This window comes from Halomonas sp. QHL1, from assembly GCF_001882345.1.
Taxonomy (GTDB): domain Bacteria; phylum Pseudomonadota; class Gammaproteobacteria; order Pseudomonadales; family Halomonadaceae; genus Vreelandella.
In genome coordinates, this window is the sequence record NZ_MINL01000001.1 from 3,865,351 (window position 1) to 3,979,274 (window position 113,924).

Consider the following 113,924-nt stretch of genomic DNA (forward strand, 5'->3'; position numbering starts at 1 on the left):
CCATTATGGTAAGGGGCCACGGCATACAACGTGTAACTTAGTCTTAACTTGCAGCTCAGTGGTGCCACTCCACTTTCAACGGAATGAAAAAGAGCCCGGGTTATTGGGGCTCGTAACGAAAAGGAACGCTCATGTCGGCGCCTGACGATGTTGGCAGAAACCGCTATGTTGCCACAAAAACCTCGGCCACCGCCTTCTGGGTAACCAACCCAGCACAAGGTGAACTGCGGTGTGAACAGCTTAGTCCCCCCGCGCAGGATGAGGTGCTCGTACGCACCTTGTACAGCGGTATCAGCCGCGGCACCGAATCGCTGGTGTTTAATGGTCGCGTACCCGAAAGCGAATTTTCACGCATGCGAGCCCCCTTTCAGTCGGGTGAGTTCCCAGCGCCGGTCAAGTACGGTTACTGCAACGTTGGCCGCGTAGAACAAGGGCCAGACGCGCTGTTAAATAAAACCATTTTTTGCCTGTTTCCCCACCAGGACCATTACATCGTGCCTGCTTCGGCAGTGCTTGAAGTGCCCGCCAACGTACCTGCCAAACGCGCCGTATTGGCGGCCAATATGGAAACCGCCATTAACGGCGTGTGGGACGCCGAACCGATGCTGGGTGAGCGAATCAGTGTGATTGGCGCAGGCGTGGTGGGCGCTTTGGTGGCGTATCTATGTGCCCAGGTGCCCGGCGTTACCGTCCAGTTGGTCGATATCAACCCAGAGCGTCGCCAACTGGCCGAGCAGTTGGGCGTGGCATTCTGCACTCCCGAAAAAGCTACTTATGACCAAGATTGCGTGATCCATGCCAGCGGCCAATCAGCGGGTTTACGTCATGCCCTTGAGTTAGTCGGCAGTGAAGGGCGCATTATCGAAATGAGCTGGTTTGGCGAGGGGGATGTCGCAATTCCGTTGGGGGGGGCTTTTCACTCCCAGCGGCTGACGCTCAAGGCCAGCCAAGTAGGCCAACTGTCGCCGAAACTACGCCCCCGCTGGGACTATCAGCGCCGCCTTAGGCTAGCGTTGAGCCTGCTGGTGGACGAGCGCTTGGATGCACTGATCAGCGGGGAAAGTGACTTTGCCCAGTTGCCCACGCTTGCCCCTAAGCTGTTCGGCCGCGGCAGTGTTGAGCTTTGCCACCGCCTGAGCTACTCCCCATAACCCATTTACCTATCATTTGGAGTCTCTATGTTCCGTTTATGTGTCCGTGACCACTTTATGATCGCCCACAGTTTTAATGGCGAGATATTTGGCCCTGCCCAGCGTACCCACGGCGCTACCTATGTGGTCGATGTGGTCTTTCAGCGCCCTGAACTGGATGAGGATGGCCTAGTGATCGATATCGGCCTTGCCAGCGAAACAGTGAAATCGGTACTGGCTGACTACAACTTCAGCAATCTGGATGAAGTGCCTGAATTTGCGGGTAAAAACACGACTACCGAGTTTATGGCCAAGGTGATCTTTGACCAGCTCGCCAAAGCGATTGGTGAAGGCAAAATGGGTATCACCGCCAAGGGAATTACCCATATGGAGATCAAGCTGCATGAATCCCATGTGGCCTGGGCAAGCTACGAAGGCGCGCTATGAGTAAGCGGTTTACCTTGATCGTTGCCGGTGACCCAGCTCAGCGTACCGGCGGCTATATCTATGATGCCCAGATTGTCTCGTCCCTGCGTGACCATGGATGGGAAATTGACGTCGTCGGCTTGGCAGGCACGTTTCCTGATGCGGATGCCGAGGCGGCAGAAGCGCTCACGCAGGCCCTTGAGTCGCTTCCCGATCAGGCGTCGGTGGTGATTGATGGCCTAGCCATGGGGGCGCTGCCCGAGGTGGTTGCTCAACATGCCCAGCGGCTGGAAATCACAGCGTTGCTACACCACCCCCTAGGCGATGAGCTGGGCCTTGGCGAGGCCGATCAGCAGCGCTTTCATCGCAGTGAGTTAACCGCGCTTGCCCCCGTGGCGCGGATTATCGTCACCAGCCATTTTACCGCCCGGCGCTTACCGGAGCTGGCAGACCACTACTCCATGCCACTCAATACCAGTGTCACCGTGGTTGAGCCGGGCGTTGCCCAGGCGCCGATCAGCCCTGCAGCAGAGCCTGGCGAGCCACTACGGTTGCTATGTGTGGCAACGCTAACGCCGCGCAAAGGACAGGATATTCTTGTTCAAGCGTTGTCGGGCGTTGCCGGGAATCAATGGCAGTGCGACTGCTACGGTGGCGCACGAGATACCGCTTTCACCCAGCGCGTGCAGCAATTGATCGATCAGAACGGCTTGCAAAGCGCCGTGCAGCTTCACGGCGAGTGCGATAGCGAGACGCTTGAAGCGGCTTATCGCAGCGCTCACGCGCTAGTGCTGCCCTCCTGGTATGAAGGCTACGGCATGGTGGTCACCGAAGCCTTGGCCCACGGCCTGCCGGTGATTACCACCACCGGCGGTGCGCTGCGCGATACCTTGCCTACAGGTGCCGGGTTAGGCGTTGAACCTGGTGATGTCGACGCGCTTCAAGACGCTTTGAGCCGTTTTTGTCATGACGACGAGCTGCGCCACCAACTGCGCCAGGGAGCTGCCCAGGCCCGCGATGGGTTAAGCGACTGGCAGGAAGCCGGAGCTAATTTTGCAGCGGCGTTAACTGCGCCAGCCAATCGATCAAGTCGTTCCAAAACGGACTCACCAGCCAATTCCCCGAACCTGCGAGCGGGGAGCCAGTTTGAGTCCGACTGGCTGACGCTGCGTGAGGCAGCTGATGTCGATTCGCGCAGCCAGCGCCTTGCCGGGTTTGCCGCTGAGTGGTTGAGCGCGCGCGCCCCAACGCCGTTGATAGCGGATCTTGGCTGTGGCCGGGGCAGTAATATGCGCTTTTTAGCGCCACGCCTGAGCGGCCACCAGCGCTGGAAGCTGATCGATCATGATGCCGTTTTGTTAGCTCAGGCGCGCCAGCGCGCCGCTGGCCTAAGCGATAGCCAAGGGCAGCCCGTGGCCGTTGAGACCCACTGCGTATCGCTGGAGCCACTTGCCGATGTGCCGCTCGACGATGCGCATTTGGTGACCGCATCGGCACTGCTGGACCTGGTCTCCCAGCAGTGGATTGACGCCTTGGTGACCCATATTGCTGGGCAGCAGCAAGCGCTGCTGATAGCGCTTAGCGTGACCGGGGAATGGCACTTTATTGACCCTCAAGGCGCGCCGGTGCTGGATGACGAAGACCACTGGCTGCTGGCGATGTTTATTGCCCATCAGCAGCGCGATAAAGGCTTGGGCGATGCGTTAGGCGGTCTGGCCCACCAGGCGTTAGTCGCCGCGTTAGAGGGCGCTGATTACCGCGTCGAGCAAGCCGAAACGCCTTGGCAGCTTGCCGCTGGCAACCATACTCAGCAGCCGCTGATGATGGCACTGCTTGAGGGCTGGGCCGAAGCCGCCACCGAGCAAGCCCCGGAAGCGGCGGCGCGCATTGCCACCTGGCTGCAGCAGCGCCAGCAAGCGGTGGCCAATGGCGAACTGGGTATTTGGGTGGGGCATCGCGACCTGTTTGCCACGCCCCAGTTTGCCAAGCCCCAGTTTGCAAACCCCAGGCAAGAGGCCTAAGCCTATGGGGCCTGTTCAAGGGATATTCACTCGGCTAGGTGCTTGTACTAAAAGCATAGGCTTGCAAAGCCCATGGCTTAGACGCGTGGTGGTTAGCATGGCGTTGCTGGGTGCGGTGGCGCTGTGGGTTGAGCCTCAGGCTATCGTGGCAGAGGTGCAGCGCTTCTCCGCTGGATGGGTCGTGCTGGCCTTAGCCATCAGCACGCTACAGATTATGCTTTGCGCCTGGCGCTGGCAGTTTACCGCCGGACTTATCGATGTGCCGCTGCGGTTTGCTTACGCCCTGCGTGAGTACTACTTGGCTCTGCTGGTCAATCAAATCCTGCCGGGCGGTGTATTGGGCGACGCTGGGCGGGCGCACCGCCATGCCACGCAAGCGCAGTCTAGGGGCCGCGCGTGGCGAGCGGTGATTATTGAGCGCGCCTCGGGGCAGGTAGCCGTGGTGCTGCTAACGCTAACGGCGCTGCTGTTATCGCCGCTCTGGCATACCGCGCTGGGTGGAGTAGTGATCACAGCGGTGGGCTTAAGCGTGATGGCCGGTCTTGCGCTGGTCATCGTCAGTGGCCTGTTGCTGCGTCAACGTTTTAGTCATTGGTTGGCAAGGCTGCCGGACTGGTGCCAGGCCCTGGCTCGTGATGTAAAGCGTGGCTTGTTGCGGCGCGGCGTATGGCCTCAGCAGTTGCTGTCTTCGCTAGTGATTGTGCTGAGCTATGGTCTGGTAATGGTCTGTGCGGCCCGGGCGATTGGCGTAGAACTACCGGCGCTGGAAGTGCTTGCACTGACACCGGTACTGCTACTGGCCATGCTGATTCCGTTTTCGGTGGCCGGTTGGGGGCTTCGCGAAGGCGCCGCCGCCGGTGTCTGGGCGCTGGTTGGCTTGCCGTCTGCCCAAGGAGTAGCGGTGTCGTTGGCTTACGGTGTGCTGGTATTGCTGGCGAGTCTACCAGGTATGTGGGTGGCGATGAGCCATCGTAAAAAGGCTCATCCCTCAGGCGGTAGTATCCCGCAGCCGCAGGTCGAACAGCGTGTCGTCGCCGCAGCGGAAGGTTCGCGTGGGCGGGCGCAGCGCACTCTCAAGCGTCTCGATGGGCGTCATCTTAAGTCCTGGCCTGCCGGAACCGATCAGCAGCGGGGCGACCAGCAGGTGCAGCCGGTCAACGGCACCCGCTTCGATAAACTGAGACACCGTAATACCTCCGCCCTCTACCAGTACCCGCGTCAGGCCTTTATTGGCCAGCAGGGCGACAACATCGCTGGGGTTGAACTGCCCGTTGGCATTCAGCGGCAACACGCAACGTTCAACGTGGGCCAAGCTCGTCGTCGCCTTCGACTCAGTCCCCACGGCAGACCCCATTATATGCAGCGTCGGGGCGCTATCGGTATTCAGCAGCGCCAAGTCGTTGGGAATGCGGCCTCGCGGATCCAGCACCACCCGCGTCGGGTTAGTGCCGCTGACGTGGCGCACGGTCAACTGCGGATTATCGGCGCTGGCGGTTCCCGCGCCGACGACCACCGCGTCGACCATGGCGCGCAGGCGGTGCAGGTGAACCAAACTTTCATGACCGTTGATGTAGTGAGAATGACCACTTTCTGTGGCAATGCGGCCATCCAGGCTCTGCCCCAGTTGAGCCACCACCCACGCCGGTCGGCTGGCCAGCGGGGTCAGGCAATCGAGCAGTTCACGCGCCTCAGCGGCGACCGTTTTGTCCGTTTGCCACTCGCCGTTTGGCGTCACGGTGATCGCCACATCGCAAGAGCGCTGATGAAGCAACGCCAGCAGCCATTCCCAGGCATCGTCCAGCGCAATAACGTTGATATGGGATTCGGGCATGACGCCTCCGTGCTAAAAAAACCGCTCTATCATGCGGGCTCTGGTCAGTTGAGAGCAAGTTGTTCAGAGCAAGAAGTCGTGCAGTTGAGAGCAAACAACTCAGTGCAAGCGTGCACCATCCCCCTCGTAAGGAAGCCAGGAGGCCTACATGTACCAGATTGAACGAGCTATTTTCGATATCCGTCGTGGATTGCCAGTGGTGGTGAATGCCGGTGAGAAACGTTTGCTAGTGCAGGCGCTGGAAGGCAGCGAGTCAGTGGAAGCGCTCGCGCAGTTGGCGGGCGAGCGGCCTTTGCTGGTGCTTACCCGTCACCGCCTAGCCGCGCTGGGCAAGCACTTAACTGCCGAGGCTGGCAGCTTGCCGCTAATGCCCCCCATTACCACCAGCCAGCTGCATACGCTGGCCACAGAGGAAATGCTTTCCAAGCCTGCTAGTGGGCTGCTAAGCGGCTTAAAGCCAGCAGGTTTAGCCGAACTAGGCGCGGTTACCTTGATGCGCCGCGCCTTGCTAATCCCCGCTGCGCTCTGCGCCTTTGTTAGTGAAGAGTCCGCAGCGGATATTGAGCAGCAGCTGGCAGAAGGGCGGCTGCTGGAAGTCACCGCTAAAGATGCTGAACAGTGTCTTGCCGGGGCGCCGGGTATGCTCAAACGGGTGAGTGAAGCGAATATTCCCCTTGAGGATGCCGCTGACAGCCGCTTTGTGCTCTTCCGGGAGCCGGATGGCTTACGCGAGCACGTTGCTGTGGTGATTGGTAAGCCGGAGCGCTGGGAAGGCGCAGTCCCATTGCGCCTGCACTCGGCGTGTTTAACCGGCGACCTTTTCGGCAGCCTGCGTTGCGACTGCGGCGAACAGCTGCGCAACGCCGTGGCAGATATTCAAGCCATGGGCGGCGGCGTGCTGCTCTACTTGGCGCAAGAGGGCCGGGGCATTGGCTTGGCCAATAAGCTGCGCGCCTACACTTTGCAGGATGGTGGACTGGATACCGTGGATGCGGATCAGGTCCTCGGTTTTGGTGACGATGAGCGCCAGTATGCGGTGGCTGTGGATATGCTCAATGCGCTCAACATCGACCAGGTGCAACTGCTGACCAACAACCCCTTGAAGATGGAAGCGTTGCGCCAGGGTGGAATCGAAGTGGTATCACGTCAGGCGCTGTACGGCAGCGTTACCGACCATAACCAGCGCTACCTTAATGCCAAGGCAACCCGGGGTGGGCACTTGTTGGAAGACGTATTAAGCGGCCAGCGCTAAACCGTACTAAGCGGTCAGGTCGGGGCTCTCAATTGTGGGTTAGCGGCGGCAGGTGAGCGGTTTCGGTCACCACTGCCGCCAGTTGGCGGGCGTAGTGTTTAACCAGCTGTTCGCCTAACTCAGCGCTGGCGTGGCTGGCATCGCCTGCGACCCCTTGAGCGCTTAAGTCCTCCGCTAACCATGCAAAGGCTGCAGCACCTTCTGGGCTCACCAATGCATCGCCTTGGGGCGCTGCAGGTGGGGTGGCCTGGTAGCCGTCCAACTGCACCAGCGCTGGCGCCAAATAGCGCATCATCGCGGTTTCGAGTAACCCGCCGTGTAACCCGTAGCGCAACTCTTCAAAGCCAATCGCGCCATCTAAAGGCGGCAACCGGGTATAGGTGGCTTTGACTACCCGCATGCCATGCCGCCGCCGCAGGGTTACCCCTGCCAAATCCATCACCGCCTTATTGCCGCCGTGGCTGTTAAGCAGCACCAGGCGACGAATGCCTGCGCGGGCTAAGCTGTCGCCATAGGCTTCTAGGGTGGCAATAGCCAGTGGAGCGGGTAGGCTGAGCGTGCCGGGGAAGCTGGCGTGCTCATCGCTGGCGCCTACCGCAATTGGCGGTAGGCAGATCACGTTAAGTGAGGGATCTAGTTGATCCAGCAAAGCGGCCTGGAGACCTTCGCCAATGGTGAGGTCGGTGGCTAAAGGGAGGTGAGTGCCGTGCTGTTCAATCGCCCCGAGTACCAGTACCGCTACCGGGTCGTGCTGAGCGAACTCGGCTAACTGCGGAGCGGTGAGGGTTTGCCAGTGGTGAATCATTGCGTGACGTGCCTATTAGAATATTCAAAAAAATCAAAGTGAACTCAGCAGTAGCGGATGGTCTGAGCGGCAGGCGTAAATATCGCCAGATGGCAATTCTTCGGCCCCGGCATTTAACCACTCGCTAACCGCCTGCGGCGTTTGCCACTCGGCCCAGCGGAAATGTCGCTGCTCACCAACCACCACATTATAACGGTATTCGCCAAGGCGGCTTAGATGGCTCACGCAGGCGTGACTAACCTCTAACGTACCGCTAACAAACTCCACCGAAAGCGCGGGCACCGGCGAGCTTAGCCCCGCCAGCACCTCCGCCTCAAAGCCCTCGACGTCGATTTTGATAAAGCTCGGTTCGCCATACTCTTCGATTAACGTATCCAGCGTGGTCACCGCCACCCGTAACCGTTGCTCCCAGCGTACCTGGCTAAAGCCTGCGTTGCGTTCGCCTATCTGCTCTCGCCACTCAGTGGCAAGCGTGGCAAGCGTCGGGTTGCTGGGGCTAATCGCAATCTCGGCAAAGCCCTTCGTCGGGCCTGCAGCCATCGGTAACAGGGTGATGGTCGGCGGCTTCACCAGGCGCTTAAACCACTTGGCAAGGTCGGGCTGGGGCTCTAGCGCCACCACCTTGGCGCCGAGTGCATGAAAAGCCGCGCTGCGGTCGCCTAAGTGCGCACCAATATCAAAGGCAACGGTACCGGGTTGGATAAATGGCTGATACAGGCGCTGGAGCCCGCGTTGACGCCCCGGTCGCCAATAAATAAACAGCGAGCGGGCTAGCCCACCCGCGCTACGCAGTCGTTGTAGCGCCATGCGACGCATTAGTTGGTCTGCCCTGACGCTGGCGTAAAGTAGTTTGCTTTATCAGCATTATTCGGCATCGGGATACCACACGTAATTCCAGGTTTCGCTAACCAGTTCGCCGTCTAAGGTTAGCCTTAGGCGAACATCGCTGGGTTGATCGCTAGCGGGCAGGCGGAAACTCGCCCGCCAGCCATTGTTGGGCAGCGCGGTGACCTGAGGTAGTAGTACTTTGCCGTTTTGGGTGCTGATATCGAGCTCGACGGGCTGGTCGGCGTCGATGTTGTCTAAGGCGCCACCCTGAAAGTCGACGATAAATTGACGCTGATCTTGCGAGGGAGAATCCGCTTGCCCCGGCACGGCCGCGCTGCCATGGCGAGTGCGAATGGCACGGCCAAGGTTGTGTGCGTCTGGCTGGCTATTCAGCGTGTGGGTAAGGTAGTGCAAGCGCCGGGATTCGCCGGCGCCCAGCGTATCGTCCGCCACCCAGTAGGCGACAATATTGTCGTGAGTCTCATCGGGGGTAGGGATTTCGACAAGCTCTACTCGGCCCGGCCCCCACTCATCTAGCGGGACAACCCACTGGCTGGGGCGGCGGTGGTACTGGGCTTCGGTATCCAGGTAGCGGTTAAAGTCACGCTCCCGCTGCATTAACCCAAAGCCTTGGGGAGAGTCGTCTATAAAGGCAGAGGTACGCACGTGAGATGGGTTATTCAGCGGGCGCCAGATCCACTCGCCGCTGCCGGTATGCATCAACAGGCCGTCGGAGTCGTGCACCTGGGGGCGAAAATCGTCCGGCCGCTCGCGGCTTGCCTCACCGTAAGTGAACATGCTGGTGAGCGGGGCGACGCCCAGCTTGGCAATATCTTCGCGAGCAAACAGCTCCGCTTCGACCTCTACCTGGGTATTTTCACCCGGCTGGATGATAAACCGATAGGCACCGCTGACCGAGGGGCCATCCATTAACGCCAATAGCTCAATCTGTTCGCCATCAGCGTCGGGTTTATAGAGCCAAAACTCGCGAAATGCCGGGAACTCTTCGCCTTCAGAAGAGGCCGTATCGATCGCCAGACCTCGGGTGGAGAGCCCGTAAGCCTGATCGCGTCCGACTAGGCGGAAATAGCTAGCACCGAGAAAAACGGCAAATTCGTCGTCGTAGTCATCGCTGTTAAGAGGGTAGTGAAGACGAAATCCGGCGTGGTCGCTAGCGGATAAATCGTGCTCTTTAAGCTTTTCGGCATTGCCATCGTAGGAGTAATCCTCTGCCGAAAAAGGCAGGGGGGTGACCGTGTCGTTTTCAATGACATTCAGCGCAATCGGGGTTTGAAAGATAAAACCGCTGTGAAAAAGCTGTAGGCTAAAAGGGCTCTCGTCCTTCCAATAGGCTTGGGCGGGATCAAAGCGAATTTGCCGATAGGTATCGTAATCAAGCTCACGCAATACCGCGGGCAATGTCTCTTCGGGAGCCTGATAGGCCTCTTCTGCAAGCTGTTGGGCGCGTTCAATGACGGCGCTAAAGTGTCTATCGTCTTCGGCAAACGCCGGTAGGGCAAACGTACAGCCGATTAACACCATCCACTTACCAGCCTGCCACCTACCAACTTGCCACCTACCAACAGGGTTACAATACATAGGCGAAATCCTTTCCGGTGAAGGCCTGCAAAACGCATAGCCTTATGCCAAGCAAAGCGTGAAATGTTTACACAATAACTATACGATAAAATATTACAGTACATGATTATTGTGTGTTTCAGCAGCCTTATTCCTTGCTCTCTTGTCTTGTGATTGGGTGCAGCCTCTTTTGGAGGCTGGGCGCTGACGGGTTGTACCTTTGACACTGTAAACTAAAGCAGGCACCTATGAGGATGCGATGAGTCGATTATTACTCATGATTTTAATGCTGAATTTCTTACTCATCGCGCCGTTGTGGTGGCGCTTTGGCGAGATCAGCGCGTATTTGCTTGCCTGGGAGGCGCTGATCATGGCGCCACTTATGCTGCTGCTTCCTGCCAGCCAAGCGCGCCGCATAGTGGGGGTCGGGTTTGTTAGCTGGGTCATGCTGGCAACCGCTGCGAATCTAGGTACTGCCGCCACCCAAATGGCCTTTGCCCGACCACTCAATCTCTACCTTGATGTACCCTTGCTGCGCTCAATTTATCACCTGCTAGTAGGTAATGTAGGCCAACTGCTGGCCGTTTGCGCAATGCTGGCGGGGGCCGCCGTGTTAGTCACTATCACCGTGGGTTTAGCGCGCCTGCTGCTGCCACCCGTCACCTACTCTGTTAAGCGTCTGCCCGGAGCGGTCGCATTAATGCTGATGGCCGTTGCCACCACTAGCGCCGCGCTTGAACTCAATGGTGTGCGACTGGTGGATAGCGCGCGCTTGCCAATGGTGAACACCACGCGTTTTCAGTGGCAGCAAATTACCGATACCCATGCCGCTCGTCTGGCTTTTACCGACCAATTGGAAGCCGCGCCGCTGGAAGCCCGGTCGCTACCGGGACTTGAAGGGCACAATGTACTTCTCACCTTTATTGAGTCTTACGGTATCTCTGCACTGGAGGATCCGCGTTATGCAAGCGTCCTGCAGCCCACTCTGGCCGATATGCAGCAGCGGTTAGCAGCGCGTGACCTCCACGTGGTATCGGGCATGTTGAAATCACCGATTCGCGGTGGGCAATCCTGGCTGGCCCACGCGACGGCCCTTAGTGGCCGCTGGATCGACAATCAGCTGTGGTATCAGCTGATGTTGGACAGCGACCACTCCACTTTGATCGATGATTTTCGTGCCACTGGTCAGCGCACCCTCAGTGTCATGCCCGCCATTACCCTGGCGTGGCCGGAAGGGGAGGCCTACGGTTTCGATGAAATTGCCGCAGCGAAAGATATCGCCTACGCCGGGCCTGCTCTCAATTGGGTAACCATGCCGGATCAATTTACCCTCGATTATACCCAGCGTTACTTGCTGGGCGAGACGCCGGTGTTTGCCCAATTGGCCCTAATCTCCAGCCATGCCCCCTGGACACCCATCCTGCCTGTCTTGGATGATTGGTCATCCATTGGCGATGGGGGTATTTTTGCTCCTTGGGAGGACGCCGGTGACCCGCCAGAAGTGTTGTGGCAGGACATTGAGCGTATTCGCGATCACTACGCCTGGTCGGTGGACTACGCTGTGAAAGTCACAGGCCGCTGGGCCGAACGCGTAGTGGATGACCATACCCTGATGATAGTGCTGGGTGACCATCAAGCCGCGCCGTTGATTACCGGCGACGATGCCAGCGCGGCAGTACCGGTGCATATTATTAGCGGCGACCCGGAGCTATTGGCGCCCTTTATAAAGCGTGGCTTTGTGCCCGGCACATTGCCTGCGCTCGAAGAGGCGAACGATGCGCCCAGAATGAGCCAGTTACGCCACTGGCTTCAGGCCGATTTTGGAAAGTTGGCGATTGACGTAGTCGCTGACTCGGCAACAGGGAAAATCGCTGATTCACGGTCAGCCTCTAGTTCAAAGACAATGACAAGGACGCAGCAATGATTCAGCCAGTGATTTTAAGCGGAGGCAGCGGCACGCGGCTCTGGCCGCTCTCTCGGGAACAGATGCCGAAACAGTTTTTGCGCTTAACCTCTTCCCAGAGCCTGCTCCAGCAAACCCTAAGCCGCTTAGCCGGGTTAACCGACGCGGTGCCAATGCTGATGGGCCATCATAGCCACCGTTTTTTAATGGCCGAACAACTGCGTGAAATGGATCAAGCCGCCACCCTGGTACTTGAGCCAGAGGGCCGCAATACCGCCCCGGCGATTGCCTGTGCGGCGCTGCTGGCGCGCCAGTCCGGAGATGATCCGCTGCTGCTAGTGCTTCCGGCAGATCATGTGATTGGCGATGTTCAGGCGTTTCAACACAGCGTTTCACTCGCCGCGCCATTAGCCGAAGCGGGTTACCTCGTCACCTTTGGGGTTGTGCCGACGCAGCCGGAAACAGGCTATGGTTATATTGCCTGTGGTGCGCCGCTGAAAGGCGGCCACCATCTTGCTGCTTTTATTGAAAAACCCGATGCCAAGCGCGCTGTCGAGTTAGTCGACAGCGGCGATTACCTATGGAATAGCGGCATGTTCTTGCTGCGTGCCTCCTGCTATTTAGATCAGCTAAAACGGCTACAGCCAACCATGCTAGGAGCCTGCGAAGAGGCGGTTAGCAGTGCGCATCGTGACTTGGATTTTCTGCGTTTGGGCGAAGCGGCGTTTCGCCGCTGCCCAGCGGACTCAATCGACTACGCAGTCATGGAGCACTGCAATCACGCTGCCGTGGTGCCTTTAGCCGCTGCGTGGAGTGATATCGGTAGTTTTGATGCGCTATGGGCAACCGTTTCACCTGACGCGGCAGGCAACGCCACCAAAGGTGATACATGGTTGACCGATACGCAGGATTCGCTGGTATTTGCCGAACACCGCCTGGTGACGACGCTGGGTGTACAGAATCTCATAGTAGTGGAGACTTCGGATAGCGTATTGGTGGCCCACCGTGATCAGGCGCAAGCCGTGAAGCACTTGGTGGCATCGCTTGCCCAGGCGGGGCGCAGCGAGCCTTGTTCGGCTCCCCAAGTACAGCGCCCTTGGGGTAGTTTTCAAGCGATGGACAGCGGCGAGCGTTATCAGGTCAAGCACATTACCGTTAAACCCGGTGGGCGGCTCTCCCTGCAGCGCCATCATCATCGCGCTGAACACTGGATAGTGGTGAGAGGCACCGCCCAGGTAACACTTGATGAACGTAGCTTCTTGGTAACCGAGAACCAGTCCACCTATATCCCCATTGGGGCACTACATCGGCTGGAAAACACCGGCAAAATACCCCTTGAACTGATCGAAGTGCAGTCGGGAAGCTACTTGGGCGAAGACGATATAGAGCGTTTAGATGATGTTTACGCCCGTGATAGCGATGAGTGAAGGGCGGAGTACCGCGCTGCTTACCAAAGCCAGCTAGCGGGGCGTGCCGGGGGCTGGCCTTTGCGTACATCAATCCAGCCGAGCAGGCAGCGTACGCCCAGCCATACTGCTAGCAGCGGCCACAGCAGGGTGCCGACTATCACAATGCTGAGCAAAAAAGCGATGCAGGCATACAGCGTGCCGATCCAGAAGGTGCGAATCAGGTAGCGGTAGTGCTGCTGTAGCCAGGGTGCCGCTTCTTTACGATAAACATAGGCGATGATTACGCCAATCAGCAGGGTGATATTGGCTGTGACGATGCCTGCTAAGTAAAGCGCGTAAATAATCTGTGGTGTGCGTATCTCACCACGCGGTATTGAATTCTGGGTCATCAGTAAGCTCTTATCAATAAAGCCGGAAGTCGCGGAAGTTGGCCAGTTTTTGCTGTTCTTGCACCACTTTACGATAGCGTTTGTACTCCCATTGATACTGCGCCGGTTCCAGGGCAATCGCGCTCTCGACGCTGGCATTGACACCGGTGGCAGACTGCACGTCATCGTCGCTATAGACTCGCTCGTCGGCATCCAAAAAATGGATTTCAAACCCTTTGCCGGGGATACGTAGTGCAACGCCTGTAACAACGCGTGCCTGGGTGCGTGCGACCAGTTTCGGTAGCAGGGTAGCGGTGTAGGCATCGCGGCCAAAGAAGGGCGCGAAAACGCCACTGCCCCAATCGGGCTCCTGGTCAGGCAGTATGCCAATCGCCTCGCTGCGTTTCAGCGCTTTAAGCAGTGCTGCCACGCCGCGGGGGTTGGTGGGCACTAGACTTGCCCCCATGCGCTCGCGGCCGTGACGAATCACTGGGTCGAGGGCGGTAATTCGGGGTGGCTCGTACATGGCGGTGAAAGGAAAATGGCTCGATAGCCAAAAGTTAAGTACTTCCCAGTTGCCGAAGTGAGGTGCAAGCACAATCACGCCGCGACCTTCGCTGCGGGCGTTATCGAGTTTGTCGCGACCGTGCACGGCTAGAATGCTTGCTTCCACTTTGTTAGGTTCCGCCATCCAGGCGTGCCCTAACTCCAGCATGGTGGCTGCTGAATGTTTCAGGCTGTGTTTGGCGAGTTCTTTGCGCTCGTCAACTGTGGAGTTCGGGTTTACGACGTTAAGATTGGCTTCCGTTACCCGGCGCTCGCGTTGACTGAAGTGATAGACCAACGGGCCTAGCCGTGAAGCAAAACGCCATAGCAGGCCAAGCGGCCAACGTGACAGCTGACGCCATAGCCAGCTTATGGCACTGGCCTTTGAAAAACGCCCACTGGTGTTATCCGTTGGTTGCGTCATAGCTAAAACAGCCAGGAATCTACGTTAGAAGGGGCACGTTTTTCTTGTAACCCTTTAAAGCCTTTGACGCAGCGGATAATCAGCCAGACCGCAAGCGCTAGCAACAACGGGAAACCGATCAGTATCAGAGTCAAAAGCGAAAAAATAACGCCGTAAACCAACCCTATCCAGAACGTGCGAATCTGATAGCGGTAGTGCTCGTCCAGCCACGCAGGGCCTTTGCCTTTATAGACGTAGGCGATAACCACACCGATAATCGATGTAAAGCCAAGGATAAAACTGGCCAGATAGAGCGCATAAATAACCATGGCCATGGTGGTGTCTGGCTGAGGGTACTGTTCTTCGCTGACGACCTTGCCTTCGAGTGGGGAATCACTTTCGTTATCAAGCATAACGTTTCCTTTCTAAATATCTGTATTAAGTGCTGTAGTGGTCGATGATACCTTGGTTCATTACACTTAACATTAGCGCGAAGCGGGGCGGCAAATCTCTAGCAGGTTGCCGTCCGGGTCACGCAGGTAAATTGATTCAATCGGGCCATTGGCGCCTTGGCGAGCCACGGGGCCCAGCTCTACCTCAACAGCCAGTGCATCCAGGTGTTGCTTGAACTCATCCAACGGCAGTTGGCAACGTAGGCATAAATCCAGGCTGCCGGGCGTAGGCGTCGCTGAAATGGGCGCAATGTCAGTATCGGTTTGATGCAGGCGGAGCGCCGTGTCTCCGAGCATTAAGTCGACCCGTTGAGCATCCCGATAGCGCACATCCAAGCCCAAAACCCGCGAGTAAAAATCGACGGCGCGACCCATGTCGGTCACGGTTACAACAAGATGATCCAGACCTGATAGCATGCCACTTTCCTTAATAAGTAACGATAAGCCAGAGAATACGATGATGCGTCGCTGTCCGCTCTGCGCGGAAACCACTACTGCGCTCTACCACCGGGATCGGCGTCGTGACTACTACCAGTGTGCCACGTGCGAGCTGGTATTTGTCCCCCCCGAGCAGCATTTGAGCGCCGCTGCAGAAAAGGCCGAATACGATAAACATCAAAACTCGCCGCATGATACGGGATACCGGCGCTTTTTAGGGCGTTTATTTACCCCACTGTTAGCGAAGCTTGCACCTAACGCCCGAGGACTCGATTTTGGTTCAGGGCCAGGGCCGACGCTATCAGTGATGTTCGCAGAGCAGGGTCACCCAATGGCTATTTACGACCCTTTTTACTCCCCTGATACGTCGGTGCTCACCCAGACGTTTGATTTTATCACTGCCACCGAAGTTGTTGAGCACTTGGCGCAGCCCGGCAAGGTGCTTGCGCAGCTGGTTGCTCAGCTCGCGCCAGGTGGTTATCTGGGGTTAATGACCAAGCGCGTCACTTCGCCTGAAGCTTTTGCCCGCTGGCATTATATTAGCGATCCCACCCATATCAGCTTTTTTAGTGAAACGTCCTTTCGTTGGTGGGCACAAAAGAATAGTTTAGTAGTGGAATTTCCTGGTGTAGACACGGTAATTCTATATAAAACGCTAACGTGAATAATTGTAACATTATATAAATATTGACTTTATACCCTTCAGGGCAATAATTGCGCGCCGATATTCCTGTCTAACTCGATGCACCAGGTTGAATAACGGCTCCTGTGAACACGCTTGGTAGCGTTTTTACTCTTGGTTTTCACTCCATGTTAGGCAAGGTGAGGTTTTCATGTCGCGGCAACTATTGGCCATGGCGCTTGCGCCCCTGTTGGGGCTCTTCATTCTCGGGATTGGCAACGGTTTTCTTGCCACCTTAATTACCGTGCGCTTGGATGCTGCCGGCGAGTCAGCCACGGTGATCGGTATTGTCTCGTCGGCTTACTTTATCGGCTTAGCCTTAGGCGCAATGGTGAATGACCGCCTGCTGCTGCGCATTGGCCATATTCGCGCCTACGGTAGTTTTGCCTCCTTGGTGGCCGTCACGGTACTGCTGCAAGGTTTGTTCTTCGACCCCTGGGCCTGGTTTGTACTACGCCTGATCGGCGGCTGGGCCACGGTTGGGGTTTATCTGGTCATTGAAAGCTGGCTGTTAACGTCAGGCGACCAGAAGGTTCGTGGCCGCCTGCTGGCGCTGTATATGATTTCGCTGTATGCCGCCGGTGTATTGGGCCAACTGCTACTGGGTGTGACCAACGCCATGGGCGTCACTGCGCCCTTTATGGTGATTGGGCTACTGGCTTCGCTCTCTGTGTTGCCGATGGCGATGATTCCCCGGGTATCACCGATTATGGAGCAGGCCGAACCGCTGCATCCGCTTCGCCTGATCACTCTGACGCCTACTGGCGTGATGGGCAGTTTAGGCTCCGGGATGGTGGTAGCCGCGGCGTATACCCTTTTACCTCTCTATCTGCAGCGCAATGGCATGAGCGTCAGCCAGGTGGGGCAGATGATGGCAGTAGTGATTATGGGTGCGATGCTGCTGCAGTACCCGATTGGCCGCTGGTCGGATCGCCATGACCGCCAGATGGTGCTGATTGGCATTAGCGGTTTCTGTGTACTCATCTCGGCGGCGATGCTCTGGTTGCCGCTCTCTACGCCGCTGTTGGCGGTACTGCTATTCTTGCTCGGTGGTGGGGTATTCGCCCTCTATCCGGTGGCGGTGAGTCACGCCGCTGACCGCGCACCCGCAGGGGCGCTGGTGCGCATGAGCCAAGGCCTGCTGCTGATTAACTCGATTGGCGCCACGATCAGTCCGCTAATGATCTCCCCGGTGATGACCGTGATGGGCGATGCAGGGCTGTTCTGGGCCTTCGGCTCACTAAGTCTATTCTTCTTAATGTTCTTCTCCTGGCGGCGTAGCGTGCGCCCAGCGCCGGTGCCCGTGGCGCCCTTTACACCGACTACGCCAATGACCGCTGCAGGTGCCGAGCTGGTGGTCACCGAAGAGTTGATGCAGGGGGCACTGGAGCACGAGCACTTGGAGGATCTCTCCGATGCCGTTTGGGACGTTGACGCCGCCGAGCCGGTGGTAGGGCCGCCCGCAGAAGATGAGAGCCATATCACTTATTATAATGATGTAGAGCAAGCAAGTGAGCGAAAATAAAACGGCGTGGAGACGTTATCGGTAACGGGTGATACCTTGGGCTAATGGTGTAGGCAGGAGAGTGTTACTACTATCTATGGCACACTTTCAAACAATTGTTTAATTTTTCAGCCCGAGGTTCGCCATGAATGTTTACGCCGCACCGGTACGCGATTTGCGCTTTGTGCTCGAAGAGCTATTAGCGCACCGTTCGCTCAGTTTGCCGGGCTTTGAAGAGGCCACGCCCGATTTGGTCGAGGCGGTACTCGAAGAGGCCGCAAAGCTGGCCGGTGACGTCTGGGGGCCGCTAAACAAGAGTGGTGATCTGCAGGGGGCCAAGCGCCACTCCGATGGCAGCGTAACGACGCCGGAAGGCTTCTCAGCGGCTTACCAGGCTTATGTCAAAGGTGGCTGGAACGGTATCGGTGTATCAGAAGCGCTAGGCGGTCAGAACCTGCCCGAAGTGGTTGCCAGTGCGGTTCAGGAGATGCTCCACGGCGCTAACATGGCGCTGGGACTCTGCCCCATGTTAACCGCCGGTGCCATCGAAGCGCTGGCTCATCACGGTAGCGAAACGCTCAAAGCGACCTACTTGCCCAAGCTGGTGGAAGGCACCTGGACGGGCACCATGAACCTTACCGAATCCCAAGCGGGGTCGGATCTCTCCCAAGTACGCACCCGCGCGGTGCCTGAAAACGACCACTACCGCATCAGCGGGCAGAAGATCTATATCACCTGGGGCGAACACGACGCCGCCGAAAACATTATCCACCTGGTACTGGCCCGTAAGCCCGATGCGCCGGAGGGCAACAAAGGCATCTCCCTATTTTTGGTGCCCAAGTTCCTAGTCAATGACGATGGCTCCTTGGGCGAGCGCAACGATGTCACCTGCGCCTCTATTGAACACAAGCTGGGCATTCACGGCTCGCCGACATGCACCCTAAGTTTTGGTGAAAACGGCGGCGCCATCGGTTATTTAGTTGGTGAAGAGGGGCGTGGCCTGAACCACATGTTCACCATGATGAACGAGGCGCGCCACAAAGTCGGCATTCAGGGCATTGGTGTGGCCGAACGTGCCTGCCAGCACGCCTTTGCCTATGCGTTGGAGCGTCGCCAGGGGCGCTCTCCCAAAACGCGTGGCGGCGCTGAATGCAGCATCAGCGATCATTTAGACGTGCGCCGTATGCTGCTCTCCATGCGTTCGCGTACCGATGCGCTGCGTGCGCTGGCGCTCTACTGCGCAGCCGAGCTGGATACCGCCCGCCAAGCTGAAAGTGACGATGCCCGTCAGGCTGCCCAGGCCCGCGCCGATATTTTGATTCCAGTGATCAAAAGCTTCTCTACCGATCAAGCGGTGGAGATTGCCTCCATGGGGATTCAGGTTCACGGCGGGATGGGCTACGTGGAAGAGACCGGCGCTGCGCAGCTGCTACGCGATGCGCGCATTGCGCCCATTTATGAAGGCACCAACGGTATTCAGGCGCTTGATTTGGCGGGGCGGAAGCTCCAGCGTGACAACGGCGAAGCGCTCACCGCGCTGCTTCACGACGTTGCCACCACTGTGGAGCAGCTAAACGTCGACCCCGCACTAAAAGCGTTGGGCCGTGGCTTGGCCGCAGGTTTGGAAGATTTAAAAGCCGCTCAAGCGATTGTGCTAGAACAAGGCCGTGACCCTGAAAAAGGCGCAGATGCGGTGCAGGCTTATGCTACGCCGTTCCTTAACTTAGCGGGCCACGTGCTGTGTGCTTGGCAGATGGGGCAGGCGGCGCTTAGCGCCCAGGCCGCCCTGAACAACGGCAGCGATGATCCCTTCTATACTGCCAAGATGCGCAGCGCCGAATTTGCCATCACGCAATGGCTGCCGGTAGGCCGCGCCCAACGCGCGGTGATTGAGGCAGGTATCCAGTGTTTAAGCGAATTTGAGGTTCACTAACGCTAATCCTTCAGCCAGTATCGCCGCCCCTTTGGGCGGCGTTATTGTTTCTAAGCGATCAAAACAACTATTTTAAACGAACCCTTAAAACGAACGCTTTCAATAATATCAACAAAGTTCAGGAGCCGATTATGACCGCTATCTTTGAGCAAGGCTTGCCCAAAACCATTGCCAACCACGTGCCGCTATCTCCGCTGACCTTTATCGAGCGCTCGGCGTCGATCTATCCCGATTACCCGGCGGTGGTCCATGGCAGCACTCGACGCACCTGGAGTGAAACCTGGTCGCGCTGCCGCCAGCTCGCCTCTGCGCTCGAAAAGCGGGGCATTCAGCCGGGCCAGACAGTGGCGGCGATGCTGCCTAATATCCCGGCAATGTTCGAGGCGCACTTTGGCGTGCCGCTGGCGGGTTGCGTATTGAACACACTGAATATTCGCCTGGATGCTGAGGCGATCAGCTATATGCTGGAGCACGGCGAGGCCAAAGCCATTCTTGTCGACCCAGAATTTGCCGAGGTCATCCAGCAAGCCGTTGCCAAACTTACTCACAAGCCGCTGATCATCGATGTCGCCGATATTGAGTTTCTCGGCGAGACCCAGGGCATTGGAGAGATTGAGTACGAGACGCTGCTCAATGAGGGCGATGCTGACTTTGCCTATCAGCTGCCTGCGGATGAGTGGGATGCGATCTCGCTCAACTACACCTCCGGCACCACCGGCAAGCCCAAAGGGGTGGTTTACCACCACCGCGGCGCTTACCTCAATGCGGTGAGCAATATCATGGAGTGGGCAATGCCCCACCATCCGATCTACCTATGGACGCTGCCGATGTTCCACTGCAACGGCTGGTGCTTCCCGTGGACGATTGCCGCCAACGCCGGGGTGAACGTTTGCCTGCGTCGCGTCGATCCTAAAAAGATCATGCAGCTCATTGCCGAAGAGAAGGTCACTCACTTCAGCGGGGCGCCGATTATTCTTAATGGCCTGGTGAACCTGCCTGCGGAAGATAAGCATCAGTTCGATCATCCGGTCAAAGTCACCACCGCTGGTGCCGCGCCGCCTGCCTCGGTGATTGCCGGGGTGGAGAAGCTGGGCATTGAGGTAACCCACGTTTATGGCCTGACGGAAGTCTACGGGCCGGTAACCGTGTGCGCCTGGCGTGAAGCGTGGGATGAATTGCCGCTGGAAGCACGAGCCAAAATTAAAGCCCGCCAGGGGGTGCGCTACCACATGCTCGAAGCGCTGTGCGTGGCTGATCCGCTCACCATGGAGCCAGTGCCCAAGGATGGCCAAACCATGGGTGAGATACTCATGCGCGGCAATAACGTTATGAAGGGCTATTTAAAGAACCCGGAAGCCACCGAGCAGGCGCTGGAGGGCGGCTGGTACCACACCGGCGACCTAGCGGTATGGCATCCGGATGGCTATATCGAGATCAAAGATCGCTCCAAGGACATCATTATTTCCGGCGGTGAAAATATCTCCACCATTGAGGTGGAGGACGCTATTTATGGCCATCCCGCCGTTGAAGAGGCAGCGGTGGTTGCCAAGCCTGACGAGAAGTGGGGCGAGACGCCCTGTGCGTTTGTGAAGCTCAAAGTCGGTTACGGCGAAGTCACCGAGGCCGATATTATCGCCCACTGTCGCGAACATTTGGCGGGCTATAAAGTGCCCAAAATGGTCATCTTCAGCGAACTTCCCAAAACCTCAACGGGCAAGATCCAGAAATTCGTGCTGCGCGAAGAAGCTAAGCAGCATTGATAACCCCCCCCCGTGGTAATAATAGATAGTAGTGATAATAGATAGTGGAGAGCATGCATGAGTGATCAAAAAATTGGCGTTGTAGGGGCTGGCACTATGGGGCAGGGAATTGCCCAGGTAGTGGCTGCTAGTGGCTTTGACGTGTGCCTTTACGATGTGGCCGAAGAGCAGCTTGGCCGTGCCAAAACGAACATCGACAAAGGCATGGGAAAGCTGGTGGCGAAAGAGAAAATCAGCGAGGCGGAGAAAAGCGCCGCTCTAGGCCGTCTCTCTACCACTACCACACTCAATGCCCTAAGCGACTGCGCAATTATTATCGAGGCCGCCCCCGAACAGCCTGAACTCAAGGAGAAGCTGTTTCGCGATCTTAGCCAAATGAGCAGTACAGCTATCTTAGCCTCCAACACCTCATCGTTGTCACTTACCCGCCTGGCGGCCGTATGCGAGCACCCCGAGCGAGTAGTGGGCATGCACTTCTTTAACCCGGTGCCGGTGCTCAAGCTGGTGGAGGTGATTCGCGCCGAGCAAACCTCGGACGCTACCGTGGCCGAGATTGAAACCCTCGCTAAAGCGTTGGGTAAAACCGCCGTGCCGGTAGGCGACGCGCCTGGCTTTGCGGTGAATCGCCTGCTGGTGCCAATGATCAACGAAGCGGCGTTTATTGTTCAGGAGGGCACCGCGACCCCCGAAGCGATTGATAACGCCATAAAACTGGGCGCGGCTCACCCTATGGGCCCGCTGGCACTGGCGGATTTAATCGGGCTGGATGTCTGCCTGGCGATTATGCAGGTGCTTCAAGAGGGCTTTGGCGATCCTAAATACCGCCCCTGCCCGTTGCTCAAGCGCATGGTCGCAGCGGGCTACCTTGGCCGTAAAAGCGGACGAGGTTTCTATCACTACGACTAGCTTGCGCTAAAGCGAAGAGCGCGGCATAAAGAAGTTATTGCCACTCAACCAAGCGTTCGCTAGGGTTGGGTGGTGTTCACTTTACTATTCAATAATAAATCAAATAAGGAGTCCGCCATGAGCGAAGCAGTGATTGAGAAGGTTGATAACGATGGGATGGTACGTCTCACCATCAATCGTCCTAAAGCGTTGAATGCCCTGAACAGCGATGTACTAGCCGCGCTGGAAGCGCACTTAGTAGATCTGGAAGCTCACCCGAACCTACGCGCCGTGCTGATTACCGGTGCGGGCGAGAAGTCCTTTGTAGCGGGTGCTGATATCACCGAGATGCGAGAAAAAACACCCGAAGAAGCACGGGCCTTCGCCAGCCAAGCGCTGCGTACGATTAAACGCCTAGAGACACTCCCCGTGCCGGTGGTCGCGCTGGTGAACGGGTTTTGCCTTGGCGGCGGCTGCGAACTGGCGCTGGCCTGCGACTGGGCCGTAGCCAGCGACAACGCGGTGTTTGGTCAACCTGAAGTGCTGCTGGGCGTCATCCCAGGCTTTGGTGGTACACAACGTCTGCCACGTCGCGTTGGCCCTGCGATGGCGATTGATCTTGTCACCACCGGGCGCAAAATCGACGCCCAAGAGGCGCTGCGTATCGGTCTGGTGAACCGGGTAATGCCGCAAGCGGAACTGGAGAGCTACGTTGAAGAGCTCACCAAGCAACTCAAAGGCAACGGCCCGCAGTCAGTGCGCGGTGCTAAACAGGCGGTTCACGACGGGATGGATCAAGACCTGGACAGCGCTCTGGCGCTGGAAACCAGTCTGTTTGCCTTCTGCTTTGCCGGTGACGAGCAGAAAGAGGGTATGGCGGCATTTGTCGAGAAGCGTAAACCGAACTTCTAAGCCTTTATTCGTTCCAGTTTTACTTATTTAGGGGGTGGCGCTTGCGTCACCCCCGTTTTATTCTCAAGGCTTCATACTACTAATCCCTTTGGAGTTGTCACGATGCAATGGGCCGCGTTTATCCTCGCCGCGTTGGGTTTTGCCTATCTACCTGGGCCTGCGATGCTGTATACCGCAGCGCAAACCCTGGGTCGCGGCCGACGAGCAGGATGGTTAGCGGTCATAGGCGTGCATATGGGCGGCTACGTCCACGTTATCGCAGCGGCGCTTGGCCTGGCGCTGCTGTTTGCGGCCATTCCGCCTGCTTATATCGCCATGAAAATCATTGGCGGGCTTTACCTGCTTTGGATGGGACTGCGGCTATGGCAGCAGGGCATTCGTGCCCATGGCGATGAGGTGCCGCTGGCAACCACTAAACGCGTGCTGCGGGACAGCTTTCTGGTGGAAGTGCTCAACCCTAAAACCGCGCTTTTCTTTGTCGCGTTTCTGCCTCAATTTGTGCAACCCGAGAGCGCTATGCCCGTAGCATGGCAATTGCTCTGGCTAGGTATCGCCACCAATGCGCTGTTCTCATCTGCGGATGTCGTGGTAGTGCTGCTGGCCAGCCCGTTGCGTGAGTGGTTACAAAAATCCCATGGCTCCTCCCGACTCATTCAGCGCATTGGGGGCGGCGTATTAATGGGACTAGGCGGTAATACGCTGGCTCAGGCGGCACGTTAGGGGTGTCTACTTACACCGGCTAATTCAATTTCCCACATAAGGAGCGCTGCATGTTTGATCTCTACATTGCCAACAAGAATTACTCTTCTTGGTCGCTGCGCCCTTGGGTGCTGATGAAAGCGCTGGAGATCCCGTTTAACGAACACCTGATGCCCTTTGAAGGGGGCACTGGCGCGAGTCATGCCACCTTTACCCGCTTTTCGCCTTCAGGCCTGGTGCCCTGTTTGGTGGATGTAACGGACGAAGGCGAGCTGGCAGTGTGGGACTCCCTGGCGATTGTCGAGTATCTGGCCGAGCAGCATGCTAATGTTTGGCCGAGTGATAAGGCCGCCCGCGCCTGGGCACGTTCAGCTACTGCCGAAATGCACAGCGGCTTTAGCGCCCTGCGTGACGAGTGTTCGATGAACTGCGGTATGCGGGTGGAATTGAATAGTTTATCGGCCAAGCTCGAGGCCGATGTGGCTCGCTTGGATGCGCTATGGCAGCAGGGGCTTGAGCGCTTTGGCGGGCCTTTCTTGGCAGGTAAACATTTCACCGCAGTAGATGCGTTTTATGCCCCGGTGGCGTTTCGCGCGCAGACGTTTAACTTACCCTTCAGTGACGCCTCTCGCGCTTATAGTGACCACTTGCTAGCGCTGCCTGCCATGCAAGCATGGTATCAAGCCGCGCTAGAAGAGCCGTGGCGCGAGTCCATGCACGAGGCCGATACGCTGAAAAATGGCAAAGTAACAGCCGATCACCGCAAAGGTTAACCTGTCAGGCTATTCACCAAGAACACCCTGCATCGGGTACACTGACGCAAATTTCGTTTGGAAACTTCCATGGCTCTTAGCGCAACGCCCTACAAAGTTGATATCAATCTGACCGATCTGGATCGCGGGGTGTATGAAACGCTGCGCTTTACCGTGGCTCGCCATCCGTCAGAGACCGAAGAGCGCATGACCGCGCGCTTGCTTGCCTATGTGCTGTGGTACAACGAGACGCTGGCCTTCGGGCGTGGGCTTTCCGACGTAGACGAGCCGGCGCTGTGGGAGAAAAGCCTAGACGGGCGCTTACTGCACTGGATCGAAGTGGGTTTGCCCGATGCCGAGCGCATCACCTGGTGTTCCCGGCGAGCCGAGCGCGTATCGCTGCTAGCTTATGGTCGGGTAGATCTATGGGAGAGCAAAGTACTGCCCAGCGTGGCATCGCTGAAAAATGTGCACGTGGCAGGGCTGCCACAAGAGGCCCTAGCGACTATCGCTAAAGACCTGCCAAGGGCGATTAACTGGGCGGTAATGATCAGCGAAGGATCGCTGTTTATTACCGATGAGAATGGCCAGCATGAGATTACTCCGCAGTGGCTGCTACGCGATAGAGAGTGATAGATCTCGACCAGTAGCCTTCAAGTTTTCGTCTAGTCTACTACGCTATAAACCTAAGCAATCAACAGCATAATGGGTGGCCTACGGGCCACCCATTAATTTTTAGTGACTTAGCTCTTTTCTGTAGAAGACAGTAAAAGATATGCTTGCTATCTTTTTGCACAATTACATACAATCAACAATGTTTGTTGGCGTTCTTCAAAAGCACTCTCAAAAACACTCCCTAGGAAAATCTCAAGGAACGAGTAATGAAAGGAAATCTCCCCTTACGATGGTTGCCGCTGGTAGCCGCTATTAGCTTGGCGTCAACGCTGGCGCAAGCCGACGATAGCGTCCTCTCGATTAAGCACGCCAATGATGGCATGGCCAGTAGTGATGATGGCCACTTTACCAGTGGTTTCGAACTTAATTGGGCCTATGAGCCTGAAGCGCAAAGCTGGACACAGCGTTTGGCCACTGCTTTGCCTGATAGCATCATTAGCAACGCTGATCTGGCAGCTTTCCGGCTAGTGCATCAGATTTATACGCCAAACAATATTGAGCAGCGTGAGCTGGTTGAAGATGATCGCCCCTACGCAGGGATTGTTTACGGCGGTATGTCACTTTACGAAGATGTGCCCATGGGTAACTGGCGCCAAGCGACGGATCTGCACCTGGATATTGGTTTAGTAGGGCCCTCGTCACTTGCCGATAGCATCCAGCGCGAAGTACACCGCATCACCGAAAGCGAGCGCCCTAGTGGTTGGAACAACCAGCTTGGCGATGAAGCCATTGTCAACGTCGCCATGCGGCGCCAGTGGTGGCATAGCTCCCCGTTTATTGGCAAGCAGTTTGCCCATGGCCCTAGCGTTGGCGCCGCCTTGGGTAATCTCTACACCTACGCAAGCGCCGGGTATAGCGTACGCTGGGGCGATGAATCACCTGGCATCCCTACGCTGACGCCAAACCCCGGTAGCCGCCACCACATGACCGGTAAAGAGGGCTGGCAGTGGTACCTGTTTGCAAGCGTAGACGGTTACTATATGGCGCAGAACCTGACGCTTGATGGCAACACGTTCAGAAATAGCCACTCGGTTGATCGCAAAGAGTGGGTGGGCGACGTCTCTGCTGGGCTAGCGCTGGCCTGGGAAGATTGGCAGGTTACCTACGCGGTCGTTCAGCGCTCGCGTGAATTCGATGGTCAGGAAGAGCAGGACAAGTTTGGGGCCATTACGCTATCTAAGCGTTTTTAGTCACGGTTACAAAAAAGGCTCAATCATGACTGAGCGTGAAAAAATGCTAGCGGGGGAGTGGAACAACGCCCAGGATGAGGCGTTACTAACGCTGCGCCGAAAGGCGCGGCTGACCATGCAAGCACTTAACGCTACCCGTGATGACGCTTGCGCTGAACGTACTGCGCTATTGCAGCAGCTGTTACCTAATGCGGGCAGCAAGTTATGGATTGAGCCACCCTTCTACTGTGATTATGGTGAGCACATCGCATTAGGTAATAACGTTTTCTTCAATTTTAACTGTGTGGTGCTCGATGTTGCCTGGGTAACTATCGGCAATAATGTCTTGTTTGGTCCTAACGTCCAACTGTACACCGCCACTCATCCATTGGATGCACACCAGCGCCGCAGCGGTTTAGAGGCTGGTCATCCGATCACTATTGGCAATGACTGCTGGATTGGCGGTAGCGTGATTATTAATCCTGGTATTACGGTGGGTGAGCGCAGTGTGATTGGTGCTGGCAGTGTCGTTACCAAGGATATTCCCGCAGCTGTATTTGCGGCAGGGAATCCCTGTAAGGTCATTCGCCAGTTACATAGCTCCCCGTAGGTGCTCAATTATGGCTAATAAATACCCCCACACCCCTGATGGGCGCTACTTTGTTGCCAAAAATCGGCTTTGGCGCTGCACTGACCCGCGCTTAGGTGAAGATGAAAAGCGCACCCATATCAAAGCATTGATGAAAGCCCGTCGGGCGGTTAGAACAGCCCAACAGCAAGACGATGAAGATGCGATTCGCCAAGCCCGTGACGCAGTGCAGAGCGCTAAAGAAGCACTCGGAGAGCGTGGCCCCGTCTGGTGGGATGATGATGCCCCCGATGAAGGCGGCCTTGCGCCCCACAACAGTTCCTATGCCGAGTGGTGGGAGCGCCAGCACTCAATGCTCTCCTAGCGTATACAACAGACTCAGGGCTGCTAGCCTACATAGAGGGGTGTGATGTTCACATACCGCTCGGCGTCTAGGAGAAAGGGTCAATGGAACTGGTTTTTTTCAATAGCTGGGGCAGCTTATTACGCATTGTGATTATTGGGGTACTGGCATACGCCACACTCGTTCTCTTCCTGCGCTTGTCAGGCAATCGTACGCTTTCGAAAATGAATGCCTTCGACTTAATCGTGACGGTAGCGCTGGGTTCCACGCTGGCCACTGTACTGCTATCTAAAGATGTCACCTTGGTGGATGGGGCGGTCGCGTTAGCATTACTGATTTCACTTCAGTTTGTGATTACCTGGACAAGCGTGCGATTTCGGTGGGTTCGTCGGTTAGTCACTGGCGAGCCGCTGATGCTGCTCTATCAGGGGGAGTTTCTGTTAACGTCGCTGCGACACGCACGGGTAACCCGAGACGAAGTCCTTTCGGCCATTCGCAGTAGTGGGCTTAGTGACGTGACCGCGGTAGAAGCGGTGGTGTTAGAAACCGATGGTTCGTTAAGTGTCGTCAAACGGCAGGCGGAGAGCCGTCAATCCAGCTTAGAGGGTGTTCGTGGGCTGTATTGAAGCATTGCTAACGTGCGCTACCAGTTTTAAATATTGATGAAGCGCCTATAGAAAGCATTAGGGCCTACGTTGAGAGATCAAGCGTAGGCCCTTTTTTTGGCGCTTACTTACTCGCCGTCAGTCAGTTTATCTTGTGTGCGAAGCTCAAAGTCGCTGGCGTCATGACGTTCGTGCAACTGCTCGTTGGGTTCGCCCCAGGTGCGGTTGATCATGCGGCCGCGTTTAACAGCAGGGCGTTCATCAATCTCTTCAGTCCAGCGTAGAACGTTCTTGTAAGTGTGGGCTTCCAAGAATTCGGCCGCTTCGTAAACGCGGTTTTTCACCAGCGCGCCGTACCAGGGGTGAATCGCCATATCGGCAATGGTGTACTCATCGCCCGCCATAAAGCGGTTTTCCGCCAAGTGGCGGTCAAGTACATCAAGTTGGCGCTTTACTTCCATGGTGTAGCGGTCAATCGGGTACTGATACTTTTCCGGTGCGTAGGCGTAAAAGTGGCCAAAGCCACCGCCTAACATCGGTGCGCTGCCCATTTGCCAAAACAGCCAGGAGAGGCACTCGGTGCGTTTCGCCGGGTCGCTGGGCAAAAATGCGCCAAATTTCTCTGCCAGATAGAGCAGAATTGCCCCCGACTCAAACACCCGCTGGGGTGGATTGGTCGAGTGATCCATCAGTGCGGGAATTTTGGAGTTGGGGTTCACCTCGACAAAGCCGCTGCTGAACTGATCGCCTTCGCCAATTTGAATCAGGCAAGCGTCGTATTCGGCGCCTGTTATGCCTTTCTCCAGCAACTCTTCAAGCATCACGGTGACTTTGACGCCATTGGGTGTGGCCAGGGAGTAAAGCTGAAGAGGGTGTTTGCCCACCGGCAGAGCCTTGTCATGAGTAGGGCCAGCAATTGGGCGATTAATATTGGCAAATTTACCGCCGTTGCCAGGTTCCCATTTCCAAACGCTCGGGGGAGTATAGGTGTTGTCGCTCATTCGTTTCCTCGCTATAAATATTTTATCGGTGACAAAGTGGCTACTAGATTTAGCTAGTGATTAGCCTGTTAATAAAGTAGTCCATTTTCCTAAATTGAGGTGGCGGATGCGTGTGATTGGTGTGCTAGGCGGTATGAGCTGGGAGTCGACCCAAGGCTACTACCGAGCCCTAAACGAGGGCGTAAAAGCGGCGCTAGGTGGCTTTCATTCGGCTAAGATCGTGATAGTTAGCGTCGATTTTGCCGAAATTGAAGCATTACAGCAGCAGGGCGATTGGCAGACCGCTGGCGAACTGCTGGCCGACGCTGCCCAAAGCGTCGAGCGAGCGGGCGCCGACTGTCTGCTGATTGCCACCAACACCATGCATAAAGTAGCGCCCGCTATTGAACAGGCGATTACCATTCCGCTGCTGCATATTGCCGATGCGACGGCTGAGCAGCTCATCGCCGACGGTATCACCCGCGTCGGCCTATTGGGTACGCGCTTTACCATGGAGCAGGACTTTTATATCGGCCGCTTAGAACAACAGTTCGGTATTGAGGTCGTGGTGCCCGATCAGTCTGAACGCGAAACTATTCATCGGGTGATCTTCGATGAGCTTTGCCAAGGCCGTGTAGAAGATGCATCGCGGCAGCGCTACTTGGCAATCATTGATTCTCTGCATGCCCAAGGCGCCCAGGCGGTGATTTTAGGCTGTACTGAAATCGCCATGCTGGTGGGCCAGCGTGATACCACGGTACCTCTTTATGACACCACCGCTCTGCATGCCCAGAGAGCGGTGGCGTGGGCGCTAGCCTAGCGGCTTATACCAACGTCAGGGTGACATTAATATTGCCACGGGTGGCGTTGGAGTAGGGGCAGACCACATGGGCTTTATCAACCAACTGCTGGGCTACGTCTTGCTCAAGGCCGGGTAAACTGATTTTTAGCTCGACTTCGATGCCAAAACCGGTAGGAATGGCGCCGATACCTACATGACCATCAATTTTCGTATCCTGGGGAAGCTTTACTTTTTCCTGGCTCGCCACGTGCTTCAGCGCACCTAAGAAGCAGGCCGAGTAGCCAGCGGCAAAAAGCTGCTCGGGATTAGTGCCATCACCGCCTGCGCCGCCCAGCTCTTTGGGCGTGCTTAATTTAACATCCAAAGCGCCGTCGGATGACTTGGCCTGGCCTTCACGGCCGCCGGTTGCAGTGGCGTGGGCACGATAAACAACGTTTTCGATAGTGGTCGTCATTTTGTATCTCCTGTCTGCGTTATTAATGTTGAACCTGTGGCATTAACTTAGCGCAGCTTTATTTTGCGCGCAAGATAAGTGGCAAATAAATCCTCATGCCTGGGCCAGAAAGTGAAGGGCTACTGGTTCTTTTGCAGGCTATCGCGTAGCCGCACCAAGTCCTCTTTCAGTGTGGTCAGTGCCTCAACCGACTGCTCGCTGGCATGCACCACACAGCTGGGAATATCGTGCGCCTGTTCACGCAACGCTTTGCCTTTGTCAGTAAGATAAAGCTCTACCACGCGCTCGTCTTCATGACTGCGTTTACGGTTCAGCAGTTGGTCGGCTTCAAGGCGTTTAAGCAGCGGCGTAAGCGAGCCAGGATCGGTTAGTAGGCGCTTACTCATTGTGCCCACTGTGATGCCATCGTTTTGCCACAACACCAGCATGGCAAGGTATTGCGGGTAAGTAAGTCCCAGCTTCTTGAGCAGGGGTTTATAAACTTTGGTCATCATCAACGAAGTTGAATAGAGCGCAAAGCAAAGCTGATGATCGAGCTCTAATTCGCTACAAGATGGTTGCACAAGCATGGGTTCCGATCCGAAATACGTAGGCTAATGTAGCGTGATGACACGCCAGTGACTAGAGCTAGACGTTGGTCGTAAGTTGGCAGTTTTGTTTTGACACGCACAGGGCAGATAGCTAGCCTTCGCTTACTGAATGTTACCGGTAACAAGTTGCCGGTCATTGAATTAACCATCAACGACTCAGCAATAAACAACAACGAGTATTCGGAGATAACGCTATGACCGCTATTTGGCGCAACACACTCACCTTAGTCGGCGCGACCACCCTGACGTTTGGTATGGCCCATGCCCAGAGCCCCGAGCTATCTGATCCACCTGAGATCGAAGGTGAGGTACTCGGCGATCATGGTTCGCATACTTTACGCATGGGCATCGGCCTTGCGGAAAGCTCTCCGCAGTACCTATCCAGCCAATACTTTGGTGAGATTCTGGAGCAGCGCACCGACGGTCGCATTACGGTTAGCGTTTTCCCTAACAGCCAGTTGGGTGACGACGTGCAGATGCTGGAAATGTTACAAACTGGCACGCTGGATATGACCTATCCGTCTAGCTCAGCCACTACCGGTTACGTTGAAGAGCTGGCTGCCTTTGATCTGCCGTTCCTGCTGCCTAGCCGTGAAGCTGCCGTAGCTGTTATGGAGAGCGATGTGGCTCAAGGTATGCTAGATGCCTTTGAAGGCACCGGTCTGAAAGCACTCGCCTTCTCAGAGAACGGTTATCGTCAGCTCTCTAACAGCGCTCGCCCGGTGGCTAGCCCGGACGATGTTGCCGGACTTGATGTGCGTGGTTTAAGTGTACGTACCATGGAAAACCCGGTGCACTTGGCGATTTGGGAAGCCTTAGGCGCCAACCCAACGCCGATGGCCTTTGGTGAGTTGTTCTCCGCGATGGAGCAGGGCGTTGTTGATGGCCAGGAAAATCCCTGGAGCACCATCCTGACCTCTAACTTTAACGAAGTGCAGGATTACGGCACCGAAACCCGGCACGTCTATACTCCTTTTATCATGATGCTTTCCGAGCGCACCTGGGATGGTATGGCGCCTGAGTATCAAGAGCTGGTGCAGGAAGCCGCGCGTCAGTCCGCGGAGTACGAAATTCAGCTCTCTGCTGAATACGATGATTGGTCGCGGGATCAGTTAGCCGAGCGTGGTATGGAAATTACTCGTCTGGACGACGAGCAATTAGGCGCTTTCCAAGATGCCGTTCAGCCGGTTTATGAAGAGTGGGCGCCGCGCATTGGTGAAGATCTGATCGCCGATATTCAAAAGATTGTTGAAGAGAGCAGCAACTAAACCTTACGTTTAGCGCACTACTCGGGCAGGCCATTGAGCCTGCCCGACGTGTCAGTGCCCCTGGAGCTCCTATGTCACTCTCCTCTACACCCCCTAATACCCCCACTCCGATTGAAGATCCAACGGTGTATCTGGATGACCCCAATCGCAAGTTGCTGGAAATCGATACCGATACTCGCCAGGGCCCAGCGCTTTTTCGCTGGCTTACCTTGGGCATGGAGTATCTGATCGGCGCTATTTTAGTAGCGTTGATTATGTCCGTTTCCTGCAACGTGGTGGGGCGTGCGCTGTTCAATTATTCGTTGCCCTGGGCGGATGAACTAGCGCGTATGCTGTTTGTATGGCTGGTATTTATTGGTGCTGCCGCAGCGTTTTCCCGCTACGAGCATATCGCCGTTGACGCACTGGTGCGGCGACTGCCGCTGCGCGTGGCGCATATGTTGTATCTTCTGCAGCACCTGATTATTACCAGCCTGATGGTGGTGATGATTTGGGGCGGCTATCAAGTGCTGGCGCGCTCTAGTGGGCGTTCGGCAATTCTGGACGTGCCGCTGAGTTTCATCAGCCTTTCGCTGGTACTTTGCGTCATCTTTATTGCGGTGGTTTCAACTTGGCGGATGTGGGTTAGTTTTACCGTTATTCGTCACCCTGAGCGGGAGCGCTAATTATGCTATGGATTTTTCTGGCTATTTTATTGGCCTCCATCGTTATTGGGCTGCCCATTGCCTTTGGCCTCGGCGTTGCAGCGCTGGTGATGGCGGTACTCTCAGATATTCCGCTGTCGATCATGATTGAGCAGTCCATCCGCGGGGTGAACAGCTTTCCGCTGCTGGCGATCCCGTTCTTTATTTTAGTCGGTGAGGTGATGAGCAATGGCGGCATTGCCCGCCGCTTGATGGAACTGGCAGGTGCCTTGGTAGGCTTTATGCGCGGTGGGCTGGGTCAGGTAGCGATTACCGGCTCAATGTTCTTTGGCGGTATCAGCGGGTCAGCCGTTGCCGATACGGCTGCCACCGGTGCGATGATGATTCCTTCGATGAAAGAGCAGGGTTATACGGCTGCCAATGCCACCGCGATTAATACGGTATCTTCGGTGATTGGGATCATTATTCCACCCTCGATTCCGCTGATTCTCTACGGCATCGTTACCGAAACCTCGATTAGCCGCCTGTTTATCGCCGGTATTATCCCAGGCCTTTTAATTGGCTTTGCGCTCATGGTGACCACCTATATTCTTGCCAAAAAGGATGGCGGCGGCGTGCAGCAGTTCCGTTGGGATCGTCTCTGGAAAGCCTTTAAAGATGCTTGGCTGGCGCTAGTGCTTCCGGTCATTGTGATTGGCGGTATTATTGGCGGCGTATTTACGGCCACCGAAGCGGCCGTGGCGGCACTGCTCTATGCGCTGGCTATTTCACTGGTGGTCTACCGCGAATTCAAGCTTAAAGAGCTTGTAGGCATGCTGATTCGCACTGCCCGTCTGACCGGTATGGTGATGATGCTGCTCGCATTTGCGACGGTGATCGCTTGGTTCCTGACCATCAATATGGTGCCGCAAACCCTGGTCAGCCAAGTGCAGGCGATTACTCAAGACCCGTTTATGCTGCTGTTGATTGTGGCCTTCTTGCTGCTGCTGGTGGGTTTTGTGATGGACTTAACGCCGGCGATGGTGATTATGGCGCCTATGCTGGCTCCTATTGTCACCTCGGTGGGCGTTGATGCGGCTTACTTCGGCGTACTAATGGCGTTTGTATTGGGCATCGGGCTCTTAACCCCGCCAGTGGGCACCTGCCTCTATGTAGGCTGTGGTGTAGGTAAAGTCTCCATGGAGTCGTTGGTCAAAGCTATGCTGCCTTACTATGCGGCGCTCTTAGTCGTACTAGTAATTCTGATTGCGTTCCCTGACATCGTGACTTGGCTGCCTGATCTTACCGCCGTGCGCGGCAATTAAGGTTTTTGGTAATGAATAGGAGAGCCGCTGTGAAGACCCACTCGCATCGTATTTTGGTGATGGGCGTATCCGGCTCGGGGAAGTCGCACATTGGTCGCCAGTTGGCGCTCACCCTGGGGGCGACGTTTATTGATGGCGATGACTACCACTCGCCCGCCAACGTGGCCAAAATGGCTAGCGGCAAGCCGCTCAACGATGATGACCGGAGTGAGTGGTTGGATACCTTGGCGGCATTGTTTGCCGAGTATCGAGCAAAGGGTGAATCGCTGGTGATTGCCTGCTCGGGGTTGAAAAAGCGCTACCGAGATCGGCTTCGGCAAGGCGACCCAGCGCTGCAGATCCTCTATTTAGAGGGCAGCCGGGAGCTGCTGCTTGAAAGGCTTGAAACCCGGGCCGGGCACTTCTTCAAAGGCGATACCATGTTGGCCAGTCAACTGGCCGACCTGGAACCGCCCAGCGAAGAGGAGGCCTTCAATGCCTCGATTGCCTTATCGCCCCAAGCGATCGTTACGCAATTTGCTGCCACGCTACCGACGCCCAGCCGCTCGTCCATTTAAAGGAAGTAAGCTAAAGGAAGAATGAGCATTGAGGCCCGCTTTAGGGAAGGCCTCAATGCTTACACCTTGGATAAGGCAGTGACTTTTTGAAGAATAAACGCCCCACCCTGCAGGATATTGCCGACCACGTCGGGGCTACCAAAATGACGGTAAGCCGCTGCCTGCGCGACCCTGAAACGGTCTCGGAAGGCCTGCGCGAACGCATCTTCTCGATTGCCGAACAGATTGGTTATATTCCCAACCGTGCGCCGGATCTGCTCTCCAGATCGACCAGTCACTCCATCGGGGTACTGGTGCCATCGCTTACCAACCAGGTATTCGCCGATGTCATCCTTGGTATCGAAACGCTGACGGAACCAGCGGGCTATCACCTGATGCTTTCCCACTATGGCTATAGCCCCGAGCTTGAAGAGCGCAGCCTGGCATCTTTGCTCTCCTATAACGTCGACGGCATCATTCTGTCGGATCGTGACCATACTTCGCGCAGCCTGCGGATGCTGGAAACCGCCGGTATCCCGATTGTGGAAATCATGGATACCCACCGCCCTCCGCTACAGCAGGCGGTGGGCTACGACAACGTCCAAGCCGCCTACGACATGGTCAGCGAGATGATTCTACGGGGTCGACGCCAGGTGATATATCTGGCGGTACGCCTGGATGAGCGTACTCGCCAGCGTGAACTGGGCTACCGCCGCGCCATGGAAGAGCACGGCTTAAAGCCCGTTACCTTACAAAGCACCCAGCGCTCCTCTTACAGCGTGGGGGCGGCGCTGCTGCAACAGGTGATCGCTGATTACCCCGCGGCGGATGGTCTGTTCTGTACCAACGATGACGTCGCGGTCGGGGCCTATTTCGAGTGCCAGCGGCAGGGCATTGATGTGCCCAGGCAGATGGCGCTGGCGGGCTTCCACGGCCACGATGTAGGCCATGTAATGACGCCACGCCTAGCCAGCGTGGTCACCCCGCGTCAGGCCATCGGTGAAGCGGCAGCGGGGGAGCTATTAGCGCGGCTTCGCGGTGAGCCGCTGACCCAAAAAGTGGTGGATTTGGGTTATCGTATCGAAACAGGCATGACGCTGTAGGGTTCGTTTTCGAGTAGCCGCCAAGACAGTGAGTGGCTAAAGTAGAGTTTTCACTCGTCGCGAGGCCGCCGTGCAGATCACTCAACTCAACATCTATCCTGTTAAATCGCTGAAAGGCATCAGCGTGACTCACAGCGAGCTGCAAGAACACGGGCTAGCCTGGGATCGCCGCTGGATGCTGGTGGATGCCCAGCAGCGTTTTGTGACCCAGCGCCAACTCCCGGCGCTTGCCACCGTTGAGGTCGCGTTAACCGATGAACACTTGGTGCTGTCGCATTCCAACGTCGAGCCGTTGAGCGTACCGCTGGCCGAGCCAGAGGGGAATCTGCGCCTGGTCAGTGTGTGGAATGATCACTGCAAGGCTCTGCCGGAGAGCGAAGAGGTATCGCGCTGGCTGGACGCAGCCTTAGGCGAGCAGGCCCAGGGGCTTAGCATGGTGCGTTTTGCCACCGAGTTTACCCGTGCCGTTGAAGAGGATTTCCTGGATGGCGGGGCGGCGCATACTTACTTTTCCGACGGATACCCTTTTTTGATTGCCACTACGGGGTCACTAGACGCTCTAAACCAAGCGCTAGTGGCGGGCGGTCACGCCCCCGTTCCTATGAACCGCTTTCGACCCAATATCGTTGTAGAGAGCGAGGAGGCGTGGGCGGAAGACCGCTGGGCAACGCTGACTGAGCAAGGTGGCGCCTTTCAAATAGCGCTGCGTAAACCCTGCAAGCGCTGCAAAATCACCACTATCGATCAGCATACGGCGGCGGTGCCTGCCCCAGCGGAACCGCTAAAAACCTTGATTGAACTCAATACGCAACCCAGCCTCAAAGGCGCGCACTTTGGCCAAAACGCCACGCTGCTCGAAGGTTCAGGCAGCGTTATTCGTGTGGGGGATAGACTGGCGGCGGCGACTCGCGACGCTTAATGCGCAGCAGTTTGGTGGCGATCGCCGTGCCGATCAAGGTAATCACCATGCCAGCGATAATCTGAAGATTGAGCGTTTCACCCAGCAGCAGATAGCCCCATATCAGCGCGCTCACCGGCACCAGGAACGTGACCGTTGAGGTGGCAGTGGCGCCCGCGCTGGCGAGTAAGCCAAAGTAGAGCAGGAAAGCCAGCGTGGTGCTTAGCGCTGCCAAGGCCAGAGCGTTACCCCATGCCAGTGGGCTGACAGGGTCGCTTGGCCATAGCAGTATGCCGGGAATCAGCAGCACCAGCGCCGACATGGCGCTGCTGCCTGCGGCCAGTACACGAGTTGGTAGGTGGCCAAGGCGCGTTTTGGAGTAGTTGCCTGCAATGCCGTAGCAAAACGTTGCGCCTAGAACGGCCAAAATGAACCAGCCGTCGCCGCCCAGAGCAAAATCGAGCCGATCCGCAGAGAGCACGTAAACACCTAGCAGTGCCAGGGCAAGGCCTAAGTACTGCTGACGCTGTATTGCGGTAGCGAAGAACAGTGCGCCAATCAGCGCAGTGAAAATTGGCGTGGTGGCATTAATCAATGAGGTAAAGCCCGCTTCAAGGCGCGTGGTGGCGAGCGCCAGTAGTGAAAATGGCAGTACGTGATTGACCACGCCTAAAAACAGCAGCGGGCCCTTGTGCTGCCAAATGAGCCGCAGATAGTGCAGGCTGATCAGCAGTGGCATCAATAGCAGCGCGCCAATGCCCATGCGCACCAGAACCAACGGCACTGCCCCAAATTCGGGGGCGGCCACGCGCATAAAGATAAACGACAGACCCCACAGTGAAGAGAGCAGTATCAGGCGCAGCGCATCAGCCGACGACATGGCGAGTCCTTAACGTCAAAGAAGTAATGCAGTTAGGTAGCTAACTAGCTTAAGGCGGAATAGAGAGGGATGGAAGCGATTGAGACACGAGGTCGGCAGAACAGGAGAAAATCAGCTACGCTGGTTAGGTGGTCGAGCGGCGACCGCCGTTAGGCCCTGACTGACAACATGTCTATGTATTTTGGCACACACAAGGAGTTGTTCATGGATCGTAAAGCTAGCGCACGTTGGGAAGGTGGTCTTAAGGATGGTAAAGGCACCGTTTCAACCGAAAGTGGCGTTTTAGATGCCAAGTACTCCTTCAGCAAGCGCTTTGAAGATGAAAAAGGTACCAACCCCGAAGAGCTGATTGGCGCGGCACACGCCAGCTGTTTCTCAATGGCGCTATCAATGATTTTGGGTGAGAAGGGCTATACCGCTGACTCTATTGAGACCAGCGCCAAAGTGACTCTTTCCCAAAGCGACGCCGGGTTTGATATCTCGAAAATTCACCTCGACGTTGTTGCTGACATCAGTGGCGCTGATGAGGCCGCTTTCCAGGAAGCAGCGGAAACGGCTAAAGCCAATTGCCCCGTTTCCAAAGTCCTTAATGCTGATATTAGCATGACGGCTAAACTTAAAGCCTAATTTTTATTTAGGCTATGCTTTGCTTATAAGCAGGTGGTTTTCTTAACATGGATGGCTCGCGTATAGACAGTGTGCGCGAGCCATTTTGCTTTTTTAAATTGATTAGAGTTTTTTAAATGTTTGTTCGTTTTTTAAATGGCTAGCATTAAAAAAGCCTTGGCAGTTGCCAAGGCTTTTAATAACTAGCTAGTGCTTATTCGTCTTTGTCTTCGTCGCGGCTATACTCTTCAGCTGCTTCAAGCGCATCTTCTGACGCATTAACGGTGATGACGTAATCTTCGCCTTCTTCGTCTTTTGTCAGCTCAAGTGAATCCCATTCGATGGCCACGTTTTTCTCGCCCATACCGAGGAAACCACCAACGCCAACGACGACAGCGTTAATTTGACCATCTTCATCGATCACCAGGTCAGTGATGGTGCCGATATCTTCGTCATCTTCGACGCTGCTTTTGACTCGATTGCCGGTTAAGGCATCAGCATGGAAAGTGCCTGCTGGCGTTTCAGTCAGGTAGGTCGCTTCCATGGTAGTGGTATTCTCTTCGGCATTTACTGTGCCAGCGGCAAACATAAAAGCCGGAACCATGAGAGTGCCTAGAATAGCGGGTTTGATATTTTTCATTTTGCTTGCTCCTTGCGATTTTATTGGGCTTAACGACTCCGCGTAACAACCCGAATAAATCAATAGCGTCGGTTTTGGCTTCGTTTAAAATAAGCGATAGCTACACCGATACTATTATTCCTAGATGTGTTAATTATCCCGGCGATTTAATGCATCAGGATAATTGACGCTATCTTGCGCTTCACTGCGCTAAGACAACTATCAGGTTAGTCGCTGTGTACAAAAATACAACTATTCAATAGAAACTTTTAGGTAACACGATCGCTTTTGTTTCGCTCCCATTGGCCTAGGCCCGGGTCCTAGTGCGACAGTCTGTCGAGTTGACCCGCCCCCGCCCAGTGTTCATATTCGTCTCCAAATGACTCGCTTTTTATCCCCGGTTTGATAAAAGTGAGATCGCATAAAAAGGAGAATCCCTGATCATGACATCCCACCCTTTGCAGTATTTTAAGCAGTTCTGCGTCAGCAGCGTTGCGCTAGGCGCTTGGCTATTAGCCTCAAGTGCTGTGGCCGATAGCAGCGAGCTGCCCAAAGGCCATTTTCTGCTGCCTGAAGAGGGCAATATGGTGGGCCAGGTGTATACCGTCACGGCGACCGCAGAGGATACGCTGCTGGATATTGCCCGGGCGCACAACGTGGGCTACGAAGAAATTCGTATGGCCAACCCGGATACCAGCCTCTGGGTACCGGGAGAAGGAACCGAGGTGACGATCCCCGGGCAGTATATTCTTCCCGATGAGGCGCGTAGCGGCATTGTAATCAACGTAGCGGAGCTGCGCCTTTACTACTACCCAGAGGTAGACGAGGGCGAGACGCCGCGGGTAGAAACATACCCTATTGGTATCGGGCGGGATGCGTATAACACCCCGCTGGGAATTACCGAAACCACCATGCGGCTTGAAAACCCGGCCTGGTACCCACCTGAGTCGATTCGTCGTGAAGCCGCCGAGCGGGGTGACCCGGCCCCGGCGGTGGTTCCCCCCGGCGCCGACAATCCCTTAGGTCAATACGCTATTTTGCTGGATATTCCCGGTTACCTGATCCATGGCACCAACCAGCCCGATGGTATTGGTATGCGGGCTAGCCGAGGCTGTATCCGCATGCACCCGGAAGATATCGAGTCGGTCTTTTGGCGGGTGCCGGTAGGCACCCAGGTCAATATTATCGATTCGCCGATCAAGGTAGGCTGGGGTCAAGGGAAAGAGAGTTACATACAAGCCTTCACAGCGACAGATGAGCAAGCATTTGGTATGGAAACGCTGTTAAACGTTGTTGGTTTAATTGAACAGCATGACGGTGGTAACGCCTCCAGCGTCAACTACGAGCAGGTAAGTGAAATATTAGAGCAAGCGAATGGCCAGATCGTGCCGATTAGCTAAATGATGGTGCAGCGCTAGCGTGCTGGATCCAACACCCCACCCAGTGATGCATTGCGCCTAAACCAACCCGCAATGCTGGTACGTGAGCAGCGCGTAGGCAGCACTTCATGGGGAATGGTTTCAGATAAGAAGCAGGCGAAGGTGCCCGCCTCGGGTACCACCCGGGCGACCTCTTGGCTGGGGTCGTCCGGGTGGTAAATCACCATTTCGCCGCCACCGTCGCTGGGCCAGTCGGGTGTCAGGTAGCCAACGGTTGAGATGACTCGGTTGGCACGACCGCGAAAGCTATCCAGATGACGTTGGTAAAAAGCGCCCGGTGGGTAGTGGGCAAAGTGGGCTTCGTACTCAAATAAGCCCAAAAACAGCGCGTGGTTAAGCGCCTGCTGCAGCTCGCTCATGGCGTCTAAGTAACGCCGTTGGGCAGCGCTTTCCCGATCAAGCCAGTGAATAGCGTCTCCGCGGATATCTTTGCGCAGCAGGTGCTGTTGGCCGCGGCCAATCCCTGCTTCATCCAGTCCGTTATAGGCCGCCCGGTGTAGAAGCTCATTATTCAGCGCGTCGCATAGCTCCAGGTCAATAACCCCGCGGCCCACATACCAGCCCTGTTCAACCAGCGCATCCACAAGAGCGACCTGCGTCGCGGGCTGAAGCGCAGGTGACGACGTAGCAACACTGGGTGTCATTGGTTGGATCTCGATGGCGCTTCGCCGGTAGCGGCCGTGAAGGGTTTAGAGAGTCGGCTTTTCCGTTCTGGATAGTGGCGCAGCGGCCCCTGGGGGCGCTGATATAAATCAATCGGCATACCGAAGCCTTCGGCCAGCAATTCCACCAGCATCATGGCAGATAATCCCCAAATCACATGGCCGTCCACATGATAGCTGGGCACGTAGTGGGCAACGCCATCCACGGTAATCACGTCGGTATGGGTGCGGTGATCATCTAAAAAGTGACTCAGCGGCACTTCAAAAATCGCGTCCAGCTCGCCGGGGTCGGCAATCAACGGTAAATCCGGCGGAATAATGCCGACCCAGGGGGTAACGCGTATACCGTGCAGCGAAATAACGTCCGACAGCCGCCCCAGGGGTTGCACCAGAGCGGGGTCGAGGGCAATCTCCTCTTCTGCCTCGCGCAGTGCAGTGGCGTAAAGATCGCTATCAAAGGGCTCGCGCTTGCCGCCTGGGAATGCTACCTGGCCGCTATGGGTGCTCAAATGGCTGGCCCTGCGGGTAAACAGCAAGGTAGGCGCTGGGCGTTCGACGATCGGCAACAGCACGGCAGCTTCGGGCATCACGATGTGATCCAAGCGTTGAGGAGACAATTGTTGCAGCTGTTTACGCAGTTTCTCTAACATGGGGCATCCAGTTACTTTGTTCTCTTTTACCCAGCAGCGGTCGTTGACGTCAAGCGCGTCGAGGCTTCTATTCACTAGCCGTTGAGAATACGCGATGAACTTTTGCAGCCAGTGTGGTGATAAAGTACGTTTTGCCGTCCCGGAAGGCGATGACCGCCCGCGCTACCTGTGTGATGCCTGCGGCACAATTCACTATCAAAATCCGCGCATTGTGGCCGGTACGCTGCCCGTTAGCGGTAGTAAAGTGCTGCTCTGTAAACGGGCGATTTCACCGCGCAAAGGCTACTGGACGCTGCCCGCTGGCTATATGGAAAACGCTGAATCAACCCAGCAGGCAGCTTCCAGAGAGACCCGTGAAGAGGCCTGTGCCGAAGTCGAGCTGGCCAACCTCTACACCCTGATTGACCTGCCGCATATCAATCAGGTGTATATGATTTTCCGTGCCGAGCTAGTCGGTGGCTTTAGCGCCGGGCCGGAAAGCCTGGAAGTCGCGCTGTTTGAAGAGCATGAAATCCCTTGGGATGAGCTTGCCTTCATGACCATTGAGCGCACGCTCAAACACTTTTACGCCGACCGCCCCCGCAATGAATTTCCGCTGCATATCAGCATGGTGACTCCAGAAGACCGCGAGCGCTATTTTGGCAGCGCATGAGTCATTAACACCCCGACGAAAAAACCACTTACAGATCGGCCAACTGCCATACATCATAAGCGACTTCTTCGTAGGGGTGGGCAAGTTTCAAGGCCGCGATGGCGCCGTGAATATGCGCTTCATCGCACAGCAGCTCGACTTTGAACTCTTCGACTTTTTCCAAGCTGCCCACTGAGCCGATATGCGGGTGGGCGCCTTCCGTTGGGCAAAACTGCCCCGTACCACGGGTTTGAAAACAGACATTTTCGTATGCCCCCATCCGGCCAGCACCGGCTTCAAACACCGCCTGCTTGACGCTTTCGGCATCTTCTATGGGGACAAAAAAAGCGAGTTTATACATGCTGTGTCTCCAAGCAATCTATCCATTGAGAAACGCTGAACTCTGGCTATGTTAGCGGATAGGCGACTACTGGTCGCGGGCTTGGCTTTGTATGATGATACTTTTATGAATGTCACCTACGTCTTTTATGTGAGCCACCCTATGGATAAATTTGAGGTAAAGCTGGATCAGGCAGCCAGAGCCGCCTGGATGTCTTACGTCGGTGGAATGACCCAGGATGATATCGCTAGCCAGTTGGGTGTTTCACGGCCAGGCGTGCAGCGCTTATTGGCGTTGGCCCGCCAGGAAGGGCTGGTCAAAGTGCATATAGATCATCCTATCTCTAACTGTATGGCGCTGGGCAGCACGCTGCGTGATCACTTTGGCTTGACCTACTGTGAAGTGGTACCTGCCGATAATCACGCCGCTGACAGCGCTGCTTCCTACCTGGCAATCGCTGCCGCCGAGCGTATTGCACAGTTGGTTGAGCGCAGCGAACCGTTGACACTGTCGTTAGGCACCGGGCGTTCGGTGCGTGCAGCGGTAGAAGCACTTAGCCGGCTTGAGCGGCCCCAACATCGCTTTGTATCGCTGGTCGGCAATGTCGCCCGGGATGGTTCGGCCAACCGTTATGACGCGGTGATGGTAATGGCGGATAAAACGGGCGGCGAGCGCTTCTTACTGCCTGCGCCGGTGGTTGCTGAATCGCTAGCTGAAAAAGAGGCGATGCTCGCGCAGCGTCTTTTTAAGGCGATTGCCGATGTGGCCCGGGAGTCAGAAGCGGCGTTTATTGGCATTGGGCGCATCGACCGTCAGGCCACGCTGTTTCAAGACCATTTCATTAGTGAAAGCGAGCTGAATGAATTGCTGGGCCTGAAAGCGGTAGGGGAGTTGCTCGGCTGGCCGCTGAATCGGGACGGCGAGGTGATCGACTGCTCGATTACCCGGCGGGTCACCAGTCTTCCGCTGGAGCGCTTTGGTAAGCACCATATGGTGGCAATCGCGGGAGGCCACGAGAAGGCCCCGGCAATTCACGCCGCGCTGCGCGGCGGCTGGCTAAAAGGCTTGGTTACCGACGAAGTGGCTGCTCGGCAGATCGTCGAAGCACTCTAGGGCATTAAAGCCGCTCTAGGTCTTTAAAACCTAAGTGGGTGCACTGCAATATGCATTAGGGGTAATAAGTTAGCGTAAAGTCTAAGCCAATCAGCTTTGCTTTTTTTTGGCTTACGTACGATCATTTGTTCGATAGATGATCAATAAGATCAAGGCGACAACAATGCCAATACCAGCCCATAGGAGCACTTTATGCGACTCGCACGTCACTTGCCTGTTACCACGCTAGCGGCCGCCATTGCCATGTCGGGCCACGCCCAGGCGCAAACCGAAATTACCGTGGCCACGGTTAACAACAACGATATGGTGATTATGCAGAGCCTCACCGAGGCATTTGAAGAAGCTCACCCCGATATCACCCTGGACTGGGTGGTGCTTGAGGAGAACGTGCTACGTCAGCGCATGACCACCGATATTGCTACTGGTGGCGGCCAATTCGACGTGATGACCATCGGTACTTACGAAGTACCTATTTGGGCAGAGCGCGGCTGGCTGTCTCCCCTGGATAGTCTGCCCGATGCCTACAACGAAGACGATCTGCTGACCTCGGTACGCGATGGCTTGAGCCTGGATGGCACGCTTCACGCGCTGCCGTTTTATGCCGAAAGCTCGATGATGTACTACCGCCAGGATCTGTTTGAGAAGGCGGGTATTGAAATGAGCGATCAGCCCACCTGGGAAGAAGTGCGTGAGTGGGCGGGCGAGTTGCACGGCAGCGAAGAGGGGCTGGCCGGTATCTGTCTGCGCGGTAAACCAGGCTGGGGCGAAAACATGGCCTTTGTCTCCACCCTGGTGAACACCTACGGTGGCCGCTGGTTTGACGAAGAGTGGAACCCTGAACTCAACTCTGAGGAGTGGGTTAGCGCTATCCAGTTCTATGTCGATTTGCTCAATGACTACGGTCCCCCAGGCGCAAGCTCCAACGGCTTTAACGAAAACCTGGCGCTGTTCTCACGCGGCAACTGCGCTATGTGGGTGGATGCCACGTCGGCAGCGGGCAAGCTGTATGACGGCAATGAGTCCGATGTTGCGGACAGCTTAGGCTTTGCTCCGGCACCGGTGGCAGAAACACCTAAAGGCTCACACTGGTTGTGGTCCTGGGCGCTAGCTATCCCAGCCTCTTCAGAGAACCAGGAAGCGGCACGCGAGTTTATTACCTGGGCGACCTCACAAGAGTACATTGAACTGGTCGGTGAAACCCAAGGCTGGACCAGCGTGCCGCCAGGTACACGTGAGTCGACCTACGCCAATGAGCAGTACACCGAAGCAGCCCCCTTTGCTGACTTCGTGCTAAAGGCTATTCAGGACGCCGACCCAACCGACTCTACCCTGGAACCCAACCCCTACGTGGGTGTGCAGTTCGTCGGCATTCCAGAGTTTCAGTCGATCGGTACCCAGGTAGGCCAAACCATTGCCGCAGCGCTAACCGGTGACACCACGGTGGAGCAGGCGTTAGAAAGTGCTCAGCGTGCCACCGAACGCACCATGCAGCGGGCTGGTTATCTAGATTGATGGCCGCAATGCCTGCCTTGACTAGCTAGGCAGGCATTGCACCCACACTGTTTCTGCAGGTATTCCCATGAATAAAACACGTGCTTCCGGCCGTACAGTCGGTGGGCTGAGAACGCTGTCGCTCCAAGCGCCGGCCGTGACGCTACTGCTGCTATGGATGATTGTGCCGCTAGGCATGACGCTGTGGTTCTCCTTTCAGTATTACAACCTGCTAATGCCTGGCATGACCGGCTTTGCCGGGTTGGAAAACTATGAATATCTTCTCACCGACCCAGCCCTTTGGGCCGCCATGGGCAACACGCTGCTGCTGGTAGGTTGGGTGTTGGCGATTACCGTGGTAGGCGGCACCCTGCTGGCGGTGCTGTTCCAACAGGAGTTTGCAGGTCGCGGGATCGCCCGTGTGTTGGCGATCTCGCCCTTTTTTGTGATGCCCACCGTTAGTGCTCTGGTGTGGAAAAATATGATGATGCATCCCTCCAATGGGGTGCTGGCGTGGCTGTCTGAGTCTATCGGCCTGCCCGCCGTCGACTGGTTCTCCTCGCTGCCGCTGACCTCGATTGTGATCATCGTGGCGTGGCAGTGGCTACCGTTTGCGCTGTTGATTCTGCTTACCGCAATGCAGTCGCTGGATGAAGATCAGGTGGAAGCGGCACGTATGGATGGGGCAGGACCGGTGGCGATTTTCTTCTTTATCACTCTGCCGCATCTAAAGCGTGCCATCAGCGTAGTCATCATGATCGAGATGATCTTCCTGCTGACCATTTTTGCCGAGATTTTTGTCACCACCTCCGGTGGCCCAGGCTTGGCGACCACCAATCTGGCTTACCTGATTTACATTCGTGCGCTACTTGATTTCGACGTGGGCACTGCCTCCGCCGGTGGGGTGATCGCGATCATTCTCGCCAATATCGTGGCGATCTTCCTGGTCCGTATGGTGGCCAAAAACCTGGAAGACTAGACCGGCATTTGTGTCCTGGGAGTACTTCGATGACAACATTAAGTTCCAAAACGGCAGCGCCACGCTCGGTGTCAGGATGGCGCTCAGCGCAAAGCAAGCGCATCTTGCTGACGCTTTTGGGTTGGACGGTGGCGCTGGTGATCTTCTTTCCGATTTTCTGGATGATCCTCACCGGGTTTAAAACCGAATCGGCGGCGATTGCTGATCCTACGCTGATTTTTTCGCCCACTTTAGAGAGCTACCAAGCGGTACAGGAGCGCTCGGGCTACGCACGATTTGCGCTTAATAGCGTTGCGGTGGCGTTTGGCTCTACGTTTTTAGCGCTGCTCCTGGCGATTCCGGCGGCCTACGCCATGGCCTTTTTGCCCACTAAGCGTACTAAGGGCACGTTGCTATGGATGCTCTCTACCAAGATGCTGCCCTCGGTGGGCGTGCTGGTGCCGATTTATCTGATCTTCCGAGACACCGGGCTGCTCGACACCCGCACCGGGCTGATCATCATTTACACCCTGATGAACCTGCCGATTGTGGTGTGGATGCTCTACACCTTCTTTAAAGATATGCCCAAAGACATTCTTGAAGCAGGGCGTATGGACGGTGCCTCGACCCTCCAGGAAGTGTTCTTTCTGCTACTGCCGCTAACGCTGCCGGGCATCGCTTCAACGGGCCTGCTATCGGTCATTTTGAGTTGGAACGAGGCGTTCTGGAGTCTCAACCTGACGACCTCAAATGCAGCGCCGTTAACCGCTTATATTGCCTCATTCTCGAGCCCAGAGGGGCTGTTCTGGGCCAAGCTGTCCGCTGCTTCCACCATGGCGATTGCGCCAATTTTGATACTCGGTTGGATGACCCAAAAACAAATGGTACGTGGCCTGACCTTTGGTGCCGTCAAGTAAAGGATTTTCCTCATGGCAACACTACAACTGCACAATATTACCAAGCGTTTCGGCGACACCGAGGTGATCAAAGGCATCGACCTTGAGGTGAACGACCGCGAGTTTGTCGTTTTCGTTGGCCCTTCCGGCTGTGGTAAATCGACCCTGATGCGCATGATCGCCGGGCTGGAAAGCGCAACCGATGGCGATATATTGATCGACGGTCAGCGTATCAATGACGTCGGCCCAGCCGACCGCGGCCTCGCCATGGTGTTCCAGAGCTACGCGCTTTACCCGCATATGACGGTAGAGGGCAACATGGGCTTCAGCATGCGCCTGGCCGGTGTGCCCAAGGAGGAGCGCCGCGCCAAGGTGCTGGAGGCGGCCAAAATTCTGCAGCTAGAGCCGCTGTTAGACCGCAAGCCCAAAGCGCTCTCCGGCGGTCAGCGCCAGCGGGTGGCGATTGGCCGTGCGATCGTGCGTAACCCCAGCATCTTCCTGTTTGACGAGCCGCTCTCCAACCTGGATGCCGCGCTACGTGTGCAGATGCGCATCGAGCTTGCGCGCCTGCATGATGAGCTGGACGCCACCATGATCTACGTCACCCACGACCAGATCGAAGCGATGACCATGGCGGATAAAATCGTCGTGCTCCACGACGGCGTGGTCGAGCAGGTGGGCTCGCCCATGGCGCTCTATCACCACCCGTGCAATCGCTTTGTGGCGGGTTTTATTGGCTCACCGAAAATGAATTTTCTGCCGGTAACGCTGACCGGCGTAACGTCTGACGGGGTGGCTATTCGCTTACCCGGTGGCGGCGAGCGCAGCGTGCCGGTTGACGGTGCGCACTTGGATCCTAACGCCACCCTTGAGCTAGGTGTTCGCCCTGAACACCTGGTACTCGAGGAGCATGGACCGTTGAGCGGCGAAATCAAGGTGCTGGAGCGCTTGGGTGGTCAAACCTCGCTCTACGTTCAAATGGACGACGAGCTGATTACTATCATGGCCGATGGCGATGTGGCCTACCGGGTAAACGATACCGTGCGCTTCGGCTTTGATCCCGAGCGTGCCCACCTGTTTGACGCAGGCGGGCAGGCCCTGTCTAGCCTGCAGCAGCATCCGCTAGCGGGGCTGACGCGCCACGATAACCGCGCCCCCGGCTCGCCTTCTGAGGAGCCTGCATGAGGACGCTCATCTTTGACTGCGATGGCGTGCTGGTCGACAGCGAGGCCCTTGCGGAAGGTACGCTGGCGGAGTACCTCTCCCGCTGGCTGCCCGATCTGAATATTGACCAAGCGCTTGGTCAAGCCTTGGGGATGACCACCGGGGATATCCTGCATCATCTGGAAGCGTTAAGTGCCCACAAGCTGCCAATCGATGCCACAGAGCAGGTGGACACCGCCATTGAAGCGCGTCTGGCGCGGGAGCTTAAAGCCATAGACGGTGCCGATAAGGCAATTCGGGGCATCAGCTTGGAAAAGGCGGTGGTTTCCAACAGTCGGCGCAGCCGCGTATTGGCGTCACTGGCAAGCACGGGGTTGGCCAGGGCCTTGGGCGAGGTGCCTATTTTTACCGCTGATCAGGTGGCCCACCCCAAGCCTGACCCCGCGCTCTATCGCCTGGCAGCCTCCCATTTAGGCCAAGTGCCGCGGGATTGCCTGGTGGTGGAAGATAGCGTGGCCGGAGTGACCGCCGCCCATGCCGCGGGCATGTGTGTGATTGGGTTTGTCGGCGCCAGCCATGTGGATGCCGAGCAGTCGGCGCGGCTTATTCAAGCTGGCGCCTGGCGCATTTTAGAGCACATGCACGGCCTGGAAGCCTTGATAGACGAGTGGCAAGCCGATAGCCACCCGGCTAATTGATAAAGGCTCCGCTGAGTAACCTGGAGATAACGATGAAATTAAACAATAAAGTTGCGGTGATTACCGGCGGAGCTCGGGGCATTGGTTTGGCCATTGCCCAGCGTTATTTAAGCGAAGGGGCCAGCGTGGTAGTGGCGGATATTGACCGGGGCGCTATTGATGATGCTTTAGCGACGCTGCAGCAACAGGTGCCTGCTGAAAAGGTGATGGGGGTCGAGTTGAATGTCTGCGATCAGGTGTCAATTGATGCCATGGTCAAAGCAGTAACGGATCGCTTTGACGGCATCGATATTCTGGTCAATAACGCTGCGATTTTTGATATGGCGCCGGTGCTTGAAGTCACTGAGGAAAGCTTTGATACGCAGTTTGCGGTCAATACCAAGGGCATGTTTTTTACCTTGCAGGCGGTTGCCCGTTCGATGGTGGCCCGTGGTCAGGGGGGCAAGATCATCAATATGGCTTCCCAGGCAGGTCGCCGCGGTGAAGCCCTGGTAAGCGTTTACTGCGCCAGCAAAGCCGCGGTGATCAGCCTTACTCAATCCAGCGGGTTGGATCTAATCAAACACCGTATCAACGTCAACGGCATCGCCCCCGGAGTGGTGGACACGCCGATGTGGGAAGAGGTCGACGCAATGTTTGCCCGTTATGAGAACCGTCCGCTCGGCGAGAAAAAACGCCTAGTAGGCGAAGCGGTTCCCTTCGGGCGTATGGGCCTGCCGGAAGATCATACCGGCGCAGCGGTTTTTCTGGCCAGCCAGGACAGCGATTACGTGGTCGCCCAGACGCTCAATGTCGATGGCGGCAACTGGATGAGTTGAGGTTGCCATGACCCCTGATCTTGATGCCTTAGCACAACAGATTATTCATGCCGCCGAAGGCGCTTCGCGTTACCTGGTCGCGCTGGCAGGGCCGCCGGGAGCGGGGAAGTCCTATCGCAGCGCCCAGCTCTGCGATGCCATTAATCAGCGCTTGCCGGGCCAGGTCGGGCTGGTGCCCATGGATGGCTACCACTTCGATAACGCCGTTTTGGGCGAGGAGCAGGTGCCGGTAAAAGGCGCGCCCCACACCTTTGATGTAGAGGGGCTTCGCTGCGACCTCGAGCGCATCCGCCAAGCAGTTCACCCGGTAGCGGTACCCGTGTTTGACCGCCCGCTGGATCTCGCCCGTGCCGGTGGCCGACTCATCACTCTTGAGCAGCGCATCGTCATTGTCGAGGGCAACTACCTGCTGCTGGATCGCTCCCCCTGGCGCGAACTGCGCCCGCTGTTTGATTGGACGCTATTTATAGACGTCGATGACGTCGTGCTGGTTGAGCGGCTGATCAATCGCTGGCTTGAGATGGGCCAGGGGCGAGCCGGGGCGCTGGAGCGCACTCATCACAAAGATATGCTCAACGCTCAATTAATCAAAAATTGCTGTTTACCGCCCGACCAGCGCTGGCGGTAGCCCTTTTTGTTAGCGCTCTTATATCGCTACTTGTTACCTGTCTTTATTCACCCCATCGCGCCAAGTAGGCCTTGGCTGGAGAGTCCCATGACCCGTCTTAACAATCATAACCTGGGCACGCTAACCGACGATGTTGCCAAACCTCAATATGACCGCAAGACGCTAACCCCCGGCATCGTGCACATCGGCGTCGGCGGCTTTCACCGCGCTCATCAGGCGATGTACCTGGATGCCTTGATGAACCAGGGCGAAGCGCTGGATTGGGGCATTGTTGGCGTGGGCGTGATGCCTGGCGACAAACGCATGCAGCAGGCGCTGGCAGCGCAGGATTATCTCTATACCTTGGTGGTGAAACACCCTGATGGCCAGTATGAGCCGCGGGTCATTGGCAGTATGGTGAATTACCTGTTTGCACCGGAAGAGACCGAGGCAGTAATCGAGCAGATGGCCGATCCGGAGATTCGCATTGTGTCGCTGACAGTGACCGAAGGCGGATACAATTTTCACCCGGTGAGCGGCGAATTCGACCTCGATAACCCCCAGGTACGCGCCGATCTTGCTAACCCTACCCAGCCCACCACCAGCTTCGGGCTGGTGGTGGAAGCGCTCGCCCGCCGCCGTACGCGGGGCATTGCGCCGTTCACCGTGATGTCCTGCGATAATATTCAAGGTAATGGCGACGTGGCCAAGCGTATGTTTGGCGCCTATGCCCAGGCGCGGGACGCCGAGCTAGGCGCCTGGGTTGCCAGCGAAGTGGCGTTCCCCAACGCCATGGTGGATCGTATTACCCCGGTGACGTCGCCTACGGATATTGATGAACTGAGTCAGCGTTTTGGGGTAGAGGATACCTGGCCGGTGGTCTCCGAACCCTTCACCCAGTGGGTGTTGGAAGACCACTTCCCCCTTGGGCGTCCGGCGTTTGATAAAGTGGGTGTCCAAGTGGTGGAGGATGTCGAACCCTACGAGCTAATGAAGCTACGCCTGCTCAACGCCAGCCACCAGGCGCTGACCTATTTTGGCTATTTAGCCGGATACCGCTATGCCCATGAGGTGTGCCAAGATCCGCTATTCGTTGATTTTTTACTGGGCTATATGCGCGAAGAGGGCACGCCGACCTTGGCGCCAGTGCCGGGGGTTGATTTGGAAACCTACCGCTTAACGCTGATTGAGCGCTTCGCCAATCCGCAAATCAAAGATACCTTGGCACGCCTCTGCGCCGAGAGCTCTGACCGCATTCCTAAGTGGCTAGTGCCGGTGATTCGCCAACAGTTGGCCCAAGGTGGCGAGATAGAGCGCAGCGCCGCCGTGGTGGCCAGCTGGGCGCGCTACGCTGAAGGGGTAGACGAGCAGGGTGAGCCCATTGAAATTGTCGATCGCTTGAAAGCGCCGCTCATGGCGATTGCTGCCGAGAATCGCCAGCGGCCAACGGCCTTTATCGAAAACCGCGAGCTGTTTGGCGACTTAATCGACAGCACCCGTTTTGTTGAAGCCTATTTAGCTGCTCTAAGTTCACTGCACGAACGTGGCGCACGCGCTACGCTAGAGGGTCTGGCGTCGTCCAAAGGAACATTGTGATGTATATCGGGGTAGATTGCGGTACCCAGAGTACCAAGGTAGTGGTGGTAGACGTTGAGCGGGGCAAGATTCTGGCTGAAGCAAGCCGCCCCCATCACCTGGAAGAGGGCGAAAATGGCCGCCGAGAGCAGGCGCCCGCGGAGTGGTTAGCCGCCCTAAAAGAGGCTTTTTTTGCCGCACTGGACAAAGCCGGTGTCTCGGCCAGCCAAGTGCGCGGCATCGGCGTCTCCGGCCAGCAGCACGGCATGGTCGCACTCGATGGCGAAGGTGTGCCGGTTTACCCCGCCAAGCTGTGGTGCGATACCGAGACCAGCGCCCAGAACGCTGATTTAGTTGCCCGACTGGGTGGCGAGGCAGGCTGTTTAGAGAAGCTGGGGCTGGTGCTGCAAACCGGCTATACCGCGTCTAAAGTCGCTTGGCTGCGGGAGCGGCAGCCGGATGCTTATCGGCGTATCGAGAGCCTACTGCTGCCCCACGACTACCTTAATTTCTGGCTCACCGGTGAACGGGTCACCGAGGCGGGCGATGCCTCCGGCACTGGCTACTTCGATACCCTTAAGCGCTGCTGGCAGCTGGATGTTTTTGCCGAGATAGCCCCAGAACTAGACCCCAAGCGGGTACTCCCCCGCGTGCTGGAAGCCCATGAGCCGGTAGGCGTTGTGCGCCCGGCGGTGGCCCGTGAGCTGGGGCTGGGCGAAAATGTTGTCGTCTCCTCCGGCGGCGGCGACAATATGTTGGGTGCCATTGGCACCGGCAATATTACCCCAGGGCTAATCACGCTGAGTCTGGGCACCTCCGGCACCGTTTGCGCTTACTCGGCTACCCCTATTGAGTGCGATAACGCCATGGTCGCCAACTTCTGCTCCAGCACCGGCGGCTGGCTGCCATTGATCTGCACGATGAATGTCACTTCGGCCACGACGCGGGTACGCGAGCTGTTTGGCTTGGATCTGTCGGCGTTTGGCGAGAAGGTAGCCAGCGCGCCAATAGGCGCCGAAGGCGTGACCGTATTGCCGTTTTTCAACGGCGAGCGAGTGCCAATGCTTCCCGACGCCGCAGCGGACTTCCTTGGCCTGACCAGTCTGAATACCACCCAGGCTAATGTGTGTCGGGCCGTGGTGGAGGGGGCCACTTTCGGGCTACGCTATGGGCTGGAACTGCTGGGTGATTTAACCGCCGGGGCCAGCCAGATTCGCTTGATCGGTGGCGGCGCTAACAGCCCCGTATGGCGGCAGATGGTAGCGGATATTACCGGTACCCAGGTGATTTGCCCTGAGATTACCGATGCGGCCGCGCTTGGCGCGGCAATACAGGCGGCTTGGTGCGACCAGCGGACCGAGGGCGTAACTCTGGAGGCGCTGTGTGAGCGGCTCGTCCATTTGGATGCCAAGTCGTTGGCCGACCCACAACCAGAAAGTGTGGCCGCCTACCAACCCATTTATGCGCGTTATTGCGCAGCACTTGAACAACGCCATGGCGGCGCTTAAAAGCATATCAAGGAGATTTTATGACCAGCCAGCTGCAACAGTTAAAGCAACATTCGCTTGTCGTCGCCGATACCGGAGATCTTGAGGCTATTCGCCGTTATCAGCCCCAGGATGCCACCACTAACCCGTCGCTGCTGCTCAAAGCGTTTAGCCTGCCAGGTTATCAAGCGCTGATCGACGAAGAGCTGAGCAGCGTAAAAGCCTCTGGTGGTAGCCGTGAAGAGCAGGTCAAGCATGCCGTTGACCGTCTGGCGGTGGCGATGGGTAGTGAGATTTCCGCCGTGGTGCCGGGCCGTGTCTCCACCGAAGTGGCTGCTCGTTTGTCGTTTGATACCCAGGCCAGCATCGCCAAGGCCCATGAGTTAATCGAACTGTACGACGCACGCGGCGTGTCACGTGACCGTGTGCTGATCAAGCTGGCGTCTACTTGGGAAGGCATTCGTGCCGCCGAGGTGCTCGAACGCGAGGGCATTCAGTGCAACCTAACGCTACTGTTCAGCGATGCCCAAGCCCAGGCCTGCTTTGATGCCGGGGTATTTCTGATCTCTCCCTTTGTCGGCCGTGTGACTGATTGGTATAAAAAAGAGACTGGCAACGACTACACGCCGGAAAACGATCCAGGCGTTCAGTTTGTTCAGGGTGTTTGTGAGCGTGCCAACCAGGGTGGCTACGACACCGTAGTAATGGGCGCAAGCTTCCGCACCACCGGCCAGGTGCTTGCCTTAGCAGGCTGCCCAAGGCTAACGATTTCGCCTGCCTTGCTAGAAGAGCTGGATGCCACTGAAGGCAGTGTCACCGCACAAATTCAATCTGGTAAAGGCAGTGGCAAACCTACTGAGCCGCTGAGCGAAACCGCCTTCCGCTGGGGCCACAATCAAGACGCCATGGCCAACGACAAGCTGGCTGAAGGTATCCGCCGCTTCCATGATGATCAGTTGGAACTGGAATCATTGATCGATAAACGCTTGAATTAAACTACCAAACTTAGGACCTACTCATCCTTATGGAGAGACGCACTATGGATGCCACCCTGAGCCAGCTGCTCGAGTCTATCGAGTTAACCCCTACCGGCGGTTTGCAGCCGCTAAGTGGGGGTGACATTGCTGCCGTTTATCGCTTGGAGACCCAACAGGGGCAGGTGGTGATTAAGCACGACGACGCGACGCGAGTGCGCGGTGAAGCCGAGGGGCTACGTGTCTTGGGCAGCGCCTGCGAGAAGCTTGCGGTCCCGGAAGTGCTAGGTTTATCGGAAGGCTGGCTGGTCATTGAGTCATTAGACACAGTGCCTGGGGAGCCGAAGAGCGAGGCCGCGCTTGGTGAAGGGCTGCGCGGCCTGCATAGCGTAATTGGCGATGCCCACGGCTGGCATCAAGATAATGCCTGTGGGCAAACGCCTCAGCCGAATTCCCCGCTTAGCGACGGACGAGCTTTTCAGCGCGAGCGTCGCCTACTTCCGCTGTGTGAGGCGTGCCACCAGCGTGGTCTATTGGGTAATGAGCTGCGAGGGCGGATCGAGCGCTTAGCCCATGATTTAGAACACTGGTTGCCGAATGTACCGCCCAGCTTGCTACACGGCGATTGTTGGTCGGGGAATGTGCTCTTCACCACCTGGGGGCCGGCGCTTATCGATCCGGCCGTTTATCGCCACTACCCGGAAGTGGACGTGGCGATGCTGACGCTATTTGGTTCGCCGGGCGAGGCGTTTTTTGACGCCTACTGGAACGGCGACGCCCCGACCGATTGGCCGAGGCGTGAAGCCCTGTTTCAGCTCTACCCGCTACTGAATCATCTGCTGCTATTCGGTGCCGGTTACCGCTCGGCAGTTGAACGCAGCGTGGCGAGGGTCGAGTCCTTAGCTTGAGTTACCAAGACTTATAGGGCAAAAACTTACCGTTTAAGGTGAGCAAAACCCGGTCGCCTTTGGGGTCTTCGATTTTGTCGACCTCCATGGTGAAGTCGATGGCGCTCATAATGCCGTCGCCAAATTTCTCCTGCACCACGTCTTTAAGGGTCTCCCCGTATACGCCGACAACTTCGTACAGGCGGTAGATGAAAGGGTCTTGGGGAATCGCTTCATCCCAGACTTTGGTAGGGAAGGCCACCAGGGCGTCAGCGACATCGCTCTCCACACCCAGTGTGTCGCAAAGCTTAGCGGCAACCTCTTGGCTGGCGCTGTTCATACCGTAGCAGGCGGAGGCGACCCAGACTGGCGACATGTCGACTGCCTTACCAATATCGTCCCAGCTCATCTTTTTACGCGCTTTGGCGGCGAGCAGAGTGTGACGCATTTCGAGCTTATCCATGATAGTTCTCCTTTAGAGGAAGGGCGTTTGACGCCCTTTTTTGCCTAATAGGCTGTGATCAAGAAAAGACTTTTTTGGCTTGGGTGCGGACGTGGGTGGTGTAGAGAACCAAACCAACCAGAGTTAAACCGCCTACCAAGTTGCCCAGTACCGTGGGGATTTCGTTCCACATAATGTATTGATACAGAGTGAAGTCAGCGCCCATCATGAGACCAATCGGGAACAAGAACATGTTGACCACGGAGTGCTCAAAGCCGAGATAGAAGAAGACAATGATCGGCATCCACATGGCCATGATCTTGCCGGAAACCGTTGTGGAGATGGCGGCGCCCACCACGCCCATTGAGACCATCCAGTTACAGAACATGCCCCGCAGAAAAAGCACGATCCAACCGGCAAGCCCCGCCTCCTGGTACCCAACCGTGCGGCTTTCACCAACGGTCATCATCATTTGGCCGACAGCGTTGATCTCTTCAGTGCCGCCCATGGTGAAGTTCAGGTAGCCAAAGGTGGCGATAAATAGGGCGCCACAAAGGTTGCCAAGCCCCACCAGCGCCCAGCACTTCAGCATCCGGGGCAGGGTGACGCCAGGCCGCTTGTCGAGCCATGCAAGAGGTACCAAGGTGAAAACACCTGTGAGCAGGTCATAGCCCATCAGATAAAGCATCACAAAGCCGACCGGAAAGAGCAGCGCCCCAATCAAAAAGTTGCCTGTTTGGGTCGCGATGGTGATGGCAAAAATAACCGCCAACGCTAGGGTCGCCCCCGCCATAAAGGAGCGGATAAGCGTATCTCGGGTGCCCATATAGATTTTTGACTCACCCTGATCCACCAATTTGGTGACAAATTCACTGGGCATTAGATAAGACATAAGTATGTCTCCTGTGTCATTTCGGTTAATTAACGCCTAACCCAAGAGTTTTAGTGTTTCCTGCTAGGAGCGATAAATAGGAGCAATAAAACCGATGGCTGCGCCGTCCTGGTGCAAAAGAGATTAAGCGTGTGGCGCTATCGCACTATCCACCTAACCATTGCTATTTGTGTGCCAACTGGAGCGAATTGTTTTTAATTATCTGTTTTTAATGAATTAATTTATTTTTACGAAGATGTTTTTGAAGCGCTTATCGCGTTACGAAAAATCGTAATTAACGATATTTCGTTGTTTTATTTGCGAAATGTCGTAAGTGGCGCGGGAATTGAATGGTTAAGGAGAAACCACCTTGAGCCATGAGGTATGCCAATGGATGAGCAACAACGCACACACACCGCGGCCTTGATGGGCGGTTTCTCACCTCTGGCGATGATCGTGGTCGACCCTTTTGCCGATCAGCTGCTGGACGCTAACCCTGCCGCCTGTGAGTTGCTCAATATTGATGAAGCACTCCCTCTAAAGGCGCCTTTTAGCCATCGTTTGAGTGCTTCACTGCCGCTATGGGTGAGCTTTACTGATGAGACGCTGGCACGAAAAACGGCCTGGTCGGATGACCTGGCGATACTAGACATGCTGCGCCAGCCTTATCGGGTAGAAGTTTATGCCCAGCATATTGAAGACTCTTCGCAGCTGTTGCTGACGCTGATCGACCGCAATAAAGCCGAGCAGCAGCGAGCAAAAGCGGAGTTAGGCCGCCAACACCGCCAGGGAGAGGTGGGCTGGCAGCGAGTCGAGCAGGTATTCGAGCAGATTGAGAAACAGAACCAGCTGATTCTGGGCGCAGCGGGTGAGGGCATTTATGGCCTGGATGCCGAGGGTAAAACCACCTTTGTTAACCCCGCCGCCGAGCGCATTCTGGGCTGGAGTACTGAGGATATGGTGGGCCACGACGCGCACCTGATGTTCCACCATACCCACGCCGATGGCAGCCACTTCCCGGTGCAGCAGTGTCCTATTCACGCCTCGTTCAGCGACGGCCAGGTGCATCACGTCGATAACGAAGTCTTCTGGCATAAAAATGGCGAGGCGATTCCCGTTGAGTACACCAGCACCCCCATTTTTGAAATGGGTCGTTTGGTTGGGGCGGTGGTGCTGTTTCGCGATATTCGCGAGCGCAAGCGCGCTGAGCAGCAACTGCGTGATGCCCTTGCAGAGGTGGAGTCACTCAAGCAGCGTCTGGAGCTGGAGAATGAGTACCTTCAAGAAGAGATAAAAGCGGAGCTTAACCATCGCGATATTGTCGGCAATAGCCCGGCGGTGGCAAAACTGATCCAGCAGATTGAGCTGGTCGCTCCCACTAGCGCCAACGTGCTGATCAGCGGCGAGTCGGGTACCGGCAAAGAACTGATTGCCCGCGCCATTCATGCCGGTAACTCGCGCAGTGATCGACCGTTGATTCGCGTGAACTGTGCGGCTATTCCCCGTGATCTGTTTGAGAGCGAATTTTTTGGCCATGTAAAAGGCGCCTTTACCGGCGCGGTTCAGGATCGTCCAGGGCGCTTCGAGCTTGCCCACGGCGGCACGCTATTTCTGGATGAAGTCGGTGAAATCCCCCTGGAGCTGCAGAGCAAGCTGCTGCGGGTGTTGCAGGACCAGCAATTTGAGCGGGTGGGCGATAACCGTACCCGCGAGGTAGATGTTCGTGTGATTGCTGCTACTAACCGCGAACTACGCGACATGATCGACGAGGGCCACTTTCGTGAGGATCTCTATTTCCGCCTCAATGTGTTCCCGATTGATTCGGTACCGTTGCGCAAACGAATAGAAGACGTACCGCTGCTGGCGCGGCACTTTTTACAGCGTGCCTGCCTGAAATTTAATAAGCCGGGAGTGCGCATCCCCCCCGCCCAATTGGAAATTCTTCAGCGCTACCCATGGCCGGGCAATATTCGTGAGCTGGAAAACATTATTGAGCGCCAAGTGATTGTGACCCAGGACCGCCGCTTGATGTTTGATGACCTGCTGTTGGGTGAGCCCCCGCGTTCGATAGGTCGTACTAACCCGGTGCCCGCGTCAGCCCACGCCAGCGTGGAGAAAAGTGAAGCTCTGCTGACCGAACATGCGCTTGGCCAGCGCCAGCGGGAGAGCACAATTGCTGCTCTGGAGCGGGCGGGAGGTAAAGTTTCCGGGGCGGGAGGTGCGGCGGAGCTGCTGGGCATCAAGCCCACTACGCTTGCTTCACGCCTGAATAAATGGGGCATCGATACGCGGGAGTTTCGCAAAAGAAAGTTCGATTTATCGCCAACCCATCATGCTTTGGACTAAGGTAAGCTGGGAGAGACTTGACAATAGGCTGCACACACATTTTTAGATTGTTCAAGGCTAGCATACATACATGAATGTAACTATAATGCTCATCTTTCTGAATGGTTAAATGCGCTAATTGATTTAGCACATGCGCCATCCTGACGCTGATACCTAGAGGCAATCCCATGCGACTGGCACACTGGGCAGTCAATGCCCCTTTACGACCCTTACTGTTAGCGGTAATCACCGCTTCCTTTGTATTGCCTGCTCAAGCTGCCGATCTCATCACGATTACCCGTGATGCGTTGGACAATAACGCAGAGCTTGCCTCTGCGCGTTCCGAGTATTTGGGCGTTGAAGCAGGCAGAGATATTGCTCGAAGTGGTTTGCTCCCCCAAATCAACGCGTCGGGCACCGTGGCGCATAATCAACAGTATGAAAGTCAGGGTTCAACCCAAGCGGGAGTAGGTGCTGGCCAGAATAATGTGAGGTCCGATGATGACCGTTACAACACCGTCTCGCTCTCCTTAGAAGCCACCCAAGCGCTTTATGATGAAGTTACACGCCGAGAAGTCACTCGGTCCGAGCGTCAAATTGATCAGCAGGTGTACTTGCTGGCAGCCACCGAACAGCAGCTACTGATCGATACAGCCAGTGCCTATTTCGACATCCTGCGTGCTCATGAAGTGCTAGAAGCGCGTTTTGCTCAAGAGCGGGCCATTGGCCGTCAGCTTGAGCAGGCGGGCGAGCAGTTTGAAGTCGGTTTGATTGCGATTACCGAAGTCGAAGAGGCACGCGCCACCTTTGACCAATCGCGTGCTGATCGCATTGCCGCAGAGAGCAATCTGCAGGTGGCTTTTGAGGCACTAGAGCAGCTGACCGGCCAGCGTTACGCCAGCATTGAAGCGTTGGGCGACAGTATGCCGATTGCACTCCCAGAGCCAAGCAGCCGCGACTACTGGGTAGAGCAAGCCCTTGAGCTTAATCCTCAAGTATTGGCCCAGCAGGCGGGTATTGAGGTTTCCCGTAGCAGCGTGGAAATTGCCCGCGCGGGTCGTTTACCCACCCTTCAAGCCTTTGGTAACTATCAATATGGCGACAGTGATATTGATAACACCACGGGGAATGACTCCTCTAGCCAGGTGGGCTTAAGCGCCAATTTGCCGATCTACACCGGCGGCATCACCAGCGCCAGCATCCGCCAGGGGACTTATCAACTGGAAAGTAGCCAGTACGATTTTGAGTCCCAGCGGCGCTTGTCGATCCAACAAGTCCGCTCGCTTTATACCCAAGTCAGCAACGATGTGGAAACCGTTGAGGCCCGTGAGCAGGCCATCGTCTCAAACCAGAGCGCACTGGAGGCCACTCGCGCTGGTTATGAAGTCGGCACACGTAACATCGTGGATGTGTTGAACGCTGAGCAAAATCTGTATAACGCCATCGCCAACTACGCCGAGGCCCGCTACGACTATGTGGTGAATCTGCTCTCGCTGCGTCAGCAAGCTGGCCGCCTGGATGTAGACGCCATTGAGGAAGTCAATGCGTGGTTAACCGGCGATGAAGTGAACTTTACCCTACCAGAAAGCGGCGGCAATGACCGCTATGAGCCCGCGCTCAACATCGGTGCACCGCCCCAGCCTGGCACGTAATTGCCCGTCTGTTGTAAATGATCCAGGTGCGCACGTGCTATCGGTCACCTTAAAAAATATATGGGAACTCAACGTATGATGAAAATGATTCACTCACACCGAGCGAGTCTGGTGACGCTGTTAGCCGCGCTGGCACTCGCGGCCTGTGGTCAAGAGCAATCAGAGGCACCCCAACAAGGTGCCCAGCAAGAAACCCCACCACACAAGGTCGAAGTGGTGGAAATGGCCCGTCAGGATATCCCACTAGATAAATCTTACCCCTCGTTGCTGCGCAGTGATGATGAAGTCACCTTGGTTGCCCGTGTAAACGGTTTTCTGGAAGAGCGTCACTTTGAACCCGGCCAGTTGGTGGAGGAGGGCGATAACCTTTATACCATCGAGCCAGATCTTTATCAGGCAACCGTCAACCAGCGTGAGGCTGATTTACAAAGCGCTCGTGCCGAGCTTTCACGCGCCCAGCGTGATGCCCAGCGCTTCGAGCAGTTGCTAAGCCAGAACTCCGTAAGCCGTCAGCAGTATGACCAGGCATTGGCCGACCAACGGGTAGCCCAAGCGAGCGTTGCACAAGCAGAGGCTGCCTTAACCAGCGCTAACCTGGACTTAGGCTATTCCCAGGTGACCGCCCCTGTTTCGGGTATGATCGGTTTGAGCCAAGTCAACGTTGGTAATTTGGTCACTTCCGGAACGGAGCTGGCCACCATCACGCCTTTAGACCCACTAGAAGTACGCTTCCAACTGCCTCAGCGCGACGCTTTTGAGCTGCGCCAACAGTTGAGTGAGGGCGGTGAAACGTCGGATATTCGTGCACGTTTGAGTATTCCAGGTGTGAGCGGCGGCAGCGATTCTGAGCTGGAAGGCCATTTAGACTTCCTGGGTTCACGGGTAGACAGCGGCACCAGTACCGTTCAGGCATCCGCAACGTTTGAAAACCCGGACGCTAGCGTACTGCCCGGCCAATTTGTACGCGTGCGTATTGAAGGCTTAAAGCGCTTTGACGTGCTGGCCGTGCCAGAAATTGCTGTGACCCAAGGCTTAATGGGCCCGCAAGTGTACGTGCTGGACGAAGAGAATAAGGCCCGCGAACAGACGATCTCTTTAGGCGAAGTGGCGGGCCCCTGGCAGTTGATTCGTGAGGGCATCGAGCCGGGTGATCGCGTTATTGTCGGCGACCCCGCCGGTTTAGAGCCGGGGATGGCAATTGACCCCCAGCCATTTGATGGCAATGCAGGGGCAGTAGTCGAAGAAGCTGAGCAAGAAGAGGCGCAAGAAGAGCAAGAAGCGGCGCAAGCGATGGAAGAGGGGGCAGCCGATAGCCAGCCCGCTGAAGGGGAAGAGGGTGCGCAATAATGAACTTCTCTAACTTCTTCATCAGCCGCCCGATATTTGCCACAGTGTTGGCAATTATCGTCACGCTGGTGGGCGTTATGTCGATGCGGATACTGCCTATTGAGCAGTACCCCAGCGTTGTGCCGCCGACGGTTTCCGTTCAGGCGCAATTCCCAGGAGCGGATGCTGAAACCGTCGCACAAACTGTTGCGGCACCGCTCGCGGAAGCCATTAACGGCGTTGAGGACATGCTCTACATGACCTCAAACAGCGCTGATAACGGCACCATGAGCCTTAGCGTGGCATTTAATATCGGCACCGATGGCGATATTAATACCATCAACGTTAACAACCGGGTTCAAGGGGCGCTTTCGCAGTTGCCAGAGGCAGTGCAGTCCCAAGGCGTGACCGTGGAGCTGCGCTCGGACTCTATTTTGATGTTTATAGCGCTGACTTCGCCAAGCGGTGACTACAACAACATCTATATGCAGAACTACGCCACCTTGAACGTGCTTGATGAACTGCGTCAGGTGCCTGGGGTGGGTAATGCTGAGGTGTTGGGTGGTGGTGAGTTCGCCATGCGCATCTGGATGGACCCGGATAAATTGGCGCAGTACGACCTAACGCCTAGCGAAGTGGCGAGTGCAATTAGAGCGCAAAACACTGAGATCCCGGCCGGTAGCCTGGCATCGACGCCGCAAAGTGAACCACGCGCTTACACCTATACGATTACTGCGGGTGGTCGACTGAATGACGTAGATGACTTCCGCAATATCTACCTGCGTACCAATAGCGACGGCTCCTCATTGCGTTTGGAAGACGTGGCGCGCATTGAGCTTGGGGCATCTTTTTACGGGGTCGATGCGCGTTTGAACGGCTCCACCATGACGCCGATCATCATTAACCAGCAGCCTGGGGCCAATGCGTTAGAAACGGCGAATGGTGTGCGTGCCACCATGGATGAACTGCAGGGCCGCTTTCCTCCTGGCCTCGAATATGTAGCGCCTTACGACACCACGCTGTTTATCGATGCGTCAGTAGAAACGGTTATAAAAACGTTTATTGAAGCTTTTCTGATCGTTATCGTCATTCTGTTTATCTTTCTACAGAACTGGCGCTTTACGGTTATTGCCATGTCGGTTGTGCCCGTCGCGGTGGTGGGTACCTTTGCAGGCTTCTACGTATTTGGTTTTTCGATCAACCTGTTGACGCTGTTTGCCTTGGTGTTATCGATAGGGATAGTGGTCGACGATGCCATCCTGGTGGTGGAGAACGTCGAACGCGTGCTGAGTGAAGAGGATGATATCAGCGTACGGGATGCCACTATCCGGGCAATGAAAGAGGTCGGTGGTCCGGTTATTGCCACCTCGCTGATTATGGCAGCGGTCTTTATTCCCGTGGCCTTCCTGGGCGGCTTTACAGGGCAGATTTACCAGCAGTTTGCGATTACCGTGGCGATCTCGGTAGCGCTCTCGGCGGTCATGGCGTTGACCTTTACACCAGCCCTATCGGCGATCTTTATTAAACATAAAATCGCCGGCGCCGGTCAGTCCAAGGTTAAACGCGCTTTAAACACGCCGTTCCGTCTGTTCGACCGTATGTTCGCAGGGATTACCGCCGCTTACATGTGGGTCGTAAAAGGCTTGGTGCGTTTTTGGGTGTTGGCATTGGCGCTCACGGTGCTGACGGGGGTGGGGTCGTACTGGCTATACGTCAATACGCCTTCAACACTGGTGCCCGAGACCGACCAGGGTATCGTGCTGGTAAGCGTATCGCTGCCCGATGCGGCGTCGCTTGACCGTACCCAACGCTACATGGAAAAACTCAGCGCGGAAGTGGAAGCTATTCCAGGCGTTGAATACTCCTCTGCCGTGGCGGGGTACGACATTCTGTCGAGCGCCGTAAACACTGCCCGGGGCATCATGTTCGTCAATATGCACCCCTGGGCTGAGCGCGAACTGACCGCTGACGAGTTAGTGGGCCGCATTATGGGATTGGGTGCCAGTATCGATGGCGGCTCTGCGATGGCCTTTAACGTGCCACCGATTATGGGGCTTTCGACCACGGGCGGTTTCACCGGTTATTTGCAGTCTTTTGAAGGGGCGACGCCGCGGGAACTCTACGAAGCTTCGCTGCAGATCATGCAGAAGGCTAATGAGCACCCTGCGCTTAACCAGGTGTTTTCAACCTTCAACGTCAACGTACCGTCGTACCGGGCCAACATTGATCAGCAGAAGGCGCTAAGTTACGGCGTGGCGCTGGAGAATATTAACTCAGCCCTATCCAACACCTTTGGTAACGGCTTTGTGAACTACTTCAGCTACCAAAACCGTAATTTCCAGGTGTATCTGCAAAACGAGGATGAATTCCGTAAAACGCCAGAAGATGTGAGCAGCGTTTATGTTCGCGGCGGTAATGGTGAACGTATTCCGCTTTCCGAGTTTGTCGAGCTTGAGCGTCAAACGGGTCCGTCTGTAGTATCACGATTCGGTGTTTACGCCGGTGCTCAGTTCCAGGGTAATCCCGCACCTGGCTATAGCTCGGCGCAGGCGATCGAAGCGATGGAGCAGGTGGTTCAAGAAACGCTGGGAACCAACTGGGGCATGGGTTGGACCGGTACGGCGTACCAGGAGTCGAACCTGGGGAATGCCGCGACTCTGGCTATCGTTTTCGGGCTATTGATGGTCTTCCTGATTCTGGCGGCTCAGTATGAAAGTTGGTCGTTGCCACTGGCGGTACTGACGGCAACGCCCTTTGCCTTCCTGGGTGGTATTGGTGGCATCGTGCTGCGCGGGCTGGACACCAGCGTGTATGTGCAGATTGGTATGCTGGTGGTGGTCGGGCTTGCCGCGAAAAACGCTATTCTGATCGTAGAGTTCGCCGAACTTCAGCGTAAAGAGCAGGGTAAAACCATTCGTGAAGCGGCGATTACCGCAGCAGAGCTGCGTTTCCGTCCCATTGTAATGACCTCCTTGGCGTTTATCTTCGGTACCTTGCCACTGGCCTTAGCGACCGGCGCCAGCGATGTGAGTAGCCATCACATTGGTACCACGGTGGCCATGGGCATGTTCTCTGTTGCCACCTTGGGAAGCCTGTTTATTCCCAGCTTCTACGCCATGATTGCGACAGCCTCTGATTGGTTGGGTCGCAAAATGAAGGGGAAAAAGCATGAGTCCAATCAGCCGGCGCTGGAGCACGACCAGCATTAACGCTTAGCGATTTATGCGGTGTGAAAGGTTGAGAACTAGCGGGTGTCATCTTCGGGTGGCACCCGTTTTTTATTGTGATGACTGAGATCAAGGTAGTGGTGGCGCCCGAAAGCTAATCTGGACTAAGCTGGAAGTAACAATACATCGCCGGCTAAGTACCGGGGGAGGAGTCGCCATGAACCATTTAGTGCATGCTGCTACGCAATTTCCAACCATTGTCTTTACAGTGCTACTTGGGCTGTTAGCCCTTTACTGGCTATTAGTGATTATCCGCTTAGCCCCTTTAGAGTTGTTTGAACGCGATAGCCTCAAAGAAGATCACATGGCCAGCACGCTGGTATCTTTAGGTTTCGCGGGGGTTCCCGCGTCGCTTGCATTAACGGTCATTCTGACCATTGCTGCGGCACTTACACTTGCAATCGAGCTGCTGGTGTTGCGCTGGCTGCCACTCGGCTTAATACGTATTCCGGTGGGGGTGGTGGTGCTCTGGGCCACGTTGGTCATTGCCTCGCCTGTGGCGGCGATGCTCTGCCAGGCGTTGCACCGTGGGCTGCACCGTTACCGCCCCTTCACCCGGCGCTGCCTGCTAGGCCAAACGGTTGTAGTGACTGGGTGTCAGGGTACCGGTGAACAGGCGTTTGCAGTGATTGATGATGAGCCCAATAGCACGGTGAAGCTGCTTAGCAAGTGCGATGCCCTGCCTGTACAGGGAGAGCGCCGAGTCCTGGTGAAGTACTTACCTGATGAGGGGGCTTACCGCAGTGTCTCTGAGCAGACGTATCTGGAAACGCGGGTTCGTTTGAAAAGGCTGCGGCTAAATCACAAAAACCACCATTCAACCCATTACTCTACCTCTCACTGATACGTCATTTTCACACAGGCTAGCCACCGGGAAGCACGATCCTTAGGCATCCCGGTTATTTCCACCAACGCCGCCACTGCTGCGCCAGCCACTTTATTGCACGCTGCCAGCGAGTGGCGTGTTGCGTTTTATCAACTGGGACTGGGCGAGGTGCGGGAGGGGTTAAAAAGTGGTGGATGGGATCAACCTGTACGGGTTTATCCAGCATGGGCGCATGACCACAGTTAGGCACGGTAAGCGTCACAAGCTTAGGATGTGCTTCGGCCATCCGCGGCAGTGTTTCGGGGTCTAATAGCGTCGACTCCTCACCTCGTATCACCATCAACGGACAGCGAATGTTCGCCCAGTCTGCCCACATATCTCGCGGCGTATCATGCACAAACTGTTCGCCGATACGCGGATCAAAATGATACGTCCAGCTGCCATCTGGTAACCGACGGGCACTGTTGAGTGCTAGTTCGCGCTTTGCAGATTCACCGGTAATACCGAAACTCGCGTAGTGCAGGTTGAGCTCATGCTGGAGTTCGCTAAACGTTGAGAAACGGTGGGTAACGCCGAAATAGCTGGAAAGACCAATAAGGCCCTGGGTGTTCAGCTCGGGGCCAACGTCGTTAAGAATCAGCCGGGAAATACGCGCGCTGTGCTGTGGGTCAGCAGCGATCAACATGCCAAGCAGACCACCCATGGAGGTGCCCAGCCAATCAACGTACTCGAGTTCAAAGTGGTCGAGTAGCGCGATTGCAACGGTGACGTAATGGCTATAAAGGTAGTCGTGGGCAGGGAACAGCGACCAGCTTGATAACCCGCGACCTGGGGTGTCCGGGGCGAGAATCCGCCATTCACTGCCGAGTTCCCGCGCCAGCGCACTGAAGTCGCCACCGTGGCGAGCAAAGCCATGCCAGGCGATCAGGGTGCGGGGGGCGGTAGGGTTCCAGATACGTACGGCCACTTCTAATTCGCGTACGCGGACAAACTCCAAGGCATCCATAGTGTACTCACACGGCTAAAACAGTAAGGCCAGTATAAGCATACTTGCTGCATTGCAGCGAGGGTGGGGTTAGATGTTTAGCGCTGCATCATGCGAATAGAAGTATCAATCAGCTCGCCACCGCGTTCACGAATCGAAAAAGCCTCGGGGTTACGCAGCCAGTCGTGGAAAAGGCCGCCCAGCATCGACTGCATCAAGCGCGTTGCTACTTCGGGGCTAAGGTCTGCGCGCAGCAATTGCTGCTGTTCAGCGAGTACAAAGACATTCAGCATTTCTTCAAAACACTCGTTGCCGATCTGCTCCTGCATATCGAGTGGGTTAATATCGCTGAAGAACTCGCAGCGATGCAGCAGGATCGAGAGTATTCGCTGGTAAGAGGGCTGCTCAAGGCGCACCAAGCCCGCATGACACGCCAGGCGAATAGACTCCAGCGGTGATAGTTCGGCGTCAGCTTTGTCGACCTCATCCATCAACGACTGAAAGGGCATACGCACCTGTTCAACCAGCGCCATGAACAGATCGCCTTTGTTTTTAAAATGCCAATAAACGGCACCGCGAGTGAGGCCAGCATGGCGAGCAATTTGCTCAAGGGAGGTGCGCGCCACGCCTTTAGCAAAAAATACCTCTTCAGCAGCGTGAAGCAGTGCTTCGCGAGTAGCAGCCGCTTCCGCTTTGGTCTTTCTTGCCATGGAAATGCAACCTCATTATCGACACAGTATGGTCACATTTTAACCTAAGCTGAGGCACATTTACATTCAAAACTGTATGGTTAAATAAGCCATCTCATAACGTGGATTAACAAATTCGTCATTTCATGACTTAAGGCGTATAAACAGGCGGAGAGATTAGTCCACATGCGTACTCACGTCGTGAGCAAAACGGATTAAAAAAACAGGATAGAAAGCATGGCGCGAGCTCCTTTTCAGCTGGGCGAACATACCATTATGCCCGGCCAACGCTTACAAGTTGATGTGCCGGTGGCGCGCTTATATACCCATACACCCCTGCATATTCCAGTCGAGGTCGTACATGGCCGCAAGGATGGCCCGGTGCTGTTGGTCTGTGGTGGCATTCACGGTGATGAAATCAACGGAGTGGAGATTGTCCGCCGGGTACTGCGTGCGAAAGCGATCAATAGCATCCGCGGCACCCTGATCGCTGTGCCGGTGGTGAATGTATTCGGCTTCTTACAGCAAACCCGCTACTTGCCCGACCGGCGAGATCTTAATCGCTGCTTTCCGGGCAGTGAGTCGGGCTCCTTAGGCGGGCGGATCGCGGCGCTGTTCCGCGAAAAAATTGTCGATCACGCTACCCATATTATTGATCTTCACACCGGGGCTATACACCGCACCAACCTGCCGCAAATTCGTGCCCAGCTGCAAACCGGCAGCGAAACCGAGCGCATGGCGGATGCTTTCGGTGCGCCCGTGGTACTGAATGCGGAACTGCGTGATGGAAGCCTGCGCCACTACGCCCAGACGCGGGGTATCCCGGTACTCACCTATGAAGCCGGCGAGGCACTACGTTTTGACGAGTGGGCGATTGCTCCAGGGGTTCGCGGTGTGCTGCGGGTTATGCGTCGGCTAGGCATGCTGACCGGCGAGCAGCGCCGCCGCACACCAGCGCCCGCGGAGCTTGCCAAAGGTTCAAGCTGGGCGCGTGCACCCATCGACGGCATTATGCGGCCCAAAGTGCGGCTAGGCGCCCGCGTTGCCAAAGGCGAGGTGCTGGGCAAAGTCGCTGACCCCTTTGGCAATGATGAGGGCGAAGTGCGTGCCGTCGCCGATGGCATTGTGATTGGCATGAGCCGCTTGCCGCTTGCTAATGAAGGCGAAGCGCTGTTTCATATTGCCCGCTTTGATGAGATTGATGAGGCCGAAACGGCTGTCGAGAGCTTTAACTCAAGCTTGGTGCCGCCGCCTGATTCGTTTTATTAATGGCTCATCATAATGAAAGGCTATTGCTCTCATAGTTAAGAAATAGCTACTGAAAATGGCAAGTTAGCAGCCGCTTGACTATACCTAGAGGTGGGCTTTGTTAGCGGCTGTTAAAATGATAATAACTAAAATAGATAGCTAAGCTTTCATCGTACTCGAACGAGTGGCGATAAAACGCCACGTCTACCGTGACACGGAGGAAAAGCGATGACGAGCGATACACCTAAGCACACCACAACGGATGCGGGCATAGCAGTCAACAGTGATGAACACTCACTTTCAGTAGGCCCCGATGGGCCGATCGTTCTGCATGATCACTACTTGATGGAGCAGATGGCTGCCTTTAACCGGGAAATGATCCCGAATCGTCAGCCCCATGCAAAAGGGAGTGGCGCCTTTGGTCACTTCCAAGTTACTCACGACGTTAGCCGATACACCAAAGCTGACTTTCTCCAGCCGGGCAAGAAAACCGAGATGTTGGCTCGTTTCTCGACGGTGGCCGGTGAGGCGGGTAGCCCGGACACTTGGCGCGATCCTCGTGGCTTCTCGCTGAAGTTCTACACCGAAGAGGGCAATTTCGACATGGTGGGTAATAATACCCCTGTGTTCTTCGTTCGCGATCCGCTCAAATTCCAGCACTTTATCCACTCACAAAAGCGTCGAGCGGATAACGGCTTGCGTGATCACGATATGCAGTGGGACTTCTGGACGCTTTCTCCGCAATCTGCCCACCAGGTAACATGGCTAATGGGTGATCGTGGTATCCCCGCCACTTGGCGCCACATGAACGGCTATTCAAGCCATACCTATATGTGGGTGAACGCTGCAGGCGAGCGCTTTTGGGTGAAGTACCACTTCAAGACTGACCAGGGCATCAAGTGCATGACCCAGGAACAGGCCGATAAGATGGCGGGTGCGGATGCCGATTACCATCGCCGCGACCTGTTCGATGCCATTAAACGCGGCGATTATCCCACCTGGACGCTGCAAGTCCAGATTATGCCGTTTGAAGATGCCAAGACCTACCACATCAACCCCTTCGATTTGACCAAGGTATGGCCGCACGCCGACTACCCGCTGCAAGAAGTCGGTAAGATGACGTTGGATCGCAACCCCGTCGATTTCCACAGCCAAATCGAACAGGCAGCGTTTCAGCCCAGCAATGCCGTGCCGGGCACCGGTTTCTCGCCGGATAAAATGCTGTTGGCGCGGGTAATATCCTACGCTGATGCGCACCGCGCCCGTTTAGGGGTGAACTACCAACATATCCCCGTTAACGCGCCCAAGGTCCCGGTTAACAGCTACAGCCAGGGGGGCAAGATGCGTATTAACCACTCCACCGACCCGGTGTACGCACCTAATAGCAAAGGGGGCGCGCACGCCAACCCGGAAAGGTACCCGGAAGATGCGGTATGGGAGACTGACGGCGAGTTGGTTCGCGCCGCCTACACGCTGCGCCCGGGCGATGGCGACTTCAACCAAGCCAATGACCTAGTCAATAAGGTAATGGATGATGCTGCCCGAGACCGATTGGTAAACAATATTGTGGGCCACGTTTCCGACGGTGTTGAAGAGCCGGTGCTATCACGGGTATTTGAGTACTGGAAAAACGTCGACCAAACTATCGGTGAGCGTGTCGAGCAGGGCGTAATGGCGAACCGCCGGGAAAACGGTCAGTAAGCTTACGCTACTAGGAAAACGAACCCGCTACGCTTGCGTAGCGGTTTTTTTTATACAACGCACTTATACAACGAGCTCGGGTTCGTTCACCAAGCTAAGCGCGTCATCAAACAGGCGCAATCCTGCGCCTTCTTTATGGGCATGTTCTGACAAATGGCGCCGGAAGCGCCTGCCGCCAGGGCAACCCTGAAACAAACCCAGCAGGTGGCGGGTAATGTGATTCAGCTTCGCGCCTTCATCCAGGCGCTGCTGAATATACGGCCGGAAAGCCTTCGCGGCATCCAAGCGGCTCGCTGCCGGGCCTTGCTCACCAAACAGCTGCTCATCGACGCCGGCGAGGAGCCACGGATTTTGATACGCCTCACGCCCCACCATCACGCTATCCACATGGGTAAACTGCGCTTGGCACTCTGCCAGCGTTTTAATCCCGCCGTTAATGCCGATATGCAATTCAGGGCGGCTCTGCTTTAAACGATGAACGCGGGGGTAGTTGAGCGGCGGTACATCGCGATTTTGCTTAGGCGACAACCCCTGCAGCCATGCCTTACGGGCGTGAACGCTAAACACCTCGCAGCCTGCGTCAGCAACGATAGCGATAAACCGCTCAAGATCGGCGTCCTCATCCTGGTCATCGATGCCAATACGGCACTTCACCGTAACCGGAATAGACACCACGGCCTGCATTGCTCGCACTGCCTCGGCCACCTTTTCGGGGTAGCCCATCAAGCACGCGCCAATCATATTGTTCTGCACGCGGTCGCTCGGGCAACCCACGTTCAGGTTCACCTCGTCATAGCCCCACGCCTCGGCAATCGCCGCGCACTCCGCCAGCTCACCGGCATCGCTGCCGCCTAACTGTAGCGCAAGCGGATGCTCCACCTCGCTATAGCCCAAAAAGCGCTCACTGGGCGTCCCGTGCAAAATCGCACCGGTAGTGACCATCTCGGTATACAGCAGCGCCCGCTTGGTTAAGGTGCGTGCGAATGCTCTGTAGTCCCTTGTAGTCCAGTCCATCATAGGGGCCACAGAAAAAAGTCGCCCACGATCTGCACTATTTTCTTTAAATAAATTAGTCATTTAGTAACACTGTTGCTGCATTTAAAGCAGCCATATTGCCTCTTAAAACGGTAAATAACGCACCTGTTGACCCAAATTGTACCAAGCAGTGTTGACAGCTGATGCCTAAAAACCTGGTACACCTTGAGAGCTTGTCAGAGGTGGCGTGATGTATGCGTGCCATTGTACGGAAGAAAGGCCACCCCTCACAGAGTAAAACATTCACGACCAAAGCTCGGGCACAAAAGTGGGCGCGGCAGGTTGAAGACCTCATCAAAGCTGGGCATGTAGGCGAGGGCTCAATACCCACCTTAGAAGAATTATTTGGCTGGCACTTGGCCCATTTAGATAAAACATCTAACCGCGGGCGTAAAAACTTCACCTCCGCCAATAATATGAAAAAGGGCCTTGGCAAAGAAACGCTTATCACTGAGCTGAATTACCTAAAGCTGCAGGTCTATTGTGAAACTCGCATTAGCGTCGATGGCGTCAAGCCTTCCACTACCTTGCTCGATGTTCTTTTTCTTTCCGGATCTATCACGACGGCCGTGGTGGAGGGTCGCGTGCACGCTGACTATAGAACCAAGATTAGCGGCTGGCTGGCTGGCTGGCTGGACTAAAGCGCGGCGGGCTAATCGGAAACCCTGAAGATCGCGAGCGCAGGCCCACCGACGATGAAATTGAATTGCTACTCACGCACACAAAGCATAACCGCGCTTTGAGAACTATCAGATATAACGACTTAATACGCTTTGCCATTGAATCCTGCATGCGGCTAGATGAAATTTGCTCCCTTCGCTGGTCGGACTATGACGCTAAAAACGGCACCATCATTATCAGACTACGAAAGCACCCCACTCAAAAAACGGATCAGGTAGTCCCGCTAATGGGTAATAGCCAAATGTTCATCGAAGCGCAACCGCGCGTTAATGAAAAGATATTCCCCTTTTACAATGAATCCACTTCAAATGGCTTTAGGCGTATTTGCGACTACTTGGGATCGTTAATTTGCATTTCCATGACTTGCGGCATGAGGGTATTAGCAGGCTTTTCGAGCGGGGATATCAAATTCAGGAGGTGGCTATGGTGTCAGGCCACCGGGATTGGAAGAGCTTGAAGCGTTACGTGAACCTCAAGCCCGGTGAGCTTGCAAAGCGGGATAGAGCGCGTTAGGCCGCTTATTTGAGCGTGGTTACCAGATCTAAGAAGTAGCAATTTTCTCAAAGCATAGAGACTAGAAAACCTGAAGCGCTATGTGAATTTATTTTCAGCCAATCTCGCTGGAAAAATAGAAATTTATGCTTTAATTTATAGATTAAAGTTAAGCGGAATACTGTCGGTTGAAATAAATCCAAGTATTAAAGTAAATTAATTACAAGGAAAAAAATTCTTGAATCCTACTGTCGTAATTAAGGCTAAAAATGTGTCTGAATTATATTCCATACCATAGGACGGTGATAATATTTCGCCGTCAACAATTGTTCTTACTATATCTGCCGAAATTATTAAGTTATCAGGCGGGCAAAAGGGAGACTCTAGCCTCATGCTTTTCGATAGGGTATAGCTGTATATTAGGCCTTCACCTAGCCCTTTAAGATATACATCCATAATAACTGAATCTTCATCATCCTCAGAAACACTGTTGTAAAGTGCAAGGTCAACTGCATAAGAGTTTATAGGTGTTATAGAAAAAGTAGCCAACATAAGAACTAGTGCATGTTTTTTCAAAAGGGATACCCTATGATTTTAGTGTTATTAATTTAGTTATTTTTCTAGGTAACGAGATGTCAATTAATCTTAGTTGTTTTTTGACTTAATCGCTAGGCGCTTTCTCGTTGTTCATCGATAAATTTTGCAGCATCGGAAATATGCACCATTGTCTGGCGTGCGGTGCGCGTTAGCGGTACTGGGAACGTGCCTTGGGCTATCCGGTTACGGGCAGTTTGCAGTGAGACGCCCATAATGTCAGCACAAAAGGTTTCCAGCGATATCAGCAGTTTTTCGTAGCACGCCAGCAGCATGAACTCGGTTTTCATTATTGGTTATCTCCCTTTTGACGCGCCCGCTATCTATTGAAGAGGTTGCGTATCACGCGAAACATTTGGCACGCGGCTGGGTTGCCATCCAGCTCGGCGCGGCTGCTGATTTTGCAAGCGGCGATCAGCCAATCGCGCGCATCTTCGGGGGTGTGGGTGCTGTCGGGTAATTGGCTTTCTGTTAACTGGTTTTTGTACCGGCGGCGGCGATCTAGGTAGAGGCAAAAACGCTTTATCTTGGCAAAGCATCGCGGCTTGGCAGGCCAGCTTCCCGCCCTTGGCTTGTTCAGCGCACATGCCGCCTCCGTTGTTCAAGAATCCCCTGGCACTTTATGCAGGAGGTGTCCCATGGGTCGGCGTCACGGCGGGCTCTCTAAGCCGCAGTCTTTGCACTCGGGGTCTGTGACCGGATATACAGAGAAAGCCGACTGCTCAAGGCGGACTCCATGCTGCGTTCCATAAGCTCGGTGGCAATGTTGGCGTTATCTGCCATGAGTTACTGCTCCTCTTGTTTTTCAATGGCAGCAAAGCGCTGCATTAGTTGGTGGCCACCTTCTAGGTACTCATGTAGCTCGCGATCTCTAACGGCCGACCACTCGATTACCGCCAGGGCGGCACGGCGCAGGTCGTCATCTAGCACTCGCAGGCTGGTTAGGTTCAGCGGCCAGGCGTTTGGGATCTCTGCGGTTTCCCCACCACTTATGAACCTACTGCGCATCGAGGAGGATCTCAGCGCCGCACACCTGCGCCTGGCTCGTGCCGTGGTTGAGCACCTCGACTGGGCGGAGTGCATCAAACGCTACGGTCGGGAAGGGACGCTGTCCTACCTCGACCCACCTTACTGGGGAACAGCCGGCTACGGCTGTGACTTTCCGCTTGAGGAGTACTACTACATGGGCGAGCTAGCCAGAACAGGGCAGTTCGTGACCAGCGTTAACGACACGCCCGAGATGCGCGATGCCTTTGAGGGCTTAATCCTCCACACCACCTAAATTCGATACACTGTAGGACAGCAGGCAACCGAGCCTCACGGTGAGCTTATCATCGCTAACCGCTAGGCCAGAAGCCAGTTAACTGACTCAAAGCCGCCCCAGAGGGGCAGTTTCTTAATATATAAGAGTGTGAGGTAATCAATGGTTGAAGCATTACTAACTCTAGCTTCTCAGCTATTTAATAGGAAACGTAATTTATTGGAACTGACAGAAGCGCTTAATAGGTATTTTAATAATAGTGAGTGCATAGGGGCACAGTTGGGCTTAGAAGCCGCTTTTTACGATGCTTTTAAGAAAAGGGCTTCCGCAAAATTGATAGGAAGAATAGCGGCTTTGGAGTGGGGGCCAAGAGAGTCACTGCGGATATTTGGTCAAACTTCACACAACATAAAATGTAATTTCAATACTAATGATATTGATATTCTTAAACTGAATAGATATCCAGGAAAGTGGCTAACTGCATGGAAGTTTTTTAGCGGTGTGTTGCTACAAGCATTTGGTTTAACTTTACTTTTTTTAGGCACATACATCTTGTGCCGCATGGCTGTTGATACCTACTTCAGCGGCACCATCAAAATTCAAGAGTTGAGCTTATTGTCCTTTGCCGAAATTTTTCAATCAGCGGGCGTGGGCATCTTGTTTACTGTGTTTGGAGTGTTGTTCGTTCATGTAGGTTGGAAAGGTATTAGCAGCATGGAAAGTGATACCCAAGCTCATCAGTTGAAGCGAATGCTCTGTCATTTGAAAGATAAGGCCTAGACGCCCAGCGCGCCGTCGACTCCCCGCCCCGCCTGCGCGCTAAACCTGTGTGTTTTTATGCACCCATGCACTAGCTACCAAGCCGTGCCGGTACTGGGCTTTATGGCCCTGTTACAGATGTGTTTTATCATGCGGAATCTTGCGAACTCAATGGAGTAATCCCGGACAAGGAGGCCACGGGGAAATCTCTCAGAAAATATGGGGGTCTCGGAAAAAGGTAATCTAGGTAATTTGGCTGCTTTTCATCTGTAAATTTCTGTTTTTGCTTATTTTAAGATTACCTTTGAACGACTGTTTTAATTATATATATTTCAGTATGTTAGTGTGTTTTTTTAGAGATTGGTTACCTTTATTACCTTTTTCCGAGACCCCAACATTCTGGCGCACCCTCACGCATGATGCGCACGCACACGCGTCACTCACGTATCTGCAAGCAAAAGTGAATTCAAACCAAATGATGTGTAGCATTCTGCAATCATTTTTAAGAGGAAATTAAGTGAAGGATATTGCTGATTGCATCGTTCCTAGTGAGTACACCACTCTCAAGCCTTTGTTGAATTCTTGGATTTCGACCGTGCAGCACTACTGTGAGCTGCATAAGGAGTTTGAGCTAAGCGAAAACTGCTGGTGGCACAATGAGCGAGCTTCCATAAGCATTCTGGCCGGGGCCGCATGGCGAATACCTCATGGTGAAGATCAATGGGTTGCAATAGAGGAGTTCGCCACGAATAAGCGGGGATTAATTAAGGAGAACAAAGATGATGGTGATTCTCGCTATGGCCGTTGCGACATCTACGTTACGAACTCTGAGATTTCATACGCGATAGAAGCGAAGCAAGTCTGGCAATCAATTGGTGATCAAAGCGCAGGCGAAGTGAATGTGAAAGCTGGACTAGATGCGGCTTGGAAAGATGCTGGCTCTTTACACAGTTATGAAGCTGACTGGCGGATGGCTGCAACTTTCATTGTGCCTTTCATACCATTGAGTGAAGTTAGAAGGGAAGGAAAGATTGATCTTGATAAAGTCCGAGAAAAAATTAAAACATGGCTAGAGAAAATGGGGAGTTTTGAACGTGTCAAAGGCAAGCCGACAGCTTACGCATACAATTTTCCTTATGAATGCGCAGACTATTTCAACGACCAAAATGGAAGACTTTTCCCTGGTGTTGTCGTAGTGATAGAACGCCGAATTAGGGGAAAGTGAATTTCTATCTGCAACATTTTTGCTACATGAATCGATTAAAGCCCATAACCATGGGCTTTAGTTCCAATCCATCATGGGCGCGACCGAAAAAAGTCGACCCCGATCTGCACTATTTTCTTTAAGTAAATTAGTCATTTAGTAACACTGTTGGCTGCACTGAATGCAGCCATATTGCCTCTTAAAAGCGTAATTAACGCACCTGATGACCCAAATTGTACCAAGCAGTGTTAACAGCTAATGCCTAAAAAACCGGGTACACCTTGTGAGTTTTCCCACAGGTAGCGTGTTGTATGCGCGCCATTGTACGTAAGAAAGGGCGCCCAGCACATAGCAGGGTATATGCCACAGCGCTCAGAGCGTTGGTGTGGTTGGGGTGGAGTCGATCAGTTTGGGGAACAACTGTACCAATTGCTCAAGGTAATTTTGTTTAAATAAAACCCGGTCATGAAATGGCCGGGGTCTACATGGCTGGATTAAAACGGTTTACTCATCATCAGGCGTAGTGACCTGCGCTTCTGTTTCTTCTTCAGGGTCTTCTTCAACGTGCTTAACACGTGGCGCTGGGGCTACCCAGGCTTTCAGGTATTGGCCTGCATAGCGATAGAAGTCTGGAACAATTTTTTCAAGATGCTCAATGAAAACGCGGTTGCCTGAGAATTTTCCGCCTAAGTCTAGTGATGTAAATACTTCAAAGTAAACAGGCAGTGAGTCTGTGTTTTCTGCATCTAAAATAACTGGATTTTGGCGTACTTCTTCAAGAGGCTTATCGGTATCCATGGCTTGTCCTTTGCGGATAGCCTTTACTCTAATTGCTGGCCCCTTTTCGCTAGTAGGTAATTGGCGGGTGAGCCAATTGATTTTTGCTGAGCTGCTTTTCTTATCTCTAGGTGCTTCAAGCCGCATGCTGCATGTGATCGATTTGCGCGCAATATCGACGGTGACCAGCAGGTCCGCAGCAGCATTAGGAATGGCAATAGTGCTGGAGAGAAGCTGCTCTGAAGCTAGTTTGTCACAATCATCAGTAAGGCGCTGCTTAGGATCATTACGGTGAGTTCGAGGAAGCTTAACTTCGACCTTTTCTCCGACCAACGGCCACATTTGAAGGCAAAGCTCACGCTGTTCCTGGTGCCAACTACTGACTGTCTTTAATACCTCATCAGAGTTTTTGTTAAGTTTGGAGTTGTTAAAGGCGCTTTGTACCACCGTCTTCCACTCGGCGTTCATGCTGGTAAAGCCAGTTTTCCCACTACTTGGATCTTCTAAATACTTCACCACTTCATGCAGAATAAACCTTTGATCCTGACTTTCTATTTTGTCCTGAGTTAAGAGCAGCTGAGCCATCGTAACGATGTACGTCCATGACCAGTGAAAAATCTCAACTGAGCGCAAGTTCTTCTTGGGAATGGAAACGGGATGGTGGGTTGGCAACGCTACAAACTGGTTGGTGATGGTTATAACAGCATCAATGCCGTGTTCTTTGGCTTGCTTGATGTATTTTAGTAGCTGCTCTTCTCCGACGGTCTCACTGCCTACTTTTGCTTCGATCAGTGCATGCCATTTTTTACGTCCCGTATCTAGGACAATAAGGCCATCAGGTCTGTCGTCGGGCCCCTTTTTTTTGGCCGGTGTTTCGTCTTTGAAAACTACCTCGGTCCAGGCTTCAAGCTTTGTACGCGCTCCAACGCGCAGATTGATCGATTGAAGCATGGCTTTGCGGAATTCATATACCGACATGAGTGCTGCCAACAATATCGAGGTTGCTCGTTCCTCTTTTTTGCTGTCAGCCAGAGTGGGAATTAATCGAGCATATTTACCCTGTGATGTGTAATCGGGACGAGCTTCGCTCATGTGAACTCCTGGATTATTTTTGGTTAATCAATCCACAAGAGCGAAATTTACTTCGATTGTCAATCAGAAGCTAAAAAGTGAAGGGTTATCCATACACGTGTGCACGGAGTAGCTCACGCCGTAAACACCGCATACACCATTTGCAGTGCCAACCCCATCAGCATAAAAGCGAATACCCGTTTGAGGAGTTTGACGGGTAGCCTATGCGCTAACTTTGCCCCAATGGGGGCGGTAAGAATACTGAAGGGTGCCATTAGCAGTAGCGCGGGCAGGTAAACGTAACCGAGTGCCGCACTGGGCAGCCCTTGGGTAGACCAGCCGTTGATGATGTAGCCAAGCGCCCCGGCAACGGCAATCGGTAGCCCCACGGCTGCAGAGGTGCCTATCGCTCGGGGTAGCTTGACGTTGCACCAAGTGAGGAAGGGCACTGTGAGTGAGCCACCGCCGATGGCGACAAGCGCTGAAATGCCGCCGATGCCTAGGCCAACACCGCTGACGCCAAGAGGGCCGGGTAGGCCGCGGCTGGGTTTGGGCTTGATGTTTGCCAGCATCTGGAGCGACATTAGCACCATAAAGCAGGCGAAAAAGATGGCCAGGCCACGGGTGGGAATCAGCGCAGCAATAAAGGTCGCCAAAAAAGTGCCGATTAATATACCGGGTGTGATAAAGCGCACGATGTCCCAGCGAACCGCTCCGTGCCGGTGGTGGGAGAACAAGCTAGCGGTAGAGGCAGGAATGATGGCCGCCATGGCGGTGCCTAAGGCCAAGTGGGCAAGGTGCTCGTGGGGCACGCCTTGGAGTACGAAAAGGGAGGTGAGAATCGGCACCATAATGCCGCCACCACCAATCCCCAATAACCCAGCCATCAAACCTACAAAACCGCCCAGTGCTACATAGGCCAACCACCAAATGATGTCCAAAGCCGCTGCTCCTAAAATGTCTTGTTAGCATGATAAGCACATTGTACCGGAAGCGGCGCCTGTAGCGGGGCCAAAACAAGTATTCCACTGTGGTGGCAGCTATGCAGTGGTAAGCTGCAGAACAAGTAATATTTCGGAGTGTGTATGCGCAATGTAATAAGCAGTGTTGGCGTGTTGATGATATCCGTTGCGCTATTGGCAGGCTGTGGCGAAACAGACGAGCCGAGTGAATCGGTGTCAACCGAAGAACAAACGTCGGCCCCTGAGCCGACAGCTGCCGAGACAGAAGTTGCCGAGGTGGAAGAAGTTGAGCCGCTTATCGTCGAGATAACGGCGCATGTATCGCTGCGCAGCGATCGACGTTTAATGGTGGAGGGTGAAAGCAATTTACCTGACGAGACGCTAGTGCAGATTATTGTCGAACGCGAAATTAGCAGCGGGCGTTGGCGGGAGCGGACACGTGTAGAGAATGGAGTGTTTGCAGCGGGGCCTTTTGGCCCTGGTAGTGGCTTCCCCGATGGCGGCTATACAGTGCAGGTTGAGGTTTCCGAAGGCAGCGTGCAGCCGGAAGCCGTTCAGGCGCGTATTGGCCACGAGGGCCAGCACCTGGCAGGAGAGCTGGTAAGCCAATCCCGCCATGGGCTGGGCCAAGTGGCCACCTACTCACGACGCTTCTTGGTGGGGAGTGAGCCAAGACAAACGCGTGACCAGGTGGAGGTGCTAGAGAGTCCGGGGAGGTAGACGCTTTAGGCAGGATGCCAATGGGCTAACAGTATTGCATGAATCGAAGTATCGCTCGGGGCTTTGGCGAAGTGCTCAATGACGAAACGATCGTCGCGTTGCACTACATAGTGCCCCGCTTTGTGAAACACATGAGTCGGCCCGAGCAGCAGCAGGTCACCAGCGTTAACTGGCGAAAAGTCTGTATCTTTGCCTGGTGTTGCCATCACGCACGGTGCTTTCCAGTCGATGTTCAGCGGCAGGTGACTGGGCACTTTAATGGTCGTTGCCTGTACCTGTTCCCAGGGGAGGGGTCCAGTGTGGGTCAACGTCAATAGCTCGGGGGCGCTATCACCTTCCAATAGAGTTGCTAGGGAGCAGTCGAGGGCATCAGCGAGCGCAACAAGGCGTTCGTGACCGATCTGTTTGATCGCCCCAGACTCCCAATAAGAAATGGTGACATCTGACACGCCAACTTTGCGTGCAAGGGCAGCCTTATTAAGCTTGGCCCTAAGCCGCAGTTGCTTGATCCGTGAGCCTAGCGATTCCATTTCGTCTTCCTGATGATGAGCTAACAAGCTCGTTGAATGTCTTCCACTATAATAGTTCTCTCTAATATAGATAGTGGCGCTATTTACATACGTTATTGGCCTGTCTGAAGCTTGGGGTATGCGCCCAAGGTGTTGCTACAGAGCCATACTAAGCGATTGTGCTTTAACGCGCATTAGTGGACAAATAACGTTGAGTTAATTTCTCTGACGCTTTCTTCCGCTAGTTGTTCCCTGCGGGACGCTGTTGGTTACGCCTAAGGTGCGTATAATATCGCCATGCATTTTTGCCAATAGGACGTTTTCATGACCGTACGTACTCGCATCGCACCTTCTCCAACCGGTGATCCCCACGTTGGTACGGCCTATATCGCGCTTTTTAACCTCTGTTTTGCGCGTCAGCATGGCGGCCAATTTATTCTGCGTATTGAAGACACTGATCGGGTGCGCTCTACGCCTGAGTCGGAACAGATGATTCTCGATTCGCTAAGTTGGTTGGGTCTGGAGTGGGATGAAGGCCCGGATGTTGGTGGCCCCTACGGCCCATATCGGCAAAGCGAGCGGGGCGATATTTATGCTCAATACGCCCAACAGCTGTTGGATGCTGGGCATGCGTTTAAGTGTTATCGCACCAGTGAAGAGCTGGATGAATTGCGTGAAACCCGCAAAGCCGCAGGCCTGCACCTGGCATTGAAGCCCACTGATTTAGCGCTGGAAAGCCAAGAGCAAGCACGCCGTGAGCAGGAAGACTGGCCTTACGTGGTGCGCATGAACGTGCCCGCCGAAGGCGTTTGTGTGGTCAATGACATGTTGCGCGGTACGATTGAAGTGGAGTGGGCGCAGGTGGACGCGCAAATACTGCTTAAATCAGACGGTATGCCCACTTATCATCTAGCCAATGTGGTCGACGATCACCTCATGGCGATTACTCATGTACTGCGTGGTGAAGAGTGGATTAACTCAGCACCAAAGCACCAACTGCTATATGAGTATTTTGGTTGGGAAATGCCGCAACTTTGCCATATGCCGCTGCTGCGCAACCCGGACAAGTCCAAACTTTCTAAGCGCAAAAACCCGACTTCCATCAATTACTATCGTCGGATGGGTTTTTTACCCCAGGCCGTTACCAACTATTTGGGGCGGATGGGGTGGTCGATGCCCGATGAGCGCGAGAAATTCAGCCTCCAGGAAATGATGGCGGAATTCGATGTTCAGCGCGTCTCGTTAGGTGGCCCGGTATTTGACCTGGAGAAACTGACGTGGCTGAACGGTGTTTATATCCGTGAAGATCTGGACGACGATGCACTGTTGAGTGCACTGCGCGACTGGGCCTTCAATGAAGCCTATGTTAAGCAGATACTTCCGCAGGTAAGGCCGCGGGTGGAAACGCTCTCCCAGGTAATGCCGCTGGCAGGGCACTTCTTCTCGGGTCTTCCGACGCTAACAAAAGAATCGTTTGAAAGCGTGAAGCTTGAGGAAGAAGAGCTGGTCAAGCTGCTTCAGTTCCTTGTCTGGCGGTTCGAGGGCGTTTCAGCTTGGAATAAAGAGTCGCTGCTGAGCGAAGTTAAGCTGCTGGCCGAGCACTTTGATTTAAAAATGAAAGTGTTCCTGGCGCCAGTATTTATTGCCATTACCGGCAGCACGTCCAGTACCTCAGTGATGGACGCCATGGCAATTCTTGGCTCTGACGTTACCCGGGCGCGGCTGCGTAGTGCGATAGAGGTGTTAGGCGGCGTTTCTAAAAAACAGGCGAAGCGCTTTGAAAAAGAGTACCGGGAAATAGCTTCTTGAAAAAAGCTTCGTGAAATAGCTTAGTAAAATCAGCTAATCACAATTGATATAGCGTTAACGCCAATTTCTTATCTTTAGGGAATTGGCGTTTTTCATGTTGACGAAGGTCAGCGGAATCAGTATTATACGCTCCGTCTTCGCGACATGTGGGGCCTTAGCTCAGCTGGGAGAGCGCAACACTGGCAGTGTTGAGGTCAGCGGTTCGATCCCGCTAGGCTCCACCAATCAGTAACCCTTTCGCGAAGCGGCTTGATATACGTCCCATTCGTCTAGTGGTCTAGGACACCGCCCTTTCACGGCGGTAACAGGGGTTCGAACCCCCTATGGGACGCCACTACTTCAGTATCCTTCCTAATCGTTTATTTCTCTAGCAATGAGCTCCTCTCATCTGCTGGTTTTTTGTATTCCTGACGTTCACAAAAGAGCTACAAATCGCCATTTTTTGGACGATTTTGTGCTTGACTTGTCCACTTTTGTTAATCTGTTTTCAAGGTTGTGCACAACCCCTTGTTGTTGACGTAAAAAATCTTTAACAGAACTTAAAATGTTTAAAAACAAAGACTTATCGTAGATCAAAAAATGACCAATTTAAGGCTGACCCAGTGCCCATGGCGATTTCGGGACGTTTTAAAGTGGTTGTGAACAGGGTTATCCACAGATAGTGTGGAAAACCCTATTCAATATCCAAAAGCAGAAAAGTCAAGTGTTATTAGGGCCCGCTTAGGCATTTTTAATGGTAGCGATATGGGCGAAAGAGTGATTCAAAAGGGGGAGAGTGAAGCGCTATCGAACGGAACCCATCGGCTGACGGCTTTACTATCGCATCAACCTGTATTCAGGTCAGCAGGCCCAAAGGGGGTGGCCTGGTAGGCAGCGAGCTGACTAGAAGCATCTAAGGCGCAGTGGCATGATCGTTGGTGTGTGGTGGTGCGTTGATGGTCCAAGAGGCTGGGGGTTAATCAGCCATACGCAAAAGGCCACCCTAAGGTGGCCTTTGATCAAGCGGGGTGTTGATTTATTTTTTCGGGTAGTCGCGCTGGTCGTGGCCAATGTACAGCTGACGCGGACGGCCGATTTTATAGCTTTCGCTAAGCATCTCATGCCAATGAGAGATCCAGCCAATGGTGCGCGATACCGCGAAGATCACGGTGAACATATTGGTTGGGATACCCATCGCTTTTAGGATGATGCCCGAATAGAAGTCTACGTTCGGGTATAGCTTACGCTCGATGAAGTACTCGTCTTCAAGGGCAATCTGCTCAAGACGTTTGGCGATTTTAAGCTGCGGGTCATCGGCCATGCCGAGTTCTGCAAGTACTTCGTCGCAGGTCTCTTTCATTACCTTGGCGCGTGGATCGAAGTTGCGATATACGCGGTGGCCAAAGCCCATCAGCTTGAACGGGTCGTCTTTATCCTTGGCTTTATCAACAAAGCGCTGGATGTTCTCTTCGGAGTCTTCGCCGATCTCGTCGAGCATCGCCAGAACGGCTTCGTTGGCACCGCCGTGAGCGGGGCCCCAAAGTGCCGCGATACCTGCGCTGATACAGGCGAACGGGTTGGCACCCGTGGAGCCTGCCAGGCGTACCGTCGAGGTAGAGGCGTTCTGCTCGTGATCCGCATGCAGCATAAAGATGCGGTCCATGGCTTTCGCGTATACCGGGTTGATTTTGTACTCTTCGCACGGGTTGCTGAACATCATGTAGAGGAAGTTCTCTGCATAAGTCAGGTCGTTGCGCGGGTAGTTAAACGGCTGGCCGACATTATATTTATGCGACATTGCTGCCAGCGTCGGCATTTTAGCAATCAGACGGATCGCGCTGATCACACGGTCTTCTTCTTGAGTGATGTCCATGTGGTCATGGTAGAAGGCCGCTAAGCCACCCACTACACCACACAAAATAGACATCGGGTGCGCATCGCGGCGGAACCCTTTAAAGAAGTTGTTGATCTGATCGTGAACCATGGTGTGGTTACGAATGCGCGATTCAAAATCCGCGTACTGCTCGTCGTTGGGTAGCTCACCAAACAGCAGGGTGTAGCACACTTCAACGAAGTTAGACTCTTTGGCCAGTTGATCAATCGGGTAGCCGCGGTGTAGCAGCACGCCCTTGCCACCATCAATATAAGTGATGGCAGACTGGCAGGAAGAGGTGGCCATAAAGCCGGGGTCGTAGGTGAACAGGCCTTCAGCGCCTAAGCCGCGTACGTCGATGACGTCGGGGCCAAGTGTGCCGGAATACATTGGTAGATCGATCGGGTTATCCAGACCGTCTACCGTCAATGTCGCTTTCCTGTCAGCCATGCTGGCCTCCTTTCGAATTCGGGTTGGGACGTAAAGTCATTGCTGCGCATACCGCGCCGGCGAAAAGGCTTGCCCACTATAGAAGTGTGCGACATTTTGTCAATTAGCCTAAACGCTAGCCACAGGTTGTACAAATATTGTTGTTATGAATAATTTTTGTATATGATGAGAAAGCCTACATTATGGCGAAACGCCAGAGGGTTGACGATAGGCTAATATGATATGTTAACAGGCTTAGCAAGTTGCTAATCTACTGTCACTATAACCATGCTGCAGCGCAAAATCGACTCAGGAAGAAGACAATTTTCTTGCACCATAGTCGAGTTAGACCTGAGTTCGGTTTGTAAGCGAGGGCGAAGGTTCTTATAATCCACGGCGCGCGACCGGCAGGTAGGTGGTCGTGCCCGACTTGGCAACGGCCGAGCCCCTTCCAGCAACCACCGCCCGCTCGGGCCATGCCCGACCTGTCGCAGAGCGGGCCAAGAGAGTGTGTACAAAGCCGTGAATAGCAAACGACCCGTAAACCTAGACCTTACTACGATACATTTCCCACTGCCGGCGCTGACGTCGATCACACACCGTATCACCGGTGTCATCCTGTTCGTTGGCCTGATCTTCGCTTTTTGGGCGCTGGGTAAATCCTTGTCATCTCCTGCGGGTTTCGACGCCGTTAGCGATGCGCTGGCCAATAACTTCTTGGCTAAGTTGATTGCTTGGGGGCTGTTATCCGCACTGGCATTTCACTTTGTAGCAGGTATCAAGCACCTGTTAATGGATGCCGATATTGGGGTAACCCTTGAGGGTGGCGTTAAAAAAGCGCAGATCACTGTCGTGGTCAGTGCCGTTCTGATTATTCTGGCAGGAGTTTGGGTATGGTAACTAACATTACAAGTTTTGGCCGTAGTGGGCTTTCTGACTGGCTGATGCAGCGCGTTTCTGCTGTTATTTTGGCCCTCTACACGGTCTTTATCGTTGCCTTCCTGCTATTTAATCCGAACCTTGATTACTACGCGTGGAGCGGCCTATTCAGCCAGACGTGGATGCGCATTTTCTCGCTACTGGCTTTCGTCGCCATAGCGGCACACGCCTGGATCGGTCTGTGGACCGTTACCACCGACTATCTCAAGTCCACTCGCCTGCGCGTGGGTGTCCAAGCTGTCATCATCCTGGGCATTTTCGTGTACTTGGTGTGGGGCATTCAAATTCTGTGGGGAGCTTGATTACATGTCTAATCTGCGTAGCCTGACGTTTGACGCCATTATCATTGGTGGCGGTGGCTCTGGCCTGCGAGCCGCTCTGGAACTGGCGAAGTCCGGTAAAAAGACGGCCGTGTTATCGAAAGTTTTCCCGACCCGCTCTCACACCGTATCTGCCCAGGGTGGCATTACCTGTGCCATCGCGTCTGATGATCCGAATGATGACTGGCGCTGGCACATGTACGACACCGTTAAAGGCGGCGATTATATCGCTGACCAGGACGCGGCTGAGTATATGTGTTCCGAAGGCCCGAAAGCGGTATTTGAGCTCGAGCACATGGGCCTGCCGTTCTCGCGTTTAGATAACGGCCGCATTTATCAGCGCCCGTTCGGTGGTCAGTCGAAGAACTTCGGTGAAGGTGGTCAGGCGGCTCGTACCTGTGCGGCGGCTGACCGTACCGGCCACGCGCTGCTGCACACGCTTTACCAGAACAACCTGAAGAACAACACCGTGTTCCTAAACGAATGGTACGCGGTTGATTTGGTTAAAAACGCCAGCGGTGACGTGGTCGGTTGTATCGCCATGTGCATCGAGACGGGCGAAGTGGTGCACGTTAAATCCAAGGCCACGGTACTCGCGACTGGTGGTGCAGGCCGTATTTACGCCTCCACGACTAACGCCCTGATCAACACCGGCGACGGCATCGGCATGGCGCTGCGTGCTGGCTTCCCGATGCAGGACATGGAAATGTGGCAGTTCCACCCGACCGGTATTTACGGTGCGGGCACGCTGGTCACAGAAGGTTGCCGCGGTGAAGGTGGCTACCTGATCAATAAAGACGGCGAGCGCTTCATGGAACGCTACGCGCCGAACGCCAAAGATTTGGCTGGCCGTGACGTTGTTGCTCGTTCGATGGTCATGGAAATTCTGGAAGGTCGTGGCTGTGGCGAGAAGGGCGATCACGTCTTCTTGAAGCTCGATCACCTGGGTGAAGAAGTACTTGGTAAGCGTCTACCCGGTATCGTTGAGCTTTCTAAGACCTTTGCTCACGTTGACCCGGCGAAAGACCCGATCCCGGTCGTACCGACCTGCCACTACATGATGGGCGGTATTCCGACCAACATTCACGGTCAGGCGATTACCATGGACGAAAGCGGTAACGATCATATCGTTAACGGCCTGTTTGCTTGTGGTGAAGCGGCGTGTGTATCGGTACACGGTGCCAACCGCTTGGGCGGTAACTCATTGCTGGATCTGGTGGTCTTTGGTCGTGCCGCAGGCATGTTCATCGAAGGCGCGCTGAACGAAGGCATTGAGTATCTGGATGCGACTGAGTCTGACATTGAGTCAGCCATGAAGCGGATCACGCGCTGGAACGAGTCGGAAGGTGGCGAAAGCATTCCTGCGCTTAAAGCTGAACTTCAGGACATCATGCAGACCTCTTTCGGCGTATTCCGCGAAGAGAAAAACATGCTGGAAGGCGTCGATAAGCTAGCGCAGCTGCGCGAGCGCATCGCCAATGCTCACCTGCCTGATAAGTCCAATGCTTTCAACACAGCACGTGTAGAAGCACTTGAACTAGATAACTTGATGGAAGTGGCAGAAGCGACGGCGATCGCTGCCCTGGAACGTAAAGAGAGCCGCGGCGCCCACTCGCGCTACGACTACCCAGACCGTGATGACGTCAACTGGTTGAAGCATTCGCTGTTCTTCCCGGCAACAAAAGAGCTGAAGAAACGCGACGTAAACTTCAAACCCAAAACCATGGATACGTTCGAGCCTAAAGTTCGTACCTATTAATCTCTGCACCGAGAGGGAGTCACTATGTCCAATCTTCAGGTATCTATATACCGTTACAACCCGGAAACCGACTCCGCGCCTTACATGCAGGAGTTTCAGGTCGATACCAAGGGTCGCGATGTAATGGTGCTGGATGTTCTTCATATGATGAAAGAACAAGACAGCGGTTTGGCGTTTCGTCGCAGCTGCCGTGAAGGCGTCTGCGGTTCTGACGGCATGAACATGAACGGCAAAAACGGCTTGGCGTGTATCACGCCGCTGTCAGATGTTGTTAAAAACAACAAGCTGACACTGCGCCCACTGCCGGGCCTGCCGGTTATTCGCGATATGGTCGTCGATATGGGGCTGTTCTATAAGCAGTACGAGCGTATTCAGCCGTACCTGCAGAACGACACGCCTGCGCCGGCCATTGAGCGCCTGCAGTCGCCGGAAGAACGCGACAAGCTAGATGGCTTGTATGAGTGTATTCTGTGCGCGTGCTGTTCAACGTCTTGCCCGTCGTTCTGGTGGAACCCCGAGAAGTTCGTTGGCCCAGCCGGTTTGCTGCAGTCTTACCGCTTCCTGGCCGATTCACGTGACACGGCTACCAGCGAGCGGTTGAGCAACTTGGAAGATCCGTTCTCGGTATTCCGTTGCCGTGGCATCATGAACTGTGTAGCGGTTTGTCCAAAAGGGCTTAACCCTACCCGGGCAATTGGTAAAATTCGCGAAATGTTACTCGCTGATGCTACCTAAGCCTATGACATATTAGTAAAAAAGCGTCTGCCACTTAAGTTGGGTGATAATGCCACTTAAATCATGGCGCTTCGCTTGTTATCATAGGGTTTGTCACGCGGTGCGGCGTCACGTCGCACCGCTGATCAGACAAGTTTGAAAGCCGGTGCCTGAGGTACCGGCTTTCGAGCATGAACTGAAGACGAAACACCGTATGAAAAGTTTGAGAACGAATAGCTAGATGAACAGGGTTTCCGGCCGTTGGCCGGCGCCGCCGGCAAATGTCCCGCCCCGCCGGCAGGGCAATAGCGATGTCGCCGCACGTTTGCGACGATACCGATACCACCCCATCAGTGCAGGGTGAACGAGAGATGCAACAAGGCATAATGGAGTTGATGTGGCGTTCCTCTCACGTTAGTGGCGGCAATGTTCACTACGTGGAAGCGCTTTACGAGCAGTACCTCGCCGATCCTGAGTCTGTCCCTGACGAATGGCGCAGCTATTTTGACCAGTTGCCGCGCCCCGAGGGCAGTGCCTCCCACGATGTTCCACTTAGCCCCGTACGTGATCAGTTCTACCAGTTGGGGCGCGAAAGCCGCCCGGGCCGTGTAGTCGCCGCTGCCGATAGCGGTGAAAACAAAAAGCAGGTAAAAGTCCTGCAGCTGATTAACGCTTACCGCTTCCGTGGCCATCAAAAGGCCAATATCGACCCGCTAGGACTGCGTAATCCCACCCCCGTCCCCGACCTCGATCTGTCCTTTCATCAGCTTTCAAAAGCTGATCTGGATACCGAGTTCCAAACCGGTTCTTTCTTTTTAGGTATCGACAAAGCGCCACTGCGTGACATCGTGGATGCGTTGGAGCGCACTTACTGCCGCTCCATCGGCTGCGAGATCATGCATATCGTCGATACGGAAGAGAAACGCTGGTTACAGCGGCGTTTTGAGTCGGTACGCAGTGCGCCTGATTTCAGTCCCGACGTGCGTAAGCACGTGCTGGAGCGATTGACGGCCGCCGAGGGTTTGGAGAGTTACCTGGCATCCAAGTATCCAGGTACCAAGCGTTTTGGTCTTGAAGGCGGTGAATCGTTTGTGCCGATGATGGACGAGCTTATCCAACGTGCTGGCGGTTATGGCACCAAGGAAGTCGTCATCGGGATGGCCCACCGTGGGCGACTCAACTTGTTGGTCAATATTTTGGGTAAAAACCCAACTGACTTGATTGATGAGTTCGACGGCAAGAAAGTCATTGAGCGTGGCTCAGGTGATGTGAAGTACCACCAGGGCTTCAGCTCGAACGTCATGTCTCCTGGCGGCGAAGTCCATTTGGCGATGTCGTTTAACCCGTCGCACCTGGAAATTGTCGCACCTGTTGTAGAGGGCTCGGTGCGTGCCCGCCAAGATCGCCGTAACGACGAAGAGGGCAGCAAAGTGCTGCCGATCAACGTCCACGGCGATGCGGCGTTTGCCGGCCAAGGCGTGGTGATGGAGACATTCCAGATGTCCCAGACCCGTGCTTTTAAAACCGGTGGCACTGTCCACATTGTGATTAACAACCAAGTGGGCTTCACCACCTCGCATCCGCTGGATGCACGCTCCACCGAATACTGCACTGATATTGCCAAGATGGTTCAGGCGCCTATTTTCCATGTTAATGGCGATGACCCGGACGCAGTGCTGCACGCCACTCAAGTCGCTCTCGACTATCGCCAGCAGTTCAAAAAAGACGTGGTGATTGATCTCGTTTGCTACCGTCGTCGTGGTCACAACGAAGCTGACGAGCCGTCAGGCACGCAGCCGATGATGTATGCCAAGATCAAAGAGCATCCCTCTGCGCGTTCGCTGTATGCCAAGCGCTTGGTTGATCAGGGTGTGCTCTCTGAAGAGTCCGCGAAAGCGATGGTCGAAACTTATCGTGATGACCTAGTCGCAGGTAACCACGTGGCCAATGCATTGGTGCAAAAGCCAAATGCTTCTCTGTTCGTTGACTGGGCACCTTACCTGGGCCACGAATGGTCTGGCGATGCCGATACGACGTTTGATATGAAGCGTCTGCAGCAGTTAGCGGCTCGCATGTGCGAGGTGCCTGATGGCGTCGACGTTCAGCGCCAAGTGGCCAAGATTTATGAAGATCGCCGTAAAATGCAGGCCGGTGGTTTGGCTCTTAACTGGGGCTTTGCGGAAACGTTGGCCTACGCCACGCTGCTAGAGCAGGGCCACCCGATTCGGATTACCGGGCAAGACGTTGGGCGCGGTACTTTCTCCCACCGTCATGCGGTGGTGCATAACCAGAAAGATGGCACCACCTATGTTCCGCTGCAGAACATGGCCGACGGTCAGCCGCGTTTCACCATTCATGACTCCTTCCTTTCGGAAGAAGCGGTGCTGGCGTTTGAGTACGGTTACTCAACCACTGCGCCGAATGACTTGGTGATCTGGGAAGCCCAGTTTGGTGACTTCTTTAACGGCGCCCAGGTGGTTGTGGATCAGTTCATCTCGTCGGGTGAAACGAAGTGGGGCCGCGTGTGTGGTTTAACCATGCTGTTGCCACACGGCTACGAAGGCCAGGGCCCCGAGCACTCTTCGGCGCGCTTGGAGCGCTTCCTACAAATGTGTGCTGAGCACAATATGCAGGTTTGCGTACCGACTACGCCCGCGCAGATTTATCATCTGCTGCGTCGCCAGGTGATTCGTCCGCTGCGTAAGCCGCTGGTGGTGATGACACCCAAATCGCTGCTGCGTCATAAAGAAGCGATTTCGAGTCTTGAAGATCTCGCCCACGGCAAGTTCCACATGGTGCTCGCCGACCAGGCAGATCTCGCGCCGGAGAAGGTCACCCGCGTTGTGCTATGTGCTGGCAAGGTCTACTACGACTTAGCCGCTTGGCGCGCAGAGAATGAGCGTCATGACACGGCAATCTTACGTGTTGAGCAGCTCTACCCCTTCCCGAAAGAAGAGCTTCTGGAAGCGCTGCAAGACTACACCAACGTAGAAGACATTGTGTGGTGCCAGGAAGAGCCGCTTAATCAGGGCGCTTGGTACTCTAGCCAGCACAATATGCGTGCAGTGGCCGATATGCTGAAAGATGGCCTCGGTCGCGAGTTGAAATTTGCAGGACGTCCTGCCTCTGCTGCTCCGGCAGCTGGCTATATGTCCGTCCACACTGAACAGCAGCGCCAGCTGGTGGAAGACGCTTTTAATTTATAAGCGGCCACTGGATTTAGAGAACATATAAGGGAAACGACATGGCTACTGAGATCAAAGCGCCAACCTTTCCGGAATCCGTTGCCGAAGGCACAGTGGCGGCGTGGCATAAAAAGCCGGGTGACAGCGTTGAGCGTGACGAGCTGATTGTTGAGATCGAAACCGACAAAGTAGTACTCGAAGTTGTCGCACCGGAAGCGGGTACCCTGACCGACGTGATGGCCGAAGAGGGCGATACCGTTCAGTCAGAGCAAGTGCTGGGTAAAATCGGTGAAGGCAGCGCGTCTGGCAGCAAAGAAGAGAAATCTTCTGGCGATGACAGCGCTGAAAAATCCGAAGAGAAATCTGAAGGTAAGAAAGAAGAGAAAAAAGCCAGCGGTGGCGGCAAGCAGCACGACGTAAAAGCCCCCAGCTTCCCTGAGTCGATTCAGGAAGGCACCGTGGCTACCTGGCACAAAAAAGTTGGCGAAGCGGTGAAGCGCGATGACGTGCTGGCCGACATCGAAACCGACAAAGTAGTGCTGGAAGTGGTTGCACCGGCGGACGGCGCCCTGGCTGAAATTAAAGCCGAAGAGGGTAGCCAGGTCGAATCCGAAGCGATTCTGGCCGTGTTTACCGAAGGCGCCGGTGGCGATAGTTCTGGCAGTGGTGGTGATGATTCAGCAGCCGCTAAAGCTGGCAGCAGCGATGACGATGGCGCCGATGAGAAAGTCGGTGGCAAAATCCTCGCCCCGGCCGCACGTAAAATGGTTGCCGAGCACGACCTGGACGTTGCCAAGATTGAGGGCACCGGCAAAGGTGGCCGCATCTTGAAAGAAGACGTTCAGAAAGCGGTCAAAGACGGTTCGGCCAAGAAAGCAGCCAAATCGGCTGCACCGGCGAAAGCCGCCGCTGCACCGGCTGCCGAAGGTGAGCGCATCGAGAAGCGCGTGCCCATGAGCCGCCTGCGTCAGACCATCGCGAAGCGCTTGGTTCAGGCGCAGCAAACCGCTGCGATGCTGACCACTTACAACGAAGTGGACATGACCGAGATCATGGCCCTGCGTGCGCAGTACAAAGAGACGTTCTTGAAAGCTCACGATATCAAGCTGGGCTTTATGGGCTTCTTTGTAAAAGCGGCTTCAGAAGCGCTCAAGCGTTATCCAGATGTGAACGCCTCTATCGACGGCACTGACATCGTTTATCACGGTTACCAGGATATCGGCGTTGCTGTCTCCACCGACCGTGGTTTGGTCGTGCCAGTACTGCGCGACACGGACAGCATGAAAATTGCTGACGTCGAGCGCACGATTGTCGATTTCGGTAAGCGTGGTCGTGACGGTAAGCTGGGCATGGACGACATGATCGGCGGCACCTTTACCATCACCAATGGCGGCACCTTTGGCTCGTTGATGTCGACCCCGATCATCAACCCGCCGCAAACCGCTATTCTGGGCATGCACAAAATCCAGGATCGCCCGATGGCAGTCAACGGCAAGGTCGAGATCCGTCCGATGATGTACCTGGCGCTCTCCTATGACCACCGTATGATCGACGGCAAAGACGCCGTTCAATTCTTGGTCACTCTTAAAGAGTTGCTGGAAGACCCGGCTCGTCTGCTGCTGGATGTCTAAAGCACAAGCGTCATATTGACTGAGTACGCTACTGCTTAACCAGGATTTATCTGCAATCGCACACAGCCTCCTGCCCGGTTCGAGTTAAAATGGGGGGAGGCCAGCAAGCTAAAGGAGCCAACATGGCTGATAAGTTTGATGTGATCGTTATCGGTGCCGGCCCTGGTGGTTACGTTGCCGCCATTCGTGCTGCACAGATGGGCCTGAAAGCGGCCTGTATTGAAAAATGGATCGGTAAAGAAGGCAATGTTGTCCACGGTGGCACCTGCTTGAACGTGGGCTGTATCCCGTCTAAAGCGTTGCTTGAAGCGTCCCACAAATACGTTGAGGCCAAGCACGATTTCGACGATATGGGTATTCAGGCGGGCGACGTCTCCATGGACGTTACCAAGATGATGGCGCGCAAGGACAAGATCGTTAAGAACTTGACCGGCGGCATCTCAGGCTTGTTCAAAGCCAATGGCGTTACCGCCATCGAAGGTACCGGTAAAGTGGTTTCCGGCAAGCAGGTCGAAGTCACCGACAACGACGGCAACACCACTACCTATGATGCCGACAACATCGTTATCGCTGCGGGCTCAGTACCGGTGGAAATTCCGCCGACCCCGCTGACCGAAGGCTTGATTGTCGACTCTACTGGCGCGCTGGAATTCACCGAAACACCGAAGCGTTTAGGCGTTATCGGTGCCGGCATTATCGGTCTTGAATTAGGCAGCGTATGGAATCGTCTGGGCTCTGAAGTCACCGTACTTGAAGCCATGGACTCCTTCCTGCCGATGGTAGATGCTACCGTCGCTAAAGAGACGCAGAAACTACTCAAGAAGCAGGGTCTGGATATCAAACTGGGCGCTCGCGTTACCGGTTCTGAAGTCAAAGGCGATGAAGTCGTTGTGAAGTACAGCGATGGCAACGGCGAACAAGAGATGACCTTCGACAAGCTCATCGTTTGTGTCGGCCGTCGTCCGTACACCAAAGGCGTGATTGCCGACGGCGTTAGCGTTGAGCTGGATGAGCGTGGCTTCATCTTTGTCGACGACCAGTGCCGTACCAACGTCCCGGGCGTTTACGCCATCGGTGACTGTGTGCGCGGTCCGATGCTGGCGCACAAAGCCTCTGAAGAAGGCATCATGGTGGCGGATATCATCGCTGGCCATAAGGCCGAGATGAACTACGACACGATTCCTAGCGTTATCTATACCTACCCGGAAGTCGCATGGGTGGGTATGACTGAGCAAGACGCCAAAGCGAAAGGCATCGAAGTCAAAACCGGCACCTTCCCGTTCGCGGCAAGCGGCCGTGCGATGGCTAACAATGCCACCGAAGGCAGTGCCAAAATCATCGCCGATGCGGAAACTGACCGTATTCTCGGTATGCACATCGTGGGTCAGCACGCTGGCGAGATGATCGCCCAAGGCGTGATTGCCATGGAATTCGGCTCTAGCGCCGAAGACCTGGCCCTGACCTGCTACGCGCACCCGACCATGTCGGAAGCTGTTCATGAAGCAGCGCTTGCGGTGGAAGGCCATGCCATTCATATGGCCAATCGCAAGAAGCGTAAGTAATTCAGTAAGCAACAACGAAGCGCCACCGTTAGGTGGCGCAACACTTTCGGCTTTGTCTTAATCCGCAAAGATCGAAAGAACGGGGATGACCAGTTCTTTTAAGACCGTTCTTGTAAAACTGTTCTTAAAAGAAAGCTGATCATCGTTCGAGTCACATGCAACCAATGGCATGAATCGATGAATCTTCACGAGTATCAAGGTAAACAGCTGTTTGCCGATTATGGTCTACCAGTGTCTAAAGGCTTTGCAGTCGACACTCCCGAAGAAGCGGAAGAGGCTTGCAAAAAAATCGGTGGTGACATGTGGGTGGTTAAAGCCCAGGTGCACGCCGGTGGCCGTGGTAAAGCGGGTGGCGTTAAGCTGATCAAAGATCCTGCTGAAGCTAAAGCATTTGCTGAAAAGTGGCTGGGCAAGAACTTGGTCACTTTCCAGACTGACGAAAAAGGTCAGCCGGTTGCCAAGATTTTGGTTGAAACCTGCACTGACATCGCCGACGAGCTATATCTCGGTGCCGTTGTCGACCGTACTACCCGTCGCGTGGTCTTTATGGCCTCTACCGAAGGTGGTGTAGAGATCGAGACGGTTGCGGAAGAGACGCCGGAAAAAATTCTGAAAGCCGAAATCGATCCGCTGGTCGGCGCACAGCCGTACCAAGCGCGTGAGCTAGCCTTTGCTCTGGGCCTGAAAGGCGACCAGATCAAGCAGTTCACCAAGATTTTCTTAGGTCTGTCTCAGCTGTTCCACGACAAAGACCTGGCACTGCTAGAAATCAACCCGCTGGTTATTACCGACGAAGGCAACCTGCACTGCCTCGACGCCAAACTGGGTCTGGATAGCAATGCGCTATACCGTCACCCTGACCTGCAGGCAATGCGTGATCCTTCGCAAGAAGATCAGCGTGAAGCCGATGCGGCGAAGTGGGAACTTAACTATGTCGCGCTTGATGGCAACATCGGCTGCATGGTTAACGGCGCAGGCTTGGCCATGGGCACCATGGACATCGTCAACCTGAGCGGCGGCAAGCCCGCTAACTTCTTGGATGTCGGCGGCGGCGCTACCAAGGAGCGCGTTGCAGAAGCGTTCAAAATCATCCTCTCTGACGACAATGTTAAAGCCGTACTGGTTAACATTTTCGGCGGTATCGTACGTTGCGACATGATTGCTGAAGGCATTATCGGTGCCGTTGAGCAAGTGGGCGTCAATGTACCGGTTGTCGTACGTCTGGAAGGTAACAACGCCGAACTGGGTGCTGAAAAACTGGCATCTAGCGGTTTGAACATCATCGCGGCTACTAGTCTGACCGACGCGGCTCAGCAGGTCGTTAAAGCGGCGGAGGGCAAGTAATGAGCATCCTGATCGATAAGAACACCAAGGTCATCTGCCAGGGCTTTACCGGTGGCCAAGGCACGTTCCACTCCGAGCAGGCGATTGCCTACGGTACGCAAATGGTCGGTGGTGTTACGCCGGGTAAAGGCGGCCAGGAGCACCTCGGTCTGCCCGTTTTCAACACCGTGAAAGAAGCGGTAGAGAAAACCGGCGCGGAAGCCAGCGTTATCTACGTACCGGCGCCGTTCTGTAAAGACTCAATCCTTGAAGCGGCCAATGCCGGTATCAAGCTGATTGTGTGCATCACTGAAGGCATCGCTACGCTAGACATGCTCGAAGCCAAAGTGAAGTGCGACGAGCTGGGCGTACGCCTGATCGGCCCGAACTGCCCAGGTGTTATCACCCCAGGCGAATGCAAAATCGGCATCATGCCGGGTCATATTCACCAGCCGGGCCGCGTAGGTATCGTATCTCGCTCTGGTACCTTGACCTATGAAGCCGTTAAGCAGACCACTGATCACGGTTTTGGTCAGTCTACCTGTGTAGGTATCGGCGGTGACCCGATTCCGGGTTCTAACTTCATCGACATCCTTGAGATGTTCGAGAAGGACCCGAAAACCGAAGCCATCGTTATGATCGGTGAAATCGGTGGTACGGCTGAAGAAGAAGCGGCAGCTTACATCAAAGCTAACGTTTCCAAGCCCGTGGTTTCCTACATTGCCGGTGTCACTGCACCTCCTGGCAAGCGTATGGGCCACGCGGGCGCGATCATCTCTGGTGGTAAAGGCACCGCTGACGAGAAGTTTGCTGCCCTTGAAGACGCCGGTGTTAAAACCGTGCGCTCTTTGGCTGAAATCGGTGATGCGCTGAAGGAAGTCACTGGCTGGTAAGCCATTGAGGTTTAGCTGCACGCTATAAGGGCGCCCCTCGGGGCGCCCTTATTCATTTTTACAGGTTTGTCGCGCCGGTGAGCGACGCAGCATGCGATAGCTATAAAGCACAAACAGCGGGGCGCCTGCCGCCAAATAAAGATGATAGCTGACCAATCGCCACACCAATACCGCTGCTGCGGCCTGCTCACGCTCCATTAACGGCAGTAACAGGCTACCCACACCCACCTCAGCGGCACCCGCGCCGCCAGGCAGAAAGCTAAGCTGACTCGCTGCCATTGCCAGCATTTGAGTCAAGAAGGTCCACATCCAGTCCGCATGACCGCCTACTCCCAGTACCGCCAAATAGAGCAAGCTGTAGCGCATCAGCCAATGAGCGGTGGTCAGCAGCATCATCGCGATTAGCGTAGCGCGCGGCAGCTCGAGCGTCACCTTAAGCGCATGCCGACAGCGTAAAAGGCGCCGTGCAAGCCAGCGCCGCCGATACTGGCTGGGCCATGGCGTGTTCACACTGGTTGAGCGCAATAGGCCGGGTAAATAGTGCATTACCACAATCACCACTGTTGCCATCAAGGCTAAACCGACCAGCGCCCATTGCACCAACGATTGATGTGGCCACTGGGTATCGATGAGCAGCGAAAAAAGCACCAGGCCGCTCAGCATGGCCAGAAAGAACAGTAGGTCACAGCCTTGATCGATCAGAAACACCGCAGCCCCTTTGGCGGGCGGAAAGCCGCGCTGGGCAAGCAGCATCAGTAGGGTGACTGGGCCACCGCTGCCGCCTGGGGTGGCGCACAGCGCAAACTTGGACGCCAGCTCAATGCCGAGTGCGCCGCGCTGGCCAAGTCTGCCTGCCCGGCCACCCAGCATCAGGCGCATCCTCATCGCATTAAGGTTCCAGCATAGAAATGCTAGCAGAAGCATTAATAGCAACAGTTCGAGTGGAAAGTGCCTTACCCGCTGTAACGCCTCGGCCCCACCCAGCCAGGCGGTGAGCACCAGCGGCGCAATGAGAGCCAAGGCAATCATCACGCCGTGGATAGGGCGCCACCTGAGTAGCTGACGACTAGTGCTGTTGGTGGAGTGCATACGGTTGGCTGCCGTGACAAAGGTATTGATAGTGCTCAAGCAGTGAATGCATAACGCCATCCCAGTTGAAATGGCGCTCCACATGGCGGCGCGCATAGCGCCCACTCGCGGCGACATCATTACTGAACAGCGCCACACACGCCTCAGACATGGCAATGGCGTCATGCGGTTTGCATAAAATACCCGCCCCCAACGGTACGTTTTCTGCCAGTGCCCCAGCGCGAGCGGCTATCACTGGGATACCGCTGGCCATGGCTTCCTGGGCAATTAAGCCGAAGGTTTCACGGGTGCCTGCGTGCAGCAGGGCATCGCTACTGGCGAGTGCCTTGGCTACCTCGTGGGCACCGCAACAGCGATCCACAATGGTGACATTGCTGGGCACGTGATGCGGCATGCCGGGGCCCATCAGCAGTAAATGGTAATCGCTGCCTAACTGGCGCATCGTTGAAAGCAGCACATCAATATTTTTTTCGCGGGAGTTACGTCCCACAAAGATCAGCAGCTTTTTATCGCTGGGTATGCCCATGGTATGTCGGAAAGTCGGGTCATGCTGCTGGGGGTTAAATTGCGCTAAATCGACACCCAGTGGCTGAACGCGAACGTTATCGACGCCCCAATCCCGTAGCCGGTTAGCCATGGCGTTGCAGGGTGCCAGCACGCTATCAAACTGGCTATAAAGCTCCGTGACATAGCGGGTTAAGCGTCTCTCAACGTAGCGTCCAAAACGATCGCCCATCAAACGTGGGAGGTCGGAGTGATAAAAGCCGACCACCGGCACGCCGAGCCGCTGACCTGCTGCGAGTGCGGCCCATGCCGTTACGTACGGGTCGCCAGCTTCAATAAGGTCAGGCTTTAGATCAATTAGAGTATCGCGCCAGGGTGATCCGCGCAGCGGAAAACGATAACCCTGACCCAAGGGCAGGTGTAGCGCCGGTAAGGTGTGGTGGTCGCCCAAGCTATCGCGCTCCGGTCCCGGCACCAGCAGGCTGGTACGTAGCTGGGGAATGCGCGAAAAAACGCGATGCTTGGCCTGTAAATAGGTGCGCACACCGCCGCTGGCGGGGGCATGAAACATCGTCACATCGGCAATGTGCAAGCTAACCTCCAACCCCAAAAAGTGTCATCGTTTCACCATAAAGGAGAAATAAGTCAGTTCAGCGACAGTTGAACCGAGGCTGTTATTTAAGGCTAAGCCCCTTTCACTCAGTCTTTCATTACACCTATTCCATCTGGCGATTTGGGCTCTATGAGTCGTTTTCTTTTGTTTATTTGTTGACTCTTGGCCTAGCTGGACTAATATACCATCCATATGGATGGTAAATGGATTCCAAATAGATGTCTTATGGATGTTGGTTGATATTTTATGCCTCATCAAAAGATGTCTGGTTACTAAGCACAATGAGGAGTGACACATGAGCGTGCACGAACTACGCCGCAAGAGCGGCGACTCCAGCGAGAAAATCACTATCAATCTGGGGGTCGTTGACCTGGGGCAAATCGACCTGCTGGTTCAGGAAGGGTTCTACTCCAACCGAACCGATCTGATACGCACCGCCATCCGTAACCAGTTGTTGACCCATGCCGAGGTTGTTAAGGAAACCGTGACCCGTAAGGCGTTTGTGTTGGGTCTTGAGCATTACAGCCGTGCGGATCTAGAGGCCCTGCAGTTTGCCGGGGAAAAGTTACAGATTCAGGTGCTGGGCATGGCCAGCATAGCTGACGACGTCACACCTGAGCTTGCTCTTGCCACTATCGAATCGGTGGTCGTATTGGGGGCACTTAATGCCAGCAAAGCGGTCAAGGCCGCTCTGGCGGATCGAATCCACTGAAACTCTCACCACTGAATTACTAAATAGGGACATTGATCATGATTGACGCCACTATGTCGAAACGAATGGAAGAAGCAACGCGACTCACCCGTGCAGGGAAACTCCACGAGGCCATGGCCCTCCTCCAGGGCGGCGAGCCCGAAGCTGGACATGAGGCAACACCGGATAACGCTTACCGAGGTGGCAATACCTTCGACGGAACCTGGCAGGTAATCGATAAAGAAGACACGGTGACGGAGCCAGAGCCAGAGCCTGCTAAGTCGCCAACGGGAGCATTCACGCCCAACGATATTAAGGTGCCTTCTGCATGGCGCGACAAGTGGATGAAGTTTCGCGGTGGAATGGCGCAACCAGAGCAAGCACCGAGTGCCAGTGAGGAACCACAGCCCGGGGCGTTCACTACCGGTCGGTTTACCAACCATGTGGGCGCGCGTGATTACAAACTGTATATCCCCAGCGGCTATACCGGTCAGGCGCTGCCGCTGGTGGTGATGCTGCATGGCTGCACGCAGAACCCCGATGACTTCGCTGCCGGAACCGAGATGAACCGGTTGGCCGAAGAGCAGCAGTGTTGTGTGCTTTATCCGGCCCAGCCGATGACCGCCAACCACTCTAAGTGCTGGAACTGGTTCAAGGCCGAAGACCAGCAGCGCGAGGGCGGCGAGCCGGCGATTATTGCGGACATGACTCGCCAGATCATTGATACCCATGGCCTTGATGGGTCCCGGGTCTATGTTGCAGGCCTTTCGGCAGGCGCCGCCATGGCAACTACTCTGGCGATGACCTACCCGGATCTGTTTGCGGCGGTGGGCGTGCACTCCGGGTTGCCCCACGGCGTGGCCCAGAGTCTTCCCGATGCTCTGGGGGCAATGCAGGGAGGCACAGGGCCGCTCGGTGGCGGTAACCAAGCAAAAGGAGCCGGATGGGCGTCGGATGTGCCAGCGATTATCTTTCATGGCGATCGCGACACGACGGTACACCCCAGCAATGCGGAACGCGTAGCCGCCCAGTACAGCACGTCGCGTCAAGCAGGGCCGACAGTGGAGAAGGGGAAGGTAGCCAATGGCCACGGCTATACCTGTACCACACACCATAATGCGAAAGGTGAAACCCACCTTGAGCAGTGGCAGGTACACGGGGCGGGGCACGCTTGGTCGGGCGGCAGCACCAAAGGTAGCTATACCGATCCGAAAGGCCCCGGTGCCACCAAGGAAATGCTGCGTTTCTTCTTACAGCATCAGCAGGCGCAAGCATGAGCAGAAGCTATGTTCGCCTATAAGTAAGTTCTATGTGGTATGGCAGTCGTCGTAGAAATTAGCACGATCTAATTAGATATAAACATTAGTAATAAATTGTATATGTATAGAACTAAAGTTTATGTTCTTTATGCCGAAAACTATACCTCTCTTACTTATTAGGAAGTTTCCATGCTTTTACGATTCAAGATCGGTACACGGCTCGCACTGGCTTTTGGCTTGGTCTCGCTATTTCTTTTGGGCACTTTAATAGCGGGAGTTATGGGAATCACCTTTACCAAAGATACTGCCCAAAAAACCCTGGAAACGGACGTAGCTCTAGCAAGCAATGCCGCTGAAATCCAGCGTCTGGCATTACAGGCTCGGCGCTTTGAAAAAGATATCTTTATCAATATCGATAGTCGTGATCGGGTAGAGGCTTACCAGCAAAGTTGGGTGGCGACCATCGGAGAAATACAGGCCGCCTTCCAGGCAGGTGGCCAAATTGCCGATAAAGATAGCCTCGATGCTTTGTACCAACAGGCAGGCAGCGCCCTCCAGGGGTATGAAGAGGGGTTTATGACAGTTTATCGTCAAATTGAACTAGGCCGTATTACCGAAACCTCTCAAGCCAATCTGGCTTTCGGTGAGCATAAAGAGAGTATCTACCAGCTTGAGGAGTTGGCTGATGAAATTAGCCTAGTGGCTGAGGCAGGAGTCAAGACGGCTAATGAGGCGATAAATGCCGAGTATCGTTTGGCTATTTGGCAGCTTTGTATTTTTGCGGGGGTGGCGTTGTTGATGGCGCTGGCGCTGGCAATTGCTATTACGCGTAGCATTGTATTGCCTTTGCAGAGAGCGGTTGAGGTTGCTAAGCGCGTTGCGGAAGGTGATTTGCGACACGATATCGTAACCACAGGACGTGATGAAACGGCTCAGTTATTAACCTCCATGGCCGAAATGAGTAAAGAGCTCACTACCCTTGTCGCATCACTACGTGACTCTAGCGAGAATGTCTTGAATGGATCTAATGAGATTGCCCAAGGTGGGCAGGAGCTCGCCGCTCGTACTGAGCAGCAAGCAGCTGCCTTGCAGGAAACTGCTTCAAGTATGGAGGAAATGACGGCAACGGTTCGCCAGAATAGTGATTCGACCAAAGAGGCTGATACGCTGGCCCACAATGCTTCGCAACAGATGCAAAGTGGTGGTGAAGAAGTAGCCCGTAGCGTGGAATTAATGCGCGAAGTGACAGCGGCATCGCTTAGCATGGATAAGATCGTTGAAGCCATCGATTCCATTGCATTTCAAACAAACATCCTGGCTTTAAATGCCTCCGTTGAAGCGGCGCGTGCTGGTGATAAAGGCCGTGGGTTTGCGGTGGTGGCAACAGAAGTTCGTGCGTTAGCAAGCCGCAGTGCCGCTTCAGCAGGTGAAATACGCAGCATGCTCGATGATACGCGTAGCAAAATAAAGCTATGTTCTGACCAAGCGGAGCGAGGAGCTGCGACCATTGGTGAGACGGAAGCGGTGATCCAGCGCCTAGCTATGTTGATGGTCGAGGTATCCTCTGCTACTCGGGAGCAAAGTAGTGGCATTGAGCAGATCAATACTGCTATTACTGAAATGGATTCTACTACACAGCAAAACAGCACACTGGTTCAGCAATCGACTAATGCAGCATTTTCCCTGGAAGATCAGGCTGGTCGTCTTCGCGAGCTGGTAGCTGCCTTTCAAATAGATGAAGCAGTTGTGCAAAAGGCATCAGAGTATAAACCGGCAATGGCCTTACCCTCGGCTGCAAGACAAGCAGAGTTTTAAATCAGAAGCTATGCATTTACTTTGATGTGGACGATAGGGCTGACCAAATAACGGCCCGAACTATAGAAACAACAACGGCGCCCTAGGGCGCCGTTATCGGTTATTGCGATTTAACACGTGCGGTTTATGCAGCGGGTTTAGCTACCAGCGAGCGAGTCTCTTCGCGGGCTTCGGTGAGCACCACGCGAAGCGGATCGCCAAGCTTGTAACGCTCTTCGCCTTCGATCTGGATACGCCCCTCTTTATCGTCAATGACCACTTTGCTGCGATCACTGTGCATCAAGGGTGCCGGCACAAACGCCGTCGCGCCATTTTCCAGCAGGCGAACGCGCATACCGCCACGGTTGATGGCCATGATTTCGGCCTCAAAGGTGTCCTGGTTTTGCGCGGCGGGCGTCAGGTAGCGCACGTAGAGCCAATCTTTCACGTCGCGCTCGGCCATACGGTTCAGGCGGCGGCGTTCCGTCAGCTGCTCGGTGAGCTGCTGGGTAGCCTCGGCGGGCGCATGTTCGCCTTTCAGCACGCGCTTGATGAGGCGGTGGTTGACCATATCGCCATACTTACGAATCGGCGAGGTCCAGGTCGCGTAGGCAGCCAAGCCTAAACCGAAGTGCGGGCCGGGCTGCGCGGACATCATGGTGAAGCCCTGGAAACGGCGCAGGCGCGCATCCAGCCAGGCATCATCGCGGCTTTCCAGCGCACGCTTCAGCTCGGTGTAGCGGGCCAGTTCAGTTAGCGCTTCGCGCTCAACCATGATCTCCTGACCTGCCAGGAATTCCTGGGCAGCTTCGGCTTTCTCGGGTTCGAAGGCGCGGTGCACGTTAAAGATGCCGTGACCGATATGCTTGGCCAGGAAGTCCGCGCAGCAGGCGTTGGCCACAATCATCGACTCTTCGATCATGCGGTTGGCAATGCGGCGCTCTTCGGTGCGCACGGCCAATACGTTGCCAGCGGGATCGAGATCAAACACATAGTCGGGGCGGTCTTTAAACACCAGCGCGTGTTCGTTACGCCAAGCGGTACGCGCCTCGGTCAAATCACGTAGCGCGGTGAGCTGCTCGGCGATCTCATCTGCGGGTGCCCAGTCGCCTTTATCTTCGATCCAGTCGGAGACGTTGTCATAGGCAAGCTTGGCGTGGGATTTTACGTTGGCTGCAAAAAAGCGGTAATCGCCCATGCTGCCGTCGGCGTTGATATCCAGTGTACAGGCCAGCGCGGGGCGATCCTTGCCTTCCCACAACGAGCAGAGATCATCCGCTAGCTGCTCGGGCAGCATGGTGACGTTCTGGCCGGGCAGGTAAACGGTAAAGGCGCGAGTGCGGGCTTCTAAATCAGCCGCATGGCCCTCTTCCACATAAGCGGTGGGGTCGGCAATCGCGACACTCAACTGCCAGCCGCCTTCCGCGCGAGTAGCGACGTGCAGCGCATCGTCCATATCGCGGGTCTTCTCACCATCAATGGTGAAGAAGGGCGTGGACGTTAAGTCTTCGCGAGTCAGGCCTTCGTCCATCAGCGGCCAGTCGGTGCCTGCATCGGGGCACTCTTGCTCCAGCGCATGGCGGGCAAGTGTGACGCGCCATGGCACTGCCGGATCCTCGCTTTTAGCGACCAGCTCATCAATCTGGGCAAAGAAAGCACGGTCATCGGCTTTTAGCGGATGGCGTACCAAGCGGGCAACAACCCAATCGCCGTCAGCAATGGTGTCTTCATCAAGGCTGTTCTTAATCCGCGCCTTGATAACGTTTTTAATCGACGGATGGTCGGGGACGACGGACAGGCGGCCTTCGCGCTTCTGCACGCGAGAAACAAACCGATCCAGCCCAGCTTCAATCAGCTTTTCAGGCTCAACGGATTTTTTGTCACCGTTCTCGTGGATAACCGCTTCCACACGGTCACCGTGAAGCACTTGCTTCATGGCGGGCGGCGGCACGAAATAGGATTCACCGTCGTCGGTTTCGAGAAATCCGAAACCTTTGTCGGTAGCTTTGATCACCCCTTCAGCACGGGGGGTGGTTTGACGAATCTGTTGCTTGAGCTGGGCAAGCATGGAGTTATTCTGAAGCATGAGCTCAATCAGTTGGCGAGAGTTAGGGTGCCACTATACGGATTCCCGCAGGCTGCGCCAATTGTCGCCATGCGAAGTTAGCCCTGGTGACGGCGCGTCAAAGGCTTACATGCGTTCAAGGGAATCGGTTAAGCTAAATGCCCATACTCATGGAGCGCGTTATGACACCTCGCCTGATTGTTTCTGACCTGGATGGAACCCTATTAGGAAGCGTCCACACCCTGCACGAGTGCACCGTAGAGGTGCTAAGAGCATTAGTGAAGCAAGGTCATCATGTCGCGCTCGCCTCGGGTCGCCACTACCACGATATGAAGGTGTTTCGTGATCAGTTGGACATTCCCGCGCACTTGATCAGCACCAACGGCGCCTATGTTCATGACCCCGAAGATACCTTGCTGGCGGCTAATCACCTTGCGCCTGAACATGCTAAAACGCTGATCGACCTGTCGCGCCCACCCCAGGTGAGGCTAAATCTCTATCGAGAGAGCGGCTGGCATATAGATGCAGAGGCTCCGCATTTATTATCCCTGCATGCCTCCACAGGGTTTGGGTATGAAGTCGTGCCGCCCGCGCAAATGGACACTAGCGGCGTGGGCAAAGTGCTCTATCTAGGCGACCCAAATGCGCTAAAACAGCTAGAAGTCCAGGCTCAAGAGGCCCACGGCGACAACCTGCATATTACTTACTCCACGATTGATTCTTTGGAAATCATGGCCGGTGGGGTCAACAAGGGGGTGGCGCTGTCATCACTGCTTGAACGGCTGGGCTTAACGCCCGCAGATTGCCTAGCGTTTGGCGATAATCTTAACGATACCGAAATGCTCGATTTAGCCGGGGAGGCCCAGGTAATGACCAACGCCCACCCTGATCTATTCAACCGTATAAAGGGCGCCGAACGCATTGGCCACCATGGTGAGGCTGCCGTTGCCGTATGGCTGAAAAAGCGCTTTGGGCTTTAAGCGCCAATGAACACACGGCTAATGCAACCTTGGTCGTAGCGCTATTGCTACTGCCTAGCCCCTCGACCATCATCAAGGCCCAATAACGACAATAGCGTAGGGCTGAACCCGCTGCGATGACGACAACCCCTGCTACTTTGATTGTGGTCGACGATGATCCGGAAATTTGTGAACTGCTCGCGGACTACCTGGGGCGTCACGGTTACCGGGTATTTACGGCGGACGGTGCCCAAGCGCTGCATTCGCTGCGCGCGGAGCACGCTCCTGACTTACTGATAGTCGATCTAATGCTCCCTGGCGACGACGGCTTTACCATCTGCCGCGACGTTCGAAAGCACAGCGATGTGCCGATAATCATGCTGACCGCCAGTGCCGACGAGACCGACCGTATTCTAGGCCTTGAACTGGGTGCCGATGACTATTTAGGCAAGCCGTTTAACCCCCGCGAATTGCTGGCGCGCATCAAAGCGGTACTGCGACGCACCCGTAGCGCTCCGCCAGAGTTGCCTGCGGGGCAGGCGCGCTGGGTCAGTTTCGGCAATTGGCAACTCGACCGCATGACCCGCGAGCTGATTGACCTGCAGGGCGAGCGCGCCGCGCTTTCCGGCGCCGACTTTCAGTTGCTGCAGGTGTTTTTAGCCCACCCGGCGACTGTGCTGACACGTGATGATCTATACACCCTTACCCGGGGTCGGGATGCGCCGCCGCTTGACCGCTCCATTGATGTCCACGTTTGCCGCCTGCGCCAACGGCTAGGTGAAGATGCCCAGCACTCGCAGTTGATTCGAACGGTGCGCGGGGCAGGCTATGTGTTAACCGCCCAGGTAGATGCATTAACGTGAGCCGGGCGGAGTGGGCGCATATCCGGCGACGCTTATCCCGCTGGCTGCCAGCGTCTCTGCGCGGGCGCTTTGTGATCATCATGATCGCCGGTGTGCTGGTCGCCCAAGGGGCCAGCTACGCCATCTGGACTTCCCAGGTGCGCTCCAGCCATTTGGCACAGTTGGATGAGCTGTCCACCAATATGGCGTTTAGCATTGCCTCCACCATGAAGTTTTTCCGCTCACTGCCTGTGGACTACCGCCACATCGTGCTCGATCAGTTACGTAATATGGGCGGCACGCGCTTTTTTGTTAGCGTCAACGAACGCAGGCTGACCATCGACGATATCGGCTCCGGCCCGGAAAAACAGGTAGTGGTGAACAACGTGCGTTCGGTGCTCACCCAGCAGCTCAATATCGATGACGTGATAGTTGAGTTCTCCCGCCCGGAAAACCTGCGCGTGCTCAATAACGAAGTACTGCTTTACGATCTGCCGCCCCGCTGGGGGCAGCACAGTCTACTGATGGAGCCGCTCTCGCCGCCGATCTTAGTCGTTCAGTTGGAGCTTGCCCCGGACACCTGGCTGTATGTGGCCACGCTGCTAGGCGTACCGGATATTTTCAGCGGCTATCGCTGGCTCTCTGAGGAGCGCTTGCTGGTCGGGCTACTGGTGCTGCTGAGCGTGCTGGCGCTCTCACTATTGGGCATTACCAGCGTGACCCGACCACTGGCGCGGCTTTCACGGGCAGCGAATCAACTGGGCGATGACCTGGATATGCCGCCTCTCAAGGAGAGCGGCCCCAAGGAGGTCGCCGCCACCGCCGCGGCGTTCAATCGTATGCAGCGGCGCATCCGCGAGCAGATTGAGGAACGCGAACGACTGTTTTCGGCAATTTCCCATGATTTAAAAACGCCGTTGACCCGGATGCGCCTGCGCGCCGAGATGCTCGATGACGACTATCAGCGGGAGCGTTTTTGCGCCTCACTGGATGAGCTGGATAGCTTGGTTAAAGGCGCCTTGGCCTCGGTGAAAGGCTTGGATCTGCACGAAGAGCCCGCATCGGTTGATCTAACGCACCTACTTGAAGAGTTGGCCGAAGAGCTTAGCCTACAGGGCGGTAAGGTCACTATTGAGACTAAAAGCGGTCACCCTATTACACCGCTGATTGCCAAGCCGCTGGCGCTTAAGCGCTGCTTGGCGAATCTGCTCGAGAATGCAGTGTTCTATGGTAAGCAGGCCAATGTCGAACTTGTTGATCACGGTAACGCGGTCACCCTGCGCATTCGCGATGACGGCCCTGGGATTCCTGACGAGCAGTTGGGACGGGTGTTTTCGCCGTTTGTTCGCCTGGAGCCCTCACGCAGCAGACACACCGGTGGCAGCGGCCTCGGGTTGGGCATTGCTCGGCATATTGCCCGTGCCCACGGAGGAGATATCCAGCTTGCCAATCACGCGGAAAAGGGGCTGGTAGTGATCCTCACGCTACCCCGCCAGGAAACTATTACAGGTTTGTAATAAAACCCCAATACTATGCAGTACTCGGTAACTCCCGTTGACGCACGCCTTGGCGTAACCTCTTGGATGTCGCACGTCCGAGAGGACAATAACAATATAAGGAGTTACTCCATGTCGACGTTTAAGAAGACGACCCTCGCGCTTGCTCTGGCAGGCGCCACGCTCGCCACCACCGCTCAAGCTAATGAAGTCGAAGTGCTGCACTGGTGGACTTCCGGTGGTGAAGCTCGCGCTGCCAACGTGCTTAAAGAGTTAATGGAAGCTGAAGGCTACGGCTGGCAGGACTTTGCCGTGGCTGGTGGCGGCGGTGAAACCGCCATGACGGTGCTTAAATCTCGTGCCATGTCGGGCAACCCACCCTCTGCAGCCCAAATCAAAGGCCCCGAAATCCAGGAGTGGGGTGAGCTTGGCCTGCTCGGTGACCTGAACGGCGTTGCCGAGGTGGAAGGTTGGGATGAACTGCTGCCGGAAGTCGTGGCCGATATCATGCGTCACGACGGCCAATACGTGGCGGTACCCGTCAACGTGCACCGGGTAAACTGGTTGTGGGCCAACCCGGAAGTGCTTGAAGCAGCAGGGGTAGAGATGCCTACCTCGCTGGATGAGCTATTCGAGGCAGGCGAGGCTATCCGCGAAGCGGGTTTCGTGCCGCTGGCTCATGGCGGTCAGGCTTGGCAGGATGCAACGGTATTCGAAAGCGTGGTACTGGGTGGTCAGGGGAGCGAGTTTTATCAGCAGGCATTGGTGGAGCTAGACCCTGAAGCTCTGGGTGGCGAACAGATGGTTGCTGCCCTTGAGGACTTCAAACGTATGCGTGAGCTAATGGATGAAGGCATGTCAGGGCGCGACTGGAATGTCGCTACCGCCATGGTGATTGAAGGAGTGGCAGGGTTTCAGCTGATGGGCGATTGGGCGAAAGGGGAGTTCACCGCGGCCGGACTGACCGCCGGGGAAGATTACCTCTGTGCAGCAGCGCCGGGCACCGAAGATGCGTTCACCTTCAATATCGATAGCCTGGCCATGTTCCGGGTCACCGACGACGAGGAGCGCGAGGCGCAAGAAGCGTTGGCGCGTTTGGTGCTTGAACCTACTTTCCAGGAAGCGTTTAACCTTGCCAAAGGCTCGATTCCTGCACGGCCTGATCTGGACATGAGCGAATTCGATAGCTGTGCCCAGCAGTCGTTGGCTGATTTCCAGCGCACCGCCGAAGAGGGTGGCCTAGTGCCCAGTATGGCTCACGGCATGGCCGTACGTGCTGACGTACAGGGCGCCATTTTCGATGTGGTTACAAACTACTTCAACGACGCCGATATGCCTGCTGAAGAAGCGGCAGAACGTATGGTGAGCGCCGCCGAAGCGGCCTCTTTCTAGACTTTTCTAGAGCTAGCGTTCTTCAGGCGCCGCCGCAACGGCGGCGCCTATATTGTTTAGCAAGGACACTATGTTGCTTGGCAAGGATACTTCTCCATGAGAGATTCCCTCCCCATGAAAAATACCTCTGCGACGCCTTTAGGGGCTGGCGCTAAGCGGTCGACGTCATCCGGTGGTTTGCAGGCGTGGCTGCCTCGTCTGGTGCTGGCACCGTCGGTGGCGATTTCGCTGTTCTTTGTTTACGGCTTCATGCTGTGGACGTTCGTGCTCTCGCTAACCAGCTCACGCATGCTGCCCAGCTATGACTTTGTCGGCTTTGGTCAATATGCCCGCCTGATGGCCAATGAGCGCTGGTGGGTCGCCTCGACCAACCTGATGATTTTTGGCGTGCTGTTCGTGGTGGTTTGCCTGGTAATTGGCTCGCTGCTGGCGATACTGCTCGACCAGAAAATTCGCCAAGAGGGTGCACTACGCACGATTTACCTCTACCCCATGGCGCTGTCGTTTATCGTTACCGGGGTAGTGTGGAAATGGCTACTTAACCCGCAATTGGGTATTCAGGCCATGGTCCAGAGTTGGGGCTTTGAGTCGTTTCGTTTTGACTGGATTGTCGATCCGGATATGGCGATTTATACCCTGGTGATTGCCGCCGTGTGGCAGGCGTCAGGCTTTGTGATGGCGCTATTCTTAGCCGGGTTGCGGGGGATCGATGACAGCATTATCAAAGCAGCGCAACTAGATGGCGCTAGCCTGCCGCGGATTTATTGGCGTGTGGTGATGCCGTGCCTGCGCCCGGTGGTGTTTAGTGCGGTGATGATTCTGGCCCATATTGCGATTAAGAGCTTTGATCTGGTCGTCGCGCTCACCGGCGGCGGGCCTGGCTACGCCACCGATCTACCCGCCACCTTTATGTACGCTCATGCCTTTACCCGGGCGCAGATAGGTTTGGGCTCGGCCAGCGCCATGCTGATGTTGGGCGGCGTGTTGGCGATTTTGATTCCTTATCTCTACTCCGAACTAAGGAGCCGCAAGCATGGCTAATGTGATTCGTCGTCAGACGCCCGCTGCGCGGCTGGGCCGTGGCCTGCTCTATGGCGTGCTGATTCTCGCCGCACTGTTCTATATTCTACCGCTGGTGGTCATGCTGATGACCTCGGTGAAGCCGCTGAGCGAAATCAGCGCCGGGTCGCTGCTCTCATTTCCGCAAAATCCCACCTTCGCGCCGTGGACAAAAGCCTGGGGTGAAGCCTGTACCGGCATGCGCTGCGAGGGGGTGGGTGGCTACTTCTGGAACTCCTTTGCGATTGTGATTCCAGCGGTGCTGATCTCAACCACTATCGGTGCCCTAAACGGCTACGCGCTGACTAAATGGCGCTTCAAAGGCTCTGAATTAGTCTTCGCGCTAATGCTGTTTGGCTGCTTTATTCCCTTCCAGGTGGTGCTATTGCCCATGGCGCAAACCCTCGGCTGGCTGGGTATCTCCAGCTCCCGCGCCGGTTTGATCCTGGTTCACGTGGTCTTTGGCATCGCCTTCACCACGCTGTTTTTCCGCAACTTCTACGTGGGCATACCCAACGAGCTGGTATCGGCGGCGAAGTTGGATGGCGCGGGCTTTTTCCGCATCTTCTGGCGCATTCTACTGCCGGTGTCCGCACCGATTATTGTCGTGTCAGTAATTTGGCAATTCACCCAAATCTGGAACGACTTCCTGTTTGGCGTGGCATTTTCAGCCCATAACACCCAGCCCGTTACCGTGGCGCTTAACAACCTGGTGAATACTTCCACCGGCGTTCGCGAGTACAACGTGGATATGGCGGCGGCGATGATTGCCGCGCTGCCCACCCTGGTGGTGTACGTACTGGCGGGAAAATACTTCGTGCGCGGGCTGACAGCAGGCTCGGTTAAAGGGTAGTTATTTTAAAAGCCTAACAAAAATAGGATTCCTTATTATGGCAGCGTTAGAAATCCACAACGTGCGCAAAGAGTTCGGCAGCGAGCGGGTGCTCAAAGACGTCAGTATTTCGATCGATTCCGGCGAGTTCCTGATTCTGGTCGGCCCTTCGGGCTGCGGTAAGTCCACGCTGATGAATGCCATTGCCGGGCTTGAACCGGTGACCTCTGGCAATATTTATATCGATGGTGAAGATGTGACCTGGCGCACCCCCGCGGATCGGGATATCGCCATGGTATTTCAGTCCTACGCGCTTTACCCCAGCATGACCGTACGCCAGAACATCAGCTTCGGGCTGGAGATGCGCAAGGTGCCCAAAGCTGAGCGGGAAGCAGCCGTGGAGCGAGTAGCCGATCTACTGCAAATTACCCACCTGCTGGAGCGAAAGCCTGCACAGCTCTCCGGCGGGCAGCGCCAGCGTGTGGCAATGGGGCGAGCATTGGCCCGCGAGCCCAAGGTGTATCTGTTTGACGAGCCACTCTCTAATCTGGATGCCAAGCTGCGCGTGGATATGCGCACAGAGATCAAAAAGCTCCACCAGCGCTTGGGCACCACCATTGTTTACGTCACCCACGACCAGGTAGAAGCCATGACCCTGGCCGACTGTATTGCGGTGATGCGCGATGGCCATATTCTGCAGCTCGGCTCGCCGGATGAGGTCTACAACAACCCGGTGGATATGTTTGTGGCTGGCTTTATGGGCTCGCCGTCGATGAACTTCATTCGCGCTACCCTGGAAGATAACAACGGCGGTTATCAACTGCGCATTGCCACGCCGGGTGAGGATGAGCTGGTGCTGCCCTGGCCGGAGGAGCGCATCGCCGCAGATATGGCCGAACGGCTTAACCAGCCGGTCATTCTGGGCCTACGCCCAGAGCACTTCAGCGAAGAGGATGAGCGGTTAACGTCCCAAGCCGAAGGAACGCTACTAAGCGCCAGTGTGGCGGTGGTAGAGCCTACCGGGGCGGATATCTTGCTGCGTTTACCCCTTGGCGAACAGGAAGTGACCGCTCGTGTTGGCCCTAAATGCGCGGTGGTTGCAGGCGAGCGCTTATCGCTGCGTGTTGATATGGGGCGGGCGATTTTGTTTGATGCCGAGACCGAGCAGCGTATTGCGTAAACGACTTGGTTCGAACCTGTTGTGAAAGAGTAAGGCCCCCAGCTGGTTTCAGCAGAGGGCCTTTTTTACAGTTGCTTAAAGGTGTTAGCTGCAGGTATCACTTTCGGATAAGACGCAACTCGCCATTGAGCGCCTTGATGATCGAGTAGCACATTAGCAACATCACAATCGAGAACGGAATAGCGGTGGCGGTGACCCCGGCCTGAAGTGCGGTCAGACCACCACCGATAAGCAGCACAATCGCGATCAGGCCCTCGATGACCGCCCAGAACATACGCTGTGGCCGCGGAGCGTCGATTTTACCACCGGCGGTGATGGTATCGATGACCAGGGAGCCGGAATCCGAGGAAGTGACAAAGAAGATCAGCGCCAAGACGATGCCCAGGGTCGACATCAGGCCCGTTAACGGTAGTTCGTTCAGCATGCCGAACAGCGATAGCTCGGGTCTGTAGTTGTCGATTACATACTCTTTAACCAGGCTGCCCGCCGGGTCAGCATAAAGCTGTTCAAGTGCAGTCGAGCCAAAGACGCCCATCCAGATAAAGATAAACAGACTGGGAACGAGCAAAACGCAGAGTATAAACTCACGCACCGTGCGGCCCCGGGAAACACGAGCGATAAACATCCCCACGAAAGGTGCCCAGCTAATCCACCAAGCCCAGTAGAAAATCGTCCAGGACTGGCGGTAGGCATCGTCGTCACGACCAAAGGGCGCGGATAGAGGAATGAAGTCCGTGACATAGGTGGTAAGCCCCGACCAGAAGCCGGTTAGCGCCAAAAGCGTGGGGCCAGCGAAGAGTACGAAAAAGAAGAACAGAACGGCCAGGATCATATTGATCTCGGAGAGCTTCTTCAAACCGCCCTCAAGACCGCGCCAAACCGACACCAGCGCCACCGCCGTTACCAGAATGATGACGATGACCTGGGTTAAGGTGCTGACTTCCAAGCCGAAGACAAAGTTCATCCCCGCATTGGCCTGCTGGGCGCCGAGCCCAAGGGAGGTGGCCAGCCCAAAGAGGGTGGAAAACACCGCCAGGATATCGATCACATGGCCCCACCAACCCCAGACACGCTCACCGAGAATGGGAAAGTAAGGCCGAGCGAATCGAAAAGGGCAGCCCCTTGTTATAGGTAAACAGGCCCAGTGCCAGCGCCATGACGATATACACCGCCCAGCCATGGATACCCCAGTGTAGATAGGTACCCGCCAGGCCCATGGCGCTGGCGTCATCAATGGCCGCTTGGTTCAGCGCCCCATCGGCACCAAAAGGCGAGGGGATACCCAGGGGTAGGGAGACATTTGCGTGGTAAACCGGTTCGAGTACGCCGAAGAACAGCAGGCCGATGCCGATGCCCGCGGTGAACAGCATAGCGAACCAGGAGAGGTAGCTGTGATCCGGCCGG

105 protein-coding genes, 2 tRNA genes and 3 pseudogenes (1 of these 110 running past the window's edge) are annotated in these 113,924 nt (G+C 55.2%); 78 read left to right on the forward strand and 32 right to left on the reverse strand.

Annotation, left to right across the window (positions count from 1 at the left end):
- Nucleotides 1-131 precede the first annotated feature (131 nt).
- The 4 genes and pseudogenes from QHL1GM_RS17670 to QHL1GM_RS19770 all read left to right on the forward strand — a co-directional run.
- Nucleotides 132-1,151 carry a zinc-binding alcohol dehydrogenase gene (locus tag QHL1GM_RS17670; RefSeq protein ID WP_071695648.1) on the forward strand — a complete coding sequence of 340 codons (1,020 nt, stop codon included), beginning with the start codon at nt 132-134 and terminating at the stop codon, nt 1,149-1,151.
- 27 nt (nt 1,152-1,178) lie between these two features.
- The gene (locus QHL1GM_RS17675) at nt 1,179-1,577 is read left to right on the forward strand and encodes a 6-carboxytetrahydropterin synthase (protein ID WP_064234589.1); all 399 of its coding nucleotides are present in this window, start codon (nt 1,179-1,181) and stop codon (nt 1,575-1,577) included.
- Nucleotides 1,574-3,577: a glycosyltransferase gene (locus tag QHL1GM_RS17680; RefSeq protein WP_071695649.1), complete on the forward strand. Its 2,004-nt coding sequence runs from the start codon at nt 1,574-1,576 to the stop codon at nt 3,575-3,577. Before QHL1GM_RS17675 ends, QHL1GM_RS17680 begins: the two co-directional genes overlap by 4 nt.
- Nucleotides 3,578-3,674: 97 nt before the next feature.
- Nucleotides 3,675-4,508, forward strand: a pseudogene (locus tag QHL1GM_RS19770) (YbhN family protein); the annotation flags it as partial.
- 57 nt (nt 4,509-4,565) lie between these two features.
- Here the strand turns inward: QHL1GM_RS19770 and QHL1GM_RS17690 are convergent.
- Complete coding sequence (locus tag QHL1GM_RS17690) at nt 4,566-5,408, reverse strand: RibD family protein (RefSeq protein WP_071696044.1); 843 nt, start codon at nt 5,406-5,408, stop codon at nt 4,566-4,568.
- A gap of 148 nt (nt 5,409-5,556) precedes the next feature.
- On the opposite strand from QHL1GM_RS17690, the gene ribA reads away from it, so the two are divergent.
- Entirely contained in the window at nt 5,557-6,660 is a 1,104-nt protein-coding gene (gene ribA, locus QHL1GM_RS17695) for a GTP cyclohydrolase II RibA (protein WP_071695650.1), read from the forward strand.
- 28 nt (nt 6,661-6,688) lie between these two features.
- Here the strand turns inward: ribA and QHL1GM_RS17700 are convergent, their stop codons facing one another.
- Genes QHL1GM_RS17700 through QHL1GM_RS17710 form a run of 3 tightly spaced genes read right to left on the reverse strand, consistent with a single transcriptional unit; the run spans nt 6,689 to nt 9,835 of the window.
- Nucleotides 6,689-7,465, reverse strand: a complete 777-nt coding sequence (locus QHL1GM_RS17700) for a creatininase family protein (RefSeq protein ID WP_071695651.1) — start codon at nt 7,463-7,465, stop codon at nt 6,689-6,691.
- Nucleotides 7,466-7,498: 33 nt separating this feature from the next.
- Complete coding sequence (locus QHL1GM_RS17705) at nt 7,499-8,281, reverse strand: FkbM family methyltransferase (protein ID WP_071695652.1); 783 nt, start codon at nt 8,279-8,281, stop codon at nt 7,499-7,501.
- Nucleotides 8,282-8,329: 48 nt separating this feature from the next.
- The gene (locus QHL1GM_RS17710; protein WP_071695653.1) at nt 8,330-9,835 is read right to left on the reverse strand and encodes a glucan biosynthesis protein; all 1,506 of its coding nucleotides are present in this window, start codon (nt 9,833-9,835) and stop codon (nt 8,330-8,332) included.
- 295 nt (nt 9,836-10,130) lie between these two features.
- Here QHL1GM_RS17710 and QHL1GM_RS17715 point away from each other — a divergent pair, with 295 nt between their 5' ends.
- A complete protein-coding gene (locus QHL1GM_RS17715) occupies nt 10,131-11,795 on the forward strand; it encodes an alkaline phosphatase (RefSeq protein WP_071695654.1) in 1,665 nt (554 codons plus the stop codon).
- Nucleotides 11,792-13,201 carry a mannose-1-phosphate guanylyltransferase/mannose-6-phosphate isomerase gene (locus tag QHL1GM_RS17720; RefSeq protein WP_071695655.1) on the forward strand — a complete coding sequence of 470 codons (1,410 nt, stop codon included), beginning with the start codon at nt 11,792-11,794 and terminating at the stop codon, nt 13,199-13,201. Before QHL1GM_RS17715 ends, QHL1GM_RS17720 begins: the two co-directional genes overlap by 4 nt.
- A gap of 20 nt (nt 13,202-13,221) precedes the next feature.
- Here the strand turns inward: QHL1GM_RS17720 and QHL1GM_RS17725 are convergent, their stop codons facing one another.
- From QHL1GM_RS17725 to QHL1GM_RS17740, 4 genes are all read right to left on the reverse strand, one after another.
- Nucleotides 13,222-13,572, reverse strand: a complete 351-nt coding sequence (locus tag QHL1GM_RS17725; RefSeq protein WP_071695656.1) for a DUF4870 domain-containing protein — start codon at nt 13,570-13,572, stop codon at nt 13,222-13,224.
- A gap of 13 nt (nt 13,573-13,585) precedes the next feature.
- The gene (locus tag QHL1GM_RS17730; protein ID WP_071695657.1) at nt 13,586-14,521 is read right to left on the reverse strand and encodes a lysophospholipid acyltransferase family protein; all 936 of its coding nucleotides are present in this window, start codon (nt 14,519-14,521) and stop codon (nt 13,586-13,588) included.
- A 2-nt stretch (nt 14,522-14,523) separates the two neighbouring features.
- Nucleotides 14,524-14,913 (reverse strand): DUF4870 domain-containing protein, encoded by a 390-nt coding sequence (locus QHL1GM_RS17735; protein ID WP_071695658.1) that lies wholly within the window; start codon nt 14,911-14,913, stop codon nt 14,524-14,526.
- Nucleotides 14,914-14,985: 72 nt separating this feature from the next.
- A complete protein-coding gene (locus QHL1GM_RS17740) occupies nt 14,986-15,369 on the reverse strand; it encodes a VOC family protein (protein WP_071695659.1) in 384 nt (127 codons plus the stop codon).
- Between the two features lie 40 nt (nt 15,370-15,409).
- Between QHL1GM_RS17740 and QHL1GM_RS17745 the strand changes: the two genes are divergently transcribed.
- The 13 genes from QHL1GM_RS17745 to QHL1GM_RS17805 all read left to right on the forward strand — a co-directional run bounded on the left by QHL1GM_RS17745 (nt 15,410) and on the right by QHL1GM_RS17805 (nt 27,919).
- A complete protein-coding gene (locus tag QHL1GM_RS17745) occupies nt 15,410-16,054 on the forward strand; it encodes a class I SAM-dependent methyltransferase (RefSeq protein WP_071695660.1) in 645 nt (214 codons plus the stop codon).
- A 169-nt stretch (nt 16,055-16,223) separates the two neighbouring features.
- The gene (locus QHL1GM_RS17750; protein ID WP_071695661.1) at nt 16,224-17,597 is read left to right on the forward strand and encodes an MFS transporter; all 1,374 of its coding nucleotides are present in this window, start codon (nt 16,224-16,226) and stop codon (nt 17,595-17,597) included.
- A gap of 124 nt (nt 17,598-17,721) precedes the next feature.
- A complete protein-coding gene (locus QHL1GM_RS17755) occupies nt 17,722-19,509 on the forward strand; it encodes an acyl-CoA dehydrogenase (RefSeq protein ID WP_071695662.1) in 1,788 nt (595 codons plus the stop codon).
- Between the two features lie 131 nt (nt 19,510-19,640).
- On the forward strand, nt 19,641-21,269 hold the full coding sequence (locus QHL1GM_RS17760; RefSeq protein WP_071696045.1) for an acyl-CoA synthetase: 1,629 nt from the start codon (nt 19,641-19,643) through the stop codon (nt 21,267-21,269).
- Nucleotides 21,270-21,326: 57 nt separating this feature from the next.
- Complete coding sequence (locus QHL1GM_RS17765) at nt 21,327-22,175, forward strand: 3-hydroxybutyryl-CoA dehydrogenase (protein ID WP_071695663.1); 849 nt, start codon at nt 21,327-21,329, stop codon at nt 22,173-22,175.
- Between the two features lie 117 nt (nt 22,176-22,292).
- Complete coding sequence (locus tag QHL1GM_RS17770) at nt 22,293-23,066, forward strand: enoyl-CoA hydratase-related protein (RefSeq protein ID WP_071695664.1); 774 nt, start codon at nt 22,293-22,295, stop codon at nt 23,064-23,066.
- Nucleotides 23,067-23,168: 102 nt separating this feature from the next.
- Nucleotides 23,169-23,786 carry a LysE family translocator gene (locus QHL1GM_RS17775; RefSeq protein ID WP_071695665.1) on the forward strand — a complete coding sequence of 206 codons (618 nt, stop codon included), beginning with the start codon at nt 23,169-23,171 and terminating at the stop codon, nt 23,784-23,786.
- A gap of 50 nt (nt 23,787-23,836) precedes the next feature.
- Nucleotides 23,837-24,538 carry a glutathione S-transferase family protein gene (locus tag QHL1GM_RS17780; RefSeq protein WP_071695666.1) on the forward strand — a complete coding sequence of 234 codons (702 nt, stop codon included), beginning with the start codon at nt 23,837-23,839 and terminating at the stop codon, nt 24,536-24,538.
- A gap of 69 nt (nt 24,539-24,607) precedes the next feature.
- A complete protein-coding gene (locus tag QHL1GM_RS17785) occupies nt 24,608-25,150 on the forward strand; it encodes a YaeQ family protein (RefSeq protein ID WP_071695667.1) in 543 nt (180 codons plus the stop codon).
- Nucleotides 25,151-25,398: 248 nt separating this feature from the next.
- Nucleotides 25,399-26,382, forward strand: a complete 984-nt coding sequence (locus QHL1GM_RS17790) for a lipid A deacylase LpxR family protein (RefSeq protein ID WP_071695668.1) — start codon at nt 25,399-25,401, stop codon at nt 26,380-26,382.
- 25 nt (nt 26,383-26,407) lie between these two features.
- On the forward strand, nt 26,408-26,971 hold the full coding sequence (locus QHL1GM_RS17795) for a sugar O-acetyltransferase (protein ID WP_083571055.1): 564 nt from the start codon (nt 26,408-26,410) through the stop codon (nt 26,969-26,971).
- A 10-nt stretch (nt 26,972-26,981) separates the two neighbouring features.
- Complete coding sequence (locus QHL1GM_RS17800; protein WP_071695669.1) at nt 26,982-27,314, forward strand: hypothetical protein; 333 nt, start codon at nt 26,982-26,984, stop codon at nt 27,312-27,314.
- A gap of 83 nt (nt 27,315-27,397) precedes the next feature.
- The gene (locus QHL1GM_RS17805; RefSeq protein ID WP_071695670.1) at nt 27,398-27,919 is read left to right on the forward strand and encodes a DUF421 domain-containing protein; all 522 of its coding nucleotides are present in this window, start codon (nt 27,398-27,400) and stop codon (nt 27,917-27,919) included.
- Nucleotides 27,920-28,026: 107 nt separating this feature from the next.
- Here QHL1GM_RS17805 and yghU read toward each other — a convergent pair whose 3' ends face one another.
- Nucleotides 28,027-28,899 (reverse strand): glutathione-dependent disulfide-bond oxidoreductase, encoded by an 873-nt coding sequence (gene yghU / locus QHL1GM_RS17810; protein WP_071695671.1) that lies wholly within the window; start codon nt 28,897-28,899, stop codon nt 28,027-28,029.
- A 106-nt stretch (nt 28,900-29,005) separates the two neighbouring features.
- Between yghU and QHL1GM_RS17815 the strand changes: the two genes are divergently transcribed.
- Nucleotides 29,006-29,698 (forward strand): aspartate/glutamate racemase family protein, encoded by a 693-nt coding sequence (locus QHL1GM_RS17815; protein ID WP_071695672.1) that lies wholly within the window; start codon nt 29,006-29,008, stop codon nt 29,696-29,698.
- A 4-nt stretch (nt 29,699-29,702) separates the two neighbouring features.
- Here the strand turns inward: QHL1GM_RS17815 and QHL1GM_RS17820 are convergent, their stop codons facing one another.
- Both QHL1GM_RS17820 and QHL1GM_RS17825 read right to left on the reverse strand, forming a co-directional pair.
- On the reverse strand, nt 29,703-30,134 hold the full coding sequence (locus QHL1GM_RS17820) for an organic hydroperoxide resistance protein (protein WP_071695673.1): 432 nt from the start codon (nt 30,132-30,134) through the stop codon (nt 29,703-29,705).
- 119 nt (nt 30,135-30,253) lie between these two features.
- Nucleotides 30,254-30,697: a MarR family winged helix-turn-helix transcriptional regulator gene (locus QHL1GM_RS17825; protein ID WP_254795331.1), complete on the reverse strand. Its 444-nt coding sequence runs from the start codon at nt 30,695-30,697 to the stop codon at nt 30,254-30,256.
- Nucleotides 30,698-30,918: 221 nt separating this feature from the next.
- Between QHL1GM_RS17825 and QHL1GM_RS17830 the strand changes: the two genes are divergently transcribed.
- From QHL1GM_RS17830 to QHL1GM_RS17855, 6 genes are all read left to right on the forward strand, one after another.
- Entirely contained in the window at nt 30,919-31,992 is a 1,074-nt protein-coding gene (locus QHL1GM_RS17830) for a TRAP transporter substrate-binding protein (RefSeq protein WP_071695675.1), read from the forward strand.
- 71 nt (nt 31,993-32,063) lie between these two features.
- Entirely contained in the window at nt 32,064-32,657 is a 594-nt protein-coding gene (locus QHL1GM_RS17835; RefSeq protein ID WP_071695676.1) for a TRAP transporter small permease, read from the forward strand.
- A 2-nt stretch (nt 32,658-32,659) separates the two neighbouring features.
- The gene (locus QHL1GM_RS17840) at nt 32,660-33,940 is read left to right on the forward strand and encodes a TRAP transporter large permease (protein WP_071695677.1); all 1,281 of its coding nucleotides are present in this window, start codon (nt 32,660-32,662) and stop codon (nt 33,938-33,940) included.
- A gap of 29 nt (nt 33,941-33,969) precedes the next feature.
- Complete coding sequence (locus QHL1GM_RS17845) at nt 33,970-34,497, forward strand: gluconokinase (protein WP_071695678.1); 528 nt, start codon at nt 33,970-33,972, stop codon at nt 34,495-34,497.
- Between the two features lie 86 nt (nt 34,498-34,583).
- Entirely contained in the window at nt 34,584-35,579 is a 996-nt protein-coding gene (gntR, locus tag QHL1GM_RS17850) for a gluconate operon transcriptional repressor GntR (RefSeq protein WP_071695679.1), read from the forward strand.
- 70 nt (nt 35,580-35,649) lie between these two features.
- On the forward strand, nt 35,650-36,498 hold the full coding sequence (locus QHL1GM_RS17855) for an MOSC domain-containing protein (protein ID WP_071695680.1): 849 nt from the start codon (nt 35,650-35,652) through the stop codon (nt 36,496-36,498).
- Here QHL1GM_RS17855 and QHL1GM_RS17860 read toward each other — a convergent pair.
- Nucleotides 36,452-37,357, reverse strand: coding sequence for a DMT family transporter (locus QHL1GM_RS17860; protein WP_071695681.1), 906 nt, complete (start codon nt 37,355-37,357; stop codon nt 36,452-36,454). The genes QHL1GM_RS17855 and QHL1GM_RS17860 overlap by 47 nt on opposite strands.
- A 204-nt stretch (nt 37,358-37,561) precedes the next feature.
- On the opposite strand from QHL1GM_RS17860, the gene QHL1GM_RS17865 reads away from it, so the two are divergent.
- Complete coding sequence (locus QHL1GM_RS17865; RefSeq protein ID WP_071695682.1) at nt 37,562-37,984, forward strand: OsmC family protein; 423 nt, start codon at nt 37,562-37,564, stop codon at nt 37,982-37,984.
- 193 nt (nt 37,985-38,177) lie between these two features.
- Here the strand turns inward: QHL1GM_RS17865 and QHL1GM_RS17870 are convergent, their stop codons facing one another.
- Nucleotides 38,178-38,603 (reverse strand): PRC-barrel domain-containing protein, encoded by a 426-nt coding sequence (locus QHL1GM_RS17870; protein WP_071695683.1) that lies wholly within the window; start codon nt 38,601-38,603, stop codon nt 38,178-38,180.
- A 422-nt stretch (nt 38,604-39,025) separates the two neighbouring features.
- Here QHL1GM_RS17870 and QHL1GM_RS17875 point away from each other — a divergent pair, with 422 nt between their 5' ends.
- Nucleotides 39,026-39,982 (forward strand): L,D-transpeptidase family protein, encoded by a 957-nt coding sequence (locus QHL1GM_RS17875; protein WP_071695684.1) that lies wholly within the window; start codon nt 39,026-39,028, stop codon nt 39,980-39,982.
- Between the two features lie 14 nt (nt 39,983-39,996).
- Here the strand turns inward: QHL1GM_RS17875 and QHL1GM_RS17880 are convergent, their stop codons facing one another.
- The gene (locus tag QHL1GM_RS17880) at nt 39,997-40,665 is read right to left on the reverse strand and encodes a 2OG-Fe(II) oxygenase (RefSeq protein ID WP_071695685.1); all 669 of its coding nucleotides are present in this window, start codon (nt 40,663-40,665) and stop codon (nt 39,997-39,999) included.
- Nucleotides 40,662-41,333 (reverse strand): CoA pyrophosphatase, encoded by a 672-nt coding sequence (locus QHL1GM_RS17885; RefSeq protein ID WP_175540399.1) that lies wholly within the window; start codon nt 41,331-41,333, stop codon nt 40,662-40,664. Before QHL1GM_RS17885 ends, QHL1GM_RS17880 begins: the two co-directional genes overlap by 4 nt.
- Before the next feature lie 94 nt (nt 41,334-41,427).
- Here QHL1GM_RS17885 and QHL1GM_RS17890 point away from each other — a divergent pair, with 94 nt between their 5' ends.
- The gene (locus QHL1GM_RS17890; protein WP_022520502.1) at nt 41,428-41,985 is read left to right on the forward strand and encodes an NUDIX hydrolase; all 558 of its coding nucleotides are present in this window, start codon (nt 41,428-41,430) and stop codon (nt 41,983-41,985) included.
- A gap of 28 nt (nt 41,986-42,013) precedes the next feature.
- Here the strand turns inward: QHL1GM_RS17890 and QHL1GM_RS17895 are convergent, their stop codons facing one another.
- A complete protein-coding gene (locus tag QHL1GM_RS17895; RefSeq protein WP_071695687.1) occupies nt 42,014-42,325 on the reverse strand; it encodes an NGG1p interacting factor NIF3 in 312 nt (103 codons plus the stop codon).
- Nucleotides 42,326-42,466: 141 nt separating this feature from the next.
- Here QHL1GM_RS17895 and QHL1GM_RS17900 point away from each other — a divergent pair, with 141 nt between their 5' ends.
- The 12 genes from QHL1GM_RS17900 (at nt 42,467) to QHL1GM_RS17955 (ending at nt 54,993) form a co-directional block, all read left to right on the forward strand.
- On the forward strand, nt 42,467-43,417 hold the full coding sequence (locus QHL1GM_RS17900) for a sugar-binding transcriptional regulator (RefSeq protein ID WP_071696047.1): 951 nt from the start codon (nt 42,467-42,469) through the stop codon (nt 43,415-43,417).
- 192 nt (nt 43,418-43,609) lie between these two features.
- On the forward strand, nt 43,610-44,929 hold the full coding sequence (locus tag QHL1GM_RS17905; protein ID WP_071695688.1) for a sugar ABC transporter substrate-binding protein: 1,320 nt from the start codon (nt 43,610-43,612) through the stop codon (nt 44,927-44,929).
- A gap of 67 nt (nt 44,930-44,996) precedes the next feature.
- Entirely contained in the window at nt 44,997-45,887 is an 891-nt protein-coding gene (locus QHL1GM_RS17910; protein WP_071695689.1) for a carbohydrate ABC transporter permease, read from the forward strand.
- 29 nt (nt 45,888-45,916) lie between these two features.
- Entirely contained in the window at nt 45,917-46,783 is an 867-nt protein-coding gene (locus tag QHL1GM_RS17915) for a carbohydrate ABC transporter permease (RefSeq protein WP_071695690.1), read from the forward strand.
- A 12-nt stretch (nt 46,784-46,795) separates the two neighbouring features.
- Nucleotides 46,796-47,947 carry an ABC transporter ATP-binding protein gene (locus tag QHL1GM_RS17920; RefSeq protein WP_071695691.1) on the forward strand — a complete coding sequence of 384 codons (1,152 nt, stop codon included), beginning with the start codon at nt 46,796-46,798 and terminating at the stop codon, nt 47,945-47,947.
- Nucleotides 47,944-48,624: an HAD family phosphatase gene (locus QHL1GM_RS17925; RefSeq protein ID WP_071695692.1), complete on the forward strand. Its 681-nt coding sequence runs from the start codon at nt 47,944-47,946 to the stop codon at nt 48,622-48,624. Before QHL1GM_RS17920 ends, QHL1GM_RS17925 begins: the two co-directional genes overlap by 4 nt.
- A gap of 32 nt (nt 48,625-48,656) precedes the next feature.
- Nucleotides 48,657-49,442 (forward strand): L-iditol 2-dehydrogenase, encoded by a 786-nt coding sequence (locus tag QHL1GM_RS17930; protein ID WP_071695693.1) that lies wholly within the window; start codon nt 48,657-48,659, stop codon nt 49,440-49,442.
- A gap of 7 nt (nt 49,443-49,449) precedes the next feature.
- Nucleotides 49,450-50,070, forward strand: a complete 621-nt coding sequence (locus tag QHL1GM_RS17935; RefSeq protein WP_071695694.1) for a nucleoside/nucleotide kinase family protein — start codon at nt 49,450-49,452, stop codon at nt 50,068-50,070.
- Between the two features lie 87 nt (nt 50,071-50,157).
- Nucleotides 50,158-51,645, forward strand: a complete 1,488-nt coding sequence (locus QHL1GM_RS17940) for a mannitol dehydrogenase family protein (protein ID WP_071695695.1) — start codon at nt 50,158-50,160, stop codon at nt 51,643-51,645.
- Nucleotides 51,645-53,132 (forward strand): xylulokinase, encoded by a 1,488-nt coding sequence (xylB, locus tag QHL1GM_RS17945; protein WP_071695696.1) that lies wholly within the window; start codon nt 51,645-51,647, stop codon nt 53,130-53,132. The genes QHL1GM_RS17940 and xylB overlap by 1 nt, the downstream gene beginning before the upstream one ends.
- A gap of 20 nt (nt 53,133-53,152) precedes the next feature.
- On the forward strand, nt 53,153-54,106 hold the full coding sequence (gene tal / locus QHL1GM_RS17950; RefSeq protein WP_071695697.1) for a transaldolase: 954 nt from the start codon (nt 53,153-53,155) through the stop codon (nt 54,104-54,106).
- Nucleotides 54,107-54,150: 44 nt separating this feature from the next.
- A complete protein-coding gene (locus QHL1GM_RS17955; RefSeq protein WP_071695698.1) occupies nt 54,151-54,993 on the forward strand; it encodes a fructosamine kinase family protein in 843 nt (280 codons plus the stop codon).
- Nucleotide 54,994: 1 nt separating this feature from the next.
- Here the strand turns inward: QHL1GM_RS17955 and cynS are convergent, their stop codons facing one another.
- Nucleotides 54,995-55,435 (reverse strand): cyanase, encoded by a 441-nt coding sequence (gene cynS / locus QHL1GM_RS17960; RefSeq protein ID WP_071695699.1) that lies wholly within the window; start codon nt 55,433-55,435, stop codon nt 54,995-54,997.
- 58 nt (nt 55,436-55,493) lie between these two features.
- On the reverse strand, nt 55,494-56,306 hold the full coding sequence (locus QHL1GM_RS17965) for a formate/nitrite transporter family protein (protein WP_071695700.1): 813 nt from the start codon (nt 56,304-56,306) through the stop codon (nt 55,494-55,496).
- 369 nt (nt 56,307-56,675) lie between these two features.
- Here QHL1GM_RS17965 and QHL1GM_RS17970 point away from each other — a divergent pair, with 369 nt between their 5' ends.
- From QHL1GM_RS17970 to QHL1GM_RS17990, 5 genes are all read left to right on the forward strand, one after another.
- The gene (locus tag QHL1GM_RS17970; RefSeq protein WP_071695701.1) at nt 56,676-58,631 is read left to right on the forward strand and encodes a sigma 54-interacting transcriptional regulator; all 1,956 of its coding nucleotides are present in this window, start codon (nt 56,676-56,678) and stop codon (nt 58,629-58,631) included.
- A gap of 167 nt (nt 58,632-58,798) precedes the next feature.
- Nucleotides 58,799-60,262 carry a TolC family outer membrane protein gene (locus QHL1GM_RS17975; protein ID WP_071695702.1) on the forward strand — a complete coding sequence of 488 codons (1,464 nt, stop codon included), beginning with the start codon at nt 58,799-58,801 and terminating at the stop codon, nt 60,260-60,262.
- A 75-nt stretch (nt 60,263-60,337) separates the two neighbouring features.
- Nucleotides 60,338-61,609, forward strand: a complete 1,272-nt coding sequence (locus QHL1GM_RS17980; protein WP_071695703.1) for an efflux RND transporter periplasmic adaptor subunit — start codon at nt 60,338-60,340, stop codon at nt 61,607-61,609.
- The gene (locus tag QHL1GM_RS17985; RefSeq protein WP_071695704.1) at nt 61,609-64,797 is read left to right on the forward strand and encodes an efflux RND transporter permease subunit; all 3,189 of its coding nucleotides are present in this window, start codon (nt 61,609-61,611) and stop codon (nt 64,795-64,797) included. The genes QHL1GM_RS17980 and QHL1GM_RS17985 overlap by 1 nt, the downstream gene beginning before the upstream one ends.
- A gap of 175 nt (nt 64,798-64,972) precedes the next feature.
- Nucleotides 64,973-65,659 (forward strand): hypothetical protein, encoded by a 687-nt coding sequence (locus QHL1GM_RS17990; protein WP_071695705.1) that lies wholly within the window; start codon nt 64,973-64,975, stop codon nt 65,657-65,659.
- Between the two features lie 55 nt (nt 65,660-65,714).
- On the opposite strand, the gene QHL1GM_RS17995 is transcribed toward QHL1GM_RS17990, so the two are convergent.
- On the reverse strand, nt 65,715-66,647 hold the full coding sequence (locus QHL1GM_RS17995) for an alpha/beta fold hydrolase (protein ID WP_071695706.1): 933 nt from the start codon (nt 66,645-66,647) through the stop codon (nt 65,715-65,717).
- 77 nt (nt 66,648-66,724) lie between these two features.
- A complete protein-coding gene (locus QHL1GM_RS18000) occupies nt 66,725-67,336 on the reverse strand; it encodes a TetR family transcriptional regulator (RefSeq protein ID WP_071695707.1) in 612 nt (203 codons plus the stop codon).
- A 216-nt stretch (nt 67,337-67,552) separates the two neighbouring features.
- Here QHL1GM_RS18000 and QHL1GM_RS18005 point away from each other — a divergent pair, with 216 nt between their 5' ends.
- The gene (locus tag QHL1GM_RS18005) at nt 67,553-68,584 is read left to right on the forward strand and encodes a succinylglutamate desuccinylase/aspartoacylase family protein (protein WP_071695708.1); all 1,032 of its coding nucleotides are present in this window, start codon (nt 67,553-67,555) and stop codon (nt 68,582-68,584) included.
- A gap of 207 nt (nt 68,585-68,791) precedes the next feature.
- A complete protein-coding gene (locus QHL1GM_RS18010; RefSeq protein WP_071695709.1) occupies nt 68,792-70,264 on the forward strand; it encodes a catalase in 1,473 nt (490 codons plus the stop codon).
- A gap of 63 nt (nt 70,265-70,327) precedes the next feature.
- Here QHL1GM_RS18010 and dusA read toward each other — a convergent pair whose 3' ends face one another.
- Nucleotides 70,328-71,341 carry a tRNA dihydrouridine(20/20a) synthase DusA gene (dusA, locus tag QHL1GM_RS18015; protein ID WP_071695710.1) on the reverse strand — a complete coding sequence of 338 codons (1,014 nt, stop codon included), beginning with the start codon at nt 71,339-71,341 and terminating at the stop codon, nt 70,328-70,330.
- A gap of 152 nt (nt 71,342-71,493) precedes the next feature.
- On the opposite strand from dusA, the gene QHL1GM_RS18020 reads away from it, so the two are divergent.
- The 3 genes and pseudogenes from QHL1GM_RS18020 to QHL1GM_RS19950 all read left to right on the forward strand — a co-directional run bounded on the left by QHL1GM_RS18020 (nt 71,494) and on the right by QHL1GM_RS19950 (nt 72,493).
- Nucleotides 71,494-71,940 (forward strand): hypothetical protein, encoded by a 447-nt coding sequence (locus tag QHL1GM_RS18020; protein ID WP_071695711.1) that lies wholly within the window; start codon nt 71,494-71,496, stop codon nt 71,938-71,940.
- A gap of 59 nt (nt 71,941-71,999) precedes the next feature.
- Nucleotides 72,000-72,197, forward strand: a pseudogene (locus QHL1GM_RS19945) (tyrosine-type recombinase/integrase); the annotation flags it as partial.
- Between the two features lie 107 nt (nt 72,198-72,304).
- On the forward strand, nt 72,305-72,493 hold the full coding sequence (locus QHL1GM_RS19950; protein WP_071695713.1) for a tyrosine-type recombinase/integrase: 189 nt from the start codon (nt 72,305-72,307) through the stop codon (nt 72,491-72,493).
- Between the two features lie 195 nt (nt 72,494-72,688).
- Here QHL1GM_RS19950 and QHL1GM_RS19440 read toward each other — a convergent pair whose 3' ends face one another.
- The 3 genes from QHL1GM_RS19440 to QHL1GM_RS18045 form a co-directional block, all read right to left on the reverse strand.
- Nucleotides 72,689-73,024, reverse strand: a complete 336-nt coding sequence (locus QHL1GM_RS19440) for a hypothetical protein (protein ID WP_175540400.1) — start codon at nt 73,022-73,024, stop codon at nt 72,689-72,691.
- Nucleotides 73,025-73,140: 116 nt separating this feature from the next.
- A complete protein-coding gene (locus tag QHL1GM_RS18035; protein ID WP_071695714.1) occupies nt 73,141-73,356 on the reverse strand; it encodes a pyocin activator PrtN family protein in 216 nt (71 codons plus the stop codon).
- 496 nt (nt 73,357-73,852) lie between these two features.
- The gene (locus QHL1GM_RS18045; RefSeq protein ID WP_071695715.1) at nt 73,853-74,074 is read right to left on the reverse strand and encodes a hypothetical protein; all 222 of its coding nucleotides are present in this window, start codon (nt 74,072-74,074) and stop codon (nt 73,853-73,855) included.
- Between QHL1GM_RS18045 and QHL1GM_RS18050 the strand changes: the two genes are divergently transcribed.
- From QHL1GM_RS18050 to QHL1GM_RS18060, 3 genes are all read left to right on the forward strand, one after another.
- Complete coding sequence (locus tag QHL1GM_RS18050; RefSeq protein WP_071695716.1) at nt 74,058-74,348, forward strand: hypothetical protein; 291 nt, start codon at nt 74,058-74,060, stop codon at nt 74,346-74,348. The two genes, QHL1GM_RS18045 and QHL1GM_RS18050, sit on opposite strands and share 17 nt — an antisense overlap.
- A gap of 141 nt (nt 74,349-74,489) precedes the next feature.
- The gene (locus tag QHL1GM_RS18055; protein ID WP_071695717.1) at nt 74,490-75,107 is read left to right on the forward strand and encodes a hypothetical protein; all 618 of its coding nucleotides are present in this window, start codon (nt 74,490-74,492) and stop codon (nt 75,105-75,107) included.
- A 496-nt stretch (nt 75,108-75,603) separates the two neighbouring features.
- Nucleotides 75,604-76,311: a hypothetical protein gene (locus QHL1GM_RS18060; RefSeq protein WP_217648553.1), complete on the forward strand. Its 708-nt coding sequence runs from the start codon at nt 75,604-75,606 to the stop codon at nt 76,309-76,311.
- Between the two features lie 483 nt (nt 76,312-76,794).
- Here QHL1GM_RS18060 and QHL1GM_RS18065 read toward each other — a convergent pair whose 3' ends face one another.
- Both QHL1GM_RS18065 and QHL1GM_RS18070 read right to left on the reverse strand, forming a co-directional pair.
- Nucleotides 76,795-78,159 (reverse strand): hypothetical protein, encoded by a 1,365-nt coding sequence (locus QHL1GM_RS18065; protein WP_071695718.1) that lies wholly within the window; start codon nt 78,157-78,159, stop codon nt 76,795-76,797.
- A gap of 113 nt (nt 78,160-78,272) precedes the next feature.
- Entirely contained in the window at nt 78,273-79,079 is an 807-nt protein-coding gene (locus QHL1GM_RS18070) for a sulfite exporter TauE/SafE family protein (protein ID WP_071695719.1), read from the reverse strand.
- Between the two features lie 144 nt (nt 79,080-79,223).
- Between QHL1GM_RS18070 and QHL1GM_RS18075 the strand changes: the two genes are divergently transcribed.
- On the forward strand, nt 79,224-79,820 hold the full coding sequence (locus tag QHL1GM_RS18075; RefSeq protein WP_071695720.1) for a hypothetical protein: 597 nt from the start codon (nt 79,224-79,226) through the stop codon (nt 79,818-79,820).
- Between the two features lie 5 nt (nt 79,821-79,825).
- Here QHL1GM_RS18075 and QHL1GM_RS18080 read toward each other — a convergent pair whose 3' ends face one another.
- Nucleotides 79,826-80,350: a helix-turn-helix domain-containing protein gene (locus QHL1GM_RS18080; RefSeq protein ID WP_175540401.1), complete on the reverse strand. Its 525-nt coding sequence runs from the start codon at nt 80,348-80,350 to the stop codon at nt 79,826-79,828.
- A 303-nt stretch (nt 80,351-80,653) separates the two neighbouring features.
- Here QHL1GM_RS18080 and gltX point away from each other — a divergent pair, with 303 nt between their 5' ends.
- The 3 genes from gltX (at nt 80,654) to QHL1GM_RS18095 (ending at nt 82,472) form a co-directional block, all read left to right on the forward strand.
- Complete coding sequence (gene gltX, locus QHL1GM_RS18085; RefSeq protein WP_071695722.1) at nt 80,654-82,138, forward strand: glutamate--tRNA ligase; 1,485 nt, start codon at nt 80,654-80,656, stop codon at nt 82,136-82,138.
- A 148-nt stretch (nt 82,139-82,286) separates the two neighbouring features.
- Nucleotides 82,287-82,362: transfer RNA gene (locus QHL1GM_RS18090), tRNA-Ala, on the forward strand.
- Between the two features lie 34 nt (nt 82,363-82,396).
- Nucleotides 82,397-82,472 (forward strand) — tRNA-Glu (locus tag QHL1GM_RS18095).
- A gap of 681 nt (nt 82,473-83,153) precedes the next feature.
- Here the strand turns inward: QHL1GM_RS18095 and gltA are convergent.
- Nucleotides 83,154-84,440, reverse strand: a complete 1,287-nt coding sequence (gene gltA / locus QHL1GM_RS18100; RefSeq protein WP_071695723.1) for a citrate synthase — start codon at nt 84,438-84,440, stop codon at nt 83,154-83,156.
- A gap of 501 nt (nt 84,441-84,941) precedes the next feature.
- On the opposite strand from gltA, the gene sdhC reads away from it, so the two are divergent.
- The 9 genes from sdhC to sucD all read left to right on the forward strand — a co-directional run bounded on the left by sdhC (nt 84,942) and on the right by sucD (nt 96,745).
- A complete protein-coding gene (gene sdhC / locus QHL1GM_RS18105; protein WP_196518187.1) occupies nt 84,942-85,319 on the forward strand; it encodes a succinate dehydrogenase, cytochrome b556 subunit in 378 nt (125 codons plus the stop codon).
- Nucleotides 85,313-85,660 (forward strand): succinate dehydrogenase, hydrophobic membrane anchor protein, encoded by a 348-nt coding sequence (sdhD, locus tag QHL1GM_RS18110; RefSeq protein WP_071695724.1) that lies wholly within the window; start codon nt 85,313-85,315, stop codon nt 85,658-85,660. Before sdhC ends, sdhD begins: the two co-directional genes overlap by 7 nt.
- Nucleotides 85,661-85,664: 4 nt before the next feature.
- The gene (gene sdhA / locus QHL1GM_RS18115; protein ID WP_071695725.1) at nt 85,665-87,437 is read left to right on the forward strand and encodes a succinate dehydrogenase flavoprotein subunit; all 1,773 of its coding nucleotides are present in this window, start codon (nt 85,665-85,667) and stop codon (nt 87,435-87,437) included.
- 24 nt (nt 87,438-87,461) lie between these two features.
- Nucleotides 87,462-88,172 carry a succinate dehydrogenase iron-sulfur subunit gene (locus tag QHL1GM_RS18120; RefSeq protein ID WP_071695726.1) on the forward strand — a complete coding sequence of 237 codons (711 nt, stop codon included), beginning with the start codon at nt 87,462-87,464 and terminating at the stop codon, nt 88,170-88,172.
- A 350-nt stretch (nt 88,173-88,522) separates the two neighbouring features.
- A complete protein-coding gene (locus QHL1GM_RS18125) occupies nt 88,523-91,357 on the forward strand; it encodes a 2-oxoglutarate dehydrogenase E1 component (protein WP_071696050.1) in 2,835 nt (944 codons plus the stop codon).
- A 38-nt stretch (nt 91,358-91,395) separates the two neighbouring features.
- Nucleotides 91,396-92,967 (forward strand): 2-oxoglutarate dehydrogenase complex dihydrolipoyllysine-residue succinyltransferase, encoded by a 1,572-nt coding sequence (odhB, locus tag QHL1GM_RS18130; RefSeq protein WP_071695727.1) that lies wholly within the window; start codon nt 91,396-91,398, stop codon nt 92,965-92,967.
- A 122-nt stretch (nt 92,968-93,089) separates the two neighbouring features.
- Complete coding sequence (gene lpdA, locus QHL1GM_RS18135) at nt 93,090-94,529, forward strand: dihydrolipoyl dehydrogenase (RefSeq protein ID WP_071695728.1); 1,440 nt, start codon at nt 93,090-93,092, stop codon at nt 94,527-94,529.
- A gap of 177 nt (nt 94,530-94,706) precedes the next feature.
- On the forward strand, nt 94,707-95,873 hold the full coding sequence (gene sucC / locus QHL1GM_RS18140) for an ADP-forming succinate--CoA ligase subunit beta (protein ID WP_035577585.1): 1,167 nt from the start codon (nt 94,707-94,709) through the stop codon (nt 95,871-95,873).
- Entirely contained in the window at nt 95,873-96,745 is an 873-nt protein-coding gene (sucD, locus tag QHL1GM_RS18145; protein WP_007111115.1) for a succinate--CoA ligase subunit alpha, read from the forward strand. The genes sucC and sucD overlap by 1 nt, the downstream gene beginning before the upstream one ends.
- 48 nt (nt 96,746-96,793) lie before the next feature.
- On the opposite strand, the gene QHL1GM_RS18150 is transcribed toward sucD, so the two are convergent.
- Nucleotides 96,794-97,930, reverse strand: a complete 1,137-nt coding sequence (locus QHL1GM_RS18150) for a YbhN family protein (RefSeq protein WP_368087073.1) — start codon at nt 97,928-97,930, stop codon at nt 96,794-96,796.
- Entirely contained in the window at nt 97,812-98,930 is a 1,119-nt protein-coding gene (locus tag QHL1GM_RS18155) for a glycosyltransferase (protein WP_083571057.1), read from the reverse strand. The genes QHL1GM_RS18150 and QHL1GM_RS18155 overlap by 119 nt, the downstream gene beginning before the upstream one ends.
- Nucleotides 98,931-99,246: 316 nt before the next feature.
- Between QHL1GM_RS18155 and QHL1GM_RS18160 the strand changes: the two genes are divergently transcribed.
- From QHL1GM_RS18160 to QHL1GM_RS18170, 3 genes are all read left to right on the forward strand, one after another.
- Nucleotides 99,247-99,663 (forward strand): CopG family transcriptional regulator, encoded by a 417-nt coding sequence (locus tag QHL1GM_RS18160; RefSeq protein WP_071695730.1) that lies wholly within the window; start codon nt 99,247-99,249, stop codon nt 99,661-99,663.
- A gap of 38 nt (nt 99,664-99,701) precedes the next feature.
- Complete coding sequence (locus tag QHL1GM_RS18165) at nt 99,702-100,919, forward strand: PHB depolymerase family esterase (RefSeq protein ID WP_083571058.1); 1,218 nt, start codon at nt 99,702-99,704, stop codon at nt 100,917-100,919.
- Between the two features lie 171 nt (nt 100,920-101,090).
- Nucleotides 101,091-102,716 carry a methyl-accepting chemotaxis protein gene (locus QHL1GM_RS18170; protein WP_071695731.1) on the forward strand — a complete coding sequence of 542 codons (1,626 nt, stop codon included), beginning with the start codon at nt 101,091-101,093 and terminating at the stop codon, nt 102,714-102,716.
- A 124-nt stretch (nt 102,717-102,840) separates the two neighbouring features.
- Here the strand turns inward: QHL1GM_RS18170 and QHL1GM_RS18175 are convergent, their stop codons facing one another.
- Nucleotides 102,841-104,781, reverse strand: a complete 1,941-nt coding sequence (locus QHL1GM_RS18175; RefSeq protein WP_071695732.1) for an exoribonuclease II — start codon at nt 104,779-104,781, stop codon at nt 102,841-102,843.
- Nucleotides 104,782-104,942: 161 nt separating this feature from the next.
- On the opposite strand from QHL1GM_RS18175, the gene QHL1GM_RS18180 reads away from it, so the two are divergent.
- From QHL1GM_RS18180 to QHL1GM_RS18210, 7 genes are all read left to right on the forward strand, one after another.
- Nucleotides 104,943-105,740 (forward strand): Cof-type HAD-IIB family hydrolase, encoded by a 798-nt coding sequence (locus tag QHL1GM_RS18180; RefSeq protein ID WP_071695733.1) that lies wholly within the window; start codon nt 104,943-104,945, stop codon nt 105,738-105,740.
- 116 nt (nt 105,741-105,856) lie between these two features.
- Nucleotides 105,857-106,582: a response regulator gene (locus QHL1GM_RS18185; RefSeq protein ID WP_071695734.1), complete on the forward strand. Its 726-nt coding sequence runs from the start codon at nt 105,857-105,859 to the stop codon at nt 106,580-106,582.
- 80 nt (nt 106,583-106,662) lie between these two features.
- The gene (locus tag QHL1GM_RS18190) at nt 106,663-108,078 is read left to right on the forward strand and encodes an ATP-binding protein (protein ID WP_254795365.1); all 1,416 of its coding nucleotides are present in this window, start codon (nt 106,663-106,665) and stop codon (nt 108,076-108,078) included.
- A gap of 111 nt (nt 108,079-108,189) precedes the next feature.
- Nucleotides 108,190-109,449 carry an ABC transporter substrate-binding protein gene (locus QHL1GM_RS18195; protein WP_071695736.1) on the forward strand — a complete coding sequence of 420 codons (1,260 nt, stop codon included), beginning with the start codon at nt 108,190-108,192 and terminating at the stop codon, nt 109,447-109,449.
- A gap of 114 nt (nt 109,450-109,563) precedes the next feature.
- Nucleotides 109,564-110,490, forward strand: coding sequence for a carbohydrate ABC transporter permease (locus QHL1GM_RS18200; protein ID WP_071695737.1), 927 nt, complete (start codon nt 109,564-109,566; stop codon nt 110,488-110,490).
- Complete coding sequence (locus QHL1GM_RS18205; protein ID WP_035555955.1) at nt 110,483-111,361, forward strand: carbohydrate ABC transporter permease; 879 nt, start codon at nt 110,483-110,485, stop codon at nt 111,359-111,361. The genes QHL1GM_RS18200 and QHL1GM_RS18205 overlap by 8 nt, the downstream gene beginning before the upstream one ends.
- Nucleotides 111,362-111,398: 37 nt before the next feature.
- Nucleotides 111,399-112,520 carry an ABC transporter ATP-binding protein gene (locus QHL1GM_RS18210; protein ID WP_071695738.1) on the forward strand — a complete coding sequence of 374 codons (1,122 nt, stop codon included), beginning with the start codon at nt 111,399-111,401 and terminating at the stop codon, nt 112,518-112,520.
- Nucleotides 112,521-112,617: 97 nt separating this feature from the next.
- Here QHL1GM_RS18210 and QHL1GM_RS18215 read toward each other — a convergent pair.
- A pseudogene (locus QHL1GM_RS18215) lies at nt 112,618-113,924 on the reverse strand (BCCT family transporter) (it continues 335 nt past the right edge of the window).

Coding starts and splice junctions, on each gene's coding strand:
- QHL1GM_RS18010 (WP_071695709.1), top strand. CDS start 68,792: ATGACGAGCGATACACCTAAGCACACCACAACGGATGCGGGCATAGCA.
- QHL1GM_RS17770 (WP_071695664.1), top strand. CDS start 22,293: ATGAGCGAAGCAGTGATTGAGAAGGTTGATAACGATGGGATGGTACGT.
- QHL1GM_RS17860 (WP_071695681.1), bottom strand. CDS start 37,357: ATGTCGTCGGCTGATGCGCTGCGCCTGATACTGCTCTCTTCACTGTGG.
- QHL1GM_RS17990 (WP_071695705.1), top strand. CDS start 64,973: ATGAACCATTTAGTGCATGCTGCTACGCAATTTCCAACCATTGTCTTT.
- QHL1GM_RS17700 (WP_071695651.1), bottom strand. CDS start 7,465: ATGATTCACCACTGGCAAACCCTCACCGCTCCGCAGTTAGCCGAGTTC.
- sdhD (WP_071695724.1), top strand. CDS start 85,313: ATGGTAACTAACATTACAAGTTTTGGCCGTAGTGGGCTTTCTGACTGG.
- QHL1GM_RS18165 (WP_083571058.1), top strand. CDS start 99,702: ATGATTGACGCCACTATGTCGAAACGAATGGAAGAAGCAACGCGACTC.
- QHL1GM_RS17935 (WP_071695694.1), top strand. CDS start 49,450: ATGACCCCTGATCTTGATGCCTTAGCACAACAGATTATTCATGCCGCC.
- QHL1GM_RS18175 (WP_071695732.1), bottom strand. CDS start 104,781: ATGCTTCAGAATAACTCCATGCTTGCCCAGCTCAAGCAACAGATTCGT.
- QHL1GM_RS18170 (WP_071695731.1), top strand. CDS start 101,091: ATGCTTTTACGATTCAAGATCGGTACACGGCTCGCACTGGCTTTTGGC.
- QHL1GM_RS18035 (WP_071695714.1), bottom strand. CDS start 73,356: ATGAAAACCGAGTTCATGCTGCTGGCGTGCTACGAAAAACTGCTGATA.
- QHL1GM_RS17790 (WP_071695668.1), top strand. CDS start 25,399: ATGAAAGGAAATCTCCCCTTACGATGGTTGCCGCTGGTAGCCGCTATT.
- QHL1GM_RS17745 (WP_071695660.1), top strand. CDS start 15,410: ATGATGCGTCGCTGTCCGCTCTGCGCGGAAACCACTACTGCGCTCTAC.
- tal (WP_071695697.1), top strand. CDS start 53,153: ATGACCAGCCAGCTGCAACAGTTAAAGCAACATTCGCTTGTCGTCGCC.
- QHL1GM_RS18210 (WP_071695738.1), top strand. CDS start 111,399: ATGGCAGCGTTAGAAATCCACAACGTGCGCAAAGAGTTCGGCAGCGAG.
- QHL1GM_RS17890 (WP_022520502.1), top strand. CDS start 41,428: ATGAACTTTTGCAGCCAGTGTGGTGATAAAGTACGTTTTGCCGTCCCG.
- QHL1GM_RS18005 (WP_071695708.1), top strand. CDS start 67,553: ATGGCGCGAGCTCCTTTTCAGCTGGGCGAACATACCATTATGCCCGGC.
- QHL1GM_RS18190 (WP_254795365.1), top strand. CDS start 106,663: ATGATCGCCGGTGTGCTGGTCGCCCAAGGGGCCAGCTACGCCATCTGG.
- QHL1GM_RS18180 (WP_071695733.1), top strand. CDS start 104,943: ATGACACCTCGCCTGATTGTTTCTGACCTGGATGGAACCCTATTAGGA.
- QHL1GM_RS17875 (WP_071695684.1), top strand. CDS start 39,026: ATGACATCCCACCCTTTGCAGTATTTTAAGCAGTTCTGCGTCAGCAGC.
- cynS (WP_071695699.1), bottom strand. CDS start 55,435: ATGGATAAGCTCGAAATGCGTCACACTCTGCTCGCCGCCAAAGCGCGT.
- QHL1GM_RS17705 (WP_071695652.1), bottom strand. CDS start 8,281: ATGCGTCGCATGGCGCTACAACGACTGCGTAGCGCGGGTGGGCTAGCC.
- sucD (WP_007111115.1), top strand. CDS start 95,873: ATGAGCATCCTGATCGATAAGAACACCAAGGTCATCTGCCAGGGCTTT.
- QHL1GM_RS17820 (WP_071695673.1), bottom strand. CDS start 30,134: ATGACGACCACTATCGAAAACGTTGTTTATCGTGCCCACGCCACTGCA.
- QHL1GM_RS18080 (WP_175540401.1), bottom strand. CDS start 80,350: ATGGAATCGCTAGGCTCACGGATCAAGCAACTGCGGCTTAGGGCCAAG.
- QHL1GM_RS17895 (WP_071695687.1), bottom strand. CDS start 42,325: ATGTATAAACTCGCTTTTTTTGTCCCCATAGAAGATGCCGAAAGCGTC.
- QHL1GM_RS17930 (WP_071695693.1), top strand. CDS start 48,657: ATGAAATTAAACAATAAAGTTGCGGTGATTACCGGCGGAGCTCGGGGC.
- sdhA (WP_071695725.1), top strand. CDS start 85,665: ATGTCTAATCTGCGTAGCCTGACGTTTGACGCCATTATCATTGGTGGC.
- QHL1GM_RS17840 (WP_071695677.1), top strand. CDS start 32,660: ATGCTATGGATTTTTCTGGCTATTTTATTGGCCTCCATCGTTATTGGG.
- QHL1GM_RS18045 (WP_071695715.1), bottom strand. CDS start 74,074: ATGCGCAGTAGGTTCATAAGTGGTGGGGAAACCGCAGAGATCCCAAAC.
- QHL1GM_RS17985 (WP_071695704.1), top strand. CDS start 61,609: ATGAACTTCTCTAACTTCTTCATCAGCCGCCCGATATTTGCCACAGTG.
- sucC (WP_035577585.1), top strand. CDS start 94,707: ATGAATCTTCACGAGTATCAAGGTAAACAGCTGTTTGCCGATTATGGT.
- QHL1GM_RS17910 (WP_071695689.1), top strand. CDS start 44,997: ATGAATAAAACACGTGCTTCCGGCCGTACAGTCGGTGGGCTGAGAACG.
- QHL1GM_RS17740 (WP_071695659.1), bottom strand. CDS start 15,369: ATGCTATCAGGTCTGGATCATCTTGTTGTAACCGTGACCGACATGGGT.
- QHL1GM_RS17815 (WP_071695672.1), top strand. CDS start 29,006: ATGCGTGTGATTGGTGTGCTAGGCGGTATGAGCTGGGAGTCGACCCAA.
- QHL1GM_RS17730 (WP_071695657.1), bottom strand. CDS start 14,521: ATGACGCAACCAACGGATAACACCAGTGGGCGTTTTTCAAAGGCCAGT.
- QHL1GM_RS17925 (WP_071695692.1), top strand. CDS start 47,944: ATGAGGACGCTCATCTTTGACTGCGATGGCGTGCTGGTCGACAGCGAG.
- QHL1GM_RS17880 (WP_071695685.1), bottom strand. CDS start 40,665: ATGACACCCAGTGTTGCTACGTCGTCACCTGCGCTTCAGCCCGCGACG.
- gltA (WP_071695723.1), bottom strand. CDS start 84,440: ATGGCTGACAGGAAAGCGACATTGACGGTAGACGGTCTGGATAACCCG.
- QHL1GM_RS17865 (WP_071695682.1), top strand. CDS start 37,562: ATGGATCGTAAAGCTAGCGCACGTTGGGAAGGTGGTCTTAAGGATGGT.
- QHL1GM_RS18205 (WP_035555955.1), top strand. CDS start 110,483: ATGGCTAATGTGATTCGTCGTCAGACGCCCGCTGCGCGGCTGGGCCGT.
- QHL1GM_RS18120 (WP_071695726.1), top strand. CDS start 87,462: ATGTCCAATCTTCAGGTATCTATATACCGTTACAACCCGGAAACCGAC.
- QHL1GM_RS17900 (WP_071696047.1), top strand. CDS start 42,467: ATGGATAAATTTGAGGTAAAGCTGGATCAGGCAGCCAGAGCCGCCTGG.
- QHL1GM_RS17680 (WP_071695649.1), top strand. CDS start 1,574: ATGAGTAAGCGGTTTACCTTGATCGTTGCCGGTGACCCAGCTCAGCGT.
- QHL1GM_RS17775 (WP_071695665.1), top strand. CDS start 23,169: ATGCAATGGGCCGCGTTTATCCTCGCCGCGTTGGGTTTTGCCTATCTA.
- yghU (WP_071695671.1), bottom strand. CDS start 28,899: ATGAGCGACAACACCTATACTCCCCCGAGCGTTTGGAAATGGGAACCT.
- QHL1GM_RS17760 (WP_071696045.1), top strand. CDS start 19,641: ATGACCGCTATCTTTGAGCAAGGCTTGCCCAAAACCATTGCCAACCAC.
- QHL1GM_RS17800 (WP_071695669.1), top strand. CDS start 26,982: ATGGCTAATAAATACCCCCACACCCCTGATGGGCGCTACTTTGTTGCC.
- QHL1GM_RS17905 (WP_071695688.1), top strand. CDS start 43,610: ATGCGACTCGCACGTCACTTGCCTGTTACCACGCTAGCGGCCGCCATT.
- QHL1GM_RS17710 (WP_071695653.1), bottom strand. CDS start 9,835: ATGGTGTTAATCGGCTGTACGTTTGCCCTACCGGCGTTTGCCGAAGAC.
- QHL1GM_RS18195 (WP_071695736.1), top strand. CDS start 108,190: ATGTCGACGTTTAAGAAGACGACCCTCGCGCTTGCTCTGGCAGGCGCC.
- QHL1GM_RS18050 (WP_071695716.1), top strand. CDS start 74,058: ATGAACCTACTGCGCATCGAGGAGGATCTCAGCGCCGCACACCTGCGC.
- lpdA (WP_071695728.1), top strand. CDS start 93,090: ATGGCTGATAAGTTTGATGTGATCGTTATCGGTGCCGGCCCTGGTGGT.
- ribA (WP_071695650.1), top strand. CDS start 5,557: ATGTACCAGATTGAACGAGCTATTTTCGATATCCGTCGTGGATTGCCA.
- QHL1GM_RS17870 (WP_071695683.1), bottom strand. CDS start 38,603: ATGAAAAATATCAAACCCGCTATTCTAGGCACTCTCATGGTTCCGGCT.
- QHL1GM_RS17835 (WP_071695676.1), top strand. CDS start 32,064: ATGTCACTCTCCTCTACACCCCCTAATACCCCCACTCCGATTGAAGAT.
- dusA (WP_071695710.1), bottom strand. CDS start 71,341: ATGACTAATTTATTTAAAGAAAATAGTGCAGATCGTGGGCGACTTTTT.
- QHL1GM_RS17735 (WP_071695658.1), bottom strand. CDS start 14,913: ATGCTTGATAACGAAAGTGATTCCCCACTCGAAGGCAAGGTCGTCAGC.
- QHL1GM_RS18065 (WP_071695718.1), bottom strand. CDS start 78,159: ATGAGCGAAGCTCGTCCCGATTACACATCACAGGGTAAATATGCTCGA.
- odhB (WP_071695727.1), top strand. CDS start 91,396: ATGGCTACTGAGATCAAAGCGCCAACCTTTCCGGAATCCGTTGCCGAA.
- QHL1GM_RS17690 (WP_071696044.1), bottom strand. CDS start 5,408: ATGCCCGAATCCCATATCAACGTTATTGCGCTGGACGATGCCTGGGAA.
- QHL1GM_RS17780 (WP_071695666.1), top strand. CDS start 23,837: ATGTTTGATCTCTACATTGCCAACAAGAATTACTCTTCTTGGTCGCTG.
- QHL1GM_RS17975 (WP_071695702.1), top strand. CDS start 58,799: ATGCGACTGGCACACTGGGCAGTCAATGCCCCTTTACGACCCTTACTG.
- QHL1GM_RS17765 (WP_071695663.1), top strand. CDS start 21,327: ATGAGTGATCAAAAAATTGGCGTTGTAGGGGCTGGCACTATGGGGCAG.
- QHL1GM_RS19440 (WP_175540400.1), bottom strand. CDS start 73,024: ATGTTGGCTACTTTTTCTATAACACCTATAAACTCTTATGCAGTTGAC.
- QHL1GM_RS17715 (WP_071695654.1), top strand. CDS start 10,131: ATGAGTCGATTATTACTCATGATTTTAATGCTGAATTTCTTACTCATC.
- gltX (WP_071695722.1), top strand. CDS start 80,654: ATGACCGTACGTACTCGCATCGCACCTTCTCCAACCGGTGATCCCCAC.
- QHL1GM_RS17720 (WP_071695655.1), top strand. CDS start 11,792: ATGATTCAGCCAGTGATTTTAAGCGGAGGCAGCGGCACGCGGCTCTGG.
- QHL1GM_RS17885 (WP_175540399.1), bottom strand. CDS start 41,333: ATGTTAGAGAAACTGCGTAAACAGCTGCAACAATTGTCTCCTCAACGC.
- QHL1GM_RS17670 (WP_071695648.1), top strand. CDS start 132: ATGTCGGCGCCTGACGATGTTGGCAGAAACCGCTATGTTGCCACAAAA.
- QHL1GM_RS17970 (WP_071695701.1), top strand. CDS start 56,676: ATGGATGAGCAACAACGCACACACACCGCGGCCTTGATGGGCGGTTTC.
- QHL1GM_RS17920 (WP_071695691.1), top strand. CDS start 46,796: ATGGCAACACTACAACTGCACAATATTACCAAGCGTTTCGGCGACACC.
- QHL1GM_RS17830 (WP_071695675.1), top strand. CDS start 30,919: ATGACCGCTATTTGGCGCAACACACTCACCTTAGTCGGCGCGACCACC.
- QHL1GM_RS17725 (WP_071695656.1), bottom strand. CDS start 13,572: ATGACCCAGAATTCAATACCGCGTGGTGAGATACGCACACCACAGATT.
- QHL1GM_RS17795 (WP_083571055.1), top strand. CDS start 26,408: ATGACTGAGCGTGAAAAAATGCTAGCGGGGGAGTGGAACAACGCCCAG.
- xylB (WP_071695696.1), top strand. CDS start 51,645: ATGTATATCGGGGTAGATTGCGGTACCCAGAGTACCAAGGTAGTGGTG.
- QHL1GM_RS18055 (WP_071695717.1), top strand. CDS start 74,490: ATGGTTGAAGCATTACTAACTCTAGCTTCTCAGCTATTTAATAGGAAA.
- QHL1GM_RS18075 (WP_071695720.1), top strand. CDS start 79,224: ATGCGCAATGTAATAAGCAGTGTTGGCGTGTTGATGATATCCGTTGCG.
- QHL1GM_RS18200 (WP_071695737.1), top strand. CDS start 109,564: ATGAAAAATACCTCTGCGACGCCTTTAGGGGCTGGCGCTAAGCGGTCG.
- QHL1GM_RS18020 (WP_071695711.1), top strand. CDS start 71,494: ATGCGTGCCATTGTACGGAAGAAAGGCCACCCCTCACAGAGTAAAACA.
- QHL1GM_RS17755 (WP_071695662.1), top strand. CDS start 17,722: ATGAATGTTTACGCCGCACCGGTACGCGATTTGCGCTTTGTGCTCGAA.
- QHL1GM_RS17955 (WP_071695698.1), top strand. CDS start 54,151: ATGGATGCCACCCTGAGCCAGCTGCTCGAGTCTATCGAGTTAACCCCT.
- QHL1GM_RS18160 (WP_071695730.1), top strand. CDS start 99,247: ATGAGCGTGCACGAACTACGCCGCAAGAGCGGCGACTCCAGCGAGAAA.
- QHL1GM_RS17995 (WP_071695706.1), bottom strand. CDS start 66,647: ATGGATGCCTTGGAGTTTGTCCGCGTACGCGAATTAGAAGTGGCCGTA.
- QHL1GM_RS17750 (WP_071695661.1), top strand. CDS start 16,224: ATGTCGCGGCAACTATTGGCCATGGCGCTTGCGCCCCTGTTGGGGCTC.
- QHL1GM_RS17940 (WP_071695695.1), top strand. CDS start 50,158: ATGACCCGTCTTAACAATCATAACCTGGGCACGCTAACCGACGATGTT.
- QHL1GM_RS17915 (WP_071695690.1), top strand. CDS start 45,917: ATGACAACATTAAGTTCCAAAACGGCAGCGCCACGCTCGGTGTCAGGA.
- QHL1GM_RS17980 (WP_071695703.1), top strand. CDS start 60,338: ATGATGAAAATGATTCACTCACACCGAGCGAGTCTGGTGACGCTGTTA.
- QHL1GM_RS18125 (WP_071696050.1), top strand. CDS start 88,523: ATGCAACAAGGCATAATGGAGTTGATGTGGCGTTCCTCTCACGTTAGT.
- QHL1GM_RS17965 (WP_071695700.1), bottom strand. CDS start 56,306: ATGTCTTATCTAATGCCCAGTGAATTTGTCACCAAATTGGTGGATCAG.
- QHL1GM_RS18000 (WP_071695707.1), bottom strand. CDS start 67,336: ATGGCAAGAAAGACCAAAGCGGAAGCGGCTGCTACTCGCGAAGCACTG.
- QHL1GM_RS17675 (WP_064234589.1), top strand. CDS start 1,179: ATGTTCCGTTTATGTGTCCGTGACCACTTTATGATCGCCCACAGTTTT.
- QHL1GM_RS17805 (WP_071695670.1), top strand. CDS start 27,398: ATGGAACTGGTTTTTTTCAATAGCTGGGGCAGCTTATTACGCATTGTG.
- QHL1GM_RS18150 (WP_368087073.1), bottom strand. CDS start 97,930: ATGCGCGCCGCCATGTGGAGCGCCATTTCAACTGGGATGGCGTTATGC.
- QHL1GM_RS18185 (WP_071695734.1), top strand. CDS start 105,857: ATGACGACAACCCCTGCTACTTTGATTGTGGTCGACGATGATCCGGAA.
- QHL1GM_RS17785 (WP_071695667.1), top strand. CDS start 24,608: ATGGCTCTTAGCGCAACGCCCTACAAAGTTGATATCAATCTGACCGAT.